Source organism: Collinsella aerofaciens, from assembly GCF_009876115.1.
GTDB lineage: Bacteria > Actinomycetota > Coriobacteriia > Coriobacteriales > Coriobacteriaceae > Collinsella > Collinsella aerofaciens_N.
Genome location: NZ_WWSY01000001.1, coordinates 288,358 through 403,700, shown reverse-complemented (window position 1 = coordinate 403,700; position 115,343 = coordinate 288,358). Strand labels below are relative to the sequence as shown.

The following is a 115,343-nucleotide window of genomic DNA, read 5'->3' as shown; positions in this document are numbered from 1 at the left end:
CCCAATCCCAAGCGCGAGGCCCGTGCCAAGGCCGCCGAGCGTCACGTGGCAACTGTGTCCGAAGCGTGCGCCAAGGATATCGAGCGTTCGCTTGCCGGTGTTCGCGAGTTTGACGGTATGCCTGCCGGCTTTGTCGCGGCGATGAAGGCCAAGGTTCAGAGTGCTGTGGCCGCCGAAGAGCAGGTCGCCGAGGACGTCGAGAACGCGGAGACTGCCGAGGTCGAGGCGGCGTCCGAGACCGAGGCGGCGCCCGAGCCCGTCGAGGAGCCTGCCGAGGAAATCGCCGAAGCTGAGTCCGCGCCTGCTGAGGAGCCCGCTCCGGTCCTGCCCGAGGTCACTGTGCTTGATGCCTCCGCCACGCAGGCAATCCTCGATAACGGTCGCGGCTATGCGCAGTTCTGCGACATGGCCGTGCTCGCCTTTGCCTCGTTTACCAATCCGGGCGGTGGATATATTCAGGGTTATCTGGGCCAGGAGGCCACGCTGTGCGCCGATTCGTATCTGTACAACGTTCTCGATAAGCAGCGTAAGTGGTACGGCGAGAACCGTCGCCGCAACATCAACTGCGAGCTCTATCGTAACCGCGCCCTAGTGGTGCCTGCGGTGCGCTTCGACCGCAACCACGTGCATGCATACGCCGACGTGATCGTGGCCGCCGCGCCCAACGTTGGGCGCGCCCGCCAGGAGTATCGCGTGAGCGACGATGCTCTGCTGGATGCCCTGCGCGACCGCATTCGCTTTGTGCTCGCCATCTGCGATGAGCTTGGTCGCGAGAAGCTCGTGCTGGGTGCTTGGGGCTGCGACAACAACGGCTTTGATGCCGAGGCCGTGGCCGAGCTCTTCCGCAAGGAGCTCGCGTCGGGCGATTTCAAGGTCAAGCAGGTCTTCTTTGCCGTGCCCTCTACGCGCTGGGACGAGGACTTCGCCAAGTTCGAGCACGTGCTGGCAAACTTCCCCGAGCGCAACGAGGAGTCCTATGCTCAGGTTGCCGCCCGCACCGCAGCCGCCCGTGCCGCCGAGCAGGCTCAGACCGCTGCCGAGGATGACGAGGATGACGACGACTGGCGCAAGTACCTGTAAACGGTGCGCGTGATGCGATATACCGAGCCGACGGGGGCTGCTCCCGTCGGCTTTTTATTGAGTGGGGAGCTTACGATGAAAAACGTTCTATGCTTTGGTGACAGCAACACCTATGGTTACGATCCGGCGGGCATGCGCGACGGCACCGCGGTGCGCTATGCGCAGGATGTGCGCTGGTGTGGCGTGGTCCAACGTGACTTAGGCGAGGGCTGGCATGTAATTGAAGAAGGCCTCAACGGCCGCACGACGGTACGCGACGACATGTGCCATCTGGACACTAACCTCAACGGCATTCGCGCGCTTCCGATGCTGCTCGAGGCTCATAAGCCGCTGGACGCCATTGTGATCATGCTGGGCACCAACGACTGTAAGACGGTCTTTAACGTGACAGCTTCCGATATCGCCCGTGGCGCCATGGCGCTGATTCGCGCCGTCCGCGCGTTTCCGTGGACCGACGCTGCGCCTTGCCCGCGCATCCTGCTGATGGCTCCTATCAAGATCAAGCCGCAGATCGCCGATGTATATATGACCGATTTTGACGAGCGTTCCGTCGAGGCATCTGAACATTTTGGCGAGTACTATGCGCACGTGGCCGAGCAGTTTGGCTGCGACTTTTTGAATGCCGCCGAGTTTGCCGAGCCGGGCGATATCGACTATCTGCATATGATGCCCGAAAGCCACGAGAGCTTGGGACATGCCGTGGCAGCCAAGCTCCAAGAGATGCTCGGTGAGTAGCGCGACCCCAAGCCACCGCAAAGGGGACAGGCACCTTTGCGGTGGTTTTGCCCGGGTAAACGAACGGATTGGCTGCCATATGGGCATGGACGAGCTCATCGACCTCTTTGCCGAGGGCGATGAGCTCGTCTCCAATACCGCTTTTGAGGATTTGGATCTTGCCTACGACGTGGCGAACGGCGCGACCTTCGATGGCGTTGTGTTCCGATCTTGCGAGTTCGATAGCGTTGACTGGAGCGGCTCGACGTTTCGCGACGTGGTGTTTCGCGGTTGCCGCTTTATCCGCTGCAACATGGAAGGCTGCTGGCTCAGCCGCTGCGACTTCGTTGACTGCTCGGCACCGGGACTCAACTTGCTCAAGGCGCGCCTGTCGAGCGTGTCGTTTGGATCGTGCGATTTGAGCTATGCGAACCTTTCGGAGGGACGCATTGGCCCTATGACAGCATGCGATACACGTCTGAGAGAGGCTGCGTTTCAGGGTGCCAAGCTGGGTCAGATACGCCTGGATGGCTGTGACCTGACGCGTGTTGATGTGTTCAAGACGTCGCTTTCCGGCGTTGATGTGTCGCGCTGTGCATTTGCAGCGCCCGTTGTTTCGGGCGATTACCATGAGTTGCGTGGCTTGACGGTCAATGCCGAGCAGGCGCTGGCACTCTCGGGTTTGTTGGGAATTCAACTCGCCGACGAATAGGCGCTCTGGTCCTTTGCTCGACCGCTATCTAAAATCAAACCGTCGCAACATTTAATGATTTTTCGCGTTTGCACGATTTTCATCGAATGTTGCGACGGTTTTTGGTGCAAGGTGGCCTGTCTCTTTTTGGCAGGTTACTGGCTATTTAGTACTGCCACATGTGGTTGACAGGGCCGGAGCCTTTGCCCATGTTCAGGCCGGCGGCCAGAGCGCCTGTCAGGTATGCCTTGCCGGCGTTGACAGCATCGGCAAGATCCATGCCCTGGGCCAGCGCGCAGGCGATGGCGGACGAAAGCGTGCAGCCGGTGCCGTGTGTGTTGCCGGTCTCGATGCGCTTGTGGCGGAACCACGTGGTGAGCGGATCGCCCAGATGGTTGCCCTCGTCATCGAGTGGCGCGGGTTCGGCCAATACATCGTTGGCCTCGTTGACAAGATGCCCACCCTTAACGAGGGATGCGCAACCAAAGCGGCGGGTGAGGAGCATGGCAGCATTTTGCTGTGTGCGCTCGGAGTCGACCTCGTAGTCAAGCAGGGCCATGGCCTCGGGAATATTGGGCGTGATGACGGTTGCTAGTGGGAACAGGCGGCGGGTGAGCGCCTCGGCGGCATCTTCGGCAATCAGCCGTGCGCCCGAGGTGGCTACCATGACGGGGTCGACGACCAGGTTTGTCGCGTTCCAGGTGCTCAGGCGGTCGGCGATAACCTCGATAATCTCGGCAGAGGAAACCATGCCGATCTTGACGGCGCTGGGGCGGATATCGTCAAATACGGCGTCGATCTGCGCAGCGACGATATCAGGGGAGATATTCTGCACGGCGGTGACACCGAGCGTGTTTTGTGCGGTGATGGCGGTGATGGCCGTCTCGGCATACAGGCGGTGCGCCGTGATGGTCTTGATGTCGGCCTGAATGCCGGCGCCACCGCTGGAATCGGATCCTGCGATGGACAGGACGGCAGGTACCTTACTGCGATCCATGTTTGCTCCCTTGTTCGGTCGGAATCAAATGGGTCTTTAAGCCAGCATTATAAAGATGCCCGGGCCGACTCTATGTCGAACCCGGGCGGGCGATGCAATCTTTACGCAAATGTAAGCAAATGTTCACACGTCAACAATTGACGAACACCATGTTACCGATTGTGGCTCCGGTGACGAGTTAGTCCTCCATGCCGAGGTCGATCGTCGTGCCTTCGAACACCTTGTTAACGGTGCGGACGGCGCACATCTTGCCGCACATGGTGCAGGTGCCCTCGGTGGCGGCGGGGGATTCTTCGTAGCGTTTCTTGCCGGTGACCGGGTCGAGAGCACACTTCCACATGGCATCCCAGTCGAGCTTGCGGCGTGCCTGGCCCATCTTGTCGTCCATGTCGCGGGCGTGCGGCACCTTCTTGGCGATATCGGCGGCGTGCGCGGCAATCTTAGTGGCCATGAGGCCATCGAGCACGTCCTGGGCGTTGGGCAGGCACAGGTGCTCGGCCGGCGTCACGTAGCACAGGAAGTCGGCACCGGAGCTGGCGGAGATGGCGCCGCCGATGGCAGCGGTGATGTGGTCGTAACCAACGCCGATATCGGTCACCAGCGGCCCGAGCACATAGAACGGGGCATTGTGGCACAGGCGCTTCTGCAGTTTCATGTTGGCGGCGATCTCGTCGAGCGCCATGTGACCCGGGCCCTCGACCATGACCTGGACGCCGGCGGCCCAGGCACGCTTGCACAGCTTGCCCAGTTCGATCATCTCGGCGGTCTCGGTGGCGTCGTTGGAGTCGTAGAGGCAGCCCGGACGGCAGGAGTCGCCGAGCGAAATCGTCACGTCGTACTCGTGGCAAATCTCGAGCAGCTCGTCAAAGTACTCGTAGAAGGGGTTTTCGTTGCCGGTGACCTCCATCCAGCCAAACAGCAGCGAACCGCCGCGGCTGACGATGTTCATCAGGCGGCCGGTCTCCTTAAAGGTCTTGGTGACCGACTTGTTGATGCCGCAGTGGATGGTCATAAAGTCCACGCCGTCCTCGGCATGCGCGCGCACGACCTCGAACAGGTCGTCCTTGGTCAGCTTGACCAGCGGCTTTTCCATGTAGCCGATGGCGTCGTACATGGGGACGGTGCCCACCATGAGCGGCGTTTCGTCGATGAGCTGCTGGCGGAACTGGCGCGTCTTGCCCGAGTTAGAGAGGTCCATGATGGCGTCGGCGCCAAAGTCCTCGGCGATCTTGACCTTCTTCCATTCCTCGGCGGCATCGGCCTTGTCGCCCGAGATGCCCAGGTTGACGTTGACCTTGGTGGACAGGCCCTCGCCGACACCAAAGGCGCGCATGCCCTTTTTGATATGCACGATGTTGGCGGGAATGGCGATGCGGCCGTCGGCCACACGCTCGCGGATGTACTCGGGGTCGCGATGCTCGCGCTCGGCAACCTCCTTCATCTGCGGCGTAATCTGCCCGGCGCGGGCGAAGTCGATTTGCGTGACGAGCTTGGGCTCGGTCTGTGTGCTCATTGGCACGGCTCCCTTCGTTGGCATTACCCATATCAGGTTTGCGGGTCAGGGCGGGCGCGCCCAGTCTCAGCCTGCCGTCTTGTCCTGCAAGCTCCCCGTTTATGTAATGGGCTCAAGTATAGCTCGAATGGGTACGATTGGCCTAACGAGCGTGCCTGTGGGGAGGCGAACATGGAAGACAAGCATCTATATCGAGAGACGCAATGGGATGTATCGGCCGAGGAAAGCCGTGCGCACCATGGCCTTGTCGCGATTGGTTTTGCGGTGCTTGCCGTGCTGGTGATTGCCTTTTGTATCTGGACGTTTGGCGGTCACGGCAGCGCTGCATGGGAGTTCGAGGCCGACGATGCCCTGCCGATCATGACAGTGAAGGTTACGGGCGGCAATACCGTTGCCGCGCCGGGCGACTATTGGTATCCGCGCGACGAGTTTGTGCAGCTGCAGTTGAGCGGCGGGTCTATTCCGGGCGAAGAAATCGAACGCGTGACGTATGATGCGGCGCTCAAAACGCTGACGGTGAAGCTCAAGAATCAGGGCGACGTGCCTACGACTATGGATATCGCGCTGACGGAATGGCGCTTGGAGCCCCCATCGGGTGTTGCGGTGTCCGAGGTAGAGCACGTTAAGATTACCTACCAAGATGGCTCGACAAACGAAGTTGCCAAAGCCGACGGCTTGGCGGAATAGACGCCGTGCCTGGGCAGCACATTCAAAAGTAGCGGTGGTCCTACAAGGTCTGTTCGTTCAGGAAGACCAAAGTGTTCTTATTTGAAAGCTCGGGAAAGTGACGATAACCAACGTCAAACGCGGTGAGCTCGCTTGCATCCTCGAGCTCGTTTTCTGCCATCCACCGCACCATGGAACCGCGCGCCTTTTTGCTGGCGGTCGACCGTTGGATGGGCTTCCCGTTGCGGATACCCTCGCCAAAAAGGCATGTGACGGCCGTGGCGTCGCCCGCGAGATGGGGCAGAACGGCTTTGGCATACTCTACGCTGGCGAGGTTGACGATCGTGGTGTTTGAGCCTGCCGGGGCGATAGCCTGCGCGAGCTTGTCGCTCCAAAACGCGTAGAGGTCTCGGGCATCGTCAACGGCGAGCTTCGCGCCCATTTCCAGCCGATACGGTTCGACGGCATGAAAGGGGCGTACGCATCCGTAAAGGCCCGAGAGGATCCACAGATGGTCTTGCAGCCATGCGAGCTGCGCGGAATCCATCACCTCGGGCGCCATGCTCTGGTATTGAATGCCGTGATAGGACATGACGGCAGGGGAGAGGTGACGGGCGAGTGCGGGATTGTCGAGATCGCCGTTTCCCAAGATGGGCCCGAACTCATGCAGGGTGTTGAGGCAAGGCCCCAGCAGTTTGTCACTCACGTTCCATAGCGCCTGCAGACCGCCGCTGCCTTCATTCCGCTCGATATCTAGCAGTGCGCGGTGGAGGCGAGCCGTCTCGTGCACAAAAGGTGGAATGCCCAGGACTTCAAAAGCATCCCTGGCCGCGCGCATTTGCTTGGCGGGCGAAATGATGACCTGCAGCATGGACTCTCCTCTGCCAAAAAGGAAGTTGCGGTGGAATACGGTCTGTTTTGGCCGGTTATGGGCCAGTTTAGTCCGTATTTCACCGCAACTGATGAAGGGTTGGTTAGGCGCGCTCGAGGAAGGCCTTGTAGCCGCGGTAGGCCTCGTAGATATCGGCCTTGTTTGCGACCTCCCACAGGGCGTGCATGGACAGGACGGCAACGCCGGAGTCGATGACGTTCATGCCGTACTTGGCCATGATGTAGGCGATGGTGCCGCCGCCGCCCGCGTTGACGCGGCCGAGCTCGCAGGTCTGGAAGTCCACGCCAGCCTCGTCCATGATGTCGCGGACGAGGGCCACGTACTCGGCATCGGCGTCGTTGGAGCCGCCCTTGCCGCGGCTGCCCGTGTACTTGTTAAAGCACAGGCCGCGACCCATGAAGGCCGCGTTCTTGGTCTCGAACTTGCCGGCGTAGCCCGGGTCGAAGCCGGCGGACACGTCGGAGGAGAGCATGCGGCTACAGGCGAGTGCGCGGCGCAGGGCCAGCGGGCTGTCCTCGCCGACGAGCGTCATGATCTCGGCGACGGTGTTCTCGAAGAAGCGGCTCGTCATGCCGGTGGCGCCCACGGAGCCGATCTCCTCCTTGTCGACGATGAGCGTGATGCTCGTGCGCTCGACATCTGCAACATTGATCTGGGCGAGCATGGAGGGGTAGGCGCAGACGCGGTCGTCGTGGCCATAGCCCAAGATCATGGAGCGGTCGAGGCCCATGTCGCGGGCCGGGCCGGCGGGCACGACCTCAATCTCGGCGGAGAGGAAGTCTTCCTCCTCGACGTCGTACTGCTCCTTGAGGATATCCAAGAACATCTGCTTGACGGGCTCCTTGGGGGCGTCCTTGTCGTCCTCGTCAAACTTGACGGGGCGGCCGCCCACGATCACGTCGAGGATCTCGGCGTCGACAGCGTCCTTGGCGGGCTTGGACATCTGCTCGCTCGAGAGGTGGATCAGCAGGTCGGAGATGGTAAAGACCGGGTCGTCCGCCTTGTCGCCGATGTTGATGTCGACGGTGGTGCCGTCCTTTTTGCAGATGACGCCCACGAGCGCGAGCGGGGAGGCCACCCAGTGGTAGCTCTTGACGCCGCCGTAGTAGTGCGTGTCGAGGTAGGCCATGTCGCCGGCCTCGAAGGCGGGATTCTGCTTAAGGTCCAGGCGCGGCGAGTCCACGTGGGCGCCCAGGATGTTAAAGCCCTGCTCGAGCGGGGCGGTGCCAAGGTTGACGAGCATAAGGTCCTTGCCGTGGTTGGCGGCGTACACCTTGTCGCCGGCCTTGAGATCGCGACCTTCGGCGATCACGGTCTCCAGGTCGACGTACCCCGCCTCCTCGGCCATCTTGATGCCGGTCTTGACGCACAGGCGCTCGGTCTTGTTCTCGCTCAAAAACTGCTTATAGCCGTGGCAAAGCTCCTCGAGCTCCTCGATTTGCTGTGGCGTGTACTTTTTCCATGCGCAGGGACGCTCCATGACGCAGGCTCCTTTCGGATCGATCGTGCTGGTTGATGTACCGTGAGCCATCGTATCACGCGCGGGCTCACGGTGGCGGGGGAGCTTGATGTGAGGTGGCCGCGGGGCGGGGAGCGTGTAAACTGGAGTGAGCAAACCGTGCCCAGCCTAAAGCGAGGTATTCAATATGTCTGACAAGCGCCGCACCTTTGCCGTTATCGACGGCAACTCGCTCATGCATCGCGCCTTCCACGCCGTGCCGCCGACCATGAACGCGCCGGACGGTCGCCCCACCAACGCGATTTTTGGCTTTCTGAACATGTTTCTTAAGATGATCGACGCCTTTAACCCCGACGGCGTCGTCGTGGCGTTTGACAAGGGCAAGCCGCGCGTGCGTATGGAGATGCTGCCGCAGTATAAGGCGCAGCGTCCGCCCATGGACCCCGATCTGCACGCGCAGTTCCCTATGATCAAGGAGCTGCTCGCCGCGCTCAACGTGCCGATTCTGCAGTCCGAGGGCTGGGAAGGCGATGACATCCTGGGTACTATGGCGCGCCTGGGCGAGCAGGCCGGCTGTGACATGCTGCTGGTGACCGGTGATCGCGACATGTATCAGCTTGTTACCGAGCACGTCAACGTGGTCTCGACCCGTAAGGGCCTGTCCGACGTGGCGATTATGACGCCCGAGAGCGTGGACGATCTGTATCATGGCATTACGCCGGCGCTCGTGCCCGACTTTTATGGTCTGAAGGGCGACACGTCCGATAACATCCCCGGCGTACCGGGCATCGGCCCCAAAAAGGCGAGCGCGCTCATTGCGCAGTACGGTAGCCTGGACGAGGTCATCGCACATGCCGACGAGGTCAAGGGCAAGATGGGCGAAAACCTGCGCGCACACATCGACGACGCGCTGCTGAGCCGTAAGGTGGCGACCATCCGCACCGATGCGCCCGTTGAGCTCGATTTTGAGGCGACGTCCTTCCCGGCGTTTTCTGCCGATGAGGTTTCCGCGGCGCTGGGTACGCTTGGTATCACCGCCATGCAGAACCGTTTCTTGGCGCTGATCGGCGGCGAGGGCGGGGCCGCTGCTGCCTCCAGTGTGTTTGAGATACCTGCGATGGTTCGCGCGGCCGCCGGCGATGCTGACGCGCTTGGTGCCGTTGCGGCTGAGGTCTCCCGCGCGATTGATGCCGGCGAGTGGGTCGCCGCCGTGGTGGACGACGACAAGGAAGAGGGCGCGCTCTTTGGACTGACGCGCACGCTGTGGTTGGCGACGTCCAAGGGCCTGTTCGCGCTCGAGGAGGGCGACGGCGCCTCCACTGCCGTAGTCGATGGCTTCAACTTCGCTCACGGTGTGATCGCCGGCGTGCTTGCGCGCCTGTTTATGGAGGGCCGCGTGGCGAGCCCGGATACGAAGGCGCTGCTGCACGAGCTTTCGCCCATCGATTCTTCTGAGCCCGAGCTCATGGATCCGCTCGCTGCCGATTCCACGCGTATCTTCGATACCGTGGTCGCTGCCTACCTGTTGGATTCCGACCGCTCCGAGTTTGACGAGGTGTATCTGGCCGATACCTATCTGCAGATGGCGCTGCCTGCGGCGCGCGGTGCAGAGGGCGCCGGCGAGGACGCTCCTGCACCCGCCGCTCGCACGGCGGCCTTGACGCTGGCACTGGTCGCACCGCTGCGCGACCGCATGGCCCGCGAGAACGCTGCCAACGTGTTCGACGGCATCGAGATGCCGCTCGTGCCGGTGCTTGCCAAGATGGAGCGCGCGGGCATGCTCGTGGATCCCGACCGCCTGCGCAATCTGTCCGAGGGCCTGGCGACCCAGATTACCGAGGTTGAGCGAAGCATTCGCGATTTGGCAGGTGATGAGACGTTTAATATCGGCAGCCCCATGCAGCTCTCGCACGTGCTGTTTGACGTTATGGGGCTTCCGACCAAGGGCCTCAAAAAGACCAAGCGCGGCTACTATTCGACCAACGCCAAGGTGTTGAGCGACCTTGCGCGTGACCACGAAATCGTGCGTCTGATCTTGGACTGGCGTGAGAAGTCTAAGATCAAGTCCACCTATCTGGACACGCTGGGCCCGCTGCGTCGTGGTGACGGCCGCGTGCACACCACGTACAACCAGACCATCACGGCAACGGGTCGCCTGTCCTCGAGCGACCCGAACCTGCAGAACATCCCGACGCGCTCGGAGCTGGGTCGTACCGTCAAGACGGCGTTTTCGGCAGGCGAGGGAAGCGTCTTTTTGGCGGTGGACTACTCGCAGATCGAGCTGCGTCTGCTGGCGCATCTCTCGGGTGACGAGCACCTGGTGCGCGCCTTTAACGAGGGCGAGGACTTTCATGCCGAGACGGCAGCGCGCGTGTTCGGTGTGCCGGTGTCCGAGGTAACGCCCGACCTGCGCAGCCGCGCCAAGGCCGTGAACTTTGGCATCGTGTACGGTCAGCAGGCCTATGGTCTGTCGCAGTCGCTGCATATCTCGATGGCCGAGGCGCGCGACATGATCGACCGCTACTACGAGGCCTACCCGGGCGTGCGCACGTTCCTCGACAACGTGGTGGCACGCGCCAAGCAGACGGGCTACGCCGAGACCATGTACGGCCGCCGTCGTCATATTCCGGAGCTCAAGGCCAAAAACCCGCAACTCCGCGGCTTTGGCGAGCGCACGGCCATGAACCACCCCATGCAGGGAACCGCCGCCGACATCATCAAGATCGCCATGGCCCGCGTAAGCCGCCGCCTGGAAGAAGAAGGCTTTGCCGCCCACATGATCCTACAGGTACACGACGAACTGGACTTTGAGTGCCCCGTCGATGAAGTCGAGCGCCTAACCACCATGGTCCGCGACGTCATGGAACACGTAGTAGACCTCCACGTCCCCCTAATCGCCGAAGCCAGCACCGGCATAACCTGGGCCGACGCTAAATAGGAAAGCGCTCCGTAAGGCAAGCTCGCCCAAGACGCAAGCCCCCACATACTTAAGATTTGGGACAAACACTACTGATTAATTTGTCCCACAGTAACCAAAACAGAGGGGAGCCCCTTCCAACAAGGAGCTCCCCTCTGCTCAAATCATTTCAGCTAAGTATCTAGACACTCAAGACGCCATCTTGGCGGCGGGCAAGTAAACCTAGGGCCTGGCCGGGCGGCACGGGTTAACTTTTCGTAGATTCCGCACGCAAAGAAAGCCACTTAATGTGGCTTTCGTCTTGCGCAGGACCTGACCGAGCGAAAAGTTAACCCGTGCCGCCCAGCCAGGCCCGATGGGACGGCTACCGAGCCGCCAAGATGGCGTCGATGAGCGTCAGTACGCCCCCGTCGTTGTTACTCGGAATGCGCCACTTGGCATGCGCGTTCATGTGCTCCTCGGCATTGTCCACGATAAAGCTATGCCCGACGCGCTCGAGCATGGGAATATCGTTGTAGGTGTCGCCCACGGCGGCAGCGTCGACGATATCGATGCCCAGGTGCTCGCACAAATGCGCCACGCCCGAACCCTTGTCGACGCCCAGGTTCATAAAGTCGATCCACTCGCGGCCCGCATTGGTGACGTAGAGCTGATCCGAGAACGCGGGGCTATAGGTCTCGCGGAATGCGGGCTCGGCATCGTAGGCAGGGAAAAAGATCGAAATCTTGTTGGACTCGATATCAAGGCCCTCAAAGCTATCGACGTAGTTGATCGTGTTGTAGTAGACGCTGATCTCGTCGTGGTATTGATGATCGCGGGCAAGTACGTAGAACTCGTCGAAGCAGCACAGGACGGGGACAGCGCGCGAATCCTCCGAGGCGCGGCTTAAGACCTGCTGATACAGCGCCACGTCGATAGTGCTCTTATAGATATAGTTGCCGCGGTAGATAACGCACGCGCCGTTATCGGGGCAAAAAGCGATGCGGCTCTTGATGCCCTCAAACATCTCCTCGAGTTTGGGGGCGGGGCGTCCGCTGGCGGGGCAGAACACGATGCCAGCCTCGGCGAGCTTGTCCAGGCGCTCGTCGAGGCCCTGAGGCAGCACGCGCTCGTCGGTCAGTAACGTCTTGTCCATATCGACAGCGAGAATCTTAATGTTGCCGATGTTGGCGTCTGATTCGTAAGTCTGCATAAAACGCGCCTTTCGGTTTCCAGAATGTTTCGGGTGATTGACCCTCTGCTTGGTAGTCGGGCGTATTTTCGCAGGATTGGCGCATATTTGCATCATCATTCACAAAGTAATGAAAAAACTTTTCAGAAATTTGAATTTGTCGCTTGTACAGCAGGCACTTTAGCGTAATATAGCGACCATCGAAAACGGAGACGGAAAAACAACCGCTTACCGAGGAAAAGGTACCGTTTACGATATTAGAATTGCGCCCGGCGATAGGTGAAAGGAGAGGCAGATGCAGTTCGTAAAGATCATCACTACTGCAGACAATGCCATCCGACGCCAGCGCGCAATTTCCCGACGACGATAACAATCGTCTCTGTCCGCATGGGGCGAATTGCCTCAACAGAGTCATTTTGAGGTCGTTGGGTTTTAGCACGACATTGCTACATGTTTCTAGGGCATGTATGTGCTGATTTTTGCTATTTAACCTGATATTGCACGGTATTCGACCTTGAAATGACTTGCAACTGACCGATGTTCTAACTAGCTACCAAGGGCGAAAGGAAACAGCCATGAGCAAGGAAAAAGTCGTTCTCGCATATTCCGGTGGTCTTGATACATCCGTATGTGTCAAGTGGCTCCAGGACGAGAAGAATCTCGATGTCGTTTGCGTCTGCGGCAACGTGGGCCAGGAGGAGACCGGCCTGGATGCCAAGAAGCAGAAGGCGCTCGACCTGGGCGTTCTCGATTGCCAGGTGCTTGACCTGCGTGACGAGTTCTCCGATGAGTTCCTGACCAAAGCCATCGCCGCAAACTCCATGTACGAGAACAAGTATCCGCTGCTTTCCGCCCTGTCTCGCCCGCTGCTTGCAAAGAAGCTTGTTGAGGTCGCCCACGAGTTTGGCGCGACCTACGTCGCCCACGGCTGCACCGGCAAGGGTAACGACCAGGTCCGTTTTGAGGCTGCCGTCAAGGCCCTCGACCCCGAGCTCAAGGTTATCGCCCCGGTTCGCGAGTGGGATCTGAAGTGCCGTCCCGACGAGGTCGCCTATGCCCACGCACACAACGTGCCGGTTCCCGAGGGTGCCAACGACAACCCCTACTCCATCGACGACAACCTGTGGGGTCGTGCCATTGAGTGCGGCCACCTGGAGGATCCCTGGAACGAGCCGCTCGACGACGCCTGGGTTATGACCAAGAACCCCGAGGACACGCCGGACACCCCGACCTACACCGAGATTGAGTTTGAGGCCGGCAAGCCCGTCGCCGTCGACGGCAAGAAGATGAAACTCTCCGAGATCGTCATCGCCCTCAACAAGATTTCGGGTGACAACGGCTTTGGCCGTCTCGACCTGGTCGAGGATCGTCTGGTGGGCCTCAAGAGTCGCGAGTGCTACGAGGTTCCTGGCGCCCTGACGCTCATCACCGCCCACAAGGCGCTCGAGGACATCTGCGTCGAGGGCGACCTGCTCAAGACCAAGATCAAGCTCGAGCAGGATTGGGCCACCGCCGTGTACAACGGCCAGTGGTACAGCCCGCTCAAGAACGCGCTCGATGCCTTTATGGCCGATACCCAGAAGTTCGTGACCGGTACCGTCCGTCTGAAGTTCTTTAAGGGCAACTGCCATGTCGTCGGCCGCAAGAGCCCCTTCAGCCTCTACGACTACGGTCTGGCTACCTACGACCGCGACACCACGTTTGACGAGAAGGCCAGCGCCGGCTTTATCGAGATCGATACGCTGTCGCTCAAGACGTGGGCAAAGGTCCAGGGTCCCAGCTCCGCCGCCGCCCAGGCCTAGCGCCTCCTTCCCTTGGTATCCGCGCGGCCCATCCGCGTGATACATAACGGGCGCACGGGGTCCCTACCTTTCGTTATGCTTGCTGACACTTCTTAACATCGGTGGCCCCTACGTTCCGCCCGCATATATGATGCCGCGTCTACGGCTGAGTCCGAGCCCCGCCGGGGTTGTCCGGCGGGGCTCCTTCTATCAATTTGGCAGCTCTGTGCCTATATATATATGAGGAGTATCCATTATGTTCAACGCTATCGCGCATGCCTTGCTTGCCCTCGCGCCCGAGTTCGATGCTGCAAAGGTCGAGGATGTTCCTATGAGCCTGAAGGCCTGGATCGATGGTTCGCAAGGCAACATCCGAAGGGAGACGTTGGGCACCAAGTGCCTCGTGCGTCACTTCTTTGCATATTAGCTACATGGCCCTGTGCACGGTGGGGAATGTGTAAAACTAGCGGTTGAAAAATCGCTTTAGCGACATGGCTCATTGCTTTGGGCGCTTGTTTTGGTATTTGGAGAAAGGGGACGGTTCCATGGCTCTTTGGGGCGGTCGTTTTGAGGCGGGAGTGGCCGAGGTCACGCAGGAGTTTGGCGCGTCGCTGCCGGTCGACAAACATCTCTATAAGCAGGATATCGCCGGTTCTAAGGCGCATGCCAAGATGCTGGCGGCCCAAGGCATCATCAGTGCCGAGGACGAGCAGGCGATTGCCGAGGGCCTGACCGGAATCGAACAGGATATCGATGCCGGCAACTTCACCTTCGATATCAACGATGAGGACATTCATATGTCCATCGAGAGCGAGCTGACGCGCCGCATCGGCGAGGCCGGTAAGCGCTTGCATACCGGGCGTTCGCGCAACGACCAGGTGGCGACCGATACGCGTCTGGGCGTCAAGGCGCTGGCCAAGGAACTCATGGAGGCCAATCTTGAGCTGCGCCATGTGCTGGTGGATGCGGCCAAGAAGTACGACAAGGTGATTCTGCCGGGCTACACGCACATGCAGCATGCTCAGCCCGTGCTGCTGTCGCATCATCTGCTGGCGTATTCCTGGATGTTCGCGCGCGACTTTACACGCCTGAAGGCTGCCTTTGATGCCGCTGACAACTGCCCGCTGGGTGCTGCCGCTCTTGCCGGTACGAGCTATCCGCTCGATCGCCAGATGACGGCTGCTGAGCTTGGCTTTGCGGGTGTGATTCCCAACTCGCTCGATGCGGTTTCCGACCGTGATTTCCTGCTCGATTTGCATTACGCCGGCTCCGTCATGGCCATGCACCTGTCGCGTCTTTCCGAGGAGATCGTGCTGTGGTCGAGCTCCGAATTCGGCTTTATCACGCTTTCCGACTCGTATTCCACCGGCTCGTCCATCATGCCGCAGAAGAAGAACCCCGACTTTGCTGAGCTTATCCGCGGCAAGAGCGGTCGCGTGTACGGCAACCTGGTGCAGCTGCTGGTAACCATGAAGGGCCTGCCGCTCGCTTATAACAAGGACTTGCAGGAGGACAAGGAGGGCGCGCTCGATACCGCTCACACGCTCATGCAGTGCCTGTCCGTTATGGCCGGAATGATTTCGACCTGGACCGTCAACGAGGATGCCATGGCGCGCGAGTGCGGCGTGGGGCACCTTGCCGCCACCGATGTTGCCGATTACCTGGCAAAGCGCGGTCTACCGTTCCGCGAGGCACATGCCGTGGTGGGGCACCTGGTCCTGATGTGTGAGAAGCGCGGCTGCAATCTTGAGGACCTGCCGTTTGAGGTGTTCCAGGAGGCAAGCCCGCTCTTTGAGCGCGATATTACCGAGGCGCTCGATATCCCGTCGATTGTCGCCGCGCGCACGACCGAGGGCGGTACCGCCCCTGCCGCCGTTGCCGTGCAGCTGCAGCGTGCCGAGGCGCAGCTCGTGGCCGACGAAGGCGTGTTTGGATCGCTAACCAAGGTTGTCGAGATGGGTCACGGGGCAAAGTAGAGGTTTGGCTGAAGACGTATTGTCCATTTATTGATAAATCGTTTTAGCTTTACGGGCGTCTGCTGATGCGGGTGCCCCTATTTTGCTGCTATGGGGGAGGGGCTTGTCGAGAACTTCTGTAGGACCTTTGGGCAGGTTGTGAAGGGGGTACGTTCGCGGGTGGCAACCGACCGCCCGCTCTGCTCCATGTGGTTGATGAACGGTCGGATGGTACTCTAATCGGGCTTCGAAACAGAAGTGACACATATGGAGCGCTTTAATAAATTGCAGCGTTTCAATAAACAGCTTTTTGTTTAACTGCAGCTAAAACTCTGTTACGATGCAGTCCAGGCGGGTGCCGGAATGGGACTTGGGCACGCGCGAACCTACTTGAAAGGCTACCTTATGGCTATCGAGAAGACCTTCATCATGATTAAGCCCGACGCGGTGCGCGATCGCAAGATCGGCGAGATCGTTGCTCGTATTGAGCGTAGCGGCCTTGTCATCGAGCGCATGGAGATGACCACGCTCGAGCGCGCTACCGTCGAGGAGCACTACGCCCATCTGGCCGACAAGCCCTTCTTTGGCGGTCTCTGCGACTTTATGACGAGCGGTCCGGTCGTCAAGATGGTCGTTTCCGGTCTCTCCGCTGTTTCCAAGATGCGCACCCTTATGGGCGCTACCAACCCGCTTGATGCTGCGCCCGGCACCATTCGCGGCGACTTCGCTGTCGATGTCAACGCCAACGTGATCCACGGCTCCGACTGCCTGGAGAACGCCGAGATCGAGATCAAGCGCTTCTTTGGCTAAACCAGCTTTGACTCCTTAAAGCTGTTAGCGTGTGGCTTGGGCGCCGCGGAATTCCAACCGCGGCGCCCTTTTATTCCGGTAGATTTTTGGTAAACGCATAGAAAACTACTAAAGAGCCCCCGTCCGGATGTTTCTTCCGGGCGGGGGCTGGCGCTAGCGTATGGCTTTGTAAGTCTTTAGGCCTCGTCGACGATCTTAAGGCCGCGCGTGTGGTCGATCTCGTTGAGGAGGTTAACGCGACGCTCGTGACGGCCGCCCTCAAACTCGGCGTCGAGCCACTCGTCGACGATCATCTTGGCGAGCTCGGAGCCAACGACGCGGGCGCCAAAGGCGAGCACGTTGGTGTTGTTGTGCATGCGCGAGAGCTTGGCGCTGAAGGGCTCGGAGCACACGACGGCGCGTACGCCCTCGACCTTGTTGGCAGCCAGGCTGATCCCGACGCCGGTGCCGCAGATCAGGATACCCAGGTCAACGTCGCCGTTGGCAACGGCCTTGCCCACTTTGTAACCGGCGATGGGGTAGTCGAAGCTCTCGGAGGTGTCGGTGCCAAAGTTCACGACCTCGCAGCCGCGCTCCTTTAGGTGCTCGGAAATGATGTTCTTGAGCTCGACGGCGGCGTGGTCGTTACCGATACCGATCTTCATGGATGGTTCCTCTCTGGTCTGTGCGGCGCAAATGCTAAAGGTGTTTACCGCGTTCGACTGCATGATAGCGCGACTTTTGCGTAAACGCTCGGGCGTTTTTTGGTCAAACGCTTTAGCAGGCAACAAGACTAGCTTTTCATGAATGAATGCCGTCAGATTGCGCTTGAACGCCGTCCGTCGGAACCATGGTTGCGGTTTTTGATGCATTGTTATCAAATAAAAGAGCTAACTATTATCGAGAGCCCAGTCCGTTATGTAAGCAGGAGATTCCTATGCCTACCGATTCCATCCGCGATGCCGCTTTTTGCGATGTCTTGAACCGCGAGCTTGTCTGCGCGCTCGGCTGCACCGAGCCCATTGCCGTTGCCTATGCGGCGGCGCTGGCGAGCCAGACGCTCGGTTGCGAACCCGATCATATGGATGTTGCCTGCTCAGGCAATATCATCAAGAACGTTAAGAGCGTGACCGTGCCCAACTCGGGCGGCATGCACGGTATTGAAGCGGCAGCCGTGCTGGGTGCCGTGGGCGGTGACGCCAAGAGCGCGCTCGAGGTGCTCGAGAGCGTTAACGATGAAGACCGCGCTCGCGTGACCGAGCTCCTCGCCGACGCCGGCTACTGCGATGTGTCGCTTGTCGAGGGTGTGCCCAACCTCTACATCAAGGTGACTGCGACGGCCGGGGGCCATACCGCGGTCGTCGAGATTACCGATCACCACACTAATGTCACGTGCCATACGCTCGATGGTATTCCGGTATGCGGCAAGTCGGCGGGGGAGTGCGCCGCCTGTGCCGAGCGCGTGGTGGCCGAGCGTGCGGCAGATAACGCCGATACGCCCATGTCCATTGATTCCATCATCGACTTTATCGAGGACGGTGACATTGAGGGCGCCCGCGCTGCCGTTGAACGTCAGATTGAGCTGAATGGCGCAATCAGTGCCGAGGGCCTTGCGCACGCTTGGGGCGCCGAGGTGGGTCGTACGCTGCTGGGTGCTCGTGCCGATGACGTCGCCTGCCGTGCCCGTGCCCGTGCGGCCGCCGGGTCCGACGCCCGCATGAACGGTTGCGCGCTGCCGGTCGCCATTGTGTGCGGCTCGGGCAATCAAGGCATTACCTGCGCATTGCCCGTCATGGAGTATGCCGAGTACCTGCGTTGCGACCACGAGCGTCTGGTGCGCGCCGTGATGCTGTCCGATCTTATCGCCGTGCATATCAAGAGCTATATTGGTGCGCTTTCGGCGTTTTGCGGTGCTATTTGCGCCGCGTGCGGCGCCGGCGCTGCGATTACCTGGCTGTGCGGTGGCACGCGCGAGCAGATTGGCGCGACGGTCTCGAATACGCTCGGTAACGTGGGCGGCATCGTGTGCGACGGCGCCAAGGCGAGCTGTGCCGCCAAGATCTCGGCTGCCGTCGATGCAGCGATTCTGGGCCATGATATGGCCATGCAGGGTCGCGGCTTCCGCGCCGGCGAGGGCCTGATCCAGGATACCGTCGAGCAGACAATCGCCAGCATGGGCTATGTGGGGCGCGTGGGCATGAAGGACACCGACGTCGAGATTCTCAACATCATGATCGGCAAAACCCAAGTGTGCTAGGACAGTTCGTCGGCTACTTGGTGTTCGTAGAAGGCTTCTACTACGGCGTTAAAGTCGCGGGCGAAGCCTTCCATGGTTCCGCGCCAGGTGACTCGGTTGGGCTTGCCCTGGCCTACATAGGCAGTCTGAATGCCGCAGGCGGGGTTAGGGAAGTCGCGTTTGGGATCGTTGCCCACCATAAGGACCTCGTGCGGTTCGAGCCCCATCACCTGAAGCTGCTCTAAATAGTAGGTGGCATCAGGCTTGCAGCGGGTGGCGTTTCCCATGTGCGTGACGAGCTCAAAGGGGGCGTCGGCCAGGTCGCCCCAACCCATGCGGCACTCGATGGCCCCCTGCGGAAAGCTGGGGTTGGTAAAGAGCGCGCAGCGCAGCCCTGCGTCCTGTACGGCCTGGAGCGCGGCGTGTGCGCCCGGCATGGCATGGGCGTTGATGAGTTCGTCATTCTTGTACGGAAGAACTTCGCGGTCGTAGTAGGTAAACGCCTCGTAGATGAGGGGATCGGAGAGGCAAATCCCGCATCGGCGCTTGACCTCTTCTTGGTAAAACTCAAGATTGGTGCGGTTGTCCGTGCCGCTGCGGCGATTGGCGTTGAGGTCGACCAGGATGGTGCCGAGGCGTGCCATCGTGCCACCGCGGCTGCGGCGCCCGATATCCGCGAGCATCGAAGAGACATCCTTAAAATAGCGAAGGATGAACGCGTTGAGGTTGATGCTAAGAAGCGTTTCGTCCATATCGAAAACGACTGCTTTGAGCACGCGGGCACCTTTCTCGAAAAATCGATCTAGAATCGTTGGCTCCGGATACTTTACCCCAAAGCCGAATGCCTGGCTGGTTATCGTCAAGTTGCGGAGACGTGTGTTCATAAGATTACGAAAAAGTCTCCACACGAGTAAAAAATCGCAGTTCACGCTTGAAATCGAACTCATTTCCCCGTAACCTATACGAACGTGATTGCATAAGCGTCACATTAGTATCTGTCGGCTCCCGAGTGTTCCTAAACGTTGTGTGCTTGTCGCACCCTTCTGTAGGTCCTAGCAATCGGGGCCCCGTAGTTCGAAAGGGGTCCACCTTTGAGTGAGATTCAGAACTCGTCCATTTTCTCTCTTGACGATGTCAACGAGGAGGAGATGAACAACCTCATCGACGGTACGATTACCGACTTTGATGAGGGCGATCTCGTTAACGGCACTGTCGTTAAGATCGAGCATGACGAGGTGCTCGTTGACATCGGATTCAAGTCCGAGGGCGTTATCCCGGTCCGCGAGCTGTCCATCCGCAAGGACGCTAACCCTGCAGACATCGTTGCACTCGGTGATCCCATCGAGGCTCTGGTTCTCCAGAAGGAGGACAAGGACGGTCGTCTGGTCCTGTCCAAGAAGCGTGCCGAGTACGAGCGTGCTTGGAACCGCATCGAGGAGAAGTTCAACTCCGGCGAGAACGTCGAGGGCGAGGTTATCGAGGTTGTCAAGGGCGGCCTGATCCTCGACATCGGCCTGCGTGGCTTCCTGCCCGCTTCCCTCGTCGACCTCCGTCGCGTCAAGGACCTCACCTCCTACATGGGCACCCGCATCGAGGCCCGCGTCATCGAGATGGACCGCAACCGCAACAACGTTGTCCTCTCCCGTCGCGTCGTGCTCGAGGAGTCCCGTAAGGCCGAGCGTTCCGAGATCCTGTCCAAGCTCAAGTCTGGCATGCGTCTCCAGGGCACCGTTTCCTCCATCGTCGACTTCGGCGCCTTCGTCGACCTCGGCGGTATCGACGGCCTCATCCACATCTCCGAGCTCTCTTGGAACCACGTCAACCATCCTTCCGAGGTTGTCAAGGTCGGCCAGGAGGTCGAGGTCGAGGTTCTCGACGTCGATCTCAACCGCGAGCGCATCTCCCTGGGTCTCAAGCAGACCACCGAGGATCCGTGGCGCGCACTGGTCAAGAAGTACCCCGTCGGCGCTATCGTCGAGGGCACTGTGACCAAGCTTGTCCCGTTCGGCGCTTTCGTCGACCTGGGCGAGGGTATCGAGGGTCTGGTGCACATCTCCGAGATGGCCAACAAGCACGTCGACCAGCCTTCTCAGGTCACCCACGTGGGCGACAAGGTTCAGGTCAAGGTCATGGAGATCGATCTCGACCGTCGTCGTATCTCCCTGTCCATGAAGTCTGCTGCTGAGACTCTGGGCGTCGAGATTGAGGTTACCCCGCTGCCTTCCGAGAAGAAGGACGAGGAGACCGACGCCGAGTAAATCGGTTTGACGATCACTTGTTTTAAGGGATCCGTCCGTAATGGACGGGTCTCTTTTTGCATTTGGTGCCGAGGCGCGCGATGCTACCCGTGCGCAATGCTGTCTGGGTTGTCTGTTTGCTATTGGGTTGTCGGTGCATGAAAAAAATGCCGACATCCCGCCTCGGGGAGGAGGCGGGAACACACCGAGTAGACGGAGGGGTGCGGAGCGCGGTCGCGTCTCGACTGACGACGTTGCCCATCGACAGGACCATTGTAACGCATGGCGGTTCTTGGTTTATCGTGTCGAGCGTTTGCGTTGTGCCATTGCCTGCGGCAACGGTGTGTTACACTCTATCACTGCTGAGTGGGCCAGACGGTCGCGCGATGTGCTGCTTGCAGCACGCGTGAGGAAAGTCCGGGCTCCAGAGGGCGGGATGCCGGCTAACGGCCGGGCGGAGTGATCCGACGGAAAGCGCCGCAGAAAAGAAGACTCCCACCTGCGCCGCAAGGCGTAAAGGGAAAAGCTGAAACGGTGGTGTAAGAGACCACCAGCGTCGTGGTAACACGGCGGCTTGGCAAGCCCCATCCGGAGCAAGCGCGAATAGGAACGCTATGGGCCGGCCCGGTCCGCGTTCGGGTAGCGTGCGTGGGGCTGCACGGTAACGTGCAGACAAGATAAATGACCGTTCACGACAGAACCCGGCTTATAGGCCCACTCAGCTTTCTTGTTGACGCTGCGACGGCGTCAGCTGGCCGATTTGTCGCTCATTCGTCGGTCGCCGCCATAAGGCGTGCTCCCTCCTCTTTCGGGCCAAATCGACTCAGCTGACGCCGTCTCGCTGTTGGTGACGGCATCATTGGCGTTTCCGTTCTTGTTGGCGAGGGCAACGGTACACCCTTTGCCGTATTATTGAGGCTGTTTGTTGCTTTGCTTGTTGTTGAGGGGCTTTGTTGGACAGCTATTTTACTCTGCAATCGAATATTGAGGCTACGGGTGAGTTCGTCGATCGTAAGAGTCGGTTTATTGCCCAGCTGGTCCATATTGAGTCCGAGGACGAGGCGAATGCCTTTATCGAGATGGTTCGCAAGCGTCATTACGACGCTCGACACAATGTTCCCGCGTGGATTTTGGTCGATGGACGCGAACGCCAGAGCGATGACGGTGAGCCGAGCCGCACGAGCGGTATGCCGACGCTCGAGGTGCTGCGCGGCGCGGGGCTCAAAAATGTTTGCTGCGTGGTGACGCGCTATTTTGGTGGCACGCTGTTGGGGCCTGGTGGCTTGGTACGCGCCTATACCGCGGCGACGCAGGCGGCGGTGGCCGCGGCTCAGGAGGCCGGGCAGATCGTTGAGATGACGAGCGTCGTGCCGGTTGACGTGCATGTGGCCTATCCGCAGTACGAACAGGTGCTTCGTTTGGCACAGGATTCGGGTGCCAAGGTTTCGGATACCGATTACGCGGATGCCGTGACGATTCATTTGGTGTTTAAGGCGGGGGAGCAGGAGCCGTTTTGCGCTAAGATGCGCGAGTTTATGGCGGGGCGCGAGGAGATCGAGGTCGGCGCTCCCGAATTTGCGGAGTTCTAACGACGACGGCCGGCGTGCTTTTGGAAGTATCCCAAGCGCGCCGGCCGTCGTTTTTCTGTTGCTGCCGTTTACTCGGCGAGCTGCTTTAGCACATCACAGGCGATCTCGACGGCATCGTCGATGCAGCCGGGGCAGCTGCGGAGCGGACCCTTGTCCGATCCGATGCCCTTGAGCGTGCCGCAGACGGTCGTCGTGTTCTTCTCGCCAAAGCGCTTGGCGATTTCGCGCGACAGCTTGTAGGTCTGGCCCTTAGTCTTGGGGTTTTCCATGCCGTCGCTCATTACAAAGCCCATGATGGCCACGGCGCCCGAGATGGCGCCGCAGGTTTCGGTCATGCCGCCCATGCCGGCGCCAAAGCCCTCGGTGAGGGTAAAGGCGACCTGGGGGTCGAGCCCGACGGCGGGCGCGAGCGTGCAGGCAACGGCCTGGGCGCAGTTAAAGCCACGGGCGTGGTATTCGGCAGCCTGAGCCTGACAGGCGGTGATGTCGAGCTGGGCCGTATCGATTTGCTTCATCGTTGTCTCCTTGGTCACGGTGTACCCGCCTATGGTACCTGTGACGGGGCATGTAATCATCGAGAGCTTCATGTATGCCTCATTTTTATCTATCGAGCAAATGCCCAAGGCTTGAGATAAATACCCCTGATCAATTTGTCCTATAACCTACCTTGGGGATGGGTTGAGAGGGGTGCAGGGTAGCGGTATCGTGAACCGAATAAAATGTAACCCAGGCAAGGGAGCTAGATATGAGCGAGCAGACCATCGGTACCACATGTGTTCAGGGCGGCTATCACCCGGGAGATGCCGAGCCGCGCCAGGTGCCCATCTACCAGTCCACCACGTGGAAGTACGACACGTCCGAGCACATGGGCAAGCTGTTTGACCTAGAGGAGTCGGGCTACTTCTACAGCCGTCTGCAGAACCCCACGTGCGATCTGGTTGCCGCCAAGATCTGCGAGATGGAGGGCGGCACCGCTGCGATGCTCACGAGCTCGGGCATGGCTGCGAATTTCCTCGCGATCTTTAACGTGGTCGGTGCCGGCGATCATGTGGTCGCGAGCTCTGCCATTTACGGCGGTACGTATAACCTGCTCGCCCACACCATGGGCCGCATGGGCGTGACCTGCACGTTCGTTGCCCCCGACTGCACCGACGAGGAGCTCGAGGCGGCATTTGAGCCCAATACCAAGCTCGTCTTTGGCGAGACGATCGCCAACCCCGCCCTCGCCGTGCTCGATATTGAGCGCTTTGCCAAGGCCGCACATGACCACGGCGTGCCGCTGATGGTCGACAACACCTTCCCGACGCCCGTGATGTGCCGTCCCTTTGAGTGGGGCGCCGACATCGTTACGCACTCTACCACCAAGTACATGGATGGACATGCTGCCTACCTGGGCGGCGTGATCGTCGACCACGGCCAGTTTGACTGGATGGCCCATGCAGACAAGTTCCCGGGTCTCACCACGCCCGACGAGAGCTACCACGGCGTGACGTATGCCGAGAAGTTCGGTCGCGAGGGTGCCTTCATTACCAAGGCAACCGCTCAGCTCATGCGCGACCTCGGCCCCATGCAGAACCCGCAGGCGGCCTTCTTCCTGAACAGCTCGCTCGAGAGCCTGCATGTACGCATGCCGCGTCATTGTGAGAACGGCCTGGCCGTTGCCAAGTTCCTGCAGAGCCATCCCAAGGTACGCTTCGTGAGCTTTCCGGGCCTGGAGGGCGATAAGTACTATGACATCGCTCAGAAGTACATGCCCAACGGTACCTGCGGCGTTGTGAGCTTTGGCTTTAACGGTGGTCGCGCGGCGGCCGAGACCTTTATGAAGAGCCTCAAGCTCGCCCAGATCGCCACGCACGTGGCCGACGCCCGCACCTGCTGCCTGCATCCCGCTAATGCCACGCATCGCCAGATGAACGATGAGGAGCTCATCGCCTGTGGCATCTCCGCCGACATGGTGCGCCTGTCGTGCGGCCTCGAGGATACGGCCGATCTGATTGCCGACCTTGAGCAGGCACTCGAGCAGTGCTAGGCTAGCGTTCGTATAAGGCGCCGATGCTGGCAGAAAGCTTCGGCGACCTTTCGTTCCGATTCCGTAGGCGGGACCCCAATCGCGACTGTTTGTAGGCGATTGGGGCCCCGTTTTTGCGTTGCGCCACTCGAAAGGATGGATATGGAGAAAACCGCAGAGCAGCTGCGCCGCGAGCGCATTGCCCTTGAGGGCGACACCCATGGCAAGAACAAATGGGCGATTCTGTTTACCGTGCTCATCATGACGTTTATGGTGTGTCTGGATTCGACCGTCGTGACCGTGGCGCTACCCGTGATGCAAAAGGAGCTGGGCGTGGGCCTCGATCGCATTCAGCTGGTGAGCTCGGTGTATCTGCTTGCGACATGCGTGGCTATGCTGCCGTTTGGCCGCTTGGGCGACGTGCGCGGCAAGGTGGGCGTATTCCAGCTGGGCGTAATCGTTTTTACGGTCGGCTCGCTGCTTTGCGGCCTTTCGAGTTCGCTCGAAGTTCTTATTCTGGCACGCATTGTGCAGGGCGTCGGCTGCGCGGCGGCCATGGCTAACAACATGGGTATCATCACCGAGTCGTTTCCGGCGCGCGAGCGCGGTCGTGCCATGGGTATTCTCGCGACCTTCGTGGCCCTCGGCATGATGTGTGGCCCCGTGCTCGGCGGCATGCTGGTGGCAAGCTTTCCTTGGGAGAGCATCTTCCTCATCAACCTGCCCATTGGCGTCATCTCGTTTATCGTGGGGCTCTACACGCTGCCGCATGTTAAGCCGGAGGCCGGCGAGCGCCCCATGTCGCTGGCGGAGGCCGCGCGTCGCTGCTTTGCAAATTCGGCCTTCACCATCAATCTTGCCTGCATGCTCATCGTGTTCGTTGGCATTGGCGCATCCGAGTTTATCCTGCCGTTCTATTTTCAGGACGCCCACGGCTTTGGTTCCGACATTTCCGGACTGCTCTTTTTGGCGCTGCCAATGGTGAATGCCTTTATCGGCCCGCTTTCGGGAACGGTTTCGGACCGTGTTGGCTGCGAGGGTCCCACGGCGGTCGGCCTGGGCGTGTACGTGTGCGGTCTCTTTGCAGTAAGCACGCTCGACGAGCACTCTTCTATCCCTGTGATCGTGTGCTGCGTCGCATTTATGTCGTGCGGTACGTCGATTTTCCAGAGCCCCAACAACTCGCTGTACATGGGCTCGGCTCCGCGCGAGGCGCTTGGCTTTGCAGGTAGCTTGGGCAGCTTGGCGCGCTATGCGGGCATGGCGCTGGGTATTACGGCAGGTTCGCATATCCTTTATGGGCAGATGAGCGTGGCGATGGGCGAGGCCGTGACCAGTTTTGTTACAGGCCGTCCGGATGTATTCCTATTCGGCTTTCGCTCGGTGTTCAACGTGCTTATGGCTGTGGCCGCCGTGGGCTTTGCGCTTGCCATGGTGCGTTTGGTGAAGATGCGCGCCCGCCATTAGCGTGTTGGGAGGCTGTCTGCCACGTATTCGCGCCGTCTCAAAAACTGGTTTGTGGTGCGATGCGGCTTGTGGGGCGGGCGGGGGTCGGTCCGTGGTAGACTATCGAACAACGTTTATTAATCGCGCGGTATCGTTGCCGCGAGAAGGGGTTGCGCCATGCAGGAGCTTGAGGATCGTATTCGCCATGACGGCATCGTAAAGGCCGGTAACGTCCTTAAGGTTGATGCCTTCCTCAACCACCAGTGCGACGTTGAGCTGTTCGACCACATGGGCGCCGAGTGGGCCCGTCTGTTCAAGGATGTCGAGATCAACAAGATCCTGACGATTGAGGCTTCGGGCATTGGCATGGCTTGCATCGCAGCTCAGCATTTTGGCGGCGTACCAGTGGTCTTTGCCAAGAAGGCCCAGTCCATCAACCTCGACGGCGAGCAGTATGCTACGACCATCTACTCCTTTACCAAGCAGAAGGAGTACCCGGTCATCGTCGGCAAGCGCTTCCTGTCCGAGGGCGACAAGGTCCTGATCATCGACGACTTCCTGGCCAACGGCTGCGCGCTTGAGGGCCTTATTAAGATCTGCGAGGCTGCGGGCGCCGAAGTTGCCGGCATTGGCATCGCCGTTGAGAAGGGCTTCCAGGGCGGCGGCGATAAGCTCCGTAAGCGCGGCTTCCGCGTTGAGAGCCTGGCCCGTATCGCCGATATGGACTGCGAGAACGGCGAGATCACCTTCGCCTAAGCGCGCAACACAAGCGATTGGTATGCGATGTGACAAAGGGACTGTCCCTTTGTCACATTTTTTTGTATGAGGGGAGGTGCTGATATGGACGAGAACAAGATGGGATGGCGCGAGTATGCGCGCTATGCCGAGATGTCGGCCGAGGAGTTGGCGCGCGATTGCGAGGTGCAGGTGTTTCGCGCGACGGGTCCGGGCGGGCAGGGCGTGAACACGACGGACTCGGCGGTGCGTATGAAGCATGGGCCCACGGGGATTGTCGTGACGGCGCGCGAGAGCCGTAGTCAGTTTCAGAATCGCGCGAGCTGTCTGCGTAAGCTGCGCGCTGAGCTGGAGCGTCGCGGGCGTCCACCGCGCCGACGCGTAAAGACTAAGGTGCCTCTGCGCTCTCGCCAGCGCAGGCTCAATGACAAGCACTTCAACGCGATTAAAAAGGCCAACCGTCGCAAGCCGGGCGGGGAGGAATGATCTTCTCAATAAGTTGCGGTGAAATAGGGACTGTTTCGCGGCTTTAGCTGCATAAACAGTCCCTATTTCACCGCAACTTAGGTGGGGTTAGCGGGTTGGGTGCCAGACTTGGAGGGCGCCGGGTAGGATGTCGACTTCGATGCGCGAGGCGACGATGGGCTCGCCGTCGGCCTGGATGGGGTAGTCGAGCTCCTCAAAAGTTAGCTCGGCATGGCGGCAGCGGCGCATGCGAACCGGTGGCAACTTGGTATGGTGGCCGTCCTTGGCCGAAAGGAACATAGGCAGGGCTACCGCGCGAGGGACGGGGCCGCAGGCGTAGCAGACGTCGAGCATGCCGTCGCAGGGGTCGGCATCGGGGCAGATGCGATAGCCCGAGCCATAGGTAGGACCAAGCTGAATCGCCATGATGATCGCCCTCACGCGCTCGGCGGGCGCGCCGTCAAAGCTGACTGTCATGGGGTAGTTGCGATAGCGCAGGCCAAACTGCTCAAGTCCCGAAAGGGTGTAGAGCGGAGCACCCGTCAAGCCGGTCTTTTTGCGCAGCTCGGTGGTGCCAAGGCCGATGGCGGCATCAATACCGACGGAGAGCGTCTGGTCGTAATACTCGACGATCGCCTCGCCGCTGCCGCTTGCGGGGTTCCATGAGCGAATCCGCCCGATGTCCTGACGCTGCAGCTCACAGGTGAGTAGCGCGCCAAAATCCTTGCCGGAGAAATCTTCGATATCGAGCGTCTGGGCAAAATCGTTGCCGGAGCCCACGGGCAGGACGGCAAGAGCGGGGCGGGCGTCCTCCTTTTGCGTCATAAGCCCGTTGACGACTTCGTGGATCACGCCGTCGCCGCCGAGTGCGATAACGGTGCGATAGCCCTGAGTCTGTGCGGCAAGCTCCTTGGCGTGTCCCGTGTGCTCGGTTAGCACCAGGTCAAACTGGGATGCGCGCGCGGTCATATCCAAAAAGCGTTGCAGGCGCTCGGCAACTTCGCGTGCCGCACCCGACTGGGCGGCTGGGTTGGCGATGATGAGCGTGCGACCAAAATCAGTTGCGTGCATGGGGCGACTCCCGGCGTGTGACATGACAGTGCGGTCGCGCTCAGGTCGAATTGCCCCCGATTGTGGCTGCACGGCGATTATTACATCTACTCTATCAGGTCGTTGTGGCGCTCGATAGCATCCGCTACCGTACCGCCCTCATCCACAATAAGCGAGCGGCGCTTGGGTGAGATGATGCGCTGGGCGGGGTACACGCCGCGGTGTCCGCCGGTTAGGTAGCTGATAAAGGCCACGATGACAAAGAACCCGGCGGCCGTGCCGTGGAACAGGTCGATGGCCATCATGCAGGTGGTGATGGGCACGTTGAGGCCGGCGCAGAACACGCCGAGCATGCCGAGAGCCGCCAGAAAACTGGGGTCAAGCCCGGTAAGGCAACCGATCCAGCCACCGAGTGCCGCACCGATGCCAAACAGGGGCGTGACCTCGCCACCTTGGAAGCCCGCGCCCAGGGTAAGCGCTGTGACGACCAACTTGATGGCTGCGTCCGCCAAGGTGGTGTTGCCTGCAAATCCGGCGCCGGAAAGCCACGTGGAAAGGCCGGCGTAGTCCCAGGCGTCAAGGAGGGCATAGGCGGCCAAAACCACGAGTGCGCCCACGAGTGCGCGAGTAAGGTAATTGGTGATAAAGCGACCGTAAAGGCTTTTGACGGTTCGAACCGACCAGGCAAAGAGGCGTGCCGTCAGACCGAAGATAATTGCGCTGATAACAACGATGACAACCGTCCGTGGTGTCATGTTGGGAACGCTGGCGATGACATTCGCCTCGTACTCGGTTCCCAAGGCAAGTGACGTAAAGTAGCCGGTAAACGAGGCGACCAGGCAGTAGATGCCCGCGGTGTAGTCGATTTTGCCGATAAAGCACATCTCCATGCCAAAGAAAGCTCCAGCAAGGGGCGAGCCGAATACGGCGCCAAAGGCCGACGAGATGCCTGCGAGCATGAGGTCGTGGTGGTCATGTTTTTTGAGGTGGGCGAGGTTCGAGATGTTGCTGGCGATGGTGCCGCCAATCTGCACCGCGGCCCCCTCGCGACCGGCAGATCCGCCCGTTAGGTGCGTGAGCGTGGAGCAGACGAAGGTGAGAACGGCCATACGCATATGGATGAGGCGTGTGCCCAGAGCGGAGTCGATGACCAGGTTGTTACCGCGTTTGGCGGCAAGGCCGTGGTTTTTGTACACCCATGCGGTGGCAACGCCCACAACGGGAAGCAAGGCGTAGACCCATGCATGGTGCTCGCGATAGTCGGTTGCGATATTCAGCGAGGTCAAAAACGCCCAGGCGGCAACGCCCATGGCGAGCGAGACGATGACGACGAGTGTGAGCAACTTGGCGCTCGCGAGTAGGTTGCGGGCGTTGCGGCGCGTGTCGGCGGCCAAGAGATGCTCGGAGCGGGTGAGCTGATGCCTGCCGGCCATGATGACGTCGTTCAGGGAGAAAAAACCGCCATCGTCGAGCGACTGAGAATGATCCTGCGCTTCGTTTGCGCTTTCGGGTTTGTCGGTAAAAGTCATACGTTCCTCTTTTGGGTTGCAACACGAGCATTATAAAACGCGGTAAACGCGACGAGCCGGTGGGTTGGTTTTGGTTTTGTTTCGCGGCTTGCGGCCGACAGATGTATTTGCGGGTACAGGCCAAGTCGCCGTCGTGCGGCGGGGATTATACTGAGAGAAACATAAAGAATCGGCGCTTTTGTTGCGCGCCGCTGCATGCTAGAGGTGTATATGGCTGAGAAACTCATTCCGTTGGAGGACGCGCAGGCGATCGTCTTGTCGCACGTGAATCGCACCGAAGTTGTCGAGATTCCCGTGTGGCAGGCCGTCGGTCTTCCCTTGGCCGAGGACGCGGTGGCCGATATCGACATCTCGCCGTTTGCCAACAGCGCTATGGACGGATATGCCGTGCGCTCGTCGGACTTGGCGCAGGCATCTGGCGAGGCGCCGGTGACGCTCAACGTTATCGGACACGAGGCCGCGGGCCATGTGTTTGAGGGCGCAATCGGCGCGGGTGAGACGGTTCGCATCATGACGGGCGCGCCGGTACCCGAAGGTGCCGATGCCGTGGTGAAATACGAGATCGTCGACGTGCTCGACGGTGACGGCAACGAGGGCTCGCGTGTGAGGTTCTCGGCGCCTGCCAAGGTAGGGGAGAACGTTCGCTCTGCCGCCGAAGAGGCCCATGCCGGCGACGTTGTGATGCACGCCGGCGAGGTCGTGGCTCCGGCGGGCGCGGGTCTGCTGGCAAGCGCCGGATACGCGAGCGTGAAGGCGCACGCTGCCCCGCGTGTGGGCATCATCTCGCTGGGCACGGAACTGGTTGCACCGAGCAACGTGCCGGCGCGCGGGCAGATTCGCGACTCCAACTCGTCGGCGTTGATGGCCGAAGCGCTCGATGCAGGAGCCGAGCCCGTGTTCTACGGCATTGCGCCCGATGATGAGCAGACGATTGCCGAGCTGGTGCATCGCGCCGTGCTGGAGTGCGATTTTGTCATTACGAGCGGTGGCGCCTCGGCAGGCGACTACGACTACGTGACGGCGCTCGTCCGGCGCGAGGGCGAGGTGCTGTTCGATCGCATCTCGATGCGTCCGGGCAAGGCCATCACGTTTGGCTTGCTCGGGGGTAAGCCCTGCCTGGGACTTTCAGGCAATCCGGCCGCGGCGTATGTAGGCTTTGAGATGCTTGCGCGTCCGGCGATCCGCAAGATGCGCGGCTTTGCCGAGGGTGCGCGTCCCGTGCAGCAGGCGACGCTCACTCACGGCGTGAAAAAGCGACAGCATCGCCGCTTCTTCGATCGCGCCACGGTTTTGCGCGACCCCGAGACCGGTGAGCTGTTGGTGACCGAGGCCAAGACGCAGAATTCGGCGTTGCTCGGCACGATGCAGCGGGCCAACTGCCTACTGCGTATTGAAGAAGGGCCGTGCGACCTCAAGGCGGGCGACGTCGTGGACGTTGTTCGCGTCGATCTGCCCGAGGGCGCCGTGTTGTAGGAGGAATGCGATGGAGCTGAAGATATCGATCGTGACGTGCTCGGATACGCGCGATCTAGCCCAGGACGAGGCTGGAGCCGCACTCGAGGAACTTATCGAGGCGCAGGGCTGGACGGTCGCCTCGCATGTGGTCGTGCGCGACGACGTCAGCGAGATCGGTGATGCCATTGTGGAAGCCGCCGATGAGTGCCACGCCAATGTCGTGCTCACCTGCGGCGGCACGGGGCTTTCGATGCGCGATGTGACGCCCGAGGCGACGCGTGCCGTCTGCGAGCGCGATGTGCCGGGTATTGCAGAGGCAATCCGTGCGTACTCCATGACCAAGACGCGCCGCGCCATGCTCTCGCGCGCCGTGTGCATGCAACGTGGGCATACGCTTGTCATCAACTTTCCGGGATCCACGAAAGCGGCCCGCGAAAGCTGGGAGGCCGTGAGCGATCAGCTGGAGCATGCGGCCCAAATGACGGCGGGCGGCGGGCATGCCAAATAAGCGCACTACCTGCGGCGGAGTAACCCTACGGGCTGCTCCGCCTTTTTATGCAGTGACGGTGCGGGCCGTCTCGCGGTTATTGGTAAAAGAAAATTATCGGGCGAGAGCTATTCATCAGAAACATTATTCGCGTGAAAGTATAATCTAGTAACAGAACAAAGCTCGCGGCGGGGCGCCCGGGTGTAGTCTTCGAAAGGGTTGAACATGTTCGATATGGTTTCTCGCCGCGGATTCGTCTCGCTTTCTGCTGTCGCCGCTGCTGGCCTTGGCCTTGCCGGCTGCTCCGACAATAAGGCACCTGAGTCGACTGGCTCCGATGCCGGTTCCGCCAAGACTTCGTCCAAGAAGGCTGTCGAGCTTCAGGTCTTCGCTGCTAACTCTCTCGAGAAGGCTCTGCCCGAGGTCCAGGAGCTCTACACCGAGCAGACCGGCACCACGTTTGCCGACACGCAGTTCAAAGCGTCCGGCGACCTTGTCGAGCAGATGCGCGCCGGTGCCGCCGTCGACGTGCTCATCACGGCCTCCAAGGGCACCATGGACGACGCTGAGACCGCCGAGCTCGTCGACGCCGGCACCCGTGAGGATATGTTTGTCAACGACCTTGTGATCATTCGCGCCGAGGGCTCCGACACCATGGTCGAGGCCATCGCCGACGTCGCGAATCTGGACGGCAAGATCGCCATGGGCGACGCCAAGACCGTTCCCGCCGGCAAGTACGCCAACCAGGCGCTGGCTTCTGTGGGCCTCTATACCGGCACCGAGGGCGACGACGGCGAGTATGCGCCCGAGATCGCCGACAAGGTCGCGCTGGCAGACAAAGTTGGTACCGCCGCCGCCTATGTGTCCACAGGCGACTGCGTTGCCGGTTTTGTCTACAGCTCTGACATCTACCGCTACAACGGCATCGAGGAGGCCTTCGTGTGCCCCGAGGACTCGCACAAGCCCATCGTGTATCCGGGCGCCGTTGCCGAGAGCTCCGAACATGCCGACGAGGCTAAGGCGTTCATCGACTTTTGTCTGTCCAACAAGAAGGCTCAGAAGATTTGGGCTAAGTACGGCTTTGAGCTTTCCGCGTAGTGCGGCTTGGCGCGATAATTCCATCGTTTTGTGTTTCACTCCGTCCTTGTATTCGCTTGGAGCTTTTCGTGCTTAATAGATTCCGCATGCTTGTCGCCTGTGCTTTGACCTTCGCGCTTTGCTGGGTGCCGGGATTTGCGTTTGCTGGGGACGCTGAGGACGGGGCCCAGGTTGCTGCGACCGCTCATGGGCTTTCCTATGGGATCGAGGGTTTTGAGCGGTTGGCCAAGGGGACCGCTCGTGCCATGGAGGGCCAGCCTGAGGGCTTCCGGTTTCCCGTTGACGAGGACGTGGACCTTGTAGTGGTGCCTGCTGCCGATCGCGTTGTGGTGTGGATATCGCCCAAGGCGGTCGAGAAGTTTGGATTGGATCCGCAGGACAACGAGTGCGTATCGGGTCTCAAGGCCCTCGTCTGCGAGCTCGACAGCGCAAACTCCATGGGAGGTGCGCAGCTAGGGGACGTTGATCTTCCTTGGTATGTTACGGCGGAAACAACGTTTGATGCCGGCGGGTATACCTATGACTTTGACGAGCGCGGTGCGGATGGGGACCGCTATGTGGTGATTGCATCGGCCTCGGGTGATGCCAAGGGCGGCGCGCGTTGGCTTGATAGCGCTCAAATGGTAGAGGCATCGTCTGTCGTGTTGCGGGATGAGCAGGGGCCCTTGACCTCTCTGGCCTCCTTTTTAGGCGGCATCGACTACCGCCCGTTTTGGGTGTCTATCAAAACGAGCGGCCTTGCCCTGGTGATTGCCTTTGCACTGGGCCTGTTTGCCGCGTGGAAGACTATGGGTACCTCGAGTCGCATCAAGGGCCTGCTCGATTCGGTCTTTACGATTCCTATGGTGCTGCCTCCCACGGTTTGCGGCTTTCTGCTCCTCATGCTGTTTGGCCGCTCGACCGGGGTGGGCCAATGGCTCATCGCGCACGGCATCTCGATCGTCTTTACCTGGCCCGCGGCGGTCATTTCGGCTGTCGTTGTGTCGTTTCCGCTGGTCTACCGCACGGCGCTCGGAGCCTTCGAGAGCCTCGACACGCAGATGCTCGACGCCGCGCGAACCTTGGGGTGGTCCGAACGTCGCATCTTTGCCAAGCTCATGATGCCGCTCGGCTGGCCCTCAATCGCGGCGGGCACGGTGCTCGCCTTCGCTCGCGCGATGGGCGAGTTTGGCTGCACGCTGTTCTTTGCGGGCAACTACGCCGGCATTACGCAGACCATTCCCATTGCGATTTACTTTGAGTGGATGGGCGGCAATACGTCGGTGGCTCTCTTTTGGGTCGTGGTCGTAATAGCGTTCAGCTTCCTGGTCATCCTATTCATCAACATGTACACGGCGCATTCTCAAAAGTATCGCGAGCGGGGCCTTTTCCGTGCGGAGCGCAAGCAGGCCAAAGAGCTCGCCGGACAGGGCGATTCGCTTGACCCGGTGGGCGGTGATGCCTTGCGTATCGATCGCGAGGCGCTGGCCGAGCTTATGCGCGATGGCGCGGTCGCAAAGGGAGGTCGATAAGCCATGTCGCTCGTTCTGGATATCAAAAAGCGCTATCCGGGCTTTACCCTCGACATTCAGCTCGATGCCGGCGAGGAGCGTGTGGCGCTGCTGGGCGCCTCGGGTTGCGGCAAGAGCTGCACGTTGCGCTGCATTGCCGGCGTGGAGACACCCGACGAGGGCGAGATCGTCGTCAACGGCGTGACCTTTTTTGACTCGGCGGCGGGTATCAACCTGTCGCCCCAGGAGCGAAAATGCGCCCTGCTGTTCCAGAACTATCAGCTGTTTCCCAACATGACGGTGGCCGATAACGTATGCGCCGGTGTTAAGGATGCGGGTGACGCCGCCGCGCGCAAAAAGCTCGCCGAGCGCTATCTGGGCATTTTCGGTCTGGCCGATTTTGCCGACCGCTACCCCGCGCGCCTCTCGGGCGGTCAGCAGCAACGCGTGGCGCTTGCGCGCATGGTGGCGGCGCATCCGGGCATTTTTATGTTCGACGAGCCCATGAGCGCGCTCGATTCCTATCTTAAGAGCGCGCTCGAACAGAACATGCTCGACCTGTTCGATGTGTGCAACCGTACCGTGCTCTACGTGAGCCACGACATCGACGAAGCGTGCCGTCTGTGCGAGCGCATTTGTGTGATGCACGACGGGCATATGGAGGAGATCGGCTCCGTCGAGGACGTGGTCCGCCGGCCGCAAACCTTGGCTGCGCTGCGCCTGACGGGCTGCAAGAATACGAGCCGCGCGCGCAAGATCGGCGACGAAGAAGTTGAGGCCCTCGACTGGGGCATGACCTTCAACGTGGGCCGTGAGGTTCCCGATAACGTGGCGTACCTGGGTATTCGTGCGAGCTACTTCCATGTGGACAACCGTGCTGAGCGGGGTCGCAACAGCTACGACCTGCATGTGGCCCGCGTGAGCGATTCACGTTTTGAGCGCCTGGTGCTGCTGGACGTGCCGCGCGCCGACGCGCCGACGCGCCTGCAGTGGAAGGTCAACAAAGTGCGCATGCCTGTCGACGAGCTGCCGCAAGCAGGCGAGACGCTGCGCATGCATTTTGATGCCAGCAGGATCCATTTGGTTTGTCGATAGCGCCGGGTAATGCCGTCGGGGAATATAAGCCTCGGCGGCTTTGTTTTTGCCGTTCGCCGAATGAGGAATGACAAACTCTTATCAATCAAGATAATTATTTATTAAACGACGGCACACGACGCTGTCGTACGAATGTCAACGGTGTTCGCATGGTCGATGACCGTTGGTATAGTTGACCTCAACTTGTAAAGGAGGGTGCGCACATGCCGCAGACGACATACATTCGCCGCGTTGCCGCGCGTGCCCTATATATGGCTCGGAGCCGCATATGAGCAGGTATGTTCACGGCTCCGGGAGAGACGACGCACAACTAAATAATCGACCGCAAAGCAGGTTCCCTAAAATTCCGGGTTTGAGCACGGTCGGGCAATCGCCGTCCGTCGTGCATCGATACCGCTGTTATCCGTTTTTGGTTCGAGAGGGGAACCGTTATGGCTGAAGAATTTGATTTCCATCCGATGTGGGAGAGCCTCGGCATGAATCTTGCCGACCACGACATGCTGCTGGGCGCCGTGGGCCAGATGTACGGCGATATGTTCCTGACGCAGAACAATCGCCCCAAGTCCACGTCCTACCTGGATTTTGTCGCCACCAACATCCACAGCGGTCGTATTAAGGAGATGCTCGACAAGAAGGAGGCCGGCGAGGCCACCAAGATCGTGGGCAGCTTCTGCGTCTACGTGCCCGAGGAGATTGTGCTCGCCTGCGACGGTATCCCCGTGGGTCTGTGCTCGGGTGCCGATTGGGCGACCGACAAGGTCGAGGAGCACTTGCCGCGCAACACTTGTCCGCTCATCAAGAGCTTTGCCGGCTTTAAGCTGGGCGAGGTCTGCCCCTACATTGAGTCGAGTGACTTGGTGGTAGGCGAGAACACCTGCGACGGCAAGAAGAAAGCCTACGAGTTCTTTGCCACGCAAAAGAACATGTACGTCATGGATATTCCCAACGTACACGACGAGTCGACGCTTGTGACCTGGAAGGCCGAGGTCAAGAAGCTCGCCGCCAAGATCGAGGAAGAGTGCGGCGTCACGATTACGCCTGAGCGTCTGAAAGCCGCCATCCACGCCGTCAATGAGAAGCGCCGTGCCCTGCAGCGCCTCGCTGCCACGCGCGCTGCCGACCCAGCGCCCATCAGCGGTCTCGACAGCCTGCTGACCGTTCAGGCCGCCTTTATGGACGACACGCCGCGTCTGACCGGGGCCATCAACGATATGGCGGCTGAGTGCGAGCAGCGTGTCGAGGCCGGCGAGGGCGTGGCGCCCAAGGGGACCAAGCGCATCCTGTACACCGGCACGCCCATGGCCGTGCCCAACTGGAAGCTGTTCAACCTCATCGAGAAGGCCGGCGGCGTTGTGGTAGGCGAGGAGTCCTGCACGGGTTCGCGCTATTACAAGGACCTGGTCGACGAGTCCGGTGAGACGGTTGACGAGATGCTCGATGCCATCGCCGAGCGCTACTTTAAGATCAACTGCGCCGTCTTTACGCCCAACGACCAGCGTATGAAGGACATTGTCCAGATGGCCAAGGACCTGCACGCCGACGGCATCGTCGACGTGGCCCTGCAGTTCTGCACGCTCTACGAGATGGAGTCGTTTGCCGTGGAGAAGGCCGCCGAGGAGGCAGGCATTCCATTTATGCACATCACGACCGACTACGCCGGCGAGGATGCAGGCCAACTGCAAACCAGGATTGAGGCTTTCTTGGAAACCATTTAGGACTATTCGTCCCGGCGGCTTCCCCAGGCACCCGATCTTGCTGTTCAAACCGTCGCTTGCGTACCAAAGTACGCGACGCTCCTCTTTCACGGCAACCTCGGGCACCTGGGAAAGCCGTTTCCTTGGTTGGTTAAAAGGTTTGTTAAGGAGTTATATGTCGGATAATATTGAGCAGCCGTTGCCGTCCACGTTTGAGGAGTTCAACGAGCAACGCAAGGCGGCGTTTATTCGCGTCAAGGATTATAAGCAGGCGGGTAATCGCCTGGTCGGCTTTTTGTGCAGCTATACGCCGCTCGAGATTATCGATGCCGCGGGCGCCTCGAGCGTGGCTCTGTGTGGTACGTCCGACGAGGTGATTCCCGAGGCCGAGAAGGTGCTGCCGGCAAACCTGTGCCCGCTCATCAAGTCTACGTATGGTTTTGCCTATTCGCAAAAGTGCCCGTTTACGTACTTTAGCGACATGATCATCGGCGAGACCACCTGCGACGGCAAGAAGAAGATGTACGAACTGCTCAACGAGCTCAAGCGCACGCACATTCTGCATCTTCCGCAGGGTCGCGATCGTGCCTACGAGCGTGAAGGCTGGTACGAGGAGTGCCGCCTGCTCAAGGAGGAGCTCGAGGGCTTCTACGGCATCACGATTACCGACGATGACCTGCGCGCTGCCGTCCGTCGTCGCAACCGCTTGCGTGCGGCCCAGCTCGAGATGTTTGCACTGCAAGCCAACCAGCCGGCGGCCATGAGCGGCGTCGACCTGATGAGCACCATGTTTGCCGGTACGTTCAGCTTTGATATCGAGGCCTATACGCAGCAGCTGGAGCAAAAGGTCGCCAAGCTGCGCGAGGCCTACGACGCAGGCGAGCGCCCGGTTGCAGCGGATGCCAAGCGCATTCTGATCACTGGTTGCCCGGTGGGCGGCGTGATCAACAAGATCGGTCGTACCATCGAGTCCAATGGCGGCGTGGTCGTGTGCATGGACGATTGCTCGGGCGAGCGCACGGCGGCCATGATGATCGATCCGGAGGCTCCCGACATCCTGCGTGCCATCGCCGACCGCTACCTGGACATCAACTGCTCGGTCATGACGCCCAACGATGGTCGTATGGAAAACACGCTGGCCATGTGCGAGAAGTATCATGTCGATGGCGTGGTAGAGAGCGTGCTACAGGCCTGCCACACCTTTAACGTGGAGAGTGCGCGCATGCAGGAGGCTGTCGAGGGCGCGGGTATTCCGTATATGAAGATTGAGACCGACTACAGCAACGGTGACATGGGCCAGATCGAGACGCGCATTGCTGCCTTTATCGAGACCCTGTAGGACAAATGCGGCAAAGGGATAGCTGCTTTGCCGCATAGAAGGAGGATGCCGTGGTTGGCATTGGTATCGACATAGGCTCGACGGCCGCGAAGGCTGCGGTGGTGGAGACGGACAACGCCATTGCGTGGACCTGCGTCATGCCGACGGGGTATTCGTCGGTCGATGCGGCCGAGCGCCTACGCGGTGAACTCGCCGCAGCCGGCTATGACGTGACGGGCGACGATGTTCGCGTGGTCGCGACTGGCTACGGCCGTGTCGCGGTGCCCTATGCCAACAAGGTAGTGACCGAGATCACCTGCCATGGTGCCGGTGCGGTCCGCCTGTTTGGCGAGCAGGGCACGGTGATCGACGTGGGCGGCCAAGATACCAAGGTCATCCAACTCAAGGGCGGCCGCGTGGCAAAGTTCGCCATGAACGACAAGTGCGCCGCCGGCACGGGGCGCTTTCTGGAGATCATGGCCGACCGCCTAGGCATTTCCCAGCAGCAGATGGCCGACCTAGCGCGTTCCGGCGAGCCCACCAAGATCAGCAGCATGTGCACGGTGTTTGCCGAAAGCGAGGTCATCAGCCTGATCGGTCGCGGTGAGCCGCGCGAGAACATTGCGCGTGGCGTGATCGACAGCGTGGTCTCGCGCGTGGCGACCATGGCCGGACAGGCCGCGGGCGCCCCGTACTACCTGACCGGTGGCCTGTGCGAGAACGCCTTCGTGGTGGAGCGGTTGGGCGAGCTACTGGGGTCGCCGGTGACCACCTCGCCCCAGGCTCGCTTTGCCGGAGCGATCGGCGCGGCTGTCCGCGCCGCCGCCTTGGCCTAGGGGTGTACCGCGACATGCGCATCCTCAATATCTCGGCACAAAAACCAGATAGCACCGGCAGCGGCACCTACCTTGCCGCGCTCGTACGCGAGCAGATCGAGACGGGGCATCGCGCCGCCGTGCTTTGCGGCGCGGCACCGGGTGATACCCAAGGCGAGCTGGACCGGCGTGCTGCCGTGTTTGCCGTACCGTTCGAGTCGCCCGAGCTGCCGTTTCCCATCTGTGGCATGTCCGATGTCATGCCCTATCCCTCCACACGCTATCGTGATCTGACGCCTTCGATGCTCAAGGCATTTGAGCGGGCATTTGCTGCTGCAATCGATCGAGCGGTGGCTGAGTTTCGGCCCGATCTGGTGCTCTGCCATCACCTGTATCTGGTGACCGCATTGGCGCGCGAGTGCGTCCGAGGCGTGCCGGTTGTTGCCGTGTGTCATTCGACCGACCTGCGCCAGCTGTGTTCGCATACGCTCGAACGCGATCGCATCGTAAGTGCGGTTCGTCGGCTCGATGCCGTCTTTGCGCTCCATGCTGAGCAGGCTGAGCAGATTGACCTGGTGTGCGGCGTCGATGCCGATCGCATCCACGTGATTGGGACGGGCTACGACCATCGCGTCTTCTGCCGCGATGCAAGCGTGGCGAGGCAGCCGGGATCGCTTGTGTACGTGGGCAAGATTTGCTTTAAAAAGGGCGTCGAGTCGCTGGTTCGAGCTGTGTCATTGCCGATTGACGATGGCGTCCGCCCATCTGGCTTGGTACTTGTGGGCGGCCGCGGGGACGATGCCGAGTACGCGCGTATCGAGCGCTTGACCGCGGCCTCGGATGTGCCGGTGACGCTGGCGGGGCGCCTGGATAGCGATGGGCTCGTGCGTGCCTACCGCAGTTCCGACGTCTTTGTGCTGCCTTCGTTTTACGAGGGTCTGCCGCTCGTGACGATCGAGGCCCTCGCGTGCGGCTGCAAAGTTGTGGCGACCGATTTGCCCGGCGTTCGTCCCTGGATGGAGGCGATGCTTCCCGGTGCTCCCGTGACGTGGGTGGCGTCGCCGCGTATGACGGATGTCGACACGCCCGTGGCGGCCGACCTTCCGTTGTTTGAGCGCGCACTGGCAGATGCTATCGCGCAGGCGCTTGCGGCGCCGCTTTCGACGTTCGAGCCGTCGGCGGTCTCTTGGGAAGCGTGCCTGGCGCGTATACTTAAAGTCGTTGATTTGTTGGAAGGGGGTTCGTATGGCTAAGGACACCATGAGGCTCACGTCCATGACGGCCGCGAGCGGTTGAGCTGCTAAGTTGGCTCCCGGAGCCCTCGCCCAGGTCCTGGGCGACTTACCCAATGTGCATAACGACAACTTGCTCGTGGGGTTCGATACCTCCGACGATGCGAGCGTCTTCCGCGTAGGGGAGAACCTGGGGCTCGTGCAGTCCATCGACTTCTTCCCACCGATGGTCGATGACCCGTTCCTGTTTGGCCAGATCGCTGCGGCCAACTCGCTGTCGGACATCTACGCCATGGGCGGGCGGCCGAGCCATGCCATGAACCTGCTTTGCATACCCAGTTGCTTGGGCGTTGAGGTTGCCGGTCAGATTCTGGCGGGCGGCGCCGATAAGTGCGTCGAGGCGGGTTGCTCCATCGCGGGCGGTCACACCATCAACGACGACGAGCCCAAGTACGGTCTGTCCGTGAGCGGTTTTGTGCCACTCGACCACATGCTCGCCAACAGCGGCGCACGCGTGGGCGATGTTCTGCTGCTGACCAAGGCGATCGGCTCGGGCATCATCACCACGGCCATTAAGGGCGAGCTCATCGAGCAGGACGAGGCCGCAGCCATGTTTGACTCGATGCGTACCCTCAACGAGGCCCCGATTCGCCTGGCCGAGGGACTCGAGCTTCACGGCTGCACCGACATCACGGGCTTTGGCCTGATCGGGCATGCGTGCGAGATGGCCGAGGGCTCGGGCGTGCAGATTGAACTTGCGTCGGGGGCGGTGCCGCTCTTTGACCAGGTGCTCGATATGGCGCGTCTGGGCATTATTCCTGCCGGTGCCTACCGCAACCAGGACTTCTTTGGCCCGCGCGTGGCGGCCGACGATGACCTGGGGCCGGGCATGTTGGATGCGCTGTACGATCCGCAGACCTCGGGCGGTTTGCTCATCGCGGCGCCTGCAGCCGATGTGGATGGGCTTGCGCGTCGCCTGCATGCCGAGGGGCGCATCGCGGCCGTTGTCGGGCGCGTGTGCGAGGCGGAGCCGGGCGGTCCTGCCGTCCGCGTTGTTCGCTAGCCCGCACGTTTATGTAACTGTTTGCCGTTCTCTAGAACGGCTCTTTCGAAAGGAATTTGCTATGTCTACCAAGATTGAAGTCAATGCCATGGGCGATGCCTGCCCGCTGCCCGTCGTCAAGACGCTCAAAGCTCTGAAGCAGCTCGATGGCGAGGGCGCCGTCGTGACCTCGGTCGACAACGAGACCGCCGTCAAGAACATCTCCAAGATGGCGCAGGAGAAGGGCTGCACGGCCTCGGTCGAGAAGGTTTCTGACGCCGAGTGGCACGTGACCGTGGCGACCTCTGGCGCCGTTGCCGTGGCCGATCCAGAGCAGGATGGCGCTGCCTTCTGTGATGCCAGCGCCGGCAAGGGCAAGCTCGTCATTTCCGTCTACACCGACTGCATGGGCCGCGGCGACGACGAGCTGGGCCACAAGCTCATGAAGGCGTTTATCTTTGCCGTGACGCAGCAGGAGGAGCTGCCCGCGACCATGCTGTTCTACAACGGCGGCGCCAAGCTCACCGTTGAGGGCTCGCCGGTGCTCGACGACCTGAAGGGCCTGGCCGAGCAGGGTGTCGAGATTCTCACCTGTGGTACCTGCCTCGACCACTATGGCATTAAAGACCAGCTTGCGGTGGGCGAGGTCACGAACATGTACGTGATCGTGGAGAAGATGGAACAGGCCGTGCGCGTCGTGCGCCCGTAGCGTATTGGTTGGAGTTGCCATGAGGGAGAAGCGCCTGGCGCTTGTCATCACGTTTCCCACCACGGCGGCCGCCATGGGCTGCGAGTCCCTGTGCGTTGAGCGTGGCCTTCCCGGGCGAACGATTCCCGTGCCCGGGGAGGTCGCTGCCGGCTGTGGTCTGGCGTGGAAAGCGTTGCCTGCCGATGAGGAGCTGCTGCGCGGCGAACTCGCCGCGGCGGGCGTTCCCACCGAGGGCTATACCGTGATTGATATGTGGGAGGTCGTGCGATGATCTACCTGGATAACGCGGCGACGACCATGCACAAGCCGCAGACGGTCATCGATGCCGTGACGCAGGCGATGTGCTCGCTCGGCAATGCCGGGCGCGGCGCCACGTCGGGTGCCCTCGATGCCGCTCGTACGATTCACGGTTGCCGTGCCAAGCTCGCGCGCCTTTTAGGTTGCCCGAGGGCGGACCATGTGTGCTTTACGCCCAACTCTACGGCGGCGCTCAACACCGCCATCTGTGGCGTGGTGCGCCCCGGCGACCGCGTGGTCACGACGGTGCTCGAGCACAACTCCGTGCTGCGTCCGCTCAACCGCCTGGCAGTGGAGCGGGGTGTGACCGTTGAGCATGCGGGCTGTGACGCGAACGGCGTGCTCGACTATGACGAGCTCGAGCGGCTGGTCACGCCCGGTACGCGTGCCGTGGTGGTGACGCATGCCTCTAATGTGACCGGCAACGCGGTCGACATTGCGCGCGTGGCGGCCTTGGCACATGCCGCGGGTGCGCTTGTGATCGTCGATGCCTCGCAGTCTGCCGGTACGGCGCATATCGATATGCAGGCCATGGGGCTCGACGTGGTGTGCTTTACCGGCCACAAGGGGCTCATGGGCCCGCAGGGCACCGGCGGCCTGGCCGTGGCGGAGGACGTCGACGTGGCGCCCTGGGCCATGGGTGGCACGGGCGTGCACAGCTTCGATGCGTTGCAGCCCATGGAGTGGCCCACGCGGCTCGAGGCGGGCACGCTCAACGGTCACGGCATAGCGGGCCTTTCCGCAGGCCTTGATTTTATCGAGGCACAGGGCGGGGTGGAGACGATTGCAGCTCACGAACGCGCGCTCGCCGAACGTTTCCTCTCCGGCGCTCGCGAAATCCCCGGCATTGTACTTTACGGTGCGTTTGACCAACCTGCGCGCTCGGCGATCGTGTCGCTCAACGTGGGCGATATCGACTCTGCCGAGATCTCGGACGAGCTCATGCAAGGGTGGGGGATTACGACGCGCCCCGGTGCCCATTGCGCTCCGCTCATGCACCGCGCGTTAGGTACCGAGCGCCAGGGTGTCGTCCGCTTCTCGTTTGGGTATTTCAACACGACCGAAGAAGTCGACACGGCTATCGATGCTCTGCGCGATTTAGCCTGCTAAAGCTGCTAGACCGTTTATACTTGCGGGACGGGTGTTTTTGCCCGTCCCGTTTATGTTTCGACTCGAAAGGTATGCCTATGGCCTCATCCGCCCCGCGTGGTCTGCGCTCCGACCATGTCGTCACCGTCGGCATTGCGCTGTTCTCGATGCTCTTTGGTGCCGGTAACCTCATCATTCCGCCGTTGCTGGCACTGCAGGCAGGTTCTGCCACGCCAGTTGCCATGATCGGCTTTTTGATTGCCGCTATCGGTTTGCCCGTTATGGGCTTTATCGCCGTCGCGCTCGCCGGCACGGCCCGCGAGCTGGCCGGGCGTGTGCATCCTAAGTTTGGCGAATTCTTCGTTGCGGCGGTCTACCTGGCCATCGGTCCGTGCCTGGCCATTCCGCGCACAAGCTCTACGGCGTTCGAAATGCTGGTGCCGCTGCTACCCGAGGGCGTTTCGCTCGGCACGGCACGTCTGGTGTTTGCCGTTGGCTTCTTTATCGTCGCGTTTGCGCTCACGTTGCGTCCAGGCGTCATCACGCGCGTGCTCGGCCGCATTACGGGCCCCGCGCTCATTGCGCTCATCGTGCTGGTCGTGGGTGCTGCCGTGATCTCGCCGCTGGGACCGGCTGCCGCGCCGCAGGCCCCCTACAATGCCGGTGCTGCCGTGCAGGGCTTTCTGACTGGCTATCAGACCATGGACCTGCTCGCGTCGCTCGCCTTCGGCATCATCATCGCCGAGACCATCCACGAGTTGGGTGTTACCGATGACAAGCGCGTGGCCTTTGAGATTTCGCGTTCCGGTGTGATCGCCGGCGTGCTCATGGCTATCATCTACTGCGGCTTGGGTCTTGCCGGTATGCAGCTCGGCACCGTGATGCCCGACGCTACCAACGGCGCCGCCATCCTCGCCCGTTCGGCCTCCATGCATTTTGGGCTTGCCGGCACGGTCGTGGTCTTCGCCATCTTCTTCCTCGCCTGCATGAACGTGTGTATCGGCCTCATCAGCTGCTGCTCGCGTTACTTCTGCGAGACGTATGTGGTCGAAGGGGGAGCGGAGGCCTCTGAGGAGGCCATGCGCCGTCCCTTTGCGGTTCTCGCCTTTGTGTTCGCTGCGTTTTCGTGCGTGCTCTCCAACGTGGGCCTCGACGTGATCCTCATGTTCTCGGTGCCCATGCTCAACGCCTTGTATCCCGTTGCCATCGTGCTGGTACTGATGGGCCTGGTGCACGGCTTTTGCGACGCTCATCCGCAGGTGTGGGTCTGGGTCGGCGGCGTTGTTGCGGTGCAGAGTGTGATCACCTCGGTTCGCGACGCGTTCTTTGCGGGCGCGTGGCTGCCGTTTGATGTGCTGCCGCTGGCAGACATCGGTGCCGCGTGGGCGCCGGTCGCCGTAGTTGCCTTTGTGATCGGTCTGCTCCACAGCAAGTTTGTCGCACATTCGAGGAGCTAGGGTTTCTGCGCTTGCACAGGCGGGGAGTCTCCCCTATAATTTTCTTCGCTTTGGGACACGCAAGGTTTAGACCTTAGCTGCTCAACACCTTCGGGACGTGGCGCAGTTTGGTAGCGCGCCTGCTTTGGGAGCAGGATGTCGCAGGTTCAAATCCTGTCGTCCCGACCATATCTTGCGGGCGTAGTTCAATGGTAGAACCCCAGCCTTCCAAGCTGATGACGCGGGTTCGATTCCCGTCGCCCGCTCCATAAGAATTGTTTTAACGGCTTTGGTTTCCTTTGGGGATCAGAGCTGTTTTCGTTTACGCGCCGGGCGACGGGAATCGAACCCGCCAGGGTGCGGAGCTGAGAAAATGCGTGAGCATTTTCCAGCGCAGCACGCAAGGGCCAAAGGCCCGCAGCGAAACAAGGATTTGCGAAGCAAATCCTTGGACTTCCCGTCGCCCGCTCCATAAGATAGACGAATGGCTCTGCTCCCTTTGGGACCAGAGCCATTTTCATATACATGCCGGGGACCCCATATCCCCTCCTAAGTTGCGGTGAAATACGGACTGTCTTTTGGCTTTTGCGAACCCATTGAAGTCCGGGGTAGCTAATTTGGAGCGGGCTTTTTGACTGCTCTAGCGATCGGCTGGCAAATGTGGCCAAAAAAGCCCTGCCCCAAAATGACTGGTCTGGTGTTGAGCCACGAAAGCGGCCCATCTACTACGTTTGGCCCGCAGGGGTCGACCATAGCAGCAGTTTCGGAAAATCGGCAAGCCGTCTACCAGCTGTTTTGATATTTCGGATTTCTGTATGGTCGAGGGTAATCGGTTAAACGTAGTAGATGGGCCCATTTCGTGGCGAACAGTAGGATTCGCGGTCCGGGGCTGCCGGTTTCGGGCTGCCAACCTGGAAGTTGCGGTGACGTAGTTTCAGAAAAGCCCGAATAAGCCTAAATCCAGGAACTGTTTTCCAGCAACTTATGAGTGGGGATGAGGGCTAGTGGCGGGATTGGTGGCGGAGCTTGTCGATGGTGGAGTCGATGCTGCGGCTGCGGGCTTCGGCTGCGGTTTGGCGCTTGTGGCGGTAATCGATCATGCCTTGGATGATGGGCTTGCCAAAGCTCACGACATCATCGTTGTAGATGGCTGTTCGGGCTGCGAGGAGGCAGTCGGTAAAGTCCATATGGGTCTTGCCAAAGAGTTTGACGGCAAGGGCGACAACGGTGGGCTCGTCGACCATGACGTCATCGATCAGCCTTTTCATGGCCGCAGCAATCTCAACGCGTGGAACCTTATAGACGTCGCGCAGCGTGACCACGACGCGCGTGATGATTTCGGGGTAGACACGAGCGGTGCGGGTGGCGATGACCTTGGCGGCGCGCGGTGACAGAACTTCGTCGTCGTCAAGCAGGTAGCGTAGGATGACGGTCTCGTCGATGATGGTGCTACTCATGGATATCTACTTCCTCGGGACCCAAAATCGAATCGTCGCTTTCTGTAGCAAGGTATTCAATCCAGACATTGCGCTCCTTGGAGCGGCGATTGGGGTCCCCATATGCTTTGAGCGATCCATAGGCGGCGGTGCCGTCCTTTGAGCGCACGGCGACCGGCTGAAAGGGGAGCTTGCGCATCAAAATGCTCTGCGCGACAAATAGACGTACGGCCTCGGCGAGCGATGTGCCCATGGCGTCGTAGAGACGTTCGGCATGCTGCTTGTCTTCCTCGCGAATGCGCACCTGAAGGATGGCTCGTTTTTGAGTCGATGACATCACTGGCCCCCTTAATGAGCGTGCAATATAGTCGGTCAAATGCGGCATGTGCCGATACTTGAGCATCTTATAACGATTACTTTATTTCACTCAAGTTGATAACCATTAACACGAATACAAGCGTAGTACATCCAAAACGAGAGCGCGTAAAAATCTCTGCAGCGTACGCGTGTAATACACTCGCCTTTATATCCTATTGAGAATAATCCTAACCAGCCCAAACTCCTGCAATACACCCGTAATGCAGGGCCTATACTCAAGTTTACCCCCTGCAACTGCGTATATTTAACCTGTATACCGTTGGAGATATTCTACCGAGTGCCTGTTTCGCCGCATGCGCTCGATACGCCGATGTCGGACCACGGGCGGTCCGGGGCAACGTCGACAGGGTCTCTCCGGCATGGGATTCAGGAGGGAGTGAACAACATGGGCAATAAACGAGTCGTGGCCGATTCCTCGCGCTGCATTGGGTGTCAAACCTGCATGGCAGCGTGCATCGAGGCACACGACATCCCCGGCAACATCGCCGCACCGCGCCTGCGCGTGACGCGTACGTACGAGATCTCCGCACCGGTGGCTTGCCATCACTGCGAGGATGCCCCGTGCGCCAAGGCCTGCCCCACGGGCGCCTTGTTCTTTGATCCAAAGAACCATCGCATCGGCGTCAACGAGGACAACTGCATCGGCTGCAAGAGCTGCGTCATGGCCTGCCCCTTTGGCGCCGTGAGCGTGGCGACCACGCAGGTCCCCGTCTTGATGGGCGACGTGCGCGTGGGTTCGCAGACTAAGAGCTTCGTGCTCAAGTGCGACCTGTGCGTGGACCGTCCCGGCGGTCCGGCGTGTGCCGAGGCGTGCCCGACTAAGGGCCTCACCCTGGTAGACGAGGAGCGCCTGGCGGAACTGACCGCCGAGCGTGCCCGCGCCACCATCGAAAACGAGGCATAGGCGGGCGGCCATACAGGCCCGACGATTGTCAAATACGTACCGATTAATCGGTAGCAGAGAAAGGAAGGAGGGTGTCATGGAGAAGCATAAAGTGATCTGCCCGTACTGCGGTGCCGGTTGCCAGTTTAACCTCTTGGTCCAAAACGGCCAGGTCGTGGGTACCGAACCGCTTAACGGCATCACCAACCAGGGCGAGCTGTGCCTTAAGGGCATGAGCGGCTACGACTTCATCAACGACACCAAGATCTTGACTCCTCGCGTACTGCACCCTATGATCCGCCGCACCAAGGGCGCGGATCTTGAGCGCGTAAGCTGGGACGAGGCACTGGATTTCACCGCATCTAAGATGCAGGCCATAATTGACGAATATGGTCCTAACGCTGTCATGACCACCGGCTCTTCGCGAGGCGGCGGCAATGAGGCGAACTACGTCATGCAGAAGTTTACGCGTGCGTGCATCGGCACCCACAGCGTGGACAACTGCGCCCGTACTTGACACGGCCCTACTGTCCTCGGTCTGATGGACACGGTTGGTTCAGGTTGCATGTCATGCTCCATCCCCGGTATGGAGGATGCGGGCTGCATTTTCCTCTTCGGCTATAACCCTGCCGATTCGCACCCCATCGTCGCAAGGCGTATCGTGCGAGCCAAAGAAAAGGGTTGCAAGATCATCGTCGCCGACCCGCGCCATATCGAAACCGCGCGTATCGCCGATATCTACCTTCCGATCAAGAACGGTTGCAATGTCGCGTTCCTCAACGCCTTTGCCAACTGTCTGGTCAACGATGGCCTCTACGACAAGGAATTCGTCGCCGAGCACACGAACGGCTTTGACGAGTGGTGGGAGACCATCAAGAACTACACTCCCGAATCCGTACAGGACATCACGGGTGTCGAGCCCGCGCTGATCCACCAAGCTGCCGAGATGTACGCCACGGCGAAGCCCTCTGCCATCATTGGCTGGGGCATGGGCGTATGCCAGCAGAAGCAGAACCTGAAGACGGTGCACACCATCGCCTCCATCGCCTGCGTTGCCGGCCAGATCGGCAAACCCAACTCCGGCCTCGCGCCCGTGCGTGGCCAGAACAACGTCCAGGGCTCCTGCGATATGGGCATGCTGCCCAACCTGTACCCTGGCTACCAGAAAGTCACCGACCCCGCCGCTCGCGCCAAGTTTGCCAAGGCTTGGGGCGTGCCCGAGGAAAAGCTCCCGCTCGAGGAGGGCTACAAGCTCACCGACTTGGGCCATCTGGTCGACGAGGGCAAGGTGCACTGCTTCTACAACTACGGCGAGGACCCGGTCCAGACCGAGCCCGATTCGGCTGGAATGCGCAAGACGCTCTCCGAGCTGGATCTGTTCATCTGCCAGGACATCTTTATGACGCAGACGACCATGCTCGCCGACGTCATCCTGCCCGCTACCTCTTGGGGCGAGCACGAGGGTGTCTTTACCGCATCCGACCGTAGCTTCCAGCACTTTGACGCGGCCGTTCCGCCCAAGGGCGAGTGCCGCCACGACTGGGAGATCTTCGCGGACCTGTCCACGCGTATGGGCTATCCCATGCACTACGACAGCACCGAGCAGATCTGGAACGAGTGCATTAGCCTGTGCCCCAACTTTGTGGGCGCGACCTACGAGAAGATGGCTCCCGAGGGCGGCTACGCCCAGTGGCCCGTCAAGAGCACCGATGTGAACGACCACGGTACGCCCGACATGTTCGCTGGTGGCAAGTTCACCACCAAGGACGGCCGCGCCAACCTGATGGCGCACGACTGGGAGGCGCCCTCCGAGCTTCCCGACGATGAGTACCCGCTCATCCTGTGCACCGTCCGTGAGGTCGGCCACTACAGCTGCCGCTCGATGACTGGCAACTGCAAGACGCTGGCGCTGCTTGCCGATGAGCCCGGCTTTGTCCGCATGAATCCCGCGGACGCCCAGGCGCGCGGTATCAAGAACGGCGACATCGTCTCGATTCACAGCCGCCGCGGCCAGGTATACAGCCGCGCCGACGTGAGCGACCGTATCAACAAGGGCACGGTCTATATGACCTACCAGTGGTGGATCGGTAAGTGCAACGAGCTGACCATGCACAAGGTCGACCCGGTCTCGCATACGCCCGAGGACAAGTTCTCCGCCTGCCAGGTCGACGCCATTGCCGACCAGGTCTGGGCCGAGGGCGAAGTCGAGCGTCAGTACACCGAGCTCAAGCAGGCTCTGGTCGACGCCGCCGCTCCCCAGGACGTTGAGCCCGGTGCCGCCAAGTTCGACGACGAGACGCACGTGAATCAAATCGTGTAGTCCCGTTCTCGTTGGCTTTTTGGGCCGGGCGTCCCGTACGTTCGGGAGCCCGGCCCGTTATTTTGAAAGGAAGTGGGGATGAACCGCTTCATCGACATCAACCCGGAGAGGTGCATCGGCTGCGGAACATGCCAGTCCGCCTGTGCCGACGCTCACCGGATGCAGGGTCTTCAGGATACGCCGCGCCTGGCGCTCGTGAAGACCGGCGGTATTTCGGCCGCCCTTGCCTGCCACCATTGCGAGGGTGCCCCCTGCGCCGAGGTTTGCCCGGTGAATGCCATCGAGCACGATGGCGATCGCATCCACGTCAAGGAGCAGGAGTGCATCGGGTGCAGGCTGTGCGCCATCGCGTGCCCCTTCGGAGCCATCCACCCCGATGGCACGTCTATCGCCGGTGTCGCAGGCATGTGCGACCCGACGCCTTCGTATCCTAAGTCCCTGAGCAGCCTTCTTACGTGGGCTCCCGGCCAGTACACCTGCGCTGTCAAGTGCGACCTGTGCGCCTTCGATCCGGACGGCCCGCATTGTGTGGCGGCGTGCCCCACCAAGGCGCTGACCGTCATGGGCGGCGCGGCCGATCGCGAGCTCGACGAGGCCAAGCGCCTGCGCTCGATCGAAAACGGTCCGGTCGTCGACGTTACCGCTGTGGCCCAGGGCCTGTCCGAGAAAGCAGAAGGGAGCGTAAACAATGGATAGCATGACGCTGTTTATCGCATCGCTTGCCGTCTCGTGCATCGGTGCGCTCGCCTCGGTTCTGCTGATCAAGGCCGATAACGCCGCCAAGACCGCCGGCTGCCTTATCGGCGCCGTCGCCGCGGTGCTTTCGTTCATCGCGGGCCTCGAGGCCGTGCTTGGCGACGTTTCGTCCCTCAACACGGTCTTCTTCTTCCCGTTCGCCCGTCTCGAGCTCTTGCTCAACGGCCTTGCGGGCCTGATCGTGGTCCTCATCTCGATTCTCGCCTTTGCGGGCTTCATCTACGGTCTGTCCTACTTCGACGAGTACCCGGGCAAGGTCGGGCGCGCCGGCTTCTTTATGAACACCTTCGTCGCCTCGATGATGCTCGTCATCACCGCCGACAACGTGTTCTGGTTCCTGGTCGCCTTTGAGCTCATGTCCCTTACGAGCTACTTCCTTGTCGTTATCGAGGAGAACAAGAACTCCATTAGGGGCGGTTGGCTCTACTTCGTCATCGCGCACGTGGGCTTCGTTCTCATCATGGCGAGCTTCCTGCTCATGACCAACGGCGTTGGCGGTTCCTTCAGCTTCAGTGATTTCCGTACGCATGACTTTGGACCCGCCGTCTCCTCCGCGTGCTTCGTCCTCGCGTTCTTCGGATTTGGCGCGAAGGCCGGTATCATCCCGCTGCACTCCTGGCTGCCCCAGGCGCACCCCGAGGCGCCGTCCAACGTGTCCGCCCTCATGTCCGGCGGCATGATCAAGATCGGCATCCTGGGAATCCTCAAGGTCGGTCTCGACCTGCTCGCGGGTTCGGGCGTCCAGCTCTGGTGGGGCCTCATGGTCCTGGTCTTCGGATCCATCTCGTCGGTCCTGGGTGTCGTCTACGCCCTCCACGAGCACGACATCAAGCGCCTGCTTGCCTATCACTCCGTCGAGAACATCGGCATCATCTTGCTCGGTGTCGGCGCGTCCATGACGGCGCACGCCCTGGGCAACGACGTCATCGCGACGATCGCGCTCATGGCCGCCCTCTACCACACGCTCAACCACGCCATGTTCAAGGGCGAGCTGTTCCTCGGCGCGGGCTCCCTGCTCTATGCCACGGGTACGCGCAACATAGAGAAGATGGGCGGTCTGTTCCGCCGCATGCCGGTCACGGCCGTCTGCTTCCTCATCGGTGCCCTTGCCATCTCGGCCATCCCGCCGCTCAACGGCTTCGTTTCCGAGTGGTTCACCTACCAGTCCCTGTTCAACATCTCGACGCTCTCCGACCCGGTCGTCATGGTGTTCGCCGTCGCCTCCGCGGCCGCCCTCGCCATCACCGGTGCCCTGGCCGTCACGTGCTTCGTGAAGGCCTACGGCGTCTCGTTCGCGAGCAGCCCTCGTTCCCAGGAGGCCGCGAACGCCAAGGAGTCCCCGGCTCCGATGTTGTTCTCGCAGATGCTCCTCGCGGCCATCTGCGTGGTACTGGGAATCGGCTCCCCGGTCATCGCCCCGGTTCTGGGCGACGTCGCCCAGAGCGTGCTTGCCGGCTCCGCCGTCACAGCCACCTCGGGCGTGTCTCTCGTGAACGAGATTTCCGGTGCCGCCACCTCCACCCCCGCGATCGCCATCGCGCTCGTGGTCCTCACCGGCCTCGCGTTCGCGCTGAGGTCCTGCCTCGGCGCCAAGGCCCCCGCTAAGAAGACCGACCCTTGGGCGTGCGGCTACGAGCCCAACGAGCACATGCCCGTCGTCGCCACGAGCTTCGCGTCCGACGTCGAACTCTTCATGGGCCCGCTCTACACCCTGCGCGAGGTATGCACCAAGATCTGCTGGTCCATCGCGCACGTGTTCCAGAAGCTCACCGGTGTCGCCCAGGGCGTCGAGCCCCTGCCCGACCGTTTCCTGGTCGATGCACCGAGCGAGGGTGCCGACAAGCTGGCCGGCCTCGCCTCCAAGATCGAGGGCGGCAACTACTCCGTATACATCTGCTACATCGTCGCGGCGCTCGTGGTCTTCCTCGTGCTCGCCGTGGTCATGGTCTAGAGAGGGGAGAGGATATTATGAACATCGTTCTTGCGATGGCGCAGGGCCTCGTGGTCATGCTGGTCGCGCCCTTCTTCTCCGGCCTCGCCCGTGTGATTCGCGCGAAGATGCACAATCGCCGCGGTCCGTCCATCCTTCAGGATTACCGGGACCTCGCGAAGCTCATGGCGCGTCCCGAGTCCGTGAGTTCCGACTCGAGCTTCGTGCTGCGCATCATGCCGCCGCTGTTCCTCGCGGTGTCGTTTATGCTCGCCATGGGCCTGCCCATGTTCACGCTCCAGAGCCCCATGCCCGTCTTTGGTGACGCCATCACCATCATGTACGCGCTCGCGCTGTCCCGCTTCTTCTTCGCGCTGTCCGGCGTGGATTCCTCCAACGCCTACGCGGGCTTCGGCGGTATCCGCGAGCTCCTCATGAGCGTGCTCATCGAGCCGTCCATGCTCATCGCGCTGTTCACCGTCGCCATCGTGTGCGGCTCCACGGACATTGCGACCATGGGTCAGCACATCGTTACGGGCAACGTCTCGAGCGTCGTCGCCGTTATCCTCGCCGGCGTCGCCTTCGCGGCCGCCTGTTACATGGAGCTCGGCAAGCTTCCGTTCGATCAGGCCGAAGCCGAGCAGGAGCTCCAGGAGGGCCCGCTCGCCGAGCTCTCCGGCCCGTCCCTGGCCATGATGAAGCTCGCCATGGGCATGAAGCAGGTCGTGGTCGTCGCTTGGTTCACCTCCATCTTCATCCCCTGGGGAGAGCCCGCGACCATCGGCGTCACCGCTCTCGTGGGCGCCGTCGTCTTCCTCGTCAAGTGCCTGGTCGATTTCGTCGTCTGCGGCGTGCTCGAGAACTCCGTTTCCCGTTCGCGCTTCAAGGTGCTCGGTAACCAGACCTGGGCCGTCGTCGGCATCGCGGTCCTCGCGTTCGTCTTCGTCGTCGTAGGCGTGTAGGGAGAAGGGAGAAACTATGTCAATCGAATCGAGCTTGTCCCTCTTTGCCATGGTGGCGATCGCCGTCCCCATGCTGGGCTCCCTGCTCATCGTCATGCTGCCGCGTCCCTACGCTAAATGGATCTGCGCCTTTGCCGGCGGCATCGCCACGGTCGCTTCCGTTGGCTTGGCCGCGACGTTTGCCGGAAACGGCATGAACGCGGTCGATGTAACCTGGGCGAGTATGGGCCAGACCTTGGTCATGGGCTTCATATTCGACCGGATGAGCACGCTGCTCGCACCCGCGTTCGTCGCTATCGGCCTGCTCGTCGTCATCTATTCGTTCCCGTACATGAGCGATAAGAATAAGGAGCATCCCGACGCGCCCCGTCGTCGCTTCTACGTGTACTTCTCCACGTTCATCGGCGCCATGGCCGGTCTCGCCTACAGCTCCACCATCGTCGGCCAGCTCGTTTTCTTCGAGATCACCGGTGTGTGCTCCTGGGGCCTCATCAGCTACTACATGACGCCCACGGCCAAGAAGGCCGGTATGAAGGCGCTCATCATCACCCATATCGGCGCTCTGGGACTCTACATCGGCGCGGCCTTCCTGTTCGCCGGAACCGGCACGTTCGCGCTGAGCGCGATCTCCCAGCTCGATTCCGGTATGAAGACCGTCGTGCTGCTGCTCATCCTGTTCGCTGCTTGGGCCAAGTCCGCCCAGTTCCCGCTCTACATGTGGCTGCCCTCCGCAATGGAGGCCCCCACGCCCGTTTCCGCCTACCTTCATGGCGCGTCCATGGTTAAGGTCGGCGTGTGCGTGTTCGCCCGCGCTCTTGTGAGCGCCGGCGATATCCCCGAGATCGTCGGTTGGGTCGCCATCATCGACGCCGTCGTGACCATGCTCTTCGGCTTCCTCATGTACCTGCCCCAGAAGGATATGAAGCGCCTGCTCGCCTTCTCGACGATCGCGCAGCTCGCCTACGTGTTCTTTGGCCTGGGCCTCTCCGTGTTCGGAAGCCAGATGGCGTTTAACGGCGCCGTCGAGCACATCTTCAACCACGCGTTCACCAAGACCCTGTTCTTCCTCATCGCTGGCTCTCTCAGCTTCACGCTGGGAACCCGTATGCTGCCCAAGATCCAGGGCCTCATGAAGAAGTACCCGGTCACGGGCGTGGGCTTTGCGGTCGCCGCGACCGCTATCGCCGGCGCGCCCCCCATGAGCACGTTCTTTTCCAAGTTCCAGATCATTTCCGGTGGCTTCGCGGTTGGTGCTACCAACACGGTCATCTTTGTCCTCGTGTGCGTCATGGTCGTCGAGACCGTCGCCACCTTCGCATGGTTCCTGCGTTGGATGGGTAAGGTCCTGCCCGGTGAGCCGAGCGAGACCGTGGCCGCCGGCCAGCCCCTTCCGCGCGCCATGGCGTTCGTGTTCGTCGTCCTCATGATCATGGTCGTCGTCGCCGGTCCTCTGTCCTCTAGTTGGATGGGTTAGGAGGTAGGACATGGGTTATTCGTTAGTCAATATCCTGGGCGGTCTTCTGATCGTGACCTCCACCATGGTGGTCGTCTCGAAGACCATCCCGTCCGCCATCAAGTGGTACGCGATCCAGTCGGTTGTCCTGGTGGGCGTGCTGCTCACCCTGGGCCTCACCACCGGTGCCACCGAGCTTCTCATGTGGGCCGCGTCGGCCTTCGTCACCAAGGTGATCCTCGTTCCGTTCATTCTCAACCGTGCCTACAAGAAGATGGGTTCGCCTGCCGATAGCACGCTGACCTCCTCCATCAAGCCGGCCTGGACCATCATCCTCACCGGTCTGGAGGTGGCCGTCTGCTTCGCGGTGGTCACGCGCCTGAGCCTGCCCACCGCCGCGGTGGCCACTCCGGCCCTCGCCATCAGCTTCGCGCACTTCTTCGTCGGCCTCACGTGCATCATCTCCCAGCGCAACATCCTCAAGCAGATCTTCGGGTACTGCCTTATGGAGAACGGTAGCCACGTGACGCTCGCTCTGCTCGCGCCCACGGCCCCCGAGATCATCGAGATCGGCATCGCCACCGACGCCATCTTCGCCGTCATCATCATGTCCGCCGTCGTCGTGAGGATTTGGAACGACACCAAGTCGCTCGACTCCCACGACCTGACCGAATTGAAGGGGTAGGCCATGGATGTTTCAATGCTGACGGTCGCCCTGCTCGCTTGTCCTCTCGTGTTCTCCCTGATTATGGCTGCGCTCCCCAAGACGACGTCCTACAACGTCTTCGCGGGGCTCAACACCATCTCCGTCGCGGCGACCCTTGTCCTTTCGGTCGTCACCGCGGGAACCATGCTCTCGAGCGGGCAGAATATCGACGCTTTGGGCCTGTGGCTCCATCTCGATTCGCTCTCGTCGATCTTCGTCCTTCTGGTAGGCATCATCGGGTTCATCACCGGCGTGTACTCCATCTCCTATATCAAGATCGATATCGAGGAGAAGACCATGCCGGCCGAGCGCACCAAGCAGTACTACGCGCTGTTCAGCCTGTTCGTCTTTACGATGCTGCTCGCCTGCCTGTCCAACAACATCATCCTCACCTGGGCGGCGGTCGAGGCCACTACGCTGTCGACCGTGTTCCTCGTGGGCATCTACAAGAACAAGCAGGCGCTCGAGGCGTCTTGGAAGTACGCGATGGTCTGCACCGCCGGTGTGGCCTTCGGCCTGTTCGGCACGCTGCTCATCTACGCGAACGCCGCCGATATCATGCCCAACGCGCATGAGGCCGCCTTCCTCACCTCCATCATGCCCTACGCCGACCAGTTCGACCCGATGCTCGTGCGCCTCGCGTTCGCGTTCATCGTCATCGGCTTCGGCACCAAGGCGGGCCTGTTCCCCATGCACACCTGGCTGCCCGACGCGCACTCCCAGGCTCCGAGCCCGGTCTCCGCGCTGCTCTCGGGCGTGCTGCTCAAGTGCGCCATGCTGGTGATCATCCGCTTCTACTCCCTGTCCATCATCACGGTGGGCGACACCTATCCGCGAACGCTCCTGCTCATCCTGGGCACGCTGTCCATCCTGGTGGCTGCCCTGTGCATCTTCAAGCAGGACGATATCAAGCGCCGCTTCGCGTACTCCTCCGTCGACAACGTCGGCGTGGTCGCGCTGTGCCTGGGTATCGGTGGCCCGCTCGGTATCGCCGCCTGCCTGCTGCACTGCATCTTCCACGGCTTCACGAAGGCGCTCGCCTTCTGCATGGCCGGTAACATCCAGCACATCTACCACACCCGCGACCTGAACAAGATCAAGGGCGTCGTCGAGATCGCTCCCGTCACGGCAGCGCTCACCATCATCGCCCTGCTCGCGCTCGCCGCCTTCCCGCCGTTCGCCCTGTTCATCTCCGAGTTCCTCACCTTCGTGGCCGGCGTTCAGTCCGGTCCCATCTGGGTGGTCGTGCTCGTGGCCATCGGCCTCACCGGCGTGTACTTCGCCCTTACCGGCATCGCGCTCAAGTCCATCTTCGGCAAGGCGCCCGAGGGCATGAAGCGCCACGAGGTGCCCGCCCTCATGATCATCCCCGAGATCGCCCTCGCGATCGTGGTCATGTGGTTCGGTATCGCCACCCCGGTCGCCATCACGAGCGGCGTCGAGGATGCAACGTCCGTCGTTTTGAACCAGAGCGTCGAAGAGCTCCACGAGGCCCCTCTCTACCGCATGGTGTTCAGTTCCCAGACCAAGACAAGTGAGGTGAATTAGCACCATGGCAGAACCTGAAAAGAAGGACTACGCTCGTCGCTGCGAAAGCCACGTCGAGGCCCTGCGCGCTGCAGTGCCGGGCGCTATCGAGAAGGTCGAATGGCAGTGCGAGGACCAGCTGACGATCACCGTCAAGCTGGACCGTCTGCCCGAGGCCGTCCACTACCTGTATTACGAGCGCTACGGTTGGATTCCCGTGATCATCGGCAACGATGAGCGCAGTCTGTGCGGCCGCTACGCCGTGTACTACGTCATCTCCATGGAGGGGGAGGACCCCGGCTGGGTGACCGTGCGCACCGAGGTCGATCCCGCCAAGATGACGTTCCCGTCCGTGACGCCGTTCGTTCCCGCCTGCGTGTGGGGCGAGCGCGAGCTTCGTGACATGTTCGGCCTGATCCCCGAGGGCCTGCCCGATCGTCGTCGCCTGGTGCTGCCCGACGATTGGCCCAGCGGCCTGTATCCGCTGCGCAAGGACTCCATGGACTACCGTTTCCGTCCCGCTCCCGCGAGCGATATGGAAAACTACGAGTTCTTGGCCGATACCAAGGGCAAGGAGACGACGCTCGTTCCCATGGGACCGCTGCACATCACCTCCGACGAGCCCGGCCACTTCCGCCTGTTCGTCGAGGGCGAGACGATCGTCGACGCCGACTACCGTCTGTTCTACGTGCACCGCGGCATGGAAAAGGTCGCCGAGACGCGCCTGAACTATGACGCCGTGACGTTCCTCGCCGACCGCATCTGTGGCATCTGCGGCTGCGCCCACTCGGTGGCCTACGCCGAGGCCGTCGAGCGCGCCCAGGGCATTCATGTCCCGCCGCGCGCCCAGTACATCCGCGCCATCATGCTCGAGGTCGAGCGCCTGCACTCGCATCTGCTCAACATTGGCCTGGCGTCGCACTACACCGGCTTCGACTCCGGCTTCCAGCAGTTCTTCCGCGTCCGCGAGAAGTCCATGGACCTGGCCGAGAAGCTCTCCGGTCACCGCAAGACCTACGGCCTCAACGTGATCGGCGGCGTGCGTCGCGACATCCTGGCCGAGCAGAAGCTTTCCACGCTCACGACCATTCACCAGCTGCGCTCCGAGGTCCAAGAGCTTGTCGACGTCTTGCTCTCCACGCCCAACTTTATTGAGCGTACGAGTGGCATCGGCATCTTGGATCGCAAGATCGCACGCGACTTCTCGCCGGTCGGCCCGCTCATGCGTGGCTCGGGTTATGCCCGCGACGTGCGTTTTGACCACCCCTTCGACGGCTACGCCGATCCGGACGTCCAAAAGATGCACGCCGCCACGGCCGACACCTGCGATGCCTTCGGCCGTACCGCCGTTCGTATCCAGGAGGTCTACGATTCGATCGACATGATCGAGACCATGCTCGAGAACTGCCCGTCGGGCCCCATCCTCACCACGGATTGGGAGTACACCCCGCACAAGTACGCCATCGGCGCCACCGAGGCGCCGCGCGGCGAGGACGTGCACTGGGCGATGCTCGGCAACAACCAGAAGTGCTACCGCTGGCGCGCCAAGGCCGCCACGTACAGCAACTGGCCGGTCCTGCGCTACATGTTCCGCGGCAACACCGTGGGCGACGCCGCGCTGATCGTCGGCTCGCTCGACCCGTGCTACTCCTGCACCGACCGCGTGACGGTGACCGATGTCGCCGCCAAGCGCGACCACGTGCTCGACAAGGAGCAGTTCGAGAACGTCTGGCGCGACAAGTCGCCGCTTGCGGGCGAGGGCACCATGGCCGCTCCGCTCGATGAGGAGGCGCTCTAATATGCTGAAGCTTTGGAAGGTTAACGCCAAGGCCGGCGACGCGACGGTCAAGTACCCGTTTGCGCCGTTTCCCACCAACAAGGACATGCGCGGCAAGCCCGAGCACAACGCCGAGCTCTGCATCGCTTGCGGTGCCTGCGGCGTGGCGTGCCCGGCCGATGCCATTCGCATGGACACCGACCTTGCGGCCGATACCATCACCTGGTCGATCGACTACGGCCGCTGCATCTTTTGCGGCCGCTGCGAGGAGGCCTGCCCCATGGAGGCCATCAAGCTCACCGAGGAGTTTGAGCTGGCCGTCATGAGCAAGGACGACCTCACCAGCAAGAGCGTCTATACGCTCGAGCACTGCTCGCGTTGCGGCAAGCCGTTTGCCCCGCACAAGGAGATCGACTACGCCAAGCGCCTGCTGCAAAAGGCCGGCGGCATGGAGGCCATCCAGGCCGCCCGTACTGTCGGTATGTGCCAGGAGTGCAAGCGCGAGCTCGACGCCCTGCGCGCCGCCTCGGCCGTAAAGACCAGCAACGCGCGCGGCATGGCTGCCAACGAGACGCTTGCGTCCGGTGAGCCCCAGGGCCCCGGCATGGAGTATCTGGGCGGTCACGGCGTGAACCCGGAGTATATCGACCGCGAGCTCAACCCCGATGCGCCCGAGATTCCCGCCGGTCCTGCGCCGGTCGAGGGCATCATCATGGATTTTGATACGAAGGAGGAGTAACCATGGCCGAACCCACGCTTTTGCCCGAGCGGCTTCAGTACCGCCCGACCAAGATCGAGCTCGACGAGAGCATCGAGAAGGCCAAGGCGACCCTTCTTAAGAAGATCAAGCGCTCGGTGTACGTCTACCGTGTCGACTGTGGCGGCTGCAACGGCTGCGAGATCGAGATCTTCGGTTCCATCACGCCCGTCTTTGACGTCGAGCGTTTTGGCATCAAGGTCGTGCCCTCGCCCCGTCACGCCGATGTGCTGCTGTACACCGGCGCCGTGACGCGTGCCATGCGCATGCCGGCCCTGCGCGCCTTTGAGGCCGCACCCGATCCCAAGATCGTGGTGTCCTATGGCGCGTGCGGCTGCACCGGTGGTATCTTCTACGACAACTACTGCGTCTGGGGCGGCACCGACAAGATTCTGCCGGTCGACGTCTACATCCCCGGCTGCCCGCCCAGCCCCGCGCAGACCGTCTACGGCTTTGCCATGGCGCTCGGTCTGCTGGACCAAAAGCTCCATGCCGAGACCACGGTGGAGGCTGCCGGCGAGCAGGCCGATATCCTGCACCCCGGCGTGCCGTACAAGCTGCGCGTTGCCATCGAGCGCGAGGCTCGCGCCATGAGCGGCTACCGTTACGGCCGCGACCTGGCCAACGAGTTCATGGACACGCTCGAGGGCGCGCCCAAGGGCGATATCCGCGGTGCCATGGCGCTGCTCATCGACAAGCAGGACGATCCGCGCCGCGTTGAGGTCTACTCGGCGCTGCAGGATCTGGTGCTGGCCGGAGGTCGCTAGATGGAGCTCACGGACCGCTCTGGTTACTTTGCGGGCCCCGGCATGCTCGGCGGCTCCTTTGGCGATGCCTCGCGCGCAAGCGACGAGGCTGCCGAGGGCGTCGCCGACCCCTGCCTGGGCCATGCGCCCGACCAAGTGGTCTTTTACGAGCTCACGCGTAAGTTTGTGGAGACCGAGGAAGACGTTCCCCAGGAGGCCTGCGACGTGCTGTACTACACGCTCGCCGTGGGCCACCACACCGGCGTGCTCGACTGCTTTGAGCCGCGCCTGTCGGTGCCGGTGAGCGTGTTCTATTCGCTCGTCGACGCGCTGCCGGAGGGGGAGGCCAAAACCAAGTTCGAGGCCATCCGCTCTTTTGGCGAGTGCCAGCTCGACAAGGCGGCGGTGCCGTCGCTGCTCGAGGCCTGCGACGCGTTGCTCGACGTGCGCGGTTTTCGCGGGTCGGCCAAGGCCGGTATCTCGGTGTTCGATAACGACTTTGGCCTGCATGCCCAGCAGGTCGCGTTTCTGATGAAGTTCCGCGATCTGGTTGAGCGCGTGCGCGATGTGTCGGGCGTGTATCTGACGGGGAGGTTGCAGTAATGGGTCGCGTTGTGGATGGCCGCCTGAACGGCGCCCCGTTTGCGGGCATCGTGCTCACGGCGGGAAGCGTGCTGCGTGCCGACGATGCCGCCGGCCCTGTGCTCTCCAAAAAGATGGAGGACGCGCCCATCGCCGGTTGGTACACCATCGACGGAGGCCAAACGCCCGAGGATGACATCATCGAGGTCAAGCGCGAGCGTCCGCCGCGTTTGGTTTTGGTCGATGCCGCCGACATGGCGCTGCCCGTCGGCGCCATCCGCTTACTCGACAAACGCGATGTGGCCCGCAAGTCGATGTTCACCACGCATTCGCTTCCCTTGTCGATTCTGATCGAAGAGATTGAGCAATCGTGCGATGATATCGTCTTCGTCGGGATTCAGCCGGGCGACACGGAGTTCTACAACCCCATGTCCCCGGAAGTCTTTGAGGCCGTCGACGCCGTGTACGACGCCGTGGCCGCCAACGACTTTTCCCACTTTGTCCGCTTGGGGCAAGAGCAATAGGAGCGCTTGTCCCTGCTGATTAGGAAAGAAGTGATTGACATGGCAGATTCCAAGGTGGAGTATCCCGCTCCCGATTGCCTGGCGCCCGCTGCGATCGAGGCCAAGACCGAGGCCGCCGGCGTGACCAAGGCCAACCTGCCGGTCGCTAAGGCCTTTCTGTTGGCAATGTTCGCCGGTGCGTTCATCGCTTTCGGCGGCCTGTTCTTTACGGTGTTCTTGAGCGATAGCACGCTCGGCTGGGGCGCTCAGCGCGTCGTGGGCGGCCTGTGCTTTTGCCTGGGCCTAGTGCTCGTGCTGGTGTGCGGCGCGGAGCTGTTCACCGGTAATTCGCTTATGGTCTGCGCGCTCAAGAGCAAAAAGATCACCCTGGTCCAGATGCTCAAGGCCTGGGTCGTCGTATGGGTCGGTAATTTTGTCGGCGCTCTGTTCATCGTCTTTTTGGTGTACATGGCCGGCATTTACAAGCTCAACGGCGAGGCAGTCGCCAATTCCATGGTGAGCGTCGCCGCCGGCAAGGTGACGATCGACTGGGTGACGATCTTCTTCCGCGGCATCCTGTGCAACATCTTTGTGTGCCTGGCCGTGTGGATCGGCACCGCCGGCAAGACCGTAGTCGATAAGGTCGTGGGCATTCTGCTGCCGATCGCTGCCTTTGTGGCCTGCGGTTTTGAGCACTGCGTTGCCAACATGTACTTTTTGCCCATGGGTGCCGTGATGCACGCGTGCGGCTATGGTGCTGACGTCGCCGGCGCCGATGCGCTCAACGCTGCGGGCATTGCGTTTAACCTGTCCGCCGCCACGCTGGGCAACATCGTGGGCGGCGCGGTTCTGGTTGCGCTCGGCTACTGGTTTATCTACGCCAAGAAGTCCGAGGCGTAAGGTACCGTCTGTTTGACGTTGGGCCTCCCGCGGGGCGTTGCCGTGCGGGAGGCTTTTTGGGTCTGGGGCTCGTTGCCTGGCTTTTGGCCCGTTATGTTTGGCTGATGAAAGGGGTAATCGAGATGGCATCTGCTGTGAAGCGTGACGGTCGCTCCGTGGTGACGACATGCGGGGGATGCTATGCCGATTGCGCCTTTGCGGCACGCGTTGAGGACGGTCACGTGGTGGCCGAGCTGCCGGTGCCGGGGCACCCGTGCGCTGCGCGTGCCCTGTGCGCCCGCGGACGACATCGCCTAGCAATGCCGTTTGACGAGCGCGACCGCATCGTGCACCCCATGCGCCGACGAGCTGATGGCTCGGGGTTCGATGCGATTTCGTGGGACGAGGCGTTCGCGCAGATTGCGGCGCGCCTTGGGGGGATTATTGACGAGTGTGGTCCGCGCGCGCTGGGCATGACGCTCGGCGTGCCCTCGTTCGACCGCTACTGGGCATATCGCTTTATGCATGCGCTGGGCTCGCCCAACGTGTATGGTGCCGACGGTGCCTGCGAGGTAAGCCGTCTCACCGGTTGGGAGCATAGCCTGGGCTACAGCCCCGCCTCCGACCTTGCGCATACCGGTTGCATCATGTACCTGGGGCGTTCCATTGTCGATTCGTCGACGATGGGGGCCGTTGATACGCTCAACGATGCCCGTCGACGTGGGGCGAAGATTATCGTGGTCGACCCCCGGCGCAGTGGCTCGGCTGCGCTTGCCGACCGCTGGCTGCGCGTGCGCCCGGGCTGCGACTTGGCGCTGCTGTTGGGTATTGCCCATGTCTTGATTGCCGAGGATCTGTATGACCACGAGTTCGTGACCCGCCATACCACGGGCTTTGACGAGCTGGCGCAGGCGGCTGCTGTTTGGACGCCCGAGTGGGCGGAGTCGATGTGCGACGTGCCGGCCGCAGAGATTGTCGCCACGGCGCGCGATCTGGCTGCCGCCGCGCCTGCCGCCGTGGTGGATGCGGGCTTTCATGGTGGCATCGGCATCGCATATGCCAACAGTACCCAGACGGCGCGAGCTATCTGCATGGTCGATGTGCTGCTGGGCTGTATTGGACATGTGGGCGGCGCACTCAATCCACCCACGCCGCTTGTGCTGGGCGACCTCGATCCCGCGCGCTTTGCGACGCCTCCGGTGCCTCGCGGGCCCAAGTTGGGGTCCGAGCGCTATCCACTGGTCGATCCGGTGCGCGGTCTGTGCACGACCATCGGTCAGTCGATTCTTACCGGGGACCTGCGCGGGCTGATCGTTTACGCCAGCAATCCCGGTGCGGGCTATGGCAATGCGCAGGCTTGGTTGAGTATTTTGCAGCAGCTCGACCTGCTCGTGACGATTGATATTCGCTGGTCCGAGACAGCGCGCGCTTCTGACTTCGTGCTGCCCGACGTGACGTATCTGGAGGCCGACCGCGGTGTGGGCACGGTCGTGGGCGCCAACGATGCGCGCGTGTTCTACCGCAACGCCGTGCTGCCTGTGCAGCATGACGACACACGTCCCGGTCGGGAGATTTTTGCCGGTCTGGCACAGGCGTGTGGCGCGGGCGAGTACTTCCAGTTCACGCCTGACGATCTGGCGGCTGCCCAGGTGGCGCCGTTTGGGATCAATCAGGACGAGCTCAAGGAGCGCGGCTGGGCCGACACGGGCGTTGCGTTGCCGTCGCGTACGGGCGAGCCAGCGATTCCCCTGGATGGCGGCAAAATTGCGCTGGCAAGCGACGTATGGGAACGAGCCGGCCTGGGTCGAGTACCCAACTGGATCGCTCCCATGGTGGAGCCTGGCCCGGGGATGTTTCGCCTCATTAGCGGCAACCGCCCCTTTGAGTCGCACACCTCGCGCAGGCTTGCGGCCCAAGGTGCTGCCGAGGCGGGCTCGGATCTGGATGCCGTGCAGATGAATGCCGATGCTGCTGCGCACATGGGCATCGCCGACGGCGAGATCGTCGACCTCGTGAGCGATATGGGCCGCGACCGCGTGCGCGTGGAGACGACGCCGTATCTGCATCCGGCGTGTATCTTTACGTCGGCCGCCCCCGGCGGACGTTCGTTTGGCGCTGATACCGGTGGCGCTCAAGGCTTGGGCGTCGGCCCACTCGACCATACACCGTTGCGTTGGGACCCGTTGACGGGCGCCGCACTCACCCAGGAAAACGCCGTTCGCGTGGAAAAGATCGCGGCGCGCGAGGATAATGACGAGTAATTGACTCAGCTGATGTATTGTGACTGATCCACATTTCTTTTGAAAGGCCGCACATGAGCGATAGCCAGAACATGTCCGATGAGGTGCGCGCCCGCCTGCGCGCCATTCCTTCTGTCAACGAGCTGCTTGCCGAGTGGCCGGTAGTGAAGGCGGCGGGGGAGACCTGCGACGCGGTGGTGCATGCCGCTGTCACGGCCGAGCTTGACGAGGAGCGCGCTGCGATTCGTGCCGGTGCCGCTCCACGTTCTAAGCGCGAGCTGGCCTCGGCCGTCGAGTGGCGTGCCCACCGCTCTGCGCTGCCGAGCTTGCGCCCTGCCGTCAACGCCACGGGCGTGGTCATCCATACCAACTTGGGCCGCGCCCCGCTCGCGGAGTCGGCCGCCAAGGCCGTGGCCGAGGTCGCGCGCGGCTACAGCACGCTCGAGTACAGCGTGGACACCTGCTCGCGCGGGTCGCGCAAGGAGCACGCTGCACAGCTGATTCGCTCGCTTACCGGTGCCGAGGACGCGCTTGTGGTCAACAACAACGCCGCCGCGGTGCTGCTGGTGCTTGCCACCCATGCCGCGGGCAAAGAGGTTATCGTCAGCCGCGGCGAGCTTGTCGAGATTGGCGGCAGCTTTCGCATCCCCGATGTCATGGCGGCTTCGGGCGCCAAGCTTGTCGAGGTCGGCGCCACCAACCGCACGCATTTGGGCGACTACGAGCGCGCCATCACGACCGATACGGCGATGATCCTTAAGGTCCATCCTTCCAACTATCGCATCGAAGGTTTTCACGAGGAAGTGAGCTCAAGGGGGCTCGCCGCACTGGCCCATAAGCACGGCCTGCTGTTCTATGAAGACCAGGGGTCGGGCGCGCTGTTGCCTGACGACATCCTGGTTCGTGGCGGCGAGGAGACTACACCCACTTCGGTGGCGGCGGGGCTCGATATCGTGTCGTGCTCGGGTGATAAGCTGCTGGGCGCCGCGCAGGCGGGCATTATCATGGGCCGTCGCGATCTGGTCCAGGCCTGCGGCGCACATCCGCTCATGCGCGCTCTGCGTCCGGGCAAACTGGCTCTGTCGGCGCTCGAGGCCACGCTGCGCATCTACATGGATGGCGCCGATGTTGCCCATCGCGATATTCCGGTGCTCAGCATGCTTACGCTGCCGCAGGCTCATTTGGAGCGACGTGCCCGTAAGCTGCGTGATCGTATGGTCGCCGGGCTCGATAAGGCTGGTTGCCCGTGTGCCGTTGAGTTGGAGATTGTCGAGGAATCGTCGACCCCCGGTGGCGGCTCGCTGCCTACCGTGGAGCTGCCCACGATGTGCGTTGCCGTGCGTCTTGTTGACGCGCGCCTGACGGTCGATGCGCTCAAGCGCTCGCTTGTCCAGGACTTCGACACGCCGGTCGTCACGCGAACCTCGCACGATCGCATTTTGTTTGACGTCCGTACGCTCGTGGGCGACCGCGATATCGAGACGGCGGCGTCGACGCTCGTCGCGTGCGTTGAGAAGGCGATTGCTCGATGAGTGAGGTTCAGGCGCTGGTGGAGTGCCCCGTTATCGTTGGCACGGCGGGTCACGTTGACCATGGTAAGTCGGCACTGATCGAGGCACTGACTGGCAAGAATCCCGATCGTCTGGAGGTTGAGCGCCGTCGCGGTATGACCGTGGAGCTGGGCTTTGGCGAGCTGGCGCTGCCGAGTGGCAAGATCGTTGGCCTGGTCGACGTGCCGGGCCACGCGCATTACTTGCGCGCCATGGTGCAGGGCGCCACGGGCATCGACGTTGCCGTGCTGGTGGTCTCTGCCGTCGAGGGCGTGATGCCGCAGACGCGCGAGCACGTGCACGTGCTGGAGCTGCTGGGCGTCACGCATATGGTGGTCGCGCTGACGATGTGTGACCTGGCCGATGCCGAGATGACCGAGCTTGCCGAGCTCGATGTCGATGACTTTTTGTCGGGTACCGTGTTTGCGGGCGCGCCGATTGTGCCCGTGTCGTCTAAGACGGGCGAGGGGATCGACGGGCTGCTTGCGGTGCTCGACGAGCAGGTAAGTGCTTGCTGGGATGCCTGCCGTGCCCGTGCCGAGCTCACCGATGCCGCGCCGCGTCTGCCGATTGACCGCTGCTTTACGATCAAGGGCGTCGGTACTGTCGTGACGGGAACGTTGCACGATGCGCCGGTTGCGGTGGGCGACGAACTCGTCGCCCTGCCGTCGCGTACGGTCTGTCGCGTGCGTGGGATTCAGGTGCATGGCGATACGCCGCGAGCACTGCCCGGACAGCGCGTGGCGCTCAACTTGGTGGGCGATGGTGTTGCCGCTCTCGATCGCGGTGAGATGCTCGGCGTGGCGGACCGCTTTGGCCAGACGTTGCGCTTTATGATGACGTTCACCTACCTGGGCCGCGAGGGCACCAAGCCGCGCGTGCTCGAGTCGGGCGCGCGCGTGCATGTGATGGCCGGCACGGCCGAAGTCGTCGGCCGCATCATGCTTTTGGAGGGCGAGGCCCCCATGGCGGTGGGTGAGACCCGTACCGTGCAGGTGCGATTGGAGGAGCCGCTACCGCTGCGCGCCGGAGACCATGCCGTGGTGCTGTCGTATTCGCCCGTTATGCTCATCGGCGGCGGGCGCGTGCTGCTATCGCGCTGCCGTCGCTCGCGCGAGCTTTCTGCCAGCGAGCTCGCACTGTTTGCGGCGCTTGAGTCCGGCGATATCGCGGGCGGTGTGGGCGCTTGGCTGGCACTGCAGATGCTGCCGGTTACGGCGGTTGATGTTGCCGAGGCTTTGGATCTTGGTGTCGGCGAGGTCGATGCCGCACTGCGCGGGTTGGTGGCGCAGGGCTCCGTTCGCAAGCTTTCCGTGGGTGATGCGGACCACTTGGTGGATGCCGCGGTGCTGGACGCCGCGATGGATGCACTGGCGGCGACCCTGTCAGCCATGCACGCGGCGTCTCCCAAGGAGACGGGCTTTACGCCCGGCGCCGTTGCCCATGCTGCGTGGCCTGCCGCTGATGATGGCGTTGCCGCGGCTCTGATTGCCGAGGGCTGCTCGCGTGGTGTGTGCGCCGCCGAGGGCGCCGAGGTATTCGATCCGCATTCGGCCGCCGCGGCGGCACGCGTGGTTCGCGAAGCCTGCGAACGTATCGTTGCCTTGCTGGACGAAGCCGGCCTCGATGCACCGACGTTGCCCGAGGTGGGCGAGCAACTGCAGCTCGATCGCGACACCATGACGCGTGCCCTGCGCGAGCTTTCGCTCAACCGCTCGATCGTGAAGGTCGAGCGCGACGTTGCCCTGTCCGCTGCCGCCGAGGCCCATGCGCGCGAGCTTGTTGCCGCCGCCATCGCCGATGCCGGTGGCGCTGCCACCACGAGCGTGCTGCGCGAGGCCCTGGGCGTGTCGCGCAAACGTGCCATCAGCATCTTGGAGCACCTGGATGCCGTGCGCTTTACGGTGCTCGACAAGGACGCCGGCGGCCTGAGGTCCCTGCGCTAGGCCGGTCACTCGCTTCCGCCTCCTCAGTTGCGGTGAAATAGTTCCTATTTGGAGGCTTTGGCAGCAAATGCAGGAACTATTCCACCGCAACTTCTTGTTCGTCTTTTTGGGATGGAGCCGTTTCGGTTTGGTAAAATACCGCCGCACTTGGGAACGGATGGGCTCCGGTGGGCTCCGCGGTCCTCAAAACCGTTGCGAGGCGTGCAAAACGTCTTGGATGTGTTCGATTCACATACGTTCCCGCCATACGCTACCAGCGCTTTTGTGCTCGCGGTCTTGCTGCGTGCCGCAAAGGCGCTGTTTTGTTTTTGCACGAGCTTTTCGTAGCGCTGCTATTTCGGTGGCTGTATTTAGCTTCGTGCACCGGGTTTCGAGCATGCCGATGGAGGTGTTTTGCCGTATGACTACCGTAAGACGTGCCGATCTTTCTTGTGTCGTCCAAGCGGGTGGGCTGTCCTCGCGCATGGGCTGTGATAAGGCTCGCATGGCGTTTTGCGGCGAGCCGCTCATCGAACGCGTGCTGGGTCGGCTGGCGCCAGTTGCCGGCGAGTTGGTCGTGACGACTTCGCGTCCCAGCGAGCTTGCCTACCTTGAGGAGCGCACGTTTGGCGGTCTGGTGCCGCGAATAGTGTCGGACCTTGAGGGGCCGGCGGGCGCCATGCGCGGCATCGCGAGTTCGCTGACTGCGGCCCGGCTGCCTCTCGTTGCTATCGTCGCCTGTGATATGCCGTTTGTCTCTTCGAAGCTAATCGGTGCCCTTGCCAGCTGTGTCGAGGCCGAGGCGCTCGACGTGTGCGTGCCGCGCGAGGAGCGGGGGATTGAGCCGCTTTGTGCCGTCTGGCGCCGTGACGCGTGTGCGCCGGTCGCCCAAGAGCTGCTCGCCTGCGACCGTCAGCGCATTCGCTGCCTGATTAATCGCGTTCAGGCCGGTTATATGGATGAGCCGCAGATCGTTAAGGTCGCAGGCTCCACGCTCTGCTTCGAAAACGTCAATACACCCGAGGAGTTTGCGGCGGCCGAGTTGCTCGCCTAGACGATTGGAGTTGCCATGTCTCACGATATCTGTCCCGATACGGGAGAACCTTGCACTTGTGACGGGTCCGAGCCTTGCACCTGCGGCTGTGGCGGCTGTGGACATACGGCCGAGGAAGAGGCAGCGGCGGCTGCGTATCGCGAGTCGCACCGCGAGGCCTCGTCCGGTGGCGCCCTCGATCACGAGCGCAAAATCATCGTGTCGTTCGACAGCACCTTCGATGTGATGGAATGCGAACAGCTGTGTCTTGCCGCCGGTGTGCCTGGGCGCATCATGCCGCTGCCCGGCTCCATCACCGCCGGCTGCGGGCTGTGCTGGGCCATGCCGTTCTCGGGCGATGCCCTCGCCGCCTTCCGTGCCGCTACCGAGGGCCGCGTAACCCCCGCCGACTACCACCAGCTCGTCCTCTAACCACCAAAACCACCACAAAGTTGCCTGTCCCCAATGTGGTGGTTTGGAACACGTGGACGAAACAGGTTTGAAACACGGGTTTTGCGCGTCAGACACTCAAAAACGCTTCTACCTGCATCGTAATCAAAACGAAACATCTGCTCGTCGGCTTATGCGAAACTTTGCTGCAACAGTGCGATATTATCCATACTCGATAAAGTTCGCGGCGCATAGGGTGCCGCGACCGACATTTTTCGTTTCCCATCATTGGAGGAAGCATGAGCTACACGCAGAAAGTTCTCGAAGAGCTCAAGGCCCGCTATCCCGAGCAGCCTGAGTTCATCCAGGCCGCGACCGAGATCCTCGGCACCATCCAGCCGGCGCTCGACGCCCACCCCGAGTACGAGGAGACCGCCCTGCTGGAGCGCCTCGTCGAGCCCGAGCGCATCGTCATGTTCCGTGTTCCCTGGGTCGACGACCAGGGCAAGGTTCAGGTCAACCGCGGCTATCGCGTCGAGTTCAACTCTGCCATTGGACCCTACAAGGGCGGCCTGCGCTTTAACCCGACGGTCACCCTGGGTATGCTCAAGTTCCTGGGCCTGGAGCAGATCCTCAAGAACAGCCTGACCACCCTTCCCATGGGCGGCGGCAAGGGCGGCTCCGACTTTGACCCCAAGGGCAAGTCCAACAACGAGATCATGCACTTCTGCCAGTCCTTCATGACCGAGCTCTATCGCCACATCGGCCCCAACACCGACGTTCCCGCCGGCGACCTGGGCGTTGGCGGTCGCGAGGTTGCCTACCTGTTCGGTCAGTACAAGCGCCTGACCAACGAGTGGACCGGCGTCCTTACCGGCAAGGGCCTCTCCTTTGGCGGCTCGCTCGCCCGTACCGAGGCCACCGGTTACGGTCTGGTCTACTTTGTGGACGAGTACCTCAAGAGCCGCGGCGACTCCTTCGAGGGCAAGAACGTCGTCGTTCATGGCTCCGGCAACGTCGCCATCTACGCCGTCCAGAAGGTCTCCCAGCTCGGCGGCAAGGTGCTCGCCTGCTCCGACACCCATGGCTGGGTCGAGGATCCCGACGGCATCGACTACACCGTGCTCGAGCATGTCTACAACAAGAAGCGCTCCGGCCACGACAAGGGCGTTACGCTCGCTATGTACGTTGACGAGAAGCCCAACGCCGTGTGGCACGAGGGCGACGGCCGCGGCGTGTGGCAGCTGCCCTGCGACATCGCGCTGCCCTGCGCTCGCGAGAACACGCTGCTGCTCGAGGACGCCCAGGCGCTCGTCGCCAACGGCTGCAAGGTGGTCGGCGAGGGCGCGAACATGCCTACGACCATCGAGGCCACGACCTACTTCCAGGAGAACGGCGTTGCCTTTATGCCCGGTAAGGCTGCCAACGCCGGCGGCGTGCTCGTGTCCGGCCTGGAGATGAGCCAGAACGCCGAGCACCTGTCCTGGACCTTCGAGGAGGTTGACGGCAAGCTCGAGCAGCTCATGCGCGGCATGTTCCACAACGTGGACGACACCGCCAAGGAGTATGGCCAGGAGGGCAACTTCGTCATGGGCGCCAACATCGCTGGCTTCCTGAAGGTCGCCGACGCCATGCTCGCCCAGGGCGTCTGCTAAATCTTCGCTCGACATAGCATGTGATAAGGCTCCCAGCCATTCCGGCTGGGAGCCTTTTTTGATCCGTCGGGGACGGAGGAAAACGGATCATTTTGCCCCGACACGAGCTGTGCGCTCTCGTTTGGTACACTTAGAGGTACTGGACAAGTGAAGAGATGGGGGAGAACGTGCTCAAGTTCGGTACCTACGTCCGTGTTGGAAACGCGGCCGAAGCCTATGAGCTCTTACAGAAGAACCGCAACAACAAGATTGTGGGCGGCGGCATCTGGATGCGCCTGGGTTCGCGTCGCGTGGCGACGGCGATTGACCTTTCGGCCTGCGGACTCGATCAGATCGAGGAGACCGAGACCGAGTTTCGCATCGGTGCCATGTGTACCCTGCGCCAGCTCGAGCGTCATGCCGAGCTCAACGCGCTTGTCAACCATGTCTTTGAGTTCGCCGTCCGCGATATCGTGGGCGTGCAGCTGCGCAACACCGCCACGGTGGGCGGCAGCATCTACGGTCGCTTTGGTTTCTCGGACGTGCTCTCCGCCTTCCTCGCGCTCGATTCGTACGTTGAGCTGACGGGTGCCGGCCGCGTGCCGCTCGCCGAGTTCGTGGACATGGGCTACGTGCGTGACGTGATCGAGCACGTCGTGGTCGTTAAGCACGATTACCGTGCGAGCTACGAGGCCGTGCGCAAGGCCGCGACCGACTTCCCCTCCTTAAACGTCACCGCCGCCTGGTGGGACAACAGCTGGCATGTCACCGTGGGCGCCCGCCCGCTGCGTGCGACCCTGCTGCAGGGCGAGGCATGTGGCCTTATCGGCAAGCAGCCTTCCGAGGACGAGCTGCGCGCCCTTGCCGCATCCGTGCGTGCCCTGAGATACGGCACCAATATGTGGGGCTCGGCCGACTACCGCCGTCGCATCTCGGCCCCGCTTGCCGTCCAGGCCGTGCGCCGCGCCGCCGGCATCGAGCTTTCGGCCGCGCTTGCCCGCGAGCTCGAGACCGTGCAAGTGCCTAAGTTTGCCACGGACGAGTATTCCTGCCGCCGCGTGCCCGGCGTCGATTCTAGCGAGGTGCGCTAATGGCTGCCAAACTCATCGATCTTTCCTTTACGCTCAACGGCCGCAAGATCAAGGTTCAGATTGCCCCCGACACCATGCTTTTTTCGCTTTTGCGTGAGCAGGGTTGTTCATCGGTGCGCTGCGCCTGCGAGACCACCAACTGCGGCCTGTGCACGGTGTGGCTCGATGGCGACCCGGTGCTGAGCTGCTCGGTTCCCGCCGCCCGTGTTGAGGGCCACACCATCACCACGCTCGAGGGCCTCAAGGCCGAGTCCGAGGCACTCGCCCGTGCGATGGCTGCCGAAGGTGCTGAGCAGTGCGGTTTTTGTGCCCCCGGCCTCATCATGAACGTGCTGGCGCTTGCCCGCGCCGCCAAGGAGGACCCGAGCCTCGTCTCCACGCGCGAGGAGCTCTCGCGCCAGCTCGCCGGCAACCTCTGCCGCTGCAGCGGCTACGAGAGCCAGCTGCGCGCCATCGTGCGCTTCCTTAACGAGTCCGGCGTGCAGGTGGGCTTTGAGATGCCCGAGCTGCCGGTCAACGACACCAGCTGCGACGGTGTTTCCTACAAGCAGATCACCCACAAGCAGCCCAAGAAGGACTCGAAGGCCCTGCTCGAGGGCCGTCCCGTCTACACGGGCGACCTTGTGCCCGCCGGCGCCCTGATCGTCAAGCTCAAGCGCAGCCCGTATGCCCGTGCCAAGATCCGCTCCATCGATACATCGCGCGCCCTGAAGGTGCCCGGCGTGGTGGGCGTCTACACCTACGAGGACGTGCCCAAGCGCCGCTTTACCATCGCCGGCCAGAGCTATCCGCAGCCGAGTCCCTACGACCGCCTGATCCTCGAGAACCTCGTGCGCTACCAAAACGAGGAGGTGGCGATCGTCGCCGCCGAGACCGAGGAGGCCGCCGACAAGGCACTCAAGCTCATCAAGGTCGACTATGAGGTGCTCGAGCCCCTGCTCGACTTTACCCAGGCACTCGATAACGACATCGTGGTCCACCCCGAGGGCGACGTGACCTTTATGTTCCCGCAAGGCGGCGACGTTGCTCGCAACCTGGTGTGCAGCGGTACCAGCGATTTTGGTGACCTTGATGAAGCGTTCGCCCAGAGCGACATCGTCTTTGAGCGCACCTACACCAGCCAGGCCACGCAGACCGCGCCCATGGAGACCTTCCGCGCCTTCGCGACGACCGACGCGTTCGGCCGCATCTCGGTGACCACCTCTACACAGGTGCCCTTCCACGTGCGCCGCATGGTCGCGCAGTCGCTCGACATTCCGCAATCGCAGGTGCAGGTCATTAAGCCGCGCATCGGCGGCGGCTTTGGCTCCAAGCAGACGGGCTGCTGCGAGATCTTCGTGGCGTTCGTGACCCAGCAGACCGGCCGTCCGAGCTATTGCTGCTACACCCGCGAGGAGACCATCACCGCGGGCAACTCGCGCCATCAGATGCAGATGACCGTTAAGCTGGGCGCCATGAACGACGGCACCATCACGGCCATCGACCTGCATACGCTGTCCAACGCCGGCGCCTATGGCGAGCATGCCACCACGACGATCGGCCTCTCGGGCCACAAGAGCCTGCCTATCTACAACCACGTGAAGGCGAGCCGCTTTAGCTGGGATGCCGTCTACACCAACACCAACCGCGGCGGCGCGTATCGTGGCTACGGTGCCACCCAGGGCCAGTTTGCCGTGGAGAGCGCCGTCAACGAGCTCGCCGACATGCTGCACATGGACCCGGCTGACCTTCGCCTTAAGAACATCGTGCACGAGGGCGAGATCATGCCGCAGTACTACAACGAGAAGCTCAACGCCTGCGCGCTCGACCGCTGCCTGCTGCGCGCGATGGACATGATCGGTTGGCGCGACAAGCCGCTGGCTGTGGACCTGGGCGACCGCGTGCGTGCCCTGGGCTGCGCGCTCACCATGCAGGGCTCGGGCATTTCCAACGTGGACATCGCCGGCATCGACATGCGCCTGGAAGAGGACGGCTTCATTACCATCGGCACCGGAGCCACCGATAACGGCATGGGCGTCGACACGATCCTGGCGCAGATTGCCGCCGAGGAGCTGGGTGTGGAGAGCTCGCTCATTGTGGTGCGCGGCGTGGACACCGACGTGTCGCCGTTCGATGCCGGCTCGTACGCGAGCTCGGGCACGTACGTGACGGGCCTGGCAGCCAAGAACGCTGCGACCGAGCTGCGCGAGAAGATCTGCACCAAGGCCGCCCAGATGTGGGACGTGGATGCCGCCGATGTGGTCTTCGATGGCCAGTACGTGCGCCTGTCCGACGAGCGCGCCGCGCGCGAGCAGAACCGCTACCTCACGCTGCGCGACTTTGCCAACCTGTGCGTCAAGAACATCGCGGGCGGCGACGCGCTCACCTCGCATGCCTCTGCCTGCCTGCCCGTTTCGCCTCCGCCGTTTATGGCCGGTATTGCCGAGGTCGAGGTCGACAAGGCCACCGGCAAGGTGACTGTGGTGGACTACGCGGCAGCCGTCGACTGCGGCACCGTGATCAACGAGGCACTCGCGCGCGTCCAGGCCGAGGGCGGCATTGCCCAGGGTATCGGTCACGCGCTCTACGAGATCGTCGAGCACGATGACCGCGGCCGTCTGCGCACCGGCAACTTTATGAGCTACAAGCTGCCCACGCGCCTGGATATCGGCAGCATTCGCGTGGCCTTTGAGCCGAGCTACGAGCCGACGGGCCCGTTTGGCGCCAAGTCGATCGGCGAGGTCGTCATCAACACGCCGCTCGCCGCCGTGGCCTCGGCCGTGGCACACGCCACCGGACATCAGGTCCGCTCGCTGCCCATCACGCCCGAGAAGGCCCTGCTGGGGGAGTAGCGGGTCGGCGAACAAGTCGTAATTGGCGGGGCGGGGCAACTCGCCCCGCCTTTTGCACTCGTGGTGAGGTCGTGAGCCTGTAAAAGGTGTGCGTGCGCTTGTCGTTCGTATCTGCTATCATTCCTAGTCTGTGCGCTCATGCGGGCGTGGCGGAATTGGTAGACGCGCCAGATTTAGGTTCTGGTGGGATTCCCGTGAAGGTTCGAGTCCTTTCGCCCGCACCAACGCACCTGCGTCGGCTCCTGCCGTCGCGACTCTTTGTTGCATAAAGGTACCAGCACCTCAGATAAGCTGGGCAGTATGAGGAGGAACGTGTTGAACATCACCGCTTCTGACGTCAAGGACGCCAAGCTCACCGCTACGGTCACCATCCCGGCCGCCGACGTCGACGCCGCGATCAAGAAGGCCTACAAGGACACCGCCAAGAAGTACCGCTTCCCGGGCTTCCGTGCCGGTAAGGCTCCCCGTCCGGTCATCGACTCTGCTCTTGGCGCCGAGGCTACCCTCGCTCAGGCTACCAACGACCTGATCGCCGCCAACGAGCCCGTCGTCCTCAACGAGCTGGACATCGTCCCCACCAAGAACGGTGACTACAAGGAGCTCGACCTCGCCAAGGATCACGAGGACTACACCTACACCGTCGAGTTCTCCCTGCGTCCTGCCGCCGAGCTCTCCTCCTTCGACGCCGTCGAGATCGAGATGCCCCCTGCGGAGGTCACCGAGTCCGAGATCAACAACCAGGTCGAGATGCTCCTCAACTACCGTGCCACCTTCGAGGACGTTGAGGGTCGCGCCGTCGAGGCTGACGACTATGTGACCGTCGATCTCAAGGCTGTCGAGAACGCCGACAACTTCGCCGCCGAGGGCCGCATGCTCATCGCCGGTAGCGACAGCAACCCCAAGGAGTTCAACGAGGCCCTGATCGGCGCCAACGTTGACGACGTCAAGTCCGTTACCTGGACCGACGAGGTCGAGGAGGGCGAGGAGGCCGAGACCCACACCGTCGAGGTCACCGTCAAGGGCATCAAGGTCCGCAACACCCCCGAGCTCACCGACGAGCTCGTCAAGTCCGACTTTGGCTTTGACAGCATCGAGGCCATGCGCGACGCCATCAAGATCGAGATCGAGCAGGACAAGGCTTCCCGCCTGCCGGCCGAGAAGGAGAACCGTTGCGTCTCCGCTCTCGCCGAGCGTCTGCAGCTCGACGAGATGGACGCCGACTACGAGCAGTCCGTCTTTGAGGAGCTCGGCCAGAACTTCCTGTCCAACCTCGCTGCCCGCGGCATGACGCTCGACACCTGGCTGCCCGCTTCCGGCCTGACCATGGAGCAGTTCATCGGCGACCTGCACAAGCAGGCCAACGACGTTGCCCGTGAGTCCCTGGCGCTCGATGCTCTCGCCCGTGAGCTCAAGATTGAGGTCACCGAGGACGACATCAACGCCGAGTTCGAGAAGGCCGGCGTCAAGGACGTCGAGGCTTCCAAGGCCGAGTTCATCGCCGATGGCCGCATGCCTGCCGTCCGCGAGTCCATCCGTCGCTCCAAGGCCGTCGACCACCTGGTCGAGAACGCCAAGGTGACCGAGGTCGACGAGACCGCCAAGGACGCCGAGTAATTCTCGCCACCTTTCCCGCGAGCGCATGGATGCGCCCGTGATGGGGTAAAGTTATAAGCCGGTTATCCGGTTGCTTCGTACGGTGCCAGCCAATGCATAGCATGCGGGCACCGTACGTTTGTCTAGAACCACTATTGGTCCGTAAGAGAAATGGAGATGCGTATGATCGCTAAGTTCGATTCCGCCCTCGTGCCATACGTTATCGAGCAGACGCCGCGCGGCGAGCGCAGCTACGATATCTATTCGCGCCTGCTCAACGACCGCATCATCTTCTTGGGCGAGGAGATCAACTCCGTCAGCGCCAACCTGGTCGTTGCCCAGCTGCTGCATCTTGAGAGCCAAGATGCCGAGAAGGATATCTCGCTCTACATCAATTCGCCCGGTGGCGAGGTCTACTCCGGTCTGGCGATTCTGGACACCATGAACTTCATCAAGCCGCAGGTTTCCACCATCTGCGTCGGTATGGCTGCGTCCATGGCCGCCGTGCTGCTTTCGGCCGGCGCCAAGGGCAAGCGCTTCTGCCTGCCGCATTCCAAGGTTATGATTCACCAGCCCAGCGGCGGTGCCCAGGGCCAGCAGACCGAGATTGAGATTGTGGCCGAGGAGATCAAGAAGACTCGCCGCGAGCTCAACCAGATCCTGTCCGACGCCTCGGGCCAGCCCATCGAGAAGGTCCAGGCCGATACCGAGCGCGATAACTACTTGACCGCTGCCGAGGCCCTCGACTACGGCCTGATCGACCGTATCGTCACCTCGCGCGACCTCGCCGCGAAGGACGCCTAGGATGGCAGGTAACATGCAGGACAACTTTGACGAGAACGGCAACCCCATCCGCTGCTCCTTCTGCGGAAAAGAGCAGGGCCAGGTCCGTCGTCTCGTAAAGGGCCCGACCAACATCTTTATCTGTGACGAGTGCGTCGCCGCCTGCTCCGAGATCCTGGAGGAGTCGCTGGCTTCGGACTTTATGGACGCCGCCCGCAACGGCAATCTCCCAGGTTTCCTCAACGACCACGGCCAGGCTGCGTCTCAGCCCGCCGTTGACCCCGAGACGGAGGGTTTTGAGCTCGAGGACGACCGTCAGGTGATTACGCACGTGCCGACGCCGCACGAGATCTATGACGAGCTTTCGGCCTATGTCATGGGCCAGGAGGACGCCAAGCGCGCCATGTCGGTTGCCGTGTACAACCACTACCGTCGCGTGATCGAGGGCGGTGCCGCGGTGTCCGCCTTTGACGAGGCATCGGGCATGGGCGCCCAGTTTGACGATGACATGGACGAGGTGGAGCTCGCCAAGTCCAACATCTTGCTGCTCGGCCCCACCGGTACCGGTAAGACCCTGCTTGCCCAGACGCTCGCGCGCATTCTCGAGGTGCCGTTTGCCATTGCCGATGCCACCGCGCTCACCGAGGCCGGCTACGTTGGCGAGGACGTGGAGAACATCCTGCTCAAGCTCATCAACGCCGCCGATGGCGATATTGAGCGCGCGCAGGTGGGCATTATCTACGTGGACGAGATCGACAAGATCGCCCGCAAGGCCGAGAACCTCTCCATCACCCGTGATGTCTCGGGCGAGGGCGTTCAGCAGGCACTGCTTAAGATTCTTGAGGGCACGGTGGCCAGCGTTCCGCCAACCGGCGGCCGTAAGCATCCCCAGCAGGAACTGTTGCAGATCGACACGACCAACATTCTGTTCATCTGCGGCGGTGCCTTTGTGGGTCTGGATAAGATCATCGCCGACCGCGTGGGCAACAAGGGTATAGGTTTTAACTCCGAGATCGCCGGCCCCACCTCGGTCGACGAGAACGACCTGCTGCGTCAGGTGCTCCCGCAGGACCTTAACGCCTTTGGCATGATCCCCGAGTTCGTGGGCCGTACGCCCGTCGTGACCCAGACGCAGGCACTCGACGAGGACGACCTGGTGTCGATCCTGACCGAGCCCAAGAACGCCGTGGTGCGTCAGTACCGCAAGATGTTCCAGCTCGAGGACGTTGAGCTTGAGTTTGAGGATGCTGCCCTGCACGAGATCGCCCGCATGGCGCTTGCCCGCAAGACCGGCGCCCGCGGCCTGCGCGCCATCTGCGAAGACGTGCTTCAGCAGACGATGTTCGACCTCCCCAGCGAGGAAGGGGTAGCCAAGGTCGTCGTAACCGAAGCTGCCGTAAAGGGCGAAGAACAGCCCCAACGCATCTACGGGTAAACCAGCCAAATTCGTGCTTGCAAATAGCCTCCGACCATCCGTGGTCGGAGGCTATTTTATATATACGCAATAACCCCAACTACCTGTGTTATTCTGTGTGTTTGTTTAAGCCTCAGCGAAGTCATATCAGACTGAAGTAATCGATACCTAAGGGGAGGAATGCAGACCCTAGCGGGCCTACATTCCTCCCCGGCGGGACAGGGAGAGATATATGGAAGAGATGCCCAAGAATTACGATCCGTCGACCAACGAGCCGGCGATCCTGCAGAAGTGGCTCGACGGCGGCTACTACAAGCGCCGCGAGGGCGTGGGCGACTGCACCGTCACCATTCCGCCTCCCAACGTGACCGGCAAGCTCCACATGGGCCACGCCACCGACGACTCCATCCAGGACGCCATCATCCGCATGGCCCGCATGCGCGGCAAGTCCACGCGCTGGGTACTGGGCACCGATCACGCCGGTATCGCTACGCAGACCAAGGTCGACAAGAAACTCAAGAGCGAGGGCATTAGCCGCCTGGAGATCGGTCGCGACAAGTTTGTCGACGCTTGCTGGGATTGGACCCACGAGTACGGCGGCATCATCGTCGAGCAGATCAAGCGTATGGGCTGCTCCGTTGACTTCGATAACGAGCGCTTTACCATGGACGAGGACTACGCGCAGGCCGTGCGCAAGGTCTTCTGCGACTGGTACCACGACGGTCTGATCTACCGCGGCAAGCGCATCGTCAACTGGTGCCCCAACTGCACCACCGCCATCTCGGACGACGAGGCCGAGTACAAGGACGAGAAGGGCCATCTGTGGCACCTGCGCTACCCGCTGACCGAGCCGGTCAACGGCCAGGACTACATCGTCGTCGCCACCACGCGCCCCGAGACCATGCTCGGCGACACGGGCGTCGCCGTTTCCCCGAAGGATCCCGAGAAGGCCGCCTTCGTGGGTAAGACCGTCAAGCTCCCCATCGTCGATCGCGAGATTCCCATCTTTGAGGATTGGCATGTCGACGCCAACTTCGGTTCCGGCTTCGTTAAGGTTACTCCGGCCCACGACCCCAACGATTACGCCATGGGTCAGGCCCACGACCTTCCGCAGATCAATATCTTCGACGAGCACGCGGTGGTCGTCGAGGGCTATGGCGAGTTCACCGGCATGACCCGCGAGGAGTGCCGCGAGGCGGTCATCAAGTGGTTCGACGAGCACGGCCTACTCGATCACGTCGAGGAGCACGACCACTCCGTCATGCACTGCTACCGTTGCGACGCCGCGCTTGAGCCGTGGCTGTCCGAGCAGTGGTTCGTGGCCGTCGACAAGCTCAAGGGGCCGGCGCTCGACGCCGTCAACTCCGGTAAGGTCACCTTCCACCCCGCGCGCTGGACGCAGACCTACACCACTTGGATGGAGAATCTCAAGGACTGGTGTATTAGCCGCCAGCTGTGGTGGGGCCACCGCATTCCCGTGTTCTACTGCGAGGACTGCGGCTGGGAGGACGCCCTTACCGAGGACACCGATGTGTGCCCCAAGTGCGGCGGTCATCACGTGCATCAGGACGAGAACGTGCTGGACACCTGGTTCAGCTCGCAGCTGTGGACCTTCGCCACGCAGGGCTGGCCGCAAAAGCCGGAGCTGCTCGAGGGCCATCATCCCACGACGGCGCTCGTCACCGCGCGCGACATCATCGCGCTGTGGGTCGCCCGCATGGTCATGAGCTCGCTGTACTTCCTGGACGAGGTGCCGTTTAAGGACGTCGTCATCTACCCGACGATCCTTGCCAAGGACGGCAGCCGCATGTCCAAGTCCAAGGGCAACGGCGTTGACCCCATGGACCTCATCGGTATGTACGGCGCCGACGCCATGCGCTACAACCTTCTTACGCTGTGCACCAACAACCAGGATGTTAAGTTCGACGCGAACATCGACAAGAAGACCAAGAAGCTCATCGACAGCCCGCGTACCGACCAGGCCAAGAGCTTTGTGACTAAGATCTGGAACGCCAGCCGCTTCCTGCTCATGAACATGGAGGGCTACACGCCCGGCGAGCCCGTCGTGGAGACGCCGGCCGACGCCTGGATGTTCAGCCGCCTGGCCAAGGCCGTTAAGATGGTCACCGAGGGTATTGAGAACTACACCTTTGGCGATATGGCCCGCGGCGTGCAGCAGTTCTTCTGGAACGAGGTCTGCGACTGGTACGTCGAGGTCACCAAGGCCCGCTTGAAGGGCGAGGGCCGTCTGCAGGCTCAGCGCAACCTGATCTTTGTGCTGGATACCTCCATTCGCCTGATGCACCCGCTCATGCCGTTTGTCACCGAGGAGATTTGGGACAACATGCCGGCCAGCGTGCTCGACCTGGATGCCGAGGGCAACGTCGACCGCGCCGAGGCGCTCATGATTGCCAAGTGGCCCGAGCCCGCCGATTACGCCAAGTATGTCGACGAGGACGCCGAGCGCGCGTTTGAGCTGTGCCGCGCCGTCGTTTCCGCCGCCCGCGCCACGCGTTCGCGTTATCGCTTGAGCCCCAAGGCCGAGCTCGACGTGGTCGTGCGCGCCGGTGTCGAGGACATCGAGAAGCTCGAGAGCCTGCGTTCGACCATTGAGCCGCTGGCCAACACCGCTTCGCTGGTCATGGGTACCGACGTTGAGAAGCCGGCCGCGAGCATCGCCGTGGTCGACAGCGGCGTCGAGGTCTTTGTGGTGCTCGAGGGCAAGGTCGATCTTTCGGCCGAGAAGGCGCGTCTTGAGAAGGAGATCGCCGCGGCGCAGAAGGAGCTCGCCGGCTGCGAGAAGACGCTCGCCAACGAGGGCTTTGTGGCCAAGGCCGCGCCTGCGGTGGTCCAGAAGAAGAGGGACCGTGCAGCTGAGCTCAAGGAGATCCTGGCGGCGCTGAACTCGCAGGTTGCTGACTTCTCGTAGGCGGTACTGGGGGACGCGGTTTGGGGCTTTGCTCGCTACTGCGGACAGTCCTGCTCGCACGAAGGCCACATTAAGTGGCCTTCGGCTCGTGCGGAACTTGTATCGAGCAAAGCCCCAAACCGCTCCCAGTTCGTTTACGTGGTTGTCTGCGCCCGGCATGTTAGGGCCACTGGGTTGTGGCCTTGAGGTTGCTGCAAAGCGGTGTTTGGCTGATTTTTTGAACGCGAGGGGCTCATTCTATTTAATGGGCCTCTTTTTCTGTTATGGGGGACTTTGGGTTATGGCTAAGCGTTCTGGGTCGTATGTCGTTCCTTTCTCGTTTGAGCTGCTTTCGTTTGATGAGGCTGTGGGGCTTGCTGCTGATACGGGGCGGATTTCTGGGGATGCTGGTCCTCTGCTTGAGACGGTTGTCGATATGCTCGATGAGCTGGGGCGTCCGGACGAGTATTTCGATTGCATCCAGGTTGCCGGTACCAATGGCAAGACTTCGACTACGCGTTTTTCGGCTGCCATTCTTCGTGGTGAGGGGCTCAAAACCGCGCTGTATACGTCGCCACAGCTGGTGCGCTATCCCGAGCGCATGGAGGTTGATGGGTGCGTCGTGAGCGACGAGGCCTTTGCCCATGGCGTTTCGGCAGCTGTCGAGGCGGGGCATCGCGTGAATGCGCGCCGTGTGGCGGCAGGGGAGCGCGCCTATACCATCACACCGTTTGACCTGCTGACGGCTGCTGCACTTGTAGTGTTTGCCGAGGCTTGCGTGGACGTAGCCGTGCTTGAGGTTGGCATGGGCGGGCGTTGGGACGCCACGAGTGCGACCGATCCCGTCGCCGTTGCCATTACGGGCATTGGGCTCGATCATACACGTATTTTGGGCAACACGCTCGAGGCCATTGCGGGGGAGAAGGCTGCGGTTATTAAGCCTGGGCGCTTTGTTGTTTTGGGCGAGGGTACGCATGAGGCGAGCGTTCAGCGCGTGATGGATGCCCGTTGCCGTGAGTGCGGTGTGGTGCCGCTCGTGGTGAACCATGCCACAACCAAGGTTCCGGCACACGTGGGCGACACGGTTGAGTTTAGCTGCACCACGCCGCGTGCGATCTATACGTCAAGCATGGTTAAGCCGGCCTACCAGCCGCAGAATGCTGCGTGCGCGATTATGCTGTGCGAGGGGTATTTGGGCCGCGAGCTCGACCACGATGCGCTGGATGCATCGCTTATGGGCTGCCCCACGCCGGGTCGTTTTGATGTGCTGGGGACCGATCCGCTCAAGCTGATCGACGCCTGCCATAACCCTCAGAGCTGCGAGAACTTTGTGAGCGCGCTGGACGAGATAGATCCGTGCGTCGAGAATCGCCCCACGCTGCTGTGCGCCGCACTGGCCGACAAGGATGTGGCCGGTATTGTCGATGTTCTGATTCCGGCCTTCCCGCGTGTGGTCGTAACCCAGACCGATTCCGATCGCGCCCTGCCGGCAGAGGAACTTGCTGCCCTGGTGGACGCCAACAAGCTTGCCGGTGTGTACCCTAGCGTGCCCGAGGCTCTCGCGGCTTTTGACGCCGTGGGCGAGTCCTTCGTTGCCGCCGGCACCATCACCCTAGCCGGCGAAGTAGCCGGCCTGCTGCGCTAGCCCATCCCCTCATCAGTTGCGGTGAAATAGTTCCTGTTTTTGGGTTCTAGCAGCCCATCCAGGAACTATTCCACCGCAACTTAGTTTGGGGGCTTGGGGACCAGGCTAGTCTAGGCGGAATGGGTCGTGAGGGTAGGCGTTGAGAATCTCGACACCGTTGTCGGTCACTAGGGCAAGGTCCTCGATGCGGACGCCGGTGTTGCCGGGGAGGTAGATGCCCGGCTCGATGGAGAAGGTCATGCCCGGTTCGATGACCTGCTCGTTGACGAGTGAGACGTCGCCCGGCTCGTGGTCCTGCAGGCCGATCGAGTGGCCCAGGCGATGCGTAAAGTATTTGCCGTAGCCTGCGTCCTCAATCACGTCGCGCGCGGCACGGTCCAGGTCGCACATGCGCACGCCAGGTGCGATAAGCGCCTCGGCGGCCTCGTTGGCACGTCGCACGATGTCGTAGATGCGCGCCGTCTCCTCGTCCGGCTCGCCCCAAAAGAACGTGCGCGTCATGTCCGAGCAGTAGTTGCAGCGTCGCCCGCCAATGTCGAACAGCACCACGTCGTCGCGCTTGAGTACCGTATCGTCGGGCTCGTGATGCGGGTCGCCGGCGTTGGCGCCAAAGCTCACGATGGGCGGAAAGCTAAAGCCCTCGCAGCCGTGCATGCGATACAGACCGAGCATCTGGTCGGCAATTTCGCGCTCCGTCACACCTTCGTGGACGAGCTTGATGGCGTCGGCCATCACGGCGTCGTTAGCGGCCGAGGACGCGCGCATGAGCTCCTGTTCGGCGTCATCCTTGTGGGTGCGCGCGGCGGTGACGGCAAAGTCGCCCAGGAAAAACTCGCTGGCTGCGTGGCGCTCCATGAGCGGCATCAAAAAGCCGGAACGCATGACGGTGTCGATGCCGAGCGGTTTGGTCGGATCGATTTCGCGCGCAATGGCGTCGGCCACAACGTCGGTATCGGTGTGATAGGCGACGCGGGCATTGTCGTACTCGGGCAGCTGATGCAGCGCGTTGACCAAGATCACAGGCTCGCTATCGCGTGCGAGCAGCACGCCGCAAAAACGTTCGAACATATCGGCATAAAAGCCGGTCAGGTAATAGATCGACCACGGATCGTTTACGAGCAGCTGCGCGCCGGGGTGCTGAGCCTCGAGCGCATCGAGCACGCGCGCCACACGCTGGTCATCGACATGTGCCATGAATCATCCTTTCGCTAGGTTGCCACCATAGTATCCCAAGCGCCTCCACATAAGTTGCGGTGGAATAGTTCCTAGATGCCGGGGTTATGGCGGAAATCAGGATCTATTTCACCGCAACTGAGGAGGGCAGGGTGGATGGCGGGGTAGCTAAAAGGCCCCCGTCCCAAATGGGCTGCTTAGACAGGGCCGATGTCCATGCTGGCGATTAGGTTGATGTTGGTGTCTAGGAGGTTCTCCAGCACGATGTCGCCCATGCGGATGGGGGCGTCGATGACTAGGCCGCGGATGAGGGCCATGGCTTGGGCGTGGAGTTCTAGCGGGATGGCCTCGGCGATGCGGACAGGCAGCAGCGCCTCGTCGCTGCCGGATACGGCTACGGTGGTGGTGAGCACGCGCATGGGGCAGGTCAGCTCCTGATGTGCGAACTTATCGCCGCGCGGGCAGTTGTTGCCGGTTACGGAGCGCACTTCCACCACGGCGCCATTGGCGACGCGCTCCACCTCTACGGTCAGAAGGCATTCGGATGGGCAGGTCGTGCAGTTGAACTGCAGCGTTTCGGTCGCATTGGTGCTCATGAGCTATGCCTCCTCAACGGGGTCGACGGACAGGACAATCTCGCTGACGCCCAGGTCGAGTGCACGTTGAATCACCTTTGCCGGGAGTGGGAAGCTTTCCATAACGCTCGGCTTAAACGCGCGGACCTTGCCGATGAACAGTTCCTCGCCGTCGGCCAAGATCCTCACGCAGGCGGTATTGACTGGCCGGCGCACGCGGAAGTTGAGCTTGGTGAGCGCCACAGCCGTAATGCGTCCCGGCAGCGCGTAGCCCGCGATGCCGGCAGGGGAGACGGTGAGCTCGCAGTCCGGAACGGCGCTCGCGCCGGTCCCCAGAGCCCACGCCGCCGCAGCCGCACCGGCGTGCTCGGACTCGGTCGTCACGTTGTCGGCCAGGTCGTGCACGTGCAGCGCGTTGCCGCAGGCAAAGATGCCCGGCACGCCCGTCTGCAGACTCTGATCCACCACGGCGCCGCGCGTGCGTGGGTCAAGCTCCACGCCTGCGGCAACCGAAAGCTCGTTCTCGGGAATCAGACCCACCGAAAGCAGCAGTGTGTCACACGGAACAATGCGCTCCGTCCCGGCAATGGGCGCCAGGCGCTCGTCGACTTGGCTTACCTCGACGGCCTCCACGCGGTCGTGCCCAATCACGCGCGTGACCGTGGTGGACAGATGCAGCGGAATGTCAAAGTCGTCCAGGCAGTTCTTCACATTGCGGCGCAGGCCGTTGGCGTACGGCATGAGCTCGTACACGCCCTCGACCGAAATCCCCTCGAGCGTGCAGCGACGTGCCATGATCAGCCCGATGTCGCCGGAACCCAAAATGACGGCGCGCGAGCCGGGCTTGAGGTTTTCGATATTGATGTATCGCTGCGCCAGGCCGGCCGTAAACACGCCGGCGGGACGACTGCCGGGGATCTTGATCTCGCTGCGGGTGCGCTCGCGGCAACCCATGGCAAGGACGACCGCGCGCCCGGTGAGCTGTAGCATGCCGGCGGTGCTCATGAGCGTGACGGCATGGACCGCGGTGTCTTCCGTAGGCTCGCCTGAATCAATCCCAATCACCATGCTGTTCAGGAACAGCACAATGTCGGTTGCGTGCACCTGGTCGATAAAGCGCTGCGCGTACTCGGGACCGGTGAGCTCCTGTTTAAAGTGCGACAGGCCAAAGCCAGGGTGGATGCACTGGCGGAGGATTCCGCCCAGGTGCTGCTCGCGCTCCACGATGGCCACGCGCGCTCCGGCCTTATGAGCGGCCAGCGCGGCCGCCATGCCGGCAGGTCCGCCGCCGATAACGACCACGTCGAAGGCTTGCGTTTGTACGGCTTCTACGACGCTGCAATCAATCGCGCTCGATTTGAGTTCTGCCATCCTAGCGCACCCCCTTCAAAGGTCCCTCAACCAGCCAAGAACCGGCATCCTCCAACAACACCTCGCTGGGGTCGCAGTCCAGCTCTCGGGCAAGAATCGCCACCACGCGGCTCTGGCAAAACCCGCTCTGGCACCGACCCATGCCGGCACGGCAGCGGCGCTTGACACCCTCGACCGAAATTGCACCCGGGCGGCGTCGGATCGCGGCCACAATCTCGGCCTCGGGCACCGTCTCGCAGCGGCAGACAATCTGTCCCCACGCGGGATCGGACTCGATCAGCTCCTCCTTGCGCGCCAGCGGTGCGCGGTCAAAGTCGTCCGGCGCGCGGCGAATTGGGTTCCAATCCGCCCGCTCGTGCAGCTCCACGCCCGCCTCACGCATCACATGCTCCATGCGCTCGGCAATGGCCGGCGCGCTCGCCACGCCCGGCGACTGAATGCCCGCCGCCTGGAACAGCCCCGGCACCACGGCCGACTGTCCAATAAAGAAGTCGTTCGTTCCCTGAATGACCGGACGCCCGCCGGCAAACGCGCGCACCACGCGGCGCGTGTCCAGGTCGGGCACCAGCTTGCGCGCGCCGGCCAGCAGCGCGTTCACATCGCTCGCATAGGTTTGCGTGTCGCCCGGTTCGCGAACGGCAGCCGTGGCGGTTATCACGGTGTTGCCGTGCACGGTGCCCGTCACGATAACGCCCTTGGACACCGGCGTCGGCACGGGGTAGAGCGGCATGAGCGTGCGCGGCTCCTTGTCCAGCACTACAATGTTGCCCTGACGCCATACCATCTGAAACTCCTCGGCACCCGCCATATGCGAGATGTCCGCAGCGCCGTTGCCCGCGGCGTTGATCAGGTAGCGGCAGCGCACGTTGCCAGCGGGGGTTGCCAGCGTAAAGTGAGCGTCGTCGCCCGAGACCGCGACTTCAATCGCTTCCACCGGCGCTGACCGCATAAACGTCACCTCGTTGGCCACGGCGTTCTCCAGCGCGGCGATGGCAACCTCAAACGGGTCGACAAACCCAGTCGAGGGGCACCACAGCGCGCACGTCGCCTTGGTACTGGCGCGCGGCTCTAATTCGTGGATGCGGTCGGGTCCGACGATCGACAGCTCGGGCACACCGTTGACATGGCCGTTGCACCGCAGCTTCTCAAGATGCGCGCGGTCCTCGTCGTTAAAGCCCAACACCATCGACCCGGTGCGGCAAAACAAAAAGCCCAGCTCCTGCGCCCACGTACCGTACAACTCGCAGCCACGGGCGTTGACCTGCGCCTTTACGGTGCCCGGCGCCGGATCGTAGCCGGCGTGCACCAGGCCGCCGTTGGCCTTCGACGCTCCCAGCGCAATATCGTTAGCCGCCTCGACCACGCAAATGGACAGGTCAAACCGCGCGAGCTGTCGCGCGATGGCGCATCCGGTGATGCCCGCGCCGACAATCGCGATATCAAACGTTTCTGTCACAGTGCCTCCCAGACGAGTTGACAGGCTGTCAATAAGTCTATCCTACGGTCTGCACGCCCCCAGCGCGGCGGCAATGCGGCGAACAGCCCTGCAACACCCGCCAACGGCAGACGAGGGGGAGACTCAGTAACGTCGACAATCTTGCCTGCCAGCTCTGGTCTCGAAGATTTGTCTCGATCAGTAACATCTGGGACCGTTTTTGCCGAGTGGTTGTTACAGATTGAGAAATTTGGCCTTGACGTTTTCCTTTGTCTCAATCTGTAACAGTTAGCTGATGATTTGGGTTCTAGATGTTACAGATCAAGACAAACCTTCCGGCGGATTTTGAATGTCTTGATCTGTAACAGCAAGAGGGGTTTTGGGGCCCAAGATGTTACAGATCGAGATTGAAGTCGGGGAGGGACCCCTGTGTCTCGTTCTGAAACATCTAGGACCGGATTCCGCTCCCTCCTGTTACAGATTGAGATGTTTGTGTCCGCATCAGCCCCGTACCCAGCCGTGGTCCCATATAAACAAACCCCGTGGTAAACTTGACCGGACTGTTAATATCCCGAAAGGTACCCGTAATGTCCAAGTACATCTCCGAGCTCATGTCGCCGCAGCTTATGGGCGTCGTCTATGCCTTCGTTGGCTTTATCATCGCCCTGTACGTGTTGTCGGTCGTCTATGTGTTCATCGACGCTCGCCGCCGCGGCGCCAGCGCCTACGTGGCATGGGGCATCATCGCCCTCATCCCGTTTGTAGGCCTCATCGCCTACCTGGTCCTGCGTCCGCACTCCTACGCGTCCGACCGCGAGGAGCAGGAGCTGGACATGGCCCTGCGCGAGCGCCAGCTTGCCCAGTACGGCACCTGCCCGCAGTGCGGCGCGCCCATCGAGAAAGACTTCGTCGTCTGCCCGGTGTGCGACACCCAGGTTCGCAACGTCTGCCCCAGCTGCCATCGTCCGCTCGATGCGCACTGGAAGGTCTGCCCCTACTGCCGAACTCGCATCCAGTAACGCATCCATCGCCGGGCCGGCCGCTAGCCACGGGCACCGCGCGTCCCGCGCAAGCCACACGCGCACCCCGCGTTCACACGATGAAGCATGCGTAGAAAATCGCCCGCCGTGCCATTAAGGTGCGGCGGGCGCTTGTATACCAAGGCAACCTGCCTATAATGATGCAAGTTAAAACGCCGAGCGCATCGCACGCACTTGCATTAGGCATCCGAGAGGAGAAAACATACCCATGAAGGCACTCTACAATGACGGTTCGGTGGCCGAGCTCCCGCAGGACGAGGTCACGCACGTCATCCGCCACTCCGCCGCGCACATCATGGCGCAGGCCATCAAGCGCCTGTACCCCGAGGCCGACTTTGCCTACGGCCCCGCGACCGACAACGGCTTCTACTACGACGTCGACCTGCCCGAGGGCGTCAAGATCAGTGAGGACGACTTCCCCGCGATCGAGGCTGAAATGAAGAAGATCGTCAAGGAGAACCTCAAGTTCTCCGTGTACGAGAAGCCCCGCGCCGAGGCCATCGCCCTTATGGAGGAGCGCGGCGAGAAGTACAAGGTCGAGCACATCGGCGACCTGGACGAAGACGCCCGCATCACTTTCTACCAGCAGGGCGACTACATCGACATGTGCGTCGGCCCCCACATCTGTTACACCAAGGCCCTCAAGGCCTTTAAGCTCACCGGCGTCTCGGGCGCCTACTGGAAGGGCGACAAGGACAACAAGATGCTCACCCGCATCAACGGTGTCGCCTTTGCCACCAAGGAAGAGCTCGACGAGCACATGCACATGCTGGAGGAGGCCAAGAAGCGCGACCACCGCAAGATCGGCCGCGAGATGGACCTCTTTATGATGCGCGACGAGGCCCCCGGCTTCCCGTTCTTCCTGCCTAACGGCATGATCCTTAAGAACACGCTGCTGGACTACTGGCGCGAGATCCACCACAAGGCCGGCTACGTGGAGATCTCCACGCCGCTTATCATGAACAAGCAGCTGTGGAAGACCTCGGGCCACTGGGACCACTACAAGGACAACATGTACTCCACCGTCATCGATGACGAAGAGTACTGCATTAAGCCCATGAACTGCCCGGGCGGCGTGCTGGTGTACGCCTCCAAGCCGCACTCCTATCGCGAGCTGCCCATCCGCGCCGGCGAGATTGGCCTGGTGCACCGCCACGAGCTGCGCGGCGCCCTGCACGGCCTGTTCCGCGTGCGCTGCTTTAACCAGGACGACGCCCACCTGTTTGTGCGTCCCGACCAGCTGACCGATGAGATCGTGGGCGTGGTCAACCTCATCGACTCCGTGTACCAGAAATTTGGCTTTAAGTATCACGTTGAGCTTTCCACCCGCCCCGAGGACTCCATGGGTTCGGACGAGGATTGGGCGCGCGCCGAGGAGGGCCTGCGTACCGCTCTGGAGAAGCTTGGCATGGACTACGTGGTCAACGAGGGCGACGGCGCCTTTTACGGCCCCAAGATCGACTTCCACCTGGAGGACTCGCTCGGCCGTACCTGGCAGTGCGGTACCGTCCAGCTCGACTTCCAGATGCCGCTCAACTTTGACCTGGAGTACGTGGACGCCGACGGCACCAAGAAGCGCCCCATCATGCTGCATCGCGTGTGCTTTGGCTCGATCGAGCGCTTCATTGGCATTCTGATTGAGCACTTTGCGGGCAAGTTCCCCACCTGGCTTGCTCCCGTGCAGGTCAAGGCACTTCCCGTCTCTGAGAAGAGCCGCGACTACGCCCACGAGGTGTGCGCCAAGCTGGAGGAGGCCGGCATTCGTGTGGTCTGCGACGACCGCGACGAAAAGATCGGCTACAAGATCCGCGAGGCCCGCAGCATCGACCGCGTGCCCTACATGCTCATCCTGGGCGAGAAGGAGGTCGAGGCCGGCAACATCTCCGTCCGTGATCGCTCCAACGAGACCGTTCAGATGAGCGTCGACGAGTTTGTTGCCAAGGTGACTGAGGAGATCAAGACCCGCGCCTAAGGCAACTGACACAACAATTTACAAAGGCGACCGTCCACATAGGGCGGTCGCCTTTTTTCATGCCCAAATAAGAAAAGCCGCAGGTTGAGCGGCTTTTTTTGTTGCACAAAAAGGTACAGGTTTTTGTATCTTACGACAGACAGCATTATACGAGCAATTAATCAGCGTTTGCCCAGATTACGCAAAATGTACTGCTAGTAGGTAGATCTCCATACCCCTCTATAAAAACCTGTACTTTTGCGACTGCGCCTAGCTGCGAGCGAGAAGCCTGTTCTAAACGCCCCTGCATTTGCGTGCATCGCAAAGCCAAAAAGAGGGGGCGAGAACATGGAACAGACGGCACGGCGCCAAGAGCAGCTGCCGGGCGCATTTAACGGCGCCACCACCAACAGCCAGCACGGCCGCGTCCGCTGGTATCTGGTCCACACCCCCATTGGAAAAGAGCGCGAGACCTGCGAAAAGGTTCGCCGCATTATCCCGCACAACCTGATGCAGGACGCTTTTGTAATGCAAAAGGAGTTCTGGTTTAAGCAGGACGGTGCATGGTCGCTCCAAACCAAACCCATGTACAAGGAATATTTCTTCGTCGCCACGCACGATGCCACTGCGCTCGATAGGGCTTTGGCCCAGTTGAGCTTTGGCTGTCGCATCGCCGGTAGTAGGGAGCGGGCGTATATGCCCATGCCGGACGATGCACAGGACTGGTACCGCAGCGTACTGGACGATGACGGCGTGGTGCGCAACAGCGTCGCGCGCATAGAAGACGGCGTGCTGCACATAGAACAGGGCCCCTTGGTGGGGCAAGAGGCTCGCGTTAAAAAGATCGACCGTCATAAACGCTGGTGCCTGGTAGACGTGGGCGATGGCGATTCCGCTTTTAGGGAGCTGCTACCGCTTGACGTTCCCAGCAAAACGTAAGGGAGACGTTGTACCGGCTGTTCGTTCGCATTATTTAAATTTACCGATTGGGGGATCCCTGGGGAACGGGGACGTAAGTTTGACTATGGCTGCTAAAGAAGTAACAGAGAGCAATGTGCCCGCGGGGGCGGCGCTCATTGCTCAGGCCATGGACCGGCGTGAGGGCGCCGGCCGCTACAAGGCCATGCAATCCATTATGGACTGGGATCGCTCGCGCCTAGCCTACCGTGCCGTCAAGCGAGCGTTCGATATCGTGTTCAGCAGTGCCGTACTTGCTGCCATCGCCATCCCCGGTCTGATTCTTGCCGTCGCTATCCGCCTGGAGAGCGAGGGCAACCCCTTCTACAGCCAGATCCGCGTGGGCCAGACCCGCCCCGACGGCAGCTTGTCCACCTTCCGCATGTGGAAGTTCCGCTCCATGTACAAGGACGCCGACGAGCGCCTCGCCGAACTCAAGGAGCAAAACGAGATCGCCGGCGCCATGTTCAAGATGAAGGAGGACCCGCGCGTCACCAGGATCGGCAAGTTCATCCGCAAGCACTCCATCGACGAGTTCCCGCAGTTCCTGAACGTGTTCCTGGGCCAGATGTCCGTCGTGGGTCCGCGCCCGCCGCTGCCCAACGAGGTGGCCGAGTACACCGAGTACGACCTGCAGCGCCTTGCTGTTAAGCCAGGTATCACCGGCTGGTGGCAGGTTACGGACCGCAACGACACCGACTTTGACGGCATGGTCCGCCGCGATTTGGAGTATATCGCCAAGCGCGGCGTGGTTACCGATTTAAAGATCGTTCTCCTCACAGTAGTTGAGGTCTTTACCGGTGGCGGTGCTTGCTAATTATGCACTCCAAAGATTCAGGAAGAATTGAATTGATAGCTAATCAGGTAGAGTTTACTTTTAAAAAATGGTTGTCTTGCATGACAGGCACCGATAGGGCTGAGCTCCTTGCATTGGATGAGTCTGGAAAGGCAGATTCGTTTTTTCGTAATCTTGAGTTTGGCACTGGCGGCTTGCGTGGCAAGCTTGGTCTCGGCCCCAACCGTCTGAACGTCTATACCGTCGGCAAGGCTACGCAAGGACTCGCGGATTACCTGAATAGCGCCTTTGAGAACCCGACTGTCGCACTTTGCCGCGATACGCGTCATGGGTCCGAGGAGTTCGTGCGACGTGTCGCTGAGGTACTCGCCGGCAACGGAATTAAGTCTTATCTGTTCGAGCGCGTCGAGCCCACGCCCGCGTTGAGTTTCGCTGTCCGCGAGCTGGGCTGCTCGGCCGGCGTCAACATCACCGCGTCACACAACCCCGCCGCGTACAACGGCTACAAGGTCTACGGCTCTGACGGCTGCCAGATCACCGTCGAGACGGCAGAGGCCATCCAGGCGGCCATCGATCCCGTCGACTGCTTCGATGGCGTAAAAGCGATGGCGTTCGATAGGGCCCTGGAAGAGGGACTGGTGCAGTTGGTTCCCGAGAGGGTTCTTGACCGTTACATAGAGGAGACGCTCGAGGTCTCCACGGGCGAGGACTGCTCGGCGCTCCGCATCGTCTACACCCCGCTCCACGGCGTCGGCCTGGAGTGCGTGTCCCGAGTGCTCGAGGGGATCGGCGTCGCCGAGATCGTGACCGTCGAGGAGCAGTGCGTGCGCGACGGCGACTTCCCGACCTGCCCGTACCCCAACCCCGAGGTGCGCGAGGCGCTGAAACTCGGGCTCGAGTACTGCGACAGGGTCAAGCCCGACCTGCTGCTGGCGACCGACCCGGACACCGACAGAGTGGGTATCGCGGTCCCGCATGCCGGGGAATACAGGCTGCTCACCGGCAACGAGGTGGGCCTGCTCCTGCTCGATTTCCTCGCCTCCAAGGCAAGCGGGTCCGGTGCCGACATGTCCCGCGAGGTCGCCTGCACCACCATCGTGTCCGCGCCCATGGCAGACGATATCGCTCGCACGCGCGGCCTCGAGCTGCGCCGCACGCTCACCGGGTTCAAGTTCATCGGCGAGCAGGTCGGCGTGCTGGAGTCGGAGGGCCGCGAGGGCGATTTCCTCATGGGCTTCGAGGAGTCCTACGGTTACCTCGCCGGCACGTCCGTTCGCGACAAGGACGCCGTGGTCGCCTCCATGCTCATCTGCGAGCTCGCCGCCCATTGGAAGACGAGGGGGCTGGACCTCTACGAGGCCATGGAGCGCCTCTACAGAGAATACGGCTATTGGTCGAGCGCGCTGCTCGGACATGCCTACGAGGGACCCGAGGGCGCGTCCGACATGGCGGCGATGATGTCCGGTCTCCGAGAGCATGCCCCTGAGCATATCGGCGGCATGGGAGTCGCGGAGCGCATCGACTACGCCCAGGGCGCGCCCATGCCCGCCGTGAACCCGACCGATGAGCCCCAGCGCCTTCCCGGGGCCGACGTCCTAGAGTTCAGGCTCGCTGACGGCTCCCGAGTCCTGTTCCGACCCAGCGGCACCGAGCCCAAGGCGAAAGCCTACGTGTTCGCAAGGGGCTCCGACCGCGCAGAGTCCGAGAACAAACTCTCCGCGCTGGTCGTGGACGCCGAGTCGATCCTGGGAGGGACCCGATAATGATCCACCTCGTCCTGCTCTCCGGCGGCTCTGGCACACGACTGTGGCCGCTTTCCAACAGCACCCGCTCCAAGCAGTTCCTCAAGGTCCTGCGCGACGCGAATGGCAACCACGTCTCCATGGTCCAGCGCGTCTTCGGCCAGATCGGATCCGTCGACGCCGACATTGACATAACCATCGCCACCTGCGCGAGCCAGGAGGAGTCCATACGCCGCCAGGTTGAGGGCGACTACGCGCTGGTGCTCGAGCCCGAGCGCCGCGACACCGCCCCGGCGATCATGCTCGCCTGCGCGAACCTTGCGCTCCAGCGGGGCGCCGGCGAGGGCGACACCGTCATCGTCATGCCCATCGACAGCTATGCCGACCAGGCCTACTACGACAGCGTCGTAAGGCTCGATGAGGCCGTCCAGTCCGATTTCGCCGAGCTGGTCCTCATGGGCGTGGAGCCCACCTACCCCAGCGGCAAGTACGGCTACATCGTGCCCGCGGCGGGGGAGGCCTGGCCCCGCAGGGTCGAGCGCTTCACCGAGAAGCCCGACGAGGGGACCGCACGGGAACTCATCTCCCAGGGGGCCCTCTGGAACTGCGGCGTGTTCGCATTCAGGCTCGGCTGGCTCACCGGGCTCACCGGCAAGTACCTGGAGTGCGGGACTTTCGAGGAGTTCCGCTCGCGCTATTCCGAGCTGCCCAAGAACTCCTTCGACTATGAGGTCGTGGAGAGGGCGTCTTCCATCGGCGCGGTCTCCTACGCGGGCGAGTGGAAGGACCTGGGCACCTGGAACACGCTGACCGACGAGATGGCCGAGTTCACCTCCGGCCGCGTCATTGTCGATTCAAAAACGTGCGAGAACGTCCACGTGATCAATGAGACCGGTTTCCCGATGGTCGTCGCGGGTATCTCGGACTCCGTCGTGGTGGCGACTCCCGACGGCATCCTCGTCTCCGGCAAGGAGGCGTCTGCGAACATCAAGGCTGAGGTTAACGCCGTCGCTGAGAGCCGTCCAATGTACGAGCAGCGCTCCTGGGGCGAGTACCGCGTCATCGACAGCTGCGTCTTTCCCGACGGGGCGAAGGCGCTCACGAAGGAGCTCATCATCCGCGAGGGTTGCCAGCTCGACTACCAGCGCCACACGTATCGCGGGGAGGTCTGGACGGTCATCTCCGGGACCGGCGAGGTCGTGCTGGATAGACTGGTCCAGCAGGTTCGCGCCGGCTCCGTCGTGCAGATTCCTTCAGGAACGCCGCATTCGGCGCGGGCGGTCGTCGGCGATCTTCATGTGATCGAGGTCCAGCACGGCGAAATACTCGTTAAAGAGGACATCGATCGAATTGGCTTGTTTTGGAATGAATAGGGAGCAAAGCGATGCCCGGATACAACAGAGAACGGCTCCTCTCGAGCTTCTTCGACAACGTGACGTTTGACCAGGTATGCGAAGTCCTCGTTGAACATGTCTCAAATCGTACCCCAGGCTACATGATGTCGTTGAACCTCGACATCCTTATCAGGGCGGACAAAGATCCAGAGTTCCGGGATGCCCTGGAAGGCGCGGATCTTATTCTTATGGATAGCGCCCCTCTTATGAAAATCGCACGTAAGAGGGGCGTTGACTGCGTCGAAAAGCTGTCGGGATCGGATCTTATGCCCCGCATTTGTGAGTTTGCTGCCAACAAGGGGTATAGCTGCGCCATCGTTGGCGGGATGCCTGGAGTCCCGGAGAAAGCCGCTGCCGCTTTGTCGGCTCAATACCCAGGATTGATTTTTAAGGGCTCCATTTCTCCCGAATATGGATTTGAGAAAGACGCAGAAAAGCTACAAATGCTCCTTTCGAAGGTCGCTGGCATGCATGCCGATATTCTCTTCCTCTGCCTTGGCGAACCTAAGAGTGGGCTTCTTGTAAATCGTCATCTCGGGGAGTTTGGAGTCCCGTTTGTGTTTAACGTTGGCGCTGCAGTTGATTTCTGTGCAGGAAACGTCGATAGGGCTCCGAAATGGATGCAGGACCATAGCCTTGAATGGTTTTATCGCTTTCTCAGGGAGCCGAAACGACTGTTTAGGCGTTATTTCATCGACAGCTGGCATTTTCTTGCGATGTGTCGAAAACATAAGGGGTGAGCGTAAATTGTCCACCAAGTTGAGCGATATGCGCATCCTAATGTTTACACGTACCATGGGGATGGGGGGTACCGAGAAAGTTGTACTCCAGCTTTGCCGCATCCTTAATGATAGGGTCGCGTTTTTGGGCGTGATGTCGTGCGGCGGAGAGCTTCTGTCCGAGCTCGACGCAATGGGCGTCCCCCACTTTAGGATTCCTGACATCACCGACAAAAACCCCGCTACGTACGCCAAGGTCTCTAGCGTGCTGGATAAGGTGGTGCGCGAAAATGGCGTGAGCCTCGTTCATTGCCACCATCGAATGGCCGCGCTTTATTGCCGTCTGGCTCTTCCTGCGGGCGTACGCGTCGTGGCCACTGCCCACAACGTATTTAGCGGTGGTCGCGTTGTCACGCGCTTCCTATATAAGGGTATGCGCGTCGCAGCGTGTGGCGGTAGGGTGTATGAGAACCTCGTAGGCTATTACGGGTTGCCAGACGACATGGTGAAACTTATCCCCAATGGCGTTCCGGGGTTCGACGGGGGAATCGTTCAGATACCTGCCGTGGCGGGATGTGCGAAGGGTGTCTTGAAGATTGGCTTCGTCGGCCGTCTCAGCGAGCAGAAGGGCGCCGAGTATCTCGTCGATGCTATGGGGATTCTCTCTGAGAGGGGTGTTCATGCCCGCTGTTTCCTCGTTGGCGACGGCGAGCTCGAAGGTGAGCTGCGCGAGCGTGCCCGCAGATCCGAGGCCGCGAACGACATCGTTTTCCTCGGGAGGCGAGACGACCCCCAGAACTTTCTTTCGCAGGTCGATATATGCGCCATGCCGTCGCTTTGGGAGGGACTGCCTCTTGTTCTGCTTGAGGCGCTGAGCGTCGGCGTTCCCGTTGTCGCCAGTGCGTGCGATGGGATTTTAGACGTTCTGCGCGATGGGGATAATGGCCTGCTCGTGACTCCAGCCGATGCGGGTGATCTTGCCGCTGCGCTCGAGTTGCTTTGCAACGACGCGTCTTTGCGCGACAGGCTTGGGGCGAAGGGGCGCTCGGGCTACGAGAAGGAATACTCGTTCGAGACCTGGCGGGAACGTTATCTGGACTTCTACAGGGAGGCGATGCTATGAGTGGGAAGCTATCCAAGGCTTTCAAATGGGGCGCGTCCGCCCTGCGGGTCGCCAGGGTTCGCATTGCGGCAGGGAGTCGCCTTAGGGTTGCGGCTGGCAAGCCGTTGTATTTGGGCAAAGGAGTCCGCGTGATTCTGGGCAAAGGTGCTTCTTTCAGTATTGGGTCTGGCGTCTATTTAAGTCCAGGTTGCGTTGTGCAGGTCGATGATGATGCGAATCTGGTGATGGAGGACCGCGTCTACATGAATGAATGCTGTCGTGTGACGGTTGTCGAGTCAGTCTGCATTGGTGCGGATACGATTTTCGGGCCTAATGTTCAGATTTACGATCATGATCATGATTTCAATCGGGGAGGGGTTCGCCCGGGACTACTCCATGCTCCGGTTAATATCGGAAAATGTTGCTGGCTGTGTGCAAATACTGTTGTTACGCGCGGCTGCTCAATCGCGGATCGATCGCTCGTTTCAGCAAACTCCGTTATCACGCACGACGCCCCTCAAGGAGGCGCGCTGTATGCCGGTGCCCCTGCTCGGTTAATTAAGAAATATGACTAGGAGCTTTATTCGATGATGAAGGTTCTGTTTATACATAATTCTCTTCCTGAGTATCGCATTGATTTTTGGCGTAGCACTATAGAAGTCATTATGTTCGGTTGTAAAGAAAGAAACTGTGCGCTTGTTTGACGTCATTAACCGTTTTCTGAAGCCATTCAAAGAGAATGCAATGTGTGTGAAAACGTTTGCACGACTTATCGAAAGATTCAGATAGATCGGGCTTTTGCAGTTATTTGATTACATTGATATTGAACTATAAGGGGTGTATATGAGGTTTTCAATCGTTATACCGATATATAACGTTGAGGAATTTCTGCCCAGCTGTCTTGCTTCTGTTCGCTCACAATCCTTTTCTGATTTTGAAGTTGTTCTCGTCAATGATGGGTCAACAGACGGGTGCGCTCAAATATGCCAGCAGTTTTACAACACGTCTGGCCTCCAAGTGACGCTTATCGATCAAGACAATAAGGGACTACTGGCTGCGCGAAGGGCGGGATTCTCTGTTTCAGTCGGCGATTATTTAATTTCACTTGATGGAGATGATGCTCTTCGTTACGATGCGCTCGAGTGCATCGACAAAGCTATTTCTTCTTCATCTGCGGATGTAATCGTATATGGCTATTCTCGTAGTAGCCAATTTGATAAAGATTATTCTATACCTCTAAGAGCTGGGGCTATGTACGGCTCTTTTGAAATGCAACGCCTTTTTTGTTCAGATAACTTATTGAATGCGATCTGGACGAAAGCTGTATCAAGAAAATGTATGCATCCAGAATGTCAATTTGAGGAGTTTGGGCGATTGAATATGGGTGAGGACGCAATTCAGTCTGCCCTCATATTTGATCAGGCTACGTCTGTTTATTCACTTTCTAAAATACTTTATTACTATCGTCCGAATAACAATAGCATTAGCTCAAAAGTTAGTGATTCATATTTTGTGGATATGGATAGGGTTCATGCTTATTTGCTTCGCTACGCAAAGAAATGGGACGAAGAGCAAGGACGCCCTGGATTTGTTGAGGCAATGCACTTAAGATGCCTTGAAGAGCTGTGCCACTTCGTGCTCCATTATATCCCTTGTACTGAAATTGGTCAGGCGTGCGATGTTTTACAGCGTGTATCTAATTCGGCTTCAATCGAATTCTTTCGTGAGAATAAATCGATTTTCCCTGGCCTCCGGACTCATTCGAAGATTCTTGCGAGCTTGCTTGTCCATTCTCGTTTTAAAACAATCTGGGTTCTTTTGAAAGCAACCAACTTTCTATGGCTGGTGACAGGGTAGTGTTTCCTTATATTTTTGTATTTGTAGTTTCATCGGTTTTGTTTGGCGCTGGATGGATGATCGAAAGATCGAATAGAGGGCGGATGATTGCCTGGCTCTTCTATTGGATCGCTATTTGCATTGTTTGTATTCTTGCCGGCGCGCGCGATTTATCGATTGGGACTGATACGGGTGGATACGGCGCATTTTTATACAAACAGGCAATGCTTTCTAACAGTTTTGCTTCATTTTATGCCGTTGTTAAAGCCAGTATCTGGGACGTTGCTCCGCTTTTTGCATGCTTTTCATTCGTTATCGTTAAACTGTTCCATTCTCAGTTTGCTCTGCTGTTTGCAATACAATTCGCCGTTATAGCCCCTGTATTCCTTGCTGCGCATCGGCATCGTAGTCGTGCGTTCGGATGGATTATGCTGCTATATTTACTGGCTTTTTATATTCCGGGACTTAACACGATGAGACAATCTGTCGCAATGGGCTTTGTTCTCTTATTTGTGGTTTCGTTGATGGATGGGCGATATGTCTTGGCGGTAGTCATGGAAATTGTCGCACTGTTTACCCATTCATCGGCTGCTATCGGTCTGCTCTTTGCAGTTGTCTGGTTTTCTTTTTTCAAAAAAAATGAATCGGGATTGCTGGTATTTAGAAGTTGGTCGCAGGTGATCATGCTTCTTTCATTCTTTGTTATAGCAATAATTCTGGTGTGTTTTAGGGAAATTGCTTTATTGCTATCAGGTGTCTCAGGTATCGGCAGATTGTTCCTCTACGGTACACATACTGGAGATCCTCTGTCCTCGACGGGCGCTTTATTTATATTGTGCTTGGTAGTGGGCGCTATATTTATTGCTGCCTCGTTTACTTCGGAAAAGCGCGTGCACGGCGCATACCTTACTTACCTAGTTTCTTTAAGTATTCCATTTTTTCTCATGAGTGGCGTAGATGTCACCATCGCGCGAATGTCAGAGTACTGCCTTCTTCTATTTATCCCATTGATTGGATTGGTTTTGTCAACTAAGCCTAATATGAAATCCTGGACTGGATTGATTCTGATTGGCGGAGGCTGTGCGTTCAGATTCTTTATCTGTTTCGTATACCTCGGGTTTAATCAGGCGATTCCATATACTTCAACACTCCTTGGCATCTCCTGATCATCGTTGCTCTGGCCCTTAACCAATGGTCATTGCGAGCATTAAAATGTCTTATTAAACTGGACTGTAAGGAAATAGATATGCAAGCAAGTATTCCTAAAATAATACATTATGTCTGGCTCGGCGGTAAGCCCCTGACTCCACTTGCGGAGAAATGTATTGAGTCATGGAAGAAATATTGCCCCGATTATCAGATTGTTCGTTGGGATGAATCTAACTTTGATGTGAAGCAGAACCGATATTGCCGCGAAGCTTATGACGCAAAGAAGTGGGCGTTTGCTAGCGATTATGTGCGTCTCTGGGTCTTAGTGAATGAGGGCGGTATTTATATGGATACTGATGTTGAGGTTTTGCGACCGCTTGATGTCTTTCTTGAACTTCAGGCTTTTTCGGGCTTTGAGGCTGATGATAGATTGTCTACTGGACTTATGGCGTCAAGTCCGCATCAGCCCTTCTTTGAAAAATTACTTCGGGATTATGATGGACGTTCTTTTGTAAAACCTAACGGTAGCTTTGATCTCACGACTAATGTTGTGGCTATTACAAATGCTTGCGTGGATAAGGGCTTGGTTTTAAACAACTGCAAACAAAACGTTGATGGTTTCACATTGTTTCCTTCTGAGTATTTTTCCCCAAAGGATTGGGAAACCAAAAAGGTCCGTATTACCAATAACACATACGCAATTCATCATTTCGATAGCTCATGGCTTCCTGCAAGTCTTCGATTCCGTGAAAAAGTAAAAGCAGCAATTGGTTTTGAAAAAATCAACAAGTTGAAGACTTTACTTGGAAGGATGTAGCCTCGTGGTTCGATGGAGCCGCATATAAGGCCATGATCCGCGCGACGAGCCCCTACGGTGGCGGTCAAGTGAGTGAGCGGATCACTAAAGTGCTAAGGAAGGATTTTGCTTGAGCCCTATATTTTCGATCATCGTCCCTTTTTATAACACCGAAGCGGAATACTATGAGAAAACTTTTAGCTGTTTGAAGGCTCTTTCGCCTGAACTTGCTGAGGTTTTGGTCATTGATGATGGATCAAAGACACAATCTGCCATGGAATTGGAGCTTTATCTTTCGTTAAACCTTCCTAATTCGACTGTTATTCATAAGGCGAATGGTGGTCAGAATTCAGCCAGGCAGTTCGGAATTGATCACGCTGCGGGCAAATACGTTCTTTTCCTTGATTCTGATGACCTTCTTGATATCGATGCTGTAATTGAACTTGCTGATTATTTAGAAGACAACAACCCCGCTGTCGTTGCTTTTGGTCATGACGTCGTGACTCCACGAGGGGAGTTGCTACGCAGTATCGAGCCTTGGGCCAGTGGTTTTAATAAATTAAACCTCCAGAGGCTAGCGCTGAATAGCGACAGCCTCTGCAGGCAATGTTATTGCCTGCAGAGGCTTAAAGAAGCGCCCTTTAACCTTGTTCAAGGAGTTAGGATCGGAGAAGATCTTTCGTCTGCAATGTCATTGAACCTCGAGTTGGGAGAAGGCGTTTCATTCGGCAGGGTTCTTTATCATTACGTTGTGCGTCCAACTAGCATTATCCAAAAACCGCCTAAAAGTGTCCTTTTTGACATATTCGATGCTTTTGACGAGGTTATTCGCCGCTGTGGGCCAGATTATTCTGGTTGTCAGGAGGAAATCGAATGGATGGCTATCTTGCACTGTGTTTATTGGGGCGGCATGCGAATCGTTCAGGCAGACGGGTTCGATTTGGAAATGCAGTCTCGTGTATTTGAATGGATCGACAAAGCGTTTCCTGGCTGGCGCTCAAATAGTTACTTGAGTTCAGGGGCAATTACAAAGTCACTGAGGTTTCGACTTCTTGTCCGTGGGCATTGGAGTGCGTATCGATTCTTGTTTAAAGTAAAGGGTTTTGTGAAAGCTGTGCATGCAGGAGGTGAGCTTTAGGAATGGCTAACAGCAGGCGCGTCGGCGCGCTTCTTTCATACGTTTATATGGCTGTCAACGTTTTAGTGCAGCTGATTTATGTGCCCCTTCTCCTCGGTTCTATCGGGCGTGATGAGTATGGTATGTACCAGCTTATCGGTTCGATTATGGCCTATGTTATATCTATAAATGGAGTTCTATCTGCCGGAGTCGGCAGGTTCTATTGCAAGTATATTGCAGAAGGCGACCGTGAAAAAGCTGAGAACACCCTCGCCATCTCGCGCCGGATTTATTGGATTATGTCTGTGCTCGCCCTGCTTGCTGTTGGGATTTTGACGGTTATATTCCGGATCGTTTATTCATCTTCGTTCACGTCTGCGCAAATTGAGGAGTGTACGGGCATGCTCCTCGTTCTTGGAATCAACACTGTCGTTACTATGAACAATACTGTTTCGATTGCTGCCATTACGGCTCATGAACGCTTTGTGTTTTTGAAACTGTCGAGCCTTGTTGTTCTTATTGCACAGCCTATTTTGGTTATTTTTTTCACGGGGTTTTTCCCCAATGCGTTGACGGTTACAGTCGTTATTTTTGCTATGAACGCTGCTTGCGCTGGCGTCCAGAGTCTTTATAGGAGAAATATCCTTAAGGTGGGCAGGAACTATTACGGTTGGGATTCGCGACTCGCGAAAGCGCTTCTTAGTTTCAGCGGTGCTATAGTGATGGTTACGTTAGCCGATCAAATCTTTTGGAAGACTGATCAGCTCATCGTTGGATATATGTTCGGCGCAGGCTCGGTGGCCGTGTATGCTGTCGGTGCACAGATCTATCAAATGTATATGAATATAGGAACGGCTGCCGGGGCTATTTTCTTGCCTAGGGTTTCAGAGCTTTATCACAAAGAGCATGACTTTAAGGGCATGTCCGATCTATTTATCAAATTTGGACGTTTGAACTGTCTGCTTCTTCTTTTTGTTCTTGGCGGTTTTGCCGTGTTTGGACTGGATTTTATTAAGATGTGGGTTGGAGATGGTTATTTCGAGTCGTATCTCATTGCGTTAATCGTAATGATTCCTTTCACAATCGACTTGATCCAAAGCCTGGGGCTTACTATTTTGCAAGTGACTAACCAGTATTACTTCAGGGGCGCGATGTATCTCATCATCGCTTTATTGAACATTTTTCTTACCTTTGTGCTTCTCGCTGTGTGGGGGTTGCCCGGAGCAGCGCTATCCACTGCTGTCTCAATGCTTGTTGGCAATGGCCTGATAATGAACTGGTATTATTCACGAAAAGTAGGACTGGACGTCAGAGGGTTTTGGAAGGAGATCACGCGGATTATCTTACCCGCTTTTGCGGCTACTGGCCTGTCTGCTGCAGCGTGGTTCTTTCTTCCCGTTAATCACGGCGGTATCGTTTCATTCTTATTGGGCTGTGTGTTGTATGGCTTCCTGTATGTGCTATTCGAGTGGCTGTTTGGCGTGAACGCTTATGAAAAAAATCTTTTGAAATCCTTTGTAGGAAAGGTGGTCCCGTTTGTCAAATAACAACACCTATGTCGTCTTTATCGTGGGCGATTCCTATCTTCCGGGTGTTATCGCATTAAAAAGAAGTCTAGATCTGGTCGATAGTGCCTACCCGCTGACGGCTTTGACTTGTGATTGCTCGGTCTCGACGATAGAGACTTTGTCTGGGGCAGGGATTAATGCAATCGCAGCTGAAGCGCCTGCTATCCCTAACAGTATTCGCGACCTTAACATTGTGGCGGGGCGTCCAAGATGGAACCAAAGCTTTGCGAAGCTAAGTGTTCTTGCCCTGACTCGATTCGACTCTGTCGTGTTACTGGATGCCGACATGATGGTGCTGTCGAACATAGATGGGCTTTTCGATGCTCCCTCTATGTCTGCCGTTGTGGCTGGTAGGGGTGCTCACGCGGACTGGGTTGACCTTAACTCAGGGCTCATGGTTATCAAGCCCTCGCACGCGCTTTACCAAAATGCAATTTCGTTAATTAACTCTCTCGATGAAAACTTGCTGTCAAATTTTCGAGACGGCATAGGAGATCAGGATATTTTTCAAATGTTGTTGCCTAGCTGGAACTCTGAGAAGGCGCTGCATTTGTCCGAGCGCTTTAATGCGTTTCAGGATTGCCTCGCTATGTATGATTCGAGCGGGTATTTGAATTTCAAAGACGTATCGGTTGTTCATTTTGAACTTGCTCCAAAACCTTGGGCATACCGTATAAGAGATTGGCTCAATGCAGTTCGGCGTGCTTTGCATTACGGTTCGCTAGCCGAACTAACGGCATTGCGTCGCTACAGAGCACTTCTTCCAAAGGCATAGAGTGATAAAAGGGGTACCGAGAATGACACTGTTAGTCTCGGTACCCCCTTTGATTAATATCTCATGAGCAGCCACCGCTGGGCGGCCGTCCCGTTGGGCTCGTAGAGCCACGCCGCGTTGCCCTCCGACGCGTCGGCGCCGCTGACGTCGAGGGCCAGACCGGAGGCGGACGTCACGGAGTAGCCGGCCCCGAGGGGCGCCACGCGCCAGAGCTGCGAGGCGGAGCCGTCCGCGCCGGCCAGCACCGCCGACCTCCCGGACTCGGTCAGCAGCATGCCGCCCGAGGAGATCCTGTAGAGGCCGGTGGCGCCGTCGCGCTCGAACGTCAGCGCGCCCGCGCCCGAGGACAGCGAGCAGCCCGATGCGGAGGCCGAGACGGCCATGCCGCGGTCGATCGCCGAGGCCAGGCGGTACGTGCCGTCGTCGACGACCCTCGGGATCGCCGGGTCCGCGAGCAGCCACCGCTGGGCGGCCGTCCCGTTGGGCTCGTAGAGCCACGCCGCGTTGCCCTCCGACGCGTCGGCGCCGCTGACGTCGAGGGCCAGACCGGAGGCGGACGTCACGGAGTAGCCGGCCCCGAGGGGCGCCACGCGCCAGAGCTGCGAGGCGGAGCCGTCCGCGCCGGCCAGCACCGCCGACCTCCCGGACTCGGTCAGCAGCATGCCGCCCGAGGAGATCCTGTAGAGGCCGGTGGCGCCGTCGCGCTCGAACGTCAGCGCGCCCGCGCCCGAGGACAGCGAGCAGCCCGATGCGGAGGCCGAGACGGCCATGCCGCGGTCGATCGCCGAGGCCAGGCGGTACGTGCCGTCGTCGACGACCTTTTCTAATGCGGATGCTTTGTATTCAGCTTTCAGCTCGTACTTAGCGCTCCATTTGCTGCTCGATTCTTTCGTGACGTTAGATGCCGCCGTTAGATCAGCCTTGGCGCCTTGGACTTTCCACCCCCTCTGATTCATCGCATAAGCAACAATCCCATTCTGAATGCCCGAGATGCTCGGCGGGAACGACTGGTTGTCGGCATCGATTGAAAAGCTCTCTTCCTTGGCATCTAGGTGTTGCTGAATACGGTCGGCATACTTTTCGGCCCATTCATCAGCCTTGCCGTTTCGCACAAAGTAATTGTTGGACAGGTCGGTCGAGCGGTAGGCGTAGTCGGCCTTCTGGTAGTTAGCCGTGTGGTCGGAGTGGGCGATTGCCATGAACTCGTCGGTCAGGCCAAAGTACAGATGGCGCTGGTCCAGGTCCCCGTACCAGTTGTCGCTGGTGTCGTCCCAGGTTAGGTCCATCTGGCACCATTTGCCATCGATCTTTGCGGCGTTCCAGGTGTGGCCGTTGCCGGTGATGCGGCCGTTGGCGATGCCCGCGGCGTCAAGGAGCTTGGAGTAGATGCGCTGGTAGCTCTCGCAGGTGCCCTGGTGGCGCGTGAGGCCGCTTTCGGCTGAGCACCAGTTGAGGCCATGGTCGTACTCCAGCTGGTCGAGCGTCCAGTCGTGGAGCCACAGGGCGCGGGCGTAGTCGGACCCGTCGGTATCGGCGCTGCATTTGTCGACTGCGGACTTCACGATGGCGCTGACCGCCGGATAGGCGTCGTCGTTCGCGCTCGCAAACACGTTTGAGCGCAGATAGTACACGCCGGCCGCCTTATCCATCAGGTAAAAGCGCAGGTAATAGGTGCCGCTAGCGGTCATTTCGAACTGGTAGTCGTGCGATGTGCATTCGCCGGTGTATTGCTGCCACTGGTTACGGCTGGGGTCGGCAACGCTTTCGCTGCTACCGTCGGGATCCATATACGTCGGTGCGTCCATGCGGAATTGGTACGCACCGCTTCCGCCCGTCGCAGTCACATGGAACGTGGTCTCCTGGCCGAGCCTCGGGTCGTTCCATTGGACGGTGAGCGTGATGTCGCCGCTTTGCGCGGTGGTGCTGTGCTGGTAGTTCGCGGCCGCGTTCGCCGGTTTGATTTCAAATGGGATCGCGCAGGTGCCGCTGTAGTTCTGGTCGTCGGCGGTCACAACGGCGGTCGCCTGACCGATGGCTACGTTGTTCTCGTAGGCGACAGTGTACTGGTCGCTCGGCACGGTCGACGACGTGACGGTGGGCATCACGGGATTGCCCGTGTAGCGAATGTCGGTGTCCTCGATACTGAACATGCTGGCGTCGATCGGCTGCGTTGCGTTGGCCGTTACATTGGTGCCGGAGGCGGCGCTGATTTGATCGTTTGCCCGGGCTTGGCCCGACGTGGTTTCGGCTGGGCTCTCGTTAGGTTTGCCGGCGCTTTGCGCGGCGGGTTCTGGCGCACTGGCGATTTCGGCAAGCGCGGGTGACGGGATAAAACCAACCGTCATTACGAGCGAGAGCGCGATGGAAAGGACGCAGGAGGCAGGCTTACGCATGACGGCCCCTTTTCTGTAATCGGAACAGGTACGATTCTGCAAGCGTACCGGCATTTAATATGAGCAGGACATTGTTAAGAGGCAAAATCGGGCCTGGCCCCAACGATATGGGGTCAGGCCCTCTCCCTATATCAACCCGTCCGCGGCGACCTCGGCGTGTCTTCCCGACGCTCGTCTTTGCAGTTTAATATCCGCCCGCGGCGATCTCTCGCTGGGCAATCCGTTGCTACGGCTGAGGCTTCTTCGTCGAACCGACAGTCTGTGCACGCGTGTGGCGCCCTGGGCGCTCGCAGAAAAGGGACCTGAGGTTCGCCTCAACGGCTTCGGATCAAACCGCTTCCGGGGTGATCGGCTTATGTGCGGGGGACCGGCCCCCTACGCCTCCTCGGCCATGAGGCCGACCGCCCACACCCAGCAGGCGAGCTCGCGCGCCGTGGCCACGTTCGCCTTGTTGCCGTGGACCCCGCGCGCGAGCAGCGCCTCCCGCCTCTCGACCAGCCTCCGCACGCCCTTGGCGGCATGCCTGCGGGCGACCCGGTCCGGGGCCTGGCCCTTGGCGAGGTCCTTCGGCCGCCCCGAGCACGTCAGGTAGTGCCACGCGGCCTCGACCAGCGCCTTCCTCAGGTGCTTGTTGCCTGCCTTGGTGATCGCGCCCCTGCGGTCGCTCTCCCCGCTGGAGTGCTCGGAGGGCGTCAGGCCGACCCATGCGGCGAACGACCGGGCGTTCCCGAACCTCGAGAACTCGCCGGCCTCGAACACGAGGTCGGCGGCCGTCGCGGTGTCGACGCCCTTGAGGCAGCGCAGGGAGTCGACCCTCCTCCTCCACCTGGGCTTGCGGGCCTCGGCCTCGACGAGCCCCTCGAGCCGCGCCTTCTCCTCCGCCGCCCGCCTGACCGCGTCGACGTAGTAGGCGAGCACGTCGTTGTCGGCCCCCTCCGCGAACCTAATCGACTCGATCCAGGACCAGTGCGCCCGGGTCCAGTTGCCCTTCCTGCGGCCGGTGGGCGTCCNGGCGAGCTCGCGCGCCGTGGCGACGTTCGCCTTGTTGCTGTGGACCCCGCGCGCGAGCAGGGCCCCGCGCCTCTCGACCAGCCTCCGCACGCCCTTGGCGGCATGCCTCCGGGCGCCCCGGTCCGGGGCCTGGCCCTTGGCGAGGTCCTTCGGCCGCCCCGAGCACGTCAGGTAGTGCCACGCGGCCTCGACCAGCGTCTTCCTCAGGTGCTTGTTGCCGGCCTTGGTGATCGCGCCCCTGCGGTCGCTCTCCCCGCTGGAGTGCTCGGAGGGCGTCAGGCCGACCCACGCCGCGAACGAGCGGGCATTCCTGAACCTCGAGAACTCGCCGGCCTCGAACACGAGGTCGGCGGCGGACGCGGTGTCTACGCCCTTGAGGCAGCGGAGGGAGTCGACCCTCTTCCTCCACCTGGGCTTGCGGGCCTCGGCCTCGACGAGCCCCTCGAGCCTCGCCTTCTCCTCCGCCGCCCGCCTGACCGCGTCGACGTAGTAGGCGAGCACGTCGTTGTCGGCCCCCTCCGCGAACCTTATCGACTCGATCCAGGACCAGTGCGCCCGGGTCCAGTTGCCCTTCCTGCGGCCGGTGGGCGTCCTCTCGTCGAAGACGAGCCCGTGCCTGAGCAGGAACTTGGAGAGCCGCTGCTTCGAGCGCGAGAGGTCGTCCCTCGCGTCCTCGAGCGCCCTGGTCAGGTCGCGGGCGGCCTCGCACTCGTCGTCGGGGACCCACACCTCGACCACGTTGCCGACCGACAGCATGCGGGCGAGGAACTCGGCGTCGTTGCGGTCGTTCTTCCTGCGCCTGTCCGCGCTGGGCTTGATCATCTTCGAGACGGCGCCGACCACGCAGTCGACACCCAGGCCGGAGAGCCTCTTCTGCAGGTCGAAGCCCGTGACCCCGGACTCGTACACGCACCTGGCCCTGGGGTCCACGGAGCGGACCCACTCCGCGACGGCGCCGGCGTCGTAGCCGAAGGTCGCGGCGCGCACCTCCCCGGTCATGACGTCGAGGGAGACGGCCTTTATCGAGCGGGCGTGGACGTCGAGGCCGACGAAGGTGGTAGTATCGAGCATGGGAGCCCCTTCCATGAATGCGGCGTGGCCGCCGCGGCTGAATTAGACACTCACCATTGTCGGCCTAATCCGCGGTCTTTCATGCAGCAGGGGCTCTCAATGTTTTTATGTCCTGCTCATATCGTCTGTGCCGGCACTTTGGGACACTCCTNGGACCCACACCTCGACCACGTTGCCGACCGACAGCATGCGGGCGAGGAACTCGGCGTCGTTGCGGTCGTTCTTCCTGCGCCTGTCCGCGCTGGGCTTGATCATCTTCGAGACGGCGCCGACCACGCAGTCGACCCCCAGGCCGGAGAGCCTCTTCTGCAGGTCGAACCCCGTGACCCCGGACTCGTACACGCACCTGGCCTTTGGGTCCACGGACCGCACCCACTCCGCGACTGCCCCGGCGTCGTAGCCGAAGGTCGCGCAGCGCACCTCCCCGGTCATGACGTCGAGGGAGACTGCCTTTATCGAGCGGGCGTGGACGTCGAGGCCGACGAAGGTGGTAGTATCGAGCATGGGAGCCCCTTCCATGAATGCGGCGTGGCCGCCGCGGTTGGATTAGACACTCACCATTGTCGGCCTAATCCGCGGTCTTTCATGCAGCAGGGGCTCTCAATGTTTTTATGTCCTGCTCATATCGTCTGTAATCGGAACAGGTACGATTCTGCAAGCGTACCGGCATTTCAACGATTGCAGTATAAACGAAAAACCGCAGGTTGTAGACGAGTTTGGCGTGTTTCAAGGGCGCGGTAAGCATTTGCCGTTCCAAGCGATGTTGCGAACGCAGACTGGTGATTGCTTGCTGGCTTGTGGTGGTGTTTGGGTTGCTAAGCGAGGGCTGCTTGTTGCGTGGGTTGGTTTTATTGGTGTGGGTTTGGACACTGTATGGAGATGACGATGGCTGGAGCGGGGTAGGGAGTTGTGACGCGGATTGGGGATGCTGGGTGGCTGGCCGATTGCGTGCAACGGCCTAACGCGTTGTTTGCGGTGCACGGCCAATAGATCTCTGTAGGGGGCCTACCCAACGTAAGGCGTCTGAAGGCATTTCCCTGGAAGCTCGGGCTTCCTGGATATCTTGGCGATTAAGATGCGCCCCATGCTCAGCCGGCATATAGAATGGACTGTGGACGTGACGATTGCCTGCTGCTGACATGTTGGTTAATCGACGATGATGGCAGCGACGGAGATTGATTGGGGCAGTCGGCATGTTCGCGAGCGAAAAGGCGGCCCTGCTCGGCGGTGTGCCGACTTTTATTGTAGCGAAGGCGTTGGTGACGCCGAGAGGCGGCAAGGCCGACAAAACTATTGCGAAGGCAAGGGATCAACATGGCATTTGAAGCACGTCAGAGTACGGTTGGAAAGCTGCTTAATGACTCAATCTATAGAATCCCTCGCAATCAGCGCGCTTACGTGTGGGATGAGCATAACTGGAAAGATCTATTCGAAGACATCAAGCTTGTGACAGAGGAAGTTGCTACGTCGCATTTCATCGGTTCGATAGTGCTGATGGAGGAAGAAGAAGAAGACAGCCTCGGGGTTTTTACAATAATTGATGGTCAACAAAGAGTTATTACCCTAACGCTCTTGCTGTCTAGCCTCATGTTCGCTTTCAAGAAAAGGAATATGATTAACCACGCTAATGGCACAAAAAAATATCTAGTGGCGATAGATACTAAGGATGTTGAGCCCGCGATCGTCGCTCCGGAGAATCATTTATCATTAACGAGGATCGTCGAAGGAGTAATTGCTATCTCTCCTGAAGATGCGGCTGCCATGTCTGCTGTGGCTTTCTCGAAGAGCAAACGCGCGTCCGGATCAAAAGACGAACTGATCGTTAAAGCCTTCCAATATTTCAGTGCAAGTTTCGCCAAGATGAAGGATGAGGAGTTGCTGGCCTTCAGGGATGCGGTCATTTCTGTCGCATATGTAAACATCAAATCATCGTCTGAGGAAGATTCGTACACAATATTCGAAATATTGAATGCGCGAGGTATCGAGCTTGAGGACCATGAGCTTCTGAAGAACTATATTATGCGCTATATCCATCCTATAGAAAAGCGCGATGATGCAAAACAGGTATGGTCGGAAATTGAAGCAACAGTCGGCTCGAACATGAAAGCTTTTTGCGTCACTACGCAATTCAAAAATATCGCCTAGGTCAAGGCGACAAGGATGGAGCATATAAGAAAATAAGGGATTTTACGGATCCAAAGAAGGCTGCTGATCTTCTCTATGATTTAAGGCTAAAAGCCGGATATTATGCAGAGATTGTCGAGCCAACCAGCGATGACAGAAATGCGGAAATCTTGAGTTTCTTAAGAACACACAATGTCCGCGTCTTCAGGCCGCTTCTTATGAGTTTAATGCACGCTCGCGAAATAGAGCAGCTAACGAGCGAGCAGTATGATGATGCGATTGGATTTATTTACCGGTTCTATATTTGCTATAAGATAATCGGGGGAATGGAGTCGAACCACCTATCGGATTCGATCGTGAAACACTCATACGCAATCGAGTTGAACTGCACCCAGCAAGTGTTAGATGAGTGGAAAAATAGTTTTAACGAAAAACTGCCTTCAGAAGAAACATTTCGAATTAATCTCCTTTCGCTTGGATGGTCTCATTCGTGGCCGTTGTATAGCGAAACAAAGTTGAAGGATCGCTGCAAGTTGGTCCTTGCCTTGCTCGAGGAGCTTAAGTCTGGTGTTAGGGTTTCTGAGGCATTCACAATAGAGCACATTCTTCCGGATTCGCAGGCTCAGGAAAACTCGATTATTGGGAACTTGCTCATGCTAGAAGAGCGACTTAACGCGAAATGTAAAGACAAATCGCTTAAGGAAAAGCTGCCCATATACGCTGAATCGCGTTATGCCACTACAAGAGCTTTTGCTAAACGCTATGCGAATGGTTGTTTTGACGTTAAGAAGCGCGTTGATTTTATCGCGAAAGATTTGTTTGAAATGGTCATCCACTAGCTTGCACCGCGCGGCCGCGGCGCTTGAGCTCGTCAAGAAGTGCATCGACCCGGCGATAAGGCGGCAGGCCGAAGGGTTCGAATGGGATCCGAAAGCGCTGGAGTAGGCTCTCGCCTGGCCATAGGAAAGGTAAGGGTGGAAACCGATGGCGGACAAGGAGCGACCAAGGTGAACGAGGATGACATCATCGGCGTCGTGAGGGAGTACATCGAGGACAAGGAGAACTCGTACGCCCTCATGCTTACCGGGGAATGGGGATGCGGGAAAACCTACTTTGTCGAGCACGCACTGACCGAGAAGCTGGAGGAGGATGAGAGCCGGCATCCCGTCGTGGTGGCGTCCGCCTACGGCGCCAAGGACTTAGCGGAGCTCTGCGGGGCGATTGAGTCTGGTTTCATCTCGAAATACGCCATAGGGTGCGCGGCCGGCGGGGAGAGGGGCAGGTGGGATTCACTCGTCGGGTTCGCCAAGGACACGGGAATATCGTTCCTCGGGAAAAAGATCAGGGAGCTGGAGAAGAAGGCGGGCGTCGATCTCAAGATGGCGCCGCTGAATGCCGTGAACCTCATCATCGGCCCCGAGACCCTCCTCGTCATAGACGACGTGGAGAGGTGCGACATGGGCATTCGCGAGCTGCTCGGGGCGGTCGACCACCTCGTCGTTGGCTGCAGGAAGAAGGTCCTCCTCGTCTGCAACGAGGATGAGTGGAGGAAAGGGCTAGGACCGAAGGGGGAGAAGGGGACGACCAGGGAGTACGAGAGCCTCATCGAGAAGACCGTCTGGCGGAAGTGCCGGTTCAGGCCCTCGGTCGGCTCGGTTGTGGAACGCGTTCTGGGAGGCGTGCTGGGCGGCATCTACCCAGGCGCGCTCGAGGACGCCGTTTCGGCGATTGAAGGAAGCGAATCGCCGAACTTGCGATCCCTCAGCAAGATGCGCCCCGTGCTGGTCGGGATGAAGGAATCCGGGTTCTTCGCTGAACCCACCGACCCGGAGTCTGCCAGGGCAGTTTTCAAAGAGGCTTTCGGCTTTGCAGCGGGGGCGGCGAAGGGGATGCGCATCGGGCCTCCGTCAAGCCGGGAGGATTCCATCCTTAGGGGTGGCATTTTCGAGTCGCGCCGGCTCAAATACGCCGCCCTGGACTTCATCCCCCGCTTTTTCGAGAGGTGTGAGGGGGTCGATTCCAAGCATGTTCGTTCCTGCCTGGAAGATTACCTTGCGACCTTTCATCCCGACGGGCCGGCCGCGCGGAAAGCTATTGAATGTATCGAAGGCATCAGACACGCCACTTTCCGCGATGCCGATGTCCTTGGCATGGTGGAGACTTTAGTCGCCGGGATTGTCCCCGGGGACGGGAGCCGCGGCTTGTCGTTCGACGTCTATCCCGACGTCCTGCGTGCCGTCAAAGGCATTGCGGGGGAATTTGCTGACGCCTTTCCCGAAGGGGTCGCGCCGCTCGTCAAGGCGATGGAATCCTCCATTGGACGGGATCCCGAGTCTGCAGTGAGGTCAATCGGAAAGAATCGAGTCGAATGGCAGGAGATCCCTTTCGACTCGAGCGAAGCGCATGAGATTCCGGCTTTGGAGGAGGTCGACAGGCTGAGGGAGCTCGCCTTGACGACGCTACGCGAACGGGAGTCGGAGTCTCTTGGCAACGTCCTGATAAACGCCCCCGACCAATTCGCGACGAAGCTCTATCTGGCTTTCTCGAAATCAGATGACTGGTCGGAACCCATCCTGTCGCTCATTTCCCTCGACACTTCCCTCCTCGCGAGGGCGATGGAGAAGATGCCTCCCGAAGATATTCGGCTTGTGCACAGTGTCCTTTTTCCGGGCGACCACATGAGGTCGTGCACGGCCTCGCTCGAGGGCGAGGACAGGAAGGCCCTCGTAGCTTGGGCCAAGAGGCTCGGATCGGAGATCGGCAAGGTCGAGACCATGGAGTATTACCAAAGGATCTATTTCGACGCCATATCCAAGAGTCTCGAATGTCTTGCCGATATCTAGGATCCGCAGCTGTTGCCAAGTTGAAACGTGGCTTAGGATTTGCAGAAGATCTTCTAATGGCAGTCTTACGACAAGGACGAGGATGCCCTAATGCCTTGCCCAGGCTCCATCCAGCTCCGCCGCGCAGCTCTCGAACACGCACCTAACGGCGGCCATTTCCGACGGGGTCACGCGCCCTCCGCTCGCCTTATCCGAGGGCCTATGCGGCGGGGCTTGACTTCGAGGACGTCGTCGACTCGTCCCTCGAGCTTGTAAGGCTTGCTGAGGTAGGCGGACTAGAGTAAGAAAAGAGAAATCAAAAGGCGAATTTATCGCGAGGAGCAAAATGTCCCAAATAAATCAGATCCAAGAAGAGCTAAGGCAGATCGAAGGCGGGCGTTTTCAAACACTAGCAAATCAGTATCTATATAGGAGATATTCGCTTAACAACATCATTGAATTAGGATCCCAATGCGGCACGGATAAAACCACGACCGGAGTGCCAGACATGTACTCCGTAGGAGAGAATGGACACTACCTCTTCGCGGCATACACAACCTCTAAATCCGACATCCGCAATAAGCTGCTAAATGATGCTAAAGACTGCCTCGACAGGA

Annotated in this window: 93 protein-coding genes, 4 tRNA genes, 1 other RNA gene and 1 pseudogene (2 of these 99 only partly in view); 81 read left to right on the top strand and 18 right to left on the bottom strand. The window is 60.4% G+C overall.

Annotated features, from left to right (window positions below):
• The 3 genes from GT571_RS01805 to GT571_RS01795 all read left to right on the top strand — a co-directional run.
• Positions 1-1,080, top strand: the 3' portion of a protein-coding gene (locus GT571_RS01805; RefSeq protein ID WP_161155059.1) for a TIGR02452 family protein. It extends 54 nt beyond the left edge of the window; 1,080 of the gene's 1,134 nt are visible here — the last part of the coding sequence; its start codon lies off the left edge, out of view; its stop codon occupies positions 1,078-1,080.
• 75 nt (positions 1,081-1,155) lie between these two features.
• Positions 1,156-1,815, top strand: coding sequence for an SGNH/GDSL hydrolase family protein (locus GT571_RS01800; RefSeq protein WP_117584214.1), 660 nt, complete (start codon positions 1,156-1,158; stop codon positions 1,813-1,815).
• 79 nt (positions 1,816-1,894) lie between these two features.
• Positions 1,895-2,506: a pentapeptide repeat-containing protein gene (locus GT571_RS01795; protein ID WP_161155058.1), complete on the top strand. Its 612-nt coding sequence runs from the start codon at positions 1,895-1,897 to the stop codon at positions 2,504-2,506.
• A 145-nt stretch (positions 2,507-2,651) separates the two neighbouring features.
• Here GT571_RS01795 and thiD read toward each other — a convergent pair whose 3' ends face one another.
• Both thiD and thiC read right to left on the bottom strand, forming a co-directional pair.
• Positions 2,652-3,482 carry a bifunctional hydroxymethylpyrimidine kinase/phosphomethylpyrimidine kinase gene (thiD, locus tag GT571_RS01790; protein WP_161155056.1) on the bottom strand — a complete coding sequence of 277 codons (831 nt, stop codon included), beginning with the start codon at positions 3,480-3,482 and terminating at the stop codon, positions 2,652-2,654.
• Between the two features lie 178 nt (positions 3,483-3,660).
• Positions 3,661-4,995: a phosphomethylpyrimidine synthase ThiC gene (thiC, locus tag GT571_RS01785; RefSeq protein WP_099431544.1), complete on the bottom strand. Its 1,335-nt coding sequence runs from the start codon at positions 4,993-4,995 to the stop codon at positions 3,661-3,663.
• A gap of 171 nt (positions 4,996-5,166) precedes the next feature.
• On the opposite strand from thiC, the gene GT571_RS01780 reads away from it, so the two are divergent.
• Positions 5,167-5,682: a hypothetical protein gene (locus tag GT571_RS01780; protein ID WP_161155054.1), complete on the top strand. Its 516-nt coding sequence runs from the start codon at positions 5,167-5,169 to the stop codon at positions 5,680-5,682.
• Positions 5,683-5,722: 40 nt separating this feature from the next.
• Here GT571_RS01780 and GT571_RS01775 read toward each other — a convergent pair whose 3' ends face one another.
• Together GT571_RS01775 and GT571_RS01770 are read right to left on the bottom strand one after the other, a co-directional pair.
• A complete protein-coding gene (locus GT571_RS01775) occupies positions 5,723-6,532 on the bottom strand; it encodes a YaaA family protein (protein WP_161155053.1) in 810 nt (269 codons plus the stop codon).
• Positions 6,533-6,635: 103 nt separating this feature from the next.
• A complete protein-coding gene (locus GT571_RS01770) occupies positions 6,636-8,033 on the bottom strand; it encodes an aminopeptidase (protein ID WP_161155051.1) in 1,398 nt (465 codons plus the stop codon).
• 166 nt (positions 8,034-8,199) lie between these two features.
• Here GT571_RS01770 and polA point away from each other — a divergent pair, with 166 nt between their 5' ends.
• Entirely contained in the window at positions 8,200-10,950 is a 2,751-nt protein-coding gene (gene polA / locus GT571_RS01765) for a DNA polymerase I (protein ID WP_161155049.1), read from the top strand.
• Between the two features lie 343 nt (positions 10,951-11,293).
• Here the strand turns inward: polA and GT571_RS01760 are convergent, their stop codons facing one another.
• On the bottom strand, positions 11,294-12,121 hold the full coding sequence (locus GT571_RS01760) for a Cof-type HAD-IIB family hydrolase (RefSeq protein WP_161155048.1): 828 nt from the start codon (positions 12,119-12,121) through the stop codon (positions 11,294-11,296).
• 554 nt (positions 12,122-12,675) lie between these two features.
• Here GT571_RS01760 and GT571_RS01755 point away from each other — a divergent pair.
• From GT571_RS01755 to ndk, 4 genes are all read left to right on the top strand, one after another.
• Entirely contained in the window at positions 12,676-13,902 is a 1,227-nt protein-coding gene (locus tag GT571_RS01755; RefSeq protein WP_035138001.1) for an argininosuccinate synthase, read from the top strand.
• A gap of 235 nt (positions 13,903-14,137) precedes the next feature.
• Complete coding sequence (locus tag GT571_RS01750) at positions 14,138-14,308, top strand: hypothetical protein (protein ID WP_158551645.1); 171 nt, start codon at positions 14,138-14,140, stop codon at positions 14,306-14,308.
• 118 nt (positions 14,309-14,426) lie between these two features.
• Complete coding sequence (gene argH / locus GT571_RS01745; protein ID WP_117806434.1) at positions 14,427-15,857, top strand: argininosuccinate lyase; 1,431 nt, start codon at positions 14,427-14,429, stop codon at positions 15,855-15,857.
• A 384-nt stretch (positions 15,858-16,241) separates the two neighbouring features.
• Complete coding sequence (gene ndk, locus GT571_RS01740) at positions 16,242-16,646, top strand: nucleoside-diphosphate kinase (protein ID WP_055251725.1); 405 nt, start codon at positions 16,242-16,244, stop codon at positions 16,644-16,646.
• Positions 16,647-16,822: 176 nt separating this feature from the next.
• On the opposite strand, the gene rpiB is transcribed toward ndk, so the two are convergent.
• On the bottom strand, positions 16,823-17,290 hold the full coding sequence (rpiB, locus tag GT571_RS01735; RefSeq protein WP_035138007.1) for a ribose 5-phosphate isomerase B: 468 nt from the start codon (positions 17,288-17,290) through the stop codon (positions 16,823-16,825).
• A gap of 272 nt (positions 17,291-17,562) precedes the next feature.
• Here rpiB and GT571_RS01730 point away from each other — a divergent pair, with 272 nt between their 5' ends.
• Positions 17,563-18,882 (top strand): L-cysteine desulfidase family protein, encoded by a 1,320-nt coding sequence (locus GT571_RS01730; RefSeq protein WP_161155046.1) that lies wholly within the window; start codon positions 17,563-17,565, stop codon positions 18,880-18,882.
• Here the strand turns inward: GT571_RS01730 and GT571_RS01725 are convergent.
• On the bottom strand, positions 18,879-19,637 hold the full coding sequence (locus GT571_RS01725) for an HAD family hydrolase (protein ID WP_117803351.1): 759 nt from the start codon (positions 19,635-19,637) through the stop codon (positions 18,879-18,881). The genes GT571_RS01730 and GT571_RS01725 overlap by 4 nt on opposite strands.
• 315 nt (positions 19,638-19,952) lie before the next feature.
• Here GT571_RS01725 and rpsA point away from each other — a divergent pair, with 315 nt between their 5' ends.
• The 3 genes from rpsA (at position 19,953) to GT571_RS01710 (ending at position 22,687) form a co-directional block, all read left to right on the top strand.
• On the top strand, positions 19,953-21,119 hold the full coding sequence (gene rpsA / locus GT571_RS01720) for a 30S ribosomal protein S1 (RefSeq protein WP_022095232.1): 1,167 nt from the start codon (positions 19,953-19,955) through the stop codon (positions 21,117-21,119).
• 342 nt (positions 21,120-21,461) lie between these two features.
• An RNA gene (gene rnpB / locus GT571_RS01715) (RNase P RNA component class A) lies at positions 21,462-21,823 on the top strand.
• A gap of 225 nt (positions 21,824-22,048) precedes the next feature.
• Positions 22,049-22,687, top strand: a complete 639-nt coding sequence (locus tag GT571_RS01710) for a YigZ family protein (RefSeq protein ID WP_192934586.1) — start codon at positions 22,049-22,051, stop codon at positions 22,685-22,687.
• 68 nt (positions 22,688-22,755) lie between these two features.
• On the opposite strand, the gene GT571_RS01705 is transcribed toward GT571_RS01710, so the two are convergent.
• Positions 22,756-23,202 (bottom strand): C-GCAxxG-C-C family protein, encoded by a 447-nt coding sequence (locus tag GT571_RS01705; RefSeq protein ID WP_055251626.1) that lies wholly within the window; start codon positions 23,200-23,202, stop codon positions 22,756-22,758.
• Positions 23,203-23,432: 230 nt separating this feature from the next.
• On the opposite strand from GT571_RS01705, the gene GT571_RS01700 reads away from it, so the two are divergent.
• From GT571_RS01700 to GT571_RS01685, 4 genes and pseudogenes are all read left to right on the top strand, one after another.
• Entirely contained in the window at positions 23,433-24,716 is a 1,284-nt protein-coding gene (locus GT571_RS01700) for an O-acetylhomoserine aminocarboxypropyltransferase/cysteine synthase family protein (RefSeq protein WP_161155043.1), read from the top strand.
• 141 nt (positions 24,717-24,857) lie between these two features.
• Positions 24,858-26,162, top strand: a complete 1,305-nt coding sequence (locus tag GT571_RS01695) for an MFS transporter (protein WP_161155042.1) — start codon at positions 24,858-24,860, stop codon at positions 26,160-26,162.
• Positions 26,163-26,318: 156 nt separating this feature from the next.
• Entirely contained in the window at positions 26,319-26,897 is a 579-nt protein-coding gene (locus GT571_RS01690; RefSeq protein ID WP_161155040.1) for a xanthine phosphoribosyltransferase, read from the top strand.
• A gap of 156 nt (positions 26,898-27,053) precedes the next feature.
• Positions 27,054-27,362: pseudogene (locus GT571_RS01685) on the top strand (peptide chain release factor-like protein); the annotation flags it as partial.
• Positions 27,363-27,449: 87 nt separating this feature from the next.
• Here GT571_RS01685 and GT571_RS01680 read toward each other — a convergent pair.
• Positions 27,450-28,412: a diacylglycerol/lipid kinase family protein gene (locus tag GT571_RS01680; RefSeq protein ID WP_161155039.1), complete on the bottom strand. Its 963-nt coding sequence runs from the start codon at positions 28,410-28,412 to the stop codon at positions 27,450-27,452.
• Between the two features lie 86 nt (positions 28,413-28,498).
• Complete coding sequence (locus GT571_RS01675) at positions 28,499-29,920, bottom strand: chloride channel protein (protein WP_192934585.1); 1,422 nt, start codon at positions 29,918-29,920, stop codon at positions 28,499-28,501.
• Positions 29,921-30,130: 210 nt separating this feature from the next.
• On the opposite strand from GT571_RS01675, the gene GT571_RS01670 reads away from it, so the two are divergent.
• The 16 genes from GT571_RS01670 (at position 30,131) to GT571_RS01595 (ending at position 45,446) form a co-directional block, all read left to right on the top strand.
• On the top strand, positions 30,131-31,393 hold the full coding sequence (locus GT571_RS01670) for a molybdopterin molybdotransferase MoeA (RefSeq protein ID WP_161155037.1): 1,263 nt from the start codon (positions 30,131-30,133) through the stop codon (positions 31,391-31,393).
• 10 nt (positions 31,394-31,403) lie between these two features.
• The gene (locus tag GT571_RS01665; RefSeq protein ID WP_161155036.1) at positions 31,404-31,883 is read left to right on the top strand and encodes a MogA/MoaB family molybdenum cofactor biosynthesis protein; all 480 of its coding nucleotides are present in this window, start codon (positions 31,404-31,406) and stop codon (positions 31,881-31,883) included.
• Positions 31,884-32,087: 204 nt separating this feature from the next.
• Positions 32,088-32,960, top strand: coding sequence for a molybdate ABC transporter substrate-binding protein (modA, locus tag GT571_RS01660; protein WP_161155035.1), 873 nt, complete (start codon positions 32,088-32,090; stop codon positions 32,958-32,960).
• Between the two features lie 68 nt (positions 32,961-33,028).
• The gene (gene modB / locus GT571_RS01655) at positions 33,029-34,471 is read left to right on the top strand and encodes a molybdate ABC transporter permease subunit (protein ID WP_338400643.1); all 1,443 of its coding nucleotides are present in this window, start codon (positions 33,029-33,031) and stop codon (positions 34,469-34,471) included.
• A 3-nt stretch (positions 34,472-34,474) separates the two neighbouring features.
• Positions 34,475-35,545 carry a sulfate/molybdate ABC transporter ATP-binding protein gene (locus tag GT571_RS01650; protein WP_161155033.1) on the top strand — a complete coding sequence of 357 codons (1,071 nt, stop codon included), beginning with the start codon at positions 34,475-34,477 and terminating at the stop codon, positions 35,543-35,545.
• 431 nt (positions 35,546-35,976) lie between these two features.
• Complete coding sequence (locus tag GT571_RS01645) at positions 35,977-37,260, top strand: double-cubane-cluster-containing anaerobic reductase (RefSeq protein ID WP_117584066.1); 1,284 nt, start codon at positions 35,977-35,979, stop codon at positions 37,258-37,260.
• A 154-nt stretch (positions 37,261-37,414) separates the two neighbouring features.
• Complete coding sequence (locus tag GT571_RS01640; protein ID WP_161155032.1) at positions 37,415-38,578, top strand: double-cubane-cluster-containing anaerobic reductase; 1,164 nt, start codon at positions 37,415-37,417, stop codon at positions 38,576-38,578.
• Positions 38,579-38,628: 50 nt separating this feature from the next.
• Complete coding sequence (locus GT571_RS01635) at positions 38,629-39,393, top strand: acyl-CoA dehydratase activase (RefSeq protein ID WP_089571620.1); 765 nt, start codon at positions 38,629-38,631, stop codon at positions 39,391-39,393.
• Positions 39,394-39,407: 14 nt separating this feature from the next.
• Positions 39,408-40,625, top strand: coding sequence for a glycosyltransferase family 4 protein (locus GT571_RS01630; RefSeq protein WP_161155031.1), 1,218 nt, complete (start codon positions 39,408-39,410; stop codon positions 40,623-40,625).
• Positions 40,618-41,667 (top strand): selenide, water dikinase SelD, encoded by a 1,050-nt coding sequence (gene selD / locus GT571_RS01625; protein ID WP_161155029.1) that lies wholly within the window; start codon positions 40,618-40,620, stop codon positions 41,665-41,667. Before GT571_RS01630 ends, selD begins: the two co-directional genes overlap by 8 nt.
• Before the next feature lie 61 nt (positions 41,668-41,728).
• Positions 41,729-42,355 (top strand): sulfurtransferase-like selenium metabolism protein YedF, encoded by a 627-nt coding sequence (gene yedF / locus GT571_RS01620; protein ID WP_055286145.1) that lies wholly within the window; start codon positions 41,729-41,731, stop codon positions 42,353-42,355.
• A 19-nt stretch (positions 42,356-42,374) separates the two neighbouring features.
• A complete protein-coding gene (locus tag GT571_RS01615) occupies positions 42,375-42,626 on the top strand; it encodes a putative Se/S carrier protein (protein WP_161155027.1) in 252 nt (83 codons plus the stop codon).
• Entirely contained in the window at positions 42,623-43,762 is a 1,140-nt protein-coding gene (locus GT571_RS01610) for an aminotransferase class V-fold PLP-dependent enzyme (RefSeq protein WP_161155025.1), read from the top strand. Before GT571_RS01615 ends, GT571_RS01610 begins: the two co-directional genes overlap by 4 nt.
• Positions 43,763-43,839: 77 nt before the next feature.
• On the top strand, positions 43,840-45,198 hold the full coding sequence (brnQ, locus tag GT571_RS01605) for a branched-chain amino acid transport system II carrier protein (RefSeq protein WP_161155023.1): 1,359 nt from the start codon (positions 43,840-43,842) through the stop codon (positions 45,196-45,198).
• Between the two features lie 91 nt (positions 45,199-45,289).
• Positions 45,290-45,366: transfer RNA gene (locus GT571_RS01600), tRNA-Pro, on the top strand.
• A 6-nt stretch (positions 45,367-45,372) separates the two neighbouring features.
• Positions 45,373-45,446: transfer RNA gene (locus tag GT571_RS01595), tRNA-Gly, on the top strand.
• 732 nt (positions 45,447-46,178) lie between these two features.
• Here the strand turns inward: GT571_RS01595 and GT571_RS01590 are convergent.
• Complete coding sequence (locus tag GT571_RS01590) at positions 46,179-46,634, bottom strand: PIN domain-containing protein (RefSeq protein WP_192934584.1); 456 nt, start codon at positions 46,632-46,634, stop codon at positions 46,179-46,181.
• A complete protein-coding gene (locus tag GT571_RS01585) occupies positions 46,627-46,950 on the bottom strand; it encodes a type II toxin-antitoxin system RelB/DinJ family antitoxin (RefSeq protein WP_158572492.1) in 324 nt (107 codons plus the stop codon). Before GT571_RS01585 ends, GT571_RS01590 begins: the two co-directional genes overlap by 8 nt.
• A gap of 426 nt (positions 46,951-47,376) precedes the next feature.
• On the opposite strand from GT571_RS01585, the gene GT571_RS01580 reads away from it, so the two are divergent.
• The 29 genes from GT571_RS01580 to GT571_RS01440 all read left to right on the top strand — a co-directional run bounded on the left by GT571_RS01580 (position 47,377) and on the right by GT571_RS01440 (position 83,809).
• Positions 47,377-47,895, top strand: a complete 519-nt coding sequence (locus GT571_RS01580; RefSeq protein ID WP_022095206.1) for a 4Fe-4S dicluster domain-containing protein — start codon at positions 47,377-47,379, stop codon at positions 47,893-47,895.
• A gap of 76 nt (positions 47,896-47,971) precedes the next feature.
• Positions 47,972-50,194: a formate dehydrogenase subunit alpha gene (gene fdhF / locus GT571_RS01575; RefSeq protein ID WP_161155021.1), complete on the top strand. Its 2,223-nt coding sequence runs from the start codon at positions 47,972-47,974 to the stop codon at positions 50,192-50,194.
• A 78-nt stretch (positions 50,195-50,272) separates the two neighbouring features.
• On the top strand, positions 50,273-50,890 hold the full coding sequence (locus GT571_RS01570; RefSeq protein ID WP_022095203.1) for a 4Fe-4S dicluster domain-containing protein: 618 nt from the start codon (positions 50,273-50,275) through the stop codon (positions 50,888-50,890).
• Positions 50,883-52,901, top strand: a complete 2,019-nt coding sequence (gene hyfB / locus GT571_RS01565; protein WP_161155019.1) for a hydrogenase 4 subunit B — start codon at positions 50,883-50,885, stop codon at positions 52,899-52,901. Before GT571_RS01570 ends, hyfB begins: the two co-directional genes overlap by 8 nt.
• 17 nt (positions 52,902-52,918) lie before the next feature.
• Positions 52,919-53,842, top strand: coding sequence for a respiratory chain complex I subunit 1 family protein (locus GT571_RS01560; RefSeq protein WP_006234113.1), 924 nt, complete (start codon positions 52,919-52,921; stop codon positions 53,840-53,842).
• A gap of 16 nt (positions 53,843-53,858) precedes the next feature.
• The gene (locus GT571_RS01555) at positions 53,859-55,316 is read left to right on the top strand and encodes a hydrogenase 4 subunit D (RefSeq protein ID WP_161155017.1); all 1,458 of its coding nucleotides are present in this window, start codon (positions 53,859-53,861) and stop codon (positions 55,314-55,316) included.
• A gap of 10 nt (positions 55,317-55,326) precedes the next feature.
• A complete protein-coding gene (hyfE, locus tag GT571_RS01550) occupies positions 55,327-55,980 on the top strand; it encodes a hydrogenase 4 membrane subunit (protein ID WP_161155015.1) in 654 nt (217 codons plus the stop codon).
• 3 nt (positions 55,981-55,983) lie between these two features.
• Complete coding sequence (locus tag GT571_RS01545) at positions 55,984-57,549, top strand: hydrogenase 4 subunit F (RefSeq protein WP_099431575.1); 1,566 nt, start codon at positions 55,984-55,986, stop codon at positions 57,547-57,549.
• Between the two features lie 4 nt (positions 57,550-57,553).
• The gene (locus GT571_RS01540; RefSeq protein ID WP_099431576.1) at positions 57,554-59,326 is read left to right on the top strand and encodes a hydrogenase large subunit; all 1,773 of its coding nucleotides are present in this window, start codon (positions 57,554-57,556) and stop codon (positions 59,324-59,326) included.
• A gap of 1 nt (position 59,327) precedes the next feature.
• The gene (locus GT571_RS01535; protein ID WP_161155013.1) at positions 59,328-60,044 is read left to right on the top strand and encodes a formate hydrogenlyase complex iron-sulfur subunit; all 717 of its coding nucleotides are present in this window, start codon (positions 59,328-59,330) and stop codon (positions 60,042-60,044) included.
• 2 nt (positions 60,045-60,046) lie between these two features.
• Positions 60,047-60,829, top strand: a complete 783-nt coding sequence (locus GT571_RS01530) for an NADH-quinone oxidoreductase subunit B family protein (protein ID WP_006234107.1) — start codon at positions 60,047-60,049, stop codon at positions 60,827-60,829.
• Positions 60,830-61,411, top strand: coding sequence for a formate hydrogenlyase maturation HycH family protein (locus GT571_RS01525; RefSeq protein ID WP_161155011.1), 582 nt, complete (start codon positions 60,830-60,832; stop codon positions 61,409-61,411). It begins immediately after the preceding gene.
• Positions 61,411-61,914: a hydrogenase maturation peptidase HycI gene (gene hycI, locus GT571_RS01520; protein WP_161155009.1), complete on the top strand. Its 504-nt coding sequence runs from the start codon at positions 61,411-61,413 to the stop codon at positions 61,912-61,914. The genes GT571_RS01525 and hycI overlap by 1 nt, the downstream gene beginning before the upstream one ends.
• A 39-nt stretch (positions 61,915-61,953) precedes the next feature.
• On the top strand, positions 61,954-62,793 hold the full coding sequence (locus GT571_RS01515) for a formate/nitrite transporter family protein (protein ID WP_118237855.1): 840 nt from the start codon (positions 61,954-61,956) through the stop codon (positions 62,791-62,793).
• Between the two features lie 122 nt (positions 62,794-62,915).
• On the top strand, positions 62,916-65,033 hold the full coding sequence (locus GT571_RS01510) for a molybdopterin-containing oxidoreductase family protein (protein WP_161155007.1): 2,118 nt from the start codon (positions 62,916-62,918) through the stop codon (positions 65,031-65,033).
• 53 nt (positions 65,034-65,086) lie between these two features.
• Positions 65,087-66,544, top strand: a complete 1,458-nt coding sequence (gene selA, locus GT571_RS01505) for an L-seryl-tRNA(Sec) selenium transferase (protein WP_204987181.1) — start codon at positions 65,087-65,089, stop codon at positions 66,542-66,544.
• Positions 66,541-68,508 (top strand): selenocysteine-specific translation elongation factor, encoded by a 1,968-nt coding sequence (selB, locus tag GT571_RS01500; RefSeq protein ID WP_161155005.1) that lies wholly within the window; start codon positions 66,541-66,543, stop codon positions 68,506-68,508. The genes selA and selB overlap by 4 nt, the downstream gene beginning before the upstream one ends.
• Positions 68,509-68,657: 149 nt before the next feature.
• Positions 68,658-68,754 (top strand) — tRNA-Sec (locus GT571_RS01495).
• Positions 68,755-68,908: 154 nt separating this feature from the next.
• Positions 68,909-69,541, top strand: a complete 633-nt coding sequence (gene mobA / locus GT571_RS01490) for a molybdenum cofactor guanylyltransferase (RefSeq protein ID WP_161155003.1) — start codon at positions 68,909-68,911, stop codon at positions 69,539-69,541.
• A gap of 15 nt (positions 69,542-69,556) precedes the next feature.
• On the top strand, positions 69,557-69,952 hold the full coding sequence (locus tag GT571_RS01485; protein ID WP_161155001.1) for a putative Se/S carrier protein: 396 nt from the start codon (positions 69,557-69,559) through the stop codon (positions 69,950-69,952).
• 257 nt (positions 69,953-70,209) lie between these two features.
• A complete protein-coding gene (gene gdhA, locus GT571_RS01480) occupies positions 70,210-71,565 on the top strand; it encodes an NADP-specific glutamate dehydrogenase (RefSeq protein WP_161154999.1) in 1,356 nt (451 codons plus the stop codon).
• A 167-nt stretch (positions 71,566-71,732) separates the two neighbouring features.
• Positions 71,733-72,635 carry an FAD binding domain-containing protein gene (locus GT571_RS01475; protein ID WP_204987180.1) on the top strand — a complete coding sequence of 301 codons (903 nt, stop codon included), beginning with the start codon at positions 71,733-71,735 and terminating at the stop codon, positions 72,633-72,635.
• A complete protein-coding gene (locus tag GT571_RS01470; protein ID WP_161154995.1) occupies positions 72,635-75,466 on the top strand; it encodes a molybdopterin-dependent oxidoreductase in 2,832 nt (943 codons plus the stop codon). The genes GT571_RS01475 and GT571_RS01470 overlap by 1 nt, the downstream gene beginning before the upstream one ends.
• 140 nt (positions 75,467-75,606) lie before the next feature.
• Positions 75,607-75,690 (top strand) — tRNA-Leu (locus GT571_RS01465).
• A gap of 88 nt (positions 75,691-75,778) precedes the next feature.
• Positions 75,779-77,080, top strand: a complete 1,302-nt coding sequence (gene tig, locus GT571_RS01460) for a trigger factor (protein ID WP_338400644.1) — start codon at positions 75,779-75,781, stop codon at positions 77,078-77,080.
• A gap of 162 nt (positions 77,081-77,242) precedes the next feature.
• A complete protein-coding gene (locus GT571_RS01455) occupies positions 77,243-77,863 on the top strand; it encodes an ATP-dependent Clp protease proteolytic subunit (protein ID WP_022095182.1) in 621 nt (206 codons plus the stop codon).
• 1 nt (position 77,864) lies between these two features.
• Positions 77,865-79,277: an ATP-dependent Clp protease ATP-binding subunit ClpX gene (gene clpX / locus GT571_RS01450; RefSeq protein WP_161154993.1), complete on the top strand. Its 1,413-nt coding sequence runs from the start codon at positions 77,865-77,867 to the stop codon at positions 79,275-79,277.
• 211 nt (positions 79,278-79,488) lie between these two features.
• A complete protein-coding gene (locus GT571_RS01445; protein ID WP_161154991.1) occupies positions 79,489-82,185 on the top strand; it encodes a valine--tRNA ligase in 2,697 nt (898 codons plus the stop codon).
• Positions 82,186-82,465: 280 nt separating this feature from the next.
• A complete protein-coding gene (locus tag GT571_RS01440; RefSeq protein ID WP_117746378.1) occupies positions 82,466-83,809 on the top strand; it encodes a bifunctional folylpolyglutamate synthase/dihydrofolate synthase in 1,344 nt (447 codons plus the stop codon).
• Positions 83,810-83,914: 105 nt separating this feature from the next.
• On the opposite strand, the gene GT571_RS01435 is transcribed toward GT571_RS01440, so the two are convergent.
• The 4 genes from GT571_RS01435 to GT571_RS01420 all read right to left on the bottom strand — a co-directional run bounded on the left by GT571_RS01435 (position 83,915) and on the right by GT571_RS01420 (position 88,384).
• The gene (locus GT571_RS01435; protein ID WP_161154986.1) at positions 83,915-85,003 is read right to left on the bottom strand and encodes a M24 family metallopeptidase; all 1,089 of its coding nucleotides are present in this window, start codon (positions 85,001-85,003) and stop codon (positions 83,915-83,917) included.
• Between the two features lie 176 nt (positions 85,004-85,179).
• The gene (locus GT571_RS01430; RefSeq protein ID WP_161154985.1) at positions 85,180-85,578 is read right to left on the bottom strand and encodes a DUF1667 domain-containing protein; all 399 of its coding nucleotides are present in this window, start codon (positions 85,576-85,578) and stop codon (positions 85,180-85,182) included.
• A 3-nt stretch (positions 85,579-85,581) separates the two neighbouring features.
• Positions 85,582-86,928 carry an NAD(P)/FAD-dependent oxidoreductase gene (locus GT571_RS01425; RefSeq protein WP_161154984.1) on the bottom strand — a complete coding sequence of 449 codons (1,347 nt, stop codon included), beginning with the start codon at positions 86,926-86,928 and terminating at the stop codon, positions 85,582-85,584.
• A 1-nt stretch (position 86,929) separates the two neighbouring features.
• Positions 86,930-88,384 carry an FAD-dependent oxidoreductase gene (locus GT571_RS01420; RefSeq protein WP_161154983.1) on the bottom strand — a complete coding sequence of 485 codons (1,455 nt, stop codon included), beginning with the start codon at positions 88,382-88,384 and terminating at the stop codon, positions 86,930-86,932.
• Between the two features lie 566 nt (positions 88,385-88,950).
• Here GT571_RS01420 and GT571_RS01415 point away from each other — a divergent pair.
• The 15 genes from GT571_RS01415 to GT571_RS01345 all read left to right on the top strand — a co-directional run bounded on the left by GT571_RS01415 (position 88,951) and on the right by GT571_RS01345 (position 105,305).
• The gene (locus tag GT571_RS01415; RefSeq protein ID WP_055251579.1) at positions 88,951-89,382 is read left to right on the top strand and encodes a double zinc ribbon domain-containing protein; all 432 of its coding nucleotides are present in this window, start codon (positions 88,951-88,953) and stop codon (positions 89,380-89,382) included.
• A 229-nt stretch (positions 89,383-89,611) separates the two neighbouring features.
• On the top strand, positions 89,612-91,375 hold the full coding sequence (gene thrS / locus GT571_RS01410; protein WP_161154982.1) for a threonine--tRNA ligase: 1,764 nt from the start codon (positions 89,612-89,614) through the stop codon (positions 91,373-91,375).
• Between the two features lie 327 nt (positions 91,376-91,702).
• A complete protein-coding gene (locus GT571_RS01405; protein WP_161154980.1) occupies positions 91,703-92,293 on the top strand; it encodes a hypothetical protein in 591 nt (196 codons plus the stop codon).
• Positions 92,294-92,378: 85 nt separating this feature from the next.
• Complete coding sequence (locus GT571_RS01400; RefSeq protein WP_240136128.1) at positions 92,379-93,128, top strand: sugar transferase; 750 nt, start codon at positions 92,379-92,381, stop codon at positions 93,126-93,128.
• Positions 93,129-93,208: 80 nt separating this feature from the next.
• On the top strand, positions 93,209-94,870 hold the full coding sequence (locus GT571_RS01395; RefSeq protein WP_161154979.1) for a phospho-sugar mutase: 1,662 nt from the start codon (positions 93,209-93,211) through the stop codon (positions 94,868-94,870).
• On the top strand, positions 94,870-96,222 hold the full coding sequence (locus GT571_RS01390; protein ID WP_161154977.1) for a sugar phosphate nucleotidyltransferase: 1,353 nt from the start codon (positions 94,870-94,872) through the stop codon (positions 96,220-96,222). Before GT571_RS01395 ends, GT571_RS01390 begins: the two co-directional genes overlap by 1 nt.
• Before the next feature lie 11 nt (positions 96,223-96,233).
• Positions 96,234-96,983, top strand: coding sequence for a WecB/TagA/CpsF family glycosyltransferase (locus tag GT571_RS01385; RefSeq protein WP_161154975.1), 750 nt, complete (start codon positions 96,234-96,236; stop codon positions 96,981-96,983).
• Positions 96,984-96,990: 7 nt separating this feature from the next.
• On the top strand, positions 96,991-98,085 hold the full coding sequence (locus GT571_RS01380; RefSeq protein WP_161192140.1) for a glycosyltransferase family 4 protein: 1,095 nt from the start codon (positions 96,991-96,993) through the stop codon (positions 98,083-98,085).
• Positions 98,086-98,213: 128 nt separating this feature from the next.
• Positions 98,214-98,639: an acyltransferase gene (locus tag GT571_RS01375; RefSeq protein ID WP_204987179.1), complete on the top strand. Its 426-nt coding sequence runs from the start codon at positions 98,214-98,216 to the stop codon at positions 98,637-98,639.
• A gap of 268 nt (positions 98,640-98,907) precedes the next feature.
• Complete coding sequence (locus tag GT571_RS01370) at positions 98,908-99,921, top strand: glycosyltransferase family 2 protein (RefSeq protein ID WP_161154970.1); 1,014 nt, start codon at positions 98,908-98,910, stop codon at positions 99,919-99,921.
• Positions 99,903-101,066, top strand: a complete 1,164-nt coding sequence (locus GT571_RS01365) for an EpsG family protein (protein ID WP_161154969.1) — start codon at positions 99,903-99,905, stop codon at positions 101,064-101,066. The genes GT571_RS01370 and GT571_RS01365 overlap by 19 nt, the downstream gene beginning before the upstream one ends.
• 80 nt (positions 101,067-101,146) lie before the next feature.
• On the top strand, positions 101,147-101,866 hold the full coding sequence (locus GT571_RS01360) for a glycosyltransferase family 32 protein (protein WP_161154967.1): 720 nt from the start codon (positions 101,147-101,149) through the stop codon (positions 101,864-101,866).
• 109 nt (positions 101,867-101,975) lie between these two features.
• Entirely contained in the window at positions 101,976-102,983 is a 1,008-nt protein-coding gene (locus tag GT571_RS01355; protein WP_161154966.1) for a glycosyltransferase family A protein, read from the top strand.
• Positions 102,984-102,985: 2 nt separating this feature from the next.
• Complete coding sequence (locus GT571_RS01350) at positions 102,986-104,509, top strand: lipopolysaccharide biosynthesis protein (protein WP_161154965.1); 1,524 nt, start codon at positions 102,986-102,988, stop codon at positions 104,507-104,509.
• On the top strand, positions 104,499-105,305 hold the full coding sequence (locus tag GT571_RS01345) for a glycosyltransferase family protein (RefSeq protein ID WP_161154963.1): 807 nt from the start codon (positions 104,499-104,501) through the stop codon (positions 105,303-105,305). The genes GT571_RS01350 and GT571_RS01345 overlap by 11 nt, the downstream gene beginning before the upstream one ends.
• Before the next feature lie 53 nt (positions 105,306-105,358).
• On the opposite strand, the gene GT571_RS01340 is transcribed toward GT571_RS01345, so the two are convergent.
• Both GT571_RS01340 and GT571_RS10035 read right to left on the bottom strand, forming a co-directional pair.
• Positions 105,359-107,698, bottom strand: a complete 2,340-nt coding sequence (locus tag GT571_RS01340) for an RICIN domain-containing protein (protein WP_161154962.1) — start codon at positions 107,696-107,698, stop codon at positions 105,359-105,361.
• Between the two features lie 375 nt (positions 107,699-108,073).
• On the bottom strand, positions 108,074-109,780 hold the full coding sequence (locus GT571_RS10035) for an IS110 family RNA-guided transposase (protein WP_240140062.1): 1,707 nt from the start codon (positions 109,778-109,780) through the stop codon (positions 108,074-108,076).
• A gap of 1,314 nt (positions 109,781-111,094) precedes the next feature.
• Here GT571_RS10035 and GT571_RS01320 point away from each other — a divergent pair.
• From GT571_RS01320 to GT571_RS01305, 4 genes are all read left to right on the top strand, one after another.
• Positions 111,095-111,925, top strand: coding sequence for a DUF262 domain-containing protein (locus GT571_RS01320; RefSeq protein WP_161154960.1), 831 nt, complete (start codon positions 111,095-111,097; stop codon positions 111,923-111,925).
• Positions 111,892-112,743, top strand: a complete 852-nt coding sequence (locus tag GT571_RS01315) for a GmrSD restriction endonuclease domain-containing protein (protein ID WP_152068108.1) — start codon at positions 111,892-111,894, stop codon at positions 112,741-112,743. Before GT571_RS01320 ends, GT571_RS01315 begins: the two co-directional genes overlap by 34 nt.
• A gap of 168 nt (positions 112,744-112,911) precedes the next feature.
• A complete protein-coding gene (locus GT571_RS01310; RefSeq protein ID WP_158558663.1) occupies positions 112,912-114,747 on the top strand; it encodes a P-loop NTPase fold protein in 1,836 nt (611 codons plus the stop codon).
• A 325-nt stretch (positions 114,748-115,072) separates the two neighbouring features.
• Positions 115,073-115,343, top strand: partial view of a P-loop NTPase gene (locus GT571_RS01305; RefSeq protein ID WP_161154956.1) — the beginning only. It continues 3,386 nt past the right edge of the window; only the first 271 of its 3,657 coding nucleotides appear in the window; the start codon lies at positions 115,073-115,075; its stop codon lies beyond the right edge, outside the window.

Coding starts and splice junctions, on each gene's coding strand:
- GT571_RS01430 (WP_161154985.1), bottom strand. CDS start 85,578: ATGAGCACCAATGCGACCGAAACGCTGCAGTTCAACTGCACGACCTGC.
- mobA (WP_161155003.1), top strand. CDS start 68,909: ATGACTACCGTAAGACGTGCCGATCTTTCTTGTGTCGTCCAAGCGGGT.
- brnQ (WP_161155023.1), top strand. CDS start 43,840: ATGGCCTCATCCGCCCCGCGTGGTCTGCGCTCCGACCATGTCGTCACC.
- GT571_RS01580 (WP_022095206.1), top strand. CDS start 47,377: ATGGGCAATAAACGAGTCGTGGCCGATTCCTCGCGCTGCATTGGGTGT.
- GT571_RS01755 (WP_035138001.1), top strand. CDS start 12,676: ATGAGCAAGGAAAAAGTCGTTCTCGCATATTCCGGTGGTCTTGATACA.
- GT571_RS01570 (WP_022095203.1), top strand. CDS start 50,273: ATGAACCGCTTCATCGACATCAACCCGGAGAGGTGCATCGGCTGCGGA.
- GT571_RS01320 (WP_161154960.1), top strand. CDS start 111,095: ATGGCATTTGAAGCACGTCAGAGTACGGTTGGAAAGCTGCTTAATGAC.
- ndk (WP_055251725.1), top strand. CDS start 16,242: ATGGCTATCGAGAAGACCTTCATCATGATTAAGCCCGACGCGGTGCGC.
- GT571_RS01415 (WP_055251579.1), top strand. CDS start 88,951: ATGTCCAAGTACATCTCCGAGCTCATGTCGCCGCAGCTTATGGGCGTC.
- GT571_RS01690 (WP_161155040.1), top strand. CDS start 26,319: ATGCAGGAGCTTGAGGATCGTATTCGCCATGACGGCATCGTAAAGGCC.
- GT571_RS01615 (WP_161155027.1), top strand. CDS start 42,375: ATGAGGGAGAAGCGCCTGGCGCTTGTCATCACGTTTCCCACCACGGCG.
- rpiB (WP_035138007.1), bottom strand. CDS start 17,290: ATGAAGATCGGTATCGGTAACGACCACGCCGCCGTCGAGCTCAAGAAC.
- GT571_RS01440 (WP_117746378.1), top strand. CDS start 82,466: ATGGCTAAGCGTTCTGGGTCGTATGTCGTTCCTTTCTCGTTTGAGCTG.
- GT571_RS01795 (WP_161155058.1), top strand. CDS start 1,895: ATGGGCATGGACGAGCTCATCGACCTCTTTGCCGAGGGCGATGAGCTC.
- GT571_RS01470 (WP_161154995.1), top strand. CDS start 72,635: ATGGCTGCCAAACTCATCGATCTTTCCTTTACGCTCAACGGCCGCAAG.
- GT571_RS01525 (WP_161155011.1), top strand. CDS start 60,830: ATGGAGCTCACGGACCGCTCTGGTTACTTTGCGGGCCCCGGCATGCTC.
- GT571_RS01705 (WP_055251626.1), bottom strand. CDS start 23,202: ATGAAGCAAATCGATACGGCCCAGCTCGACATCACCGCCTGTCAGGCT.
- GT571_RS01400 (WP_240136128.1), top strand. CDS start 92,379: ATGGCTGCTAAAGAAGTAACAGAGAGCAATGTGCCCGCGGGGGCGGCG.
- GT571_RS01510 (WP_161155007.1), top strand. CDS start 62,916: ATGGCATCTGCTGTGAAGCGTGACGGTCGCTCCGTGGTGACGACATGC.
- GT571_RS01555 (WP_161155017.1), top strand. CDS start 53,859: ATGTCAATCGAATCGAGCTTGTCCCTCTTTGCCATGGTGGCGATCGCC.
- GT571_RS01760 (WP_161155048.1), bottom strand. CDS start 12,121: ATGCAGACTTACGAATCAGACGCCAACATCGGCAACATTAAGATTCTC.
- GT571_RS01340 (WP_161154962.1), bottom strand. CDS start 107,698: ATGCGTAAGCCTGCCTCCTGCGTCCTTTCCATCGCGCTCTCGCTCGTA.
- GT571_RS01585 (WP_158572492.1), bottom strand. CDS start 46,950: ATGTCATCGACTCAAAAACGAGCCATCCTTCAGGTGCGCATTCGCGAG.
- GT571_RS01445 (WP_161154991.1), top strand. CDS start 79,489: ATGGAAGAGATGCCCAAGAATTACGATCCGTCGACCAACGAGCCGGCG.
- GT571_RS01385 (WP_161154975.1), top strand. CDS start 96,234: ATGCCCGGATACAACAGAGAACGGCTCCTCTCGAGCTTCTTCGACAAC.
- GT571_RS01770 (WP_161155051.1), bottom strand. CDS start 8,033: ATGGAGCGTCCCTGCGCATGGAAAAAGTACACGCCACAGCAAATCGAG.
- polA (WP_161155049.1), top strand. CDS start 8,200: ATGTCTGACAAGCGCCGCACCTTTGCCGTTATCGACGGCAACTCGCTC.
- GT571_RS01640 (WP_161155032.1), top strand. CDS start 37,415: ATGTCGGATAATATTGAGCAGCCGTTGCCGTCCACGTTTGAGGAGTTC.
- GT571_RS01775 (WP_161155053.1), bottom strand. CDS start 6,532: ATGCTGCAGGTCATCATTTCGCCCGCCAAGCAAATGCGCGCGGCCAGG.
- GT571_RS01610 (WP_161155025.1), top strand. CDS start 42,623: ATGATCTACCTGGATAACGCGGCGACGACCATGCACAAGCCGCAGACG.
- GT571_RS01700 (WP_161155043.1), top strand. CDS start 23,433: ATGAGCGAGCAGACCATCGGTACCACATGTGTTCAGGGCGGCTATCAC.
- GT571_RS01515 (WP_118237855.1), top strand. CDS start 61,954: ATGGCAGATTCCAAGGTGGAGTATCCCGCTCCCGATTGCCTGGCGCCC.
- thiD (WP_161155056.1), bottom strand. CDS start 3,482: ATGGATCGCAGTAAGGTACCTGCCGTCCTGTCCATCGCAGGATCCGAT.
- selB (WP_161155005.1), top strand. CDS start 66,541: ATGAGTGAGGTTCAGGCGCTGGTGGAGTGCCCCGTTATCGTTGGCACG.
- GT571_RS01680 (WP_161155039.1), bottom strand. CDS start 28,412: ATGCACGCAACTGATTTTGGTCGCACGCTCATCATCGCCAACCCAGCC.
- GT571_RS01670 (WP_161155037.1), top strand. CDS start 30,131: ATGGCTGAGAAACTCATTCCGTTGGAGGACGCGCAGGCGATCGTCTTG.
- hyfB (WP_161155019.1), top strand. CDS start 50,883: ATGGATAGCATGACGCTGTTTATCGCATCGCTTGCCGTCTCGTGCATC.
- GT571_RS01485 (WP_161155001.1), top strand. CDS start 69,557: ATGTCTCACGATATCTGTCCCGATACGGGAGAACCTTGCACTTGTGAC.
- GT571_RS01675 (WP_192934585.1), bottom strand. CDS start 29,920: ATGACTTTTACCGACAAACCCGAAAGCGCAAACGAAGCGCAGGATCAT.
- GT571_RS01560 (WP_006234113.1), top strand. CDS start 52,919: ATGAACATCGTTCTTGCGATGGCGCAGGGCCTCGTGGTCATGCTGGTC.
- GT571_RS01650 (WP_161155033.1), top strand. CDS start 34,475: ATGTCGCTCGTTCTGGATATCAAAAAGCGCTATCCGGGCTTTACCCTC.
- GT571_RS01750 (WP_158551645.1), top strand. CDS start 14,138: ATGTTCAACGCTATCGCGCATGCCTTGCTTGCCCTCGCGCCCGAGTTC.
- argH (WP_117806434.1), top strand. CDS start 14,427: ATGGCTCTTTGGGGCGGTCGTTTTGAGGCGGGAGTGGCCGAGGTCACG.
- GT571_RS01395 (WP_161154979.1), top strand. CDS start 93,209: ATGACAGGCACCGATAGGGCTGAGCTCCTTGCATTGGATGAGTCTGGA.
- GT571_RS01435 (WP_161154986.1), bottom strand. CDS start 85,003: ATGGCACATGTCGATGACCAGCGTGTGGCGCGCGTGCTCGATGCGCTC.
- thrS (WP_161154982.1), top strand. CDS start 89,612: ATGAAGGCACTCTACAATGACGGTTCGGTGGCCGAGCTCCCGCAGGAC.
- GT571_RS01390 (WP_161154977.1), top strand. CDS start 94,870: ATGATCCACCTCGTCCTGCTCTCCGGCGGCTCTGGCACACGACTGTGG.
- GT571_RS01695 (WP_161155042.1), top strand. CDS start 24,858: ATGGAGAAAACCGCAGAGCAGCTGCGCCGCGAGCGCATTGCCCTTGAG.
- GT571_RS01370 (WP_161154970.1), top strand. CDS start 98,908: ATGAGGTTTTCAATCGTTATACCGATATATAACGTTGAGGAATTTCTG.
- GT571_RS01630 (WP_161155031.1), top strand. CDS start 39,408: ATGCGCATCCTCAATATCTCGGCACAAAAACCAGATAGCACCGGCAGC.
- gdhA (WP_161154999.1), top strand. CDS start 70,210: ATGAGCTACACGCAGAAAGTTCTCGAAGAGCTCAAGGCCCGCTATCCC.
- GT571_RS01540 (WP_099431576.1), top strand. CDS start 57,554: ATGGCAGAACCTGAAAAGAAGGACTACGCTCGTCGCTGCGAAAGCCAC.
- GT571_RS01665 (WP_161155036.1), top strand. CDS start 31,404: ATGGAGCTGAAGATATCGATCGTGACGTGCTCGGATACGCGCGATCTA.
- GT571_RS01780 (WP_161155054.1), top strand. CDS start 5,167: ATGGAAGACAAGCATCTATATCGAGAGACGCAATGGGATGTATCGGCC.
- GT571_RS01530 (WP_006234107.1), top strand. CDS start 60,047: ATGGCCGAACCCACGCTTTTGCCCGAGCGGCTTCAGTACCGCCCGACC.
- GT571_RS01425 (WP_161154984.1), bottom strand. CDS start 86,928: ATGGCAGAACTCAAATCGAGCGCGATTGATTGCAGCGTCGTAGAAGCC.
- GT571_RS01350 (WP_161154965.1), top strand. CDS start 102,986: ATGGCTAACAGCAGGCGCGTCGGCGCGCTTCTTTCATACGTTTATATG.
- thiC (WP_099431544.1), bottom strand. CDS start 4,995: ATGAGCACACAGACCGAGCCCAAGCTCGTCACGCAAATCGACTTCGCC.
- selA (WP_204987181.1), top strand. CDS start 65,087: ATGAGCGATAGCCAGAACATGTCCGATGAGGTGCGCGCCCGCCTGCGC.
- GT571_RS01365 (WP_161154969.1), top strand. CDS start 99,903: ATGGCTGGTGACAGGGTAGTGTTTCCTTATATTTTTGTATTTGTAGTT.
- GT571_RS01590 (WP_192934584.1), bottom strand. CDS start 46,634: ATGAGTAGCACCATCATCGACGAGACCGTCATCCTACGCTACCTGCTT.
- clpX (WP_161154993.1), top strand. CDS start 77,865: ATGGCAGGTAACATGCAGGACAACTTTGACGAGAACGGCAACCCCATC.
- yedF (WP_055286145.1), top strand. CDS start 41,729: ATGTCTACCAAGATTGAAGTCAATGCCATGGGCGATGCCTGCCCGCTG.
- GT571_RS01800 (WP_117584214.1), top strand. CDS start 1,156: ATGAAAAACGTTCTATGCTTTGGTGACAGCAACACCTATGGTTACGAT.
- GT571_RS01455 (WP_022095182.1), top strand. CDS start 77,243: ATGATCGCTAAGTTCGATTCCGCCCTCGTGCCATACGTTATCGAGCAG.
- GT571_RS01730 (WP_161155046.1), top strand. CDS start 17,563: ATGCCTACCGATTCCATCCGCGATGCCGCTTTTTGCGATGTCTTGAAC.
- GT571_RS01360 (WP_161154967.1), top strand. CDS start 101,147: ATGCAAGCAAGTATTCCTAAAATAATACATTATGTCTGGCTCGGCGGT.
- GT571_RS01645 (WP_117584066.1), top strand. CDS start 35,977: ATGGCTGAAGAATTTGATTTCCATCCGATGTGGGAGAGCCTCGGCATG.
- hyfE (WP_161155015.1), top strand. CDS start 55,327: ATGGGTTATTCGTTAGTCAATATCCTGGGCGGTCTTCTGATCGTGACC.
- GT571_RS01405 (WP_161154980.1), top strand. CDS start 91,703: ATGGAACAGACGGCACGGCGCCAAGAGCAGCTGCCGGGCGCATTTAAC.
- GT571_RS01545 (WP_099431575.1), top strand. CDS start 55,984: ATGGATGTTTCAATGCTGACGGTCGCCCTGCTCGCTTGTCCTCTCGTG.
- GT571_RS01535 (WP_161155013.1), top strand. CDS start 59,328: ATGCTGAAGCTTTGGAAGGTTAACGCCAAGGCCGGCGACGCGACGGTC.
- hycI (WP_161155009.1), top strand. CDS start 61,411: ATGGGTCGCGTTGTGGATGGCCGCCTGAACGGCGCCCCGTTTGCGGGC.
- modA (WP_161155035.1), top strand. CDS start 32,088: ATGTTCGATATGGTTTCTCGCCGCGGATTCGTCTCGCTTTCTGCTGTC.